We start from the raw sequence: 81,225 nt of genomic DNA on the forward strand, positions 1-81,225 counted from the left end.
AACAGCACGCCCGCCTCCGAGGCCAACTCGACCCCCAGCACCGCGCCCAGCTCGGCTCCGAACAGCTCGGCGAACTCGGCCCCCAATTCGGCGTCGAACGCGCCGCAGGCGGGCGAGAACGGCGGCGCGGCGAGCCAGCTCGGCTCCGGCAAGGTCGTGCTGCAGGGCCTCAAACAGCCGCTGTGGCCGGGCGCGACGATCAAGGTCACCTTCACCTTCCAGAACGCCGGCCCGATCGTGGTCGAGCTGCCGGTCGCCGCGCCGGCGCACCCGCGCTCCTGATCGCCGCCGCGATTTCTGTCGGTGCCCGCCGATAGCCTCGCGGAGTGGTGAAGAAGACCAGCACCGTCCACCGGTGCGCGGAATGCGGGTACGAAACGGCGAAGTGGGTCGGCCGCTGCCCGGAATGCCAGGCGTGGGGCACGCTCGAGGAGCGCGGCTCCGCGAAACCGGCGATCGCGCGGGTGGCCGCCGGAGCGCCGAGCGCACCCGCGCGGCCGATCGCCGAGGTGGACGTCGAGGCGGCCCGGGCGAAGCCCACCGGTGTACCGGAACTCGACCGGGTGCTCGGCGGCGGGCTCGTGCCCGGCGCGGTCGCGCTGCTGGCAGGCGAACCCGGGGTCGGCAAATCCACGCTGCTGCTCGAGGTCGCCTATCAATGGGCGGTCACGGCAGGCCGTTCGCTGTACGTCACGGGCGAGGAATCCGCAGGACAGGTCCGGCTGCGCGCCGAGCGCACCGGCAATGTGCACGGTGAGATGTTCCTCGCCGCGGAGAGCGACCTGTCCGCGATCCTCGGGCACGTCGACGCGGTGAAGCCGGGCGTGCTGATCGTTGATTCGGTCCAGACCATGGCGTCGCCGCAGGTCGAGGGCTCGCCGGGCGGCGTGACGCAGGTCCGCGCGGTCACCGCCGGGCTCGTCGCGCTCGCCAAGGAACGCGGGCTGCCGGTCTTGCTCGTGGGACATGTCACGAAGGACGGTTCGGTCGCCGGTCCGCGCGTGCTGGAGCACCTGGTGGACGTGGTGCTGCAATTCGAGGGCGACAAACATTCCACGCTGCGGATGGTGCGCGGCATCAAGAACCGGTTCGGCGCGGCGGACGAGATCGGCTGTTTCGAGCTGACCGAGGGAGGCATCGTCGGCGTGCCGGACCCGTCCGGGCTGTTCCTGAGCCGGACGGCGGAGCCGGTGCCGGGCACCGCGGTCACGGTCGCGGTCGAAGGGAAACGGCCGCTGCTGGGCGAGGTACAGGCGCTCGTGTCGAGCAGCGGCATGCCGCAGCCGCGGCGCGCGGTGAGCGGCCTCGATTCGGCACGGGTCGCCATGGTGCTCGCCGTGATGGAGAAACGCGGCCGGATGAAGCTGGGCGACAAGGACGTCTACGTCGCCACCGTCGGCGGCATGAAGATCACCGAGCCCGCCATCGACCTGGCACTGGTGCTCGCGCTGACCTCCTCACTGCACGACGTGGCGTTGTCGCCGCGATTGGTGGCGGTGGGCGAGGTCGGGCTGGCGGGCGAGATCCGGCGGGTGCCGAACGTGGGGCGCCGGCTGTCCGAGGCGGCCCGGCTCGGCTTCACGCACGCGTTGGTGCCGCCGGATTCCGGCAAGCTCCCGGACGGCATCCGGGTGCTGGAGGTGCCCGACGTGGCGAGCGCGCTCAACGCGGCGAATCACGCGAAATGATCAGCCGCCCGTCCGGTCAGTGGTCTCGGACGAGAACTGGACGGAGCCGACCAAGCTGCCGGGCGAGAGCCCGACCGCGGGGGTCTTGGCGATCAACTGGATATCGGTCAGCTGAACCCGCGACCGGCTGACCGAGACGAGCACTTCGTACAGGCCGGTGGACGCCGAGTACTGAGAGAACTCCGGGCTGATCTGTACCAGGTTGAAGCCGAGCGCCGGATTTTCCATCACTTTCAGGAAGGCGCTCCGCAGATCTCTCGAGGCGTACCCGGAAACGAGCACGTTCAGGATCATCTCGGTCGCTGCCGGATAGTTGATGGTGCTGGGGAACTGCTTGGCGCCGCTGTAGGTCATCGGCAGCGGCAGCGGCCCCTCGCCCTTGAGCGGCGATTGCGGAGGGGGCGGCGACTGCGGAGGGTTGAGGTCCGTGAGGAGGAGGGCGGTGAGCTTGCCGGGTGTGGTCGGCAGGCTCGCGACGAATTCCGGGGTCGGGCGGTTCCAGCCCGGCGGGATAGTGTCGGACCAGCGGTCCGGGTGGGGGAAGTCCTTGCTGAAGTGCCCGCCGGGTGCGGATTCCTCGAACTGCGCCGGTCCGGGCAGCTTCTCGCCGTCTTGTGCCTTTCCGCCCATCAGCTCCGGCGGCGAGGACCGGGTCCAGCGGCCTTTCCAGATCCCGGCCGGGTCGGCCGGGATCCACAGGTCCAGCTGTTCCCGGATGGTGAACGCACTCCTGCCCTCCACCCACGCGGTCCGGCTGTACTTGGTCACGACGTGGTTGAACGGCGCACCCGCTTCGCGGCCGTCCGTAGCGGAGCCCGGGCCCGCGGGCGCCAGCGTCGTCGGCGCGCTGGCGAGTTCCCGGACTACGACCACTCCGCCAGTCAGCACCGCGACCGCCGCGGCCACAGCGATCCATCGCCAGGCACCGGAGCGCTTTTTCCGTTGCGGGACAACAGGTTCGTCAGATTCGCTGACGGCCGCGGCGGCCCGCATCAGGCTCGCCCGGGCCCGGTCGAGTTCGGTGCGGTCGGTGGTCGTCTCGTGCGGGTGCAGCGCGGCGAGGGCTTCGTCGAGTTCGGCGTCGGACCACAAATGCCGCACGGTGTCGTCGTTCACTGTTCCTTCGCCTCCTCGCGGGTCGACGCGGTCGGGTTGGTGCGCAGCCATCTGCGGATCCGGTGCAGCCTTGAGCGCACGGTGCCCGGTGGGATGCCGAGCGCCTCGGCGACTTCGACCGGTTCCAATCCGGCCCACGAGACCAGCAGCAGGGTGTCGCGATCGGCGACGCTCAGCTTCGCGAGCGCTCCGGCCAGCTGCGCCGCGCGGGCCTGTGCGTCGACCTGCTCGGCGACCCGGGTGTCGTGTCCGCCTTGGCCGCGGTCGCTGGAATTCGCGAGCCGCGCGGTGGCTCGCAGTGCCCGGGTTTCGCTGCGGACGTGATGGCGCAGCAGGTTCGTGGCGATCCCGTACAGCCACGAGCGCGCGGTGCCCAGCTCCGGCCGGTACGAATCCCGCCTGCGCAGCGCGACGAGGAACGTCTCGGCGACGAGATCGTGCGCGGTATCCGGGCCGACGCGGCGGGCCAGGTAACGGTGCATGGTCGCCGCGTGCGCGTCGAACAGCCGCCCGAAAGCCGGGGCGGGGTCGGGGCCGCCCAGGTCGGGGCGGTCCTGCGGGCCGGTCGACACCGGCTCGGGACCGTCATGGATCACCTGCATACCCACTCTTGCCCGCACGGCAGGCGAGCGTTCGCGGGCGTCACCAGATGGGATGGTCGCTGAATTTCTCCAGCGTGCTCACCGACGGCCGGACGAACCAGAGCCCGGCGCTGTAGCCGATCAGGCCGATGGCGAAATTCGCGAACGTCGCGAGCAGTTCGGTGAAGCCGAGCCGGGCGTGATTGCCCCAGAGATCCACCAGCGCGGACACCCCGAGCGCGATCAGGCAGCTGACCGACAGTGCGGTGAAACAGGCGGTGAGCGCCGCGCGCGTGCTGCGAGCCCGGGCGACCACCAGGTAGTCGCCTTGCAGGCAGCGGCGCGCGAACAGCACCACCACCGCGGTGGCGAGCACGGACAGGACCGGCAGCAGCAAAGCGGCGAGACCGAGCGGGGTGCGGGGCAGGCTGTGCCCGTGCAGCGGACGGTTCACGAACACGGTGAAGCCGAAAACGAGCAGTGTGCCGACGGCCAGGGAGACCCCGGTGACCACGGAAGCGAAGCGCACCCGGGCGGCGAACAGCCGCGGCAAGGGGGCGTACTCCGCAGCCTGCTGCCCGTAGTACTGCTTCACCGCATCACCTCCGCGCCGGCAACCCGAACGAACGTGCAAATGCTCGTGAAGGCCACCTTAACGGAATGTGATTCCGGCAAGGTGGCCTTCACGGCACTTGTCACCGAGGCGTGCTAACGCGCTGCCCGATCAAGCCTTCTCGGCCAGCAGGTTCGCGCACCGGATCAAGCCGATGTGCGAGTACGCCTGCGGGTGGTTGCCGAGCGAGCGCTCCGCGACCGGGTCGAACTGCTCCGGCAGCAGCCCGGTCGGGCCCGCCGCGTCGACGATCTGCGCGAACAGTTCCTCGGCCTCGTTGCGCCGCCCGGTGCACAGGTACGCCTCGATCAGCCAGGCCGCGCAGATGTGGAAGCCGCCCTCGCCGCCGGGCAGGCCGTCGTCGCGGCGGTAGCGGTACACCGTGGAACCGCTGCGCAGTTCGGCCTCGATCGCCGTCACGGTCTTCTGGAATCGGTCGTCCGCCGGATCGATGAGCCCGGTCAGGCCCACGAACAGCGACGCCGCGTCGAGGTCGGTGCCGTCGTAGGCGGTGGTGAACGCCTGCACCTCTTCGTTCCAGCCGTGTTCGAGCACGTCGGCCTTGATCTCGTCGCGCAGCTGGGGCCAAGCTCCCGGGACGTCGCGGCCGTACTCGTCGCCGAGCCGCACCGCGCGGTCGATGGTCACCCAGCACATCACCCGCGAGTACACCCGGTGCCGCGGCACGTGCCGCTCTTCCCAGATGCCGTGGTCCGGTTCGTTCCAGCGCCGCGTGACGGCCTCGGCCATCGCGCGCACCATCTGCCAGTCCTCGTCGCGCAGTTCCCCGCGCACCTTGGCCAGCGTCGCGACCAGCTCCACGACCGGGCCGAACACGTCGAGCTGCACCTGGTGGTTGGCCAGGTTGCCGACGCGCACCGGCCGCGAACCGGCGTATCCGGGCAGCGATTCGATGACCGCCTCCGCGCCGATGACACTGCCGGACAGCGTGTACAGCGGGTGCAGCCGCTCCGGGCCGGCCAGCGTGGCGAGCACGCCGTGCAGCCACTTCAGGTAGCCCTCGGCCTCCTCGTGCGAACCGAGGTGGACCAGTTCGCGCACGGTCATCGCGGCGTCGCGGATCCAGCAGTAGCGGTAGTCCCAGTTGCGGACCCCGCCGATCTCCTCCGGCAGCGACGACGTCGCGGCGGCCAGCACACCGCCGGTGTCGGTGTTGACCAGCCCGCGCAGGGTCAGCGCGGAGCGGCGCACCAGTTCCGTCTGCACGGTCGGCAGCTTGAGCTTCGCCGCCCAGTCGCTCCAGTACCGGCCCGCCCGGTCCCGACGGTCCACTTCGGACAGTTCGTGCGCGGTGAAATCCGTGGTGCCGCAACGAAGTTCGAGCACGACCGGCTCTTCCGGCGTCGGCTGGACGAGCGCGGTCGCGGTGTCCTGCAGCCCGTCGGAGCTGATCGACCATTCGACGCCCGGCGAGCGCAGCACGAACGGCTCCGACGTGCCCAGCACGCGCAGGCCCTCGGCCTCGGCGACCAGCCGCACCGGCACGCCGCCGAATTCCGGCCGCGGCGCGAACACGACCTGCGCCACCGCCTCGCCGGAGATCACGCGCACGAGGTCGGTGCGGTGCGCGGGGCTCTCCGGTTCGAGATAGTCCGTGACGAGCAGCCGCGACCAGCGCGTTTCGACCGTCATCGTGTTCGGCAGGTACCGCTGGCCGAGCGGGAGCCCGTTGCGGTGCGGTTTGATCGAGAAGTGCCCGGCACCGGGACCGCCGAGCAGGTCGGCGAAGACCGCGGGCGCGTCCGGGCCGGGGTGGCACAGCCAGGTCAGCTTCGCGTCCGGCGTCACCAGCGCGACCGAGCGCTCGTTGGCCAGCAGCGACAGCCGCTCGATCGGCGGCGCGGACTCGCCGTAGAGCCAGTTGCGCCGCTCCTCCAGGAGGAACGCGAGCACCATCGCGACGTCGACGGTGTCGGGCACGTGGTACTCGGCGAGCGATTCGCCGTCGCCGACCTTGATGCCGAGGTCCGGCCCGGCCAGCCGGGCGAACGCCTTCTCGTCGGTGACGTCGTCGCCGAGGAACACCGCAGCGGTGGCCCCGACCTGGTGGCGCAGGGTGTCCAGCGCGTTGCCCTTGTCGGTCTTCACGACCGCCAGCTCGACGACTTCCTTGCCGTCGGTGGTCGTGACGCCGTCCCACTTCGACGGGCCGTTGTGCACGTCCGAGAGGACGCGGCGGCCGGCGTTGTGCTCGGCGCGGCGCACGTGCACCGCGATGCTCGCCGGTTTGACCTCGAGCGACACCCCGGGCACGTCGAGCACCAGCTGTTCCAGCTCGTGCTCGAGCCGGCGGTGCAGTGCTTTCGCGTCGTCGTCGAGCGCGTGGATGAAGCCGATGTCGAACTCGGACCCGTGGCTGCCGACCAGGTTCACCTCGGCGGGCAGCCGCGACAGCGTCGCGAGGTCGCGCAGGGCCCGGCCGGAAATCACGGCGGTGGTGGTCTCGTGCAGTCCGGCGAGAGATCTGAGCGCACCGACGGACTCGGGCAGCGGCCGCGCCTCGTCGGGGTTCGCCGTGATGGGGGCCAATGTGCCGTCGTAGTCGCAGGCGACCAGCAGGCGCGGGGTACGGGCGATCTGCACGATCGCGCGCCGTAGCTCCGCGGGCAACGCCTCGGCGGTCAACACTCCTCCTCAGGAGGTCCAGCGCGGTACGGGGGAGGGGGTCAGTCGGCCGGTTCGGCACCCAGCGCCTGGAGGAACGAACGCGCCCACCGGTCGACGTCGTGGGTGAGGACCTGGCGACGCATGGCGCGCATCCTGCGTCGGCCCTCGGCGGGGTCGAGCGTAATGGCAGCCTCCAACGCGTTCTTCACCCCGTCCAGATCGTGCGGGTTGACGAGGAACGCGCTGGTCAGTTCGGCCGCCGCGCCGGCGAACTCGCTCAGCACCAGCGCGCCGCCGAGATCAGGGCGGCACGCGACGTACTCCTTGCAGACGAGATTCATCCCGTCGCGCAGCGGAGTCACCACCATGACGTCGGCCGCGGAGAAGAAGGCGGCCAGCTCGGTGCGGTTCACGGATTGGTGCAAATAGTGCACGACCGGGTGGCCGACGCGGGCGAACTCGCCGTTGATCCGGCCGACCATCTGCTCGATCTCGCCGCGCATCCGCTGGTAGTGCTCGACGCGTTCGCGGCTCGGGGTGGCCAGTTGCACGAACGTGACGTCGCCGGGTTCGAGACGGCCCTCGTGCAGCAGTTCGTGCAGCGCCTGCAGCCGCAGGTCGATGCCCTTGGTGTAGTCGAGCCGGTCGACGCCGAGCAGCACGGCCTTGGGGTTGCCGAGGTCACGGCGGATCTGCTTGGCGCGCTCGCCGACGCCCTTGCTGCGGGCGAGGGAGTCGAGACCGGCCGCGTCGATGGAGATCGGGAACGCGCCGACGCGCACGGTGCGGTCGCCGACCTGCACCATGCCCGGCCGGGACCGGACGCCGACCGCGCCGCGGGTCGGTTCGAGGCCGACCAGCTGCCGGGCCAGCCACAGGAAGTTCTGCGCGCCGCCGGGCCGGTGGAAGCCGATCAGGTCCGCGCCGATCAGGCCGCGCACGATCTCCGCGCGCCACGGGAGCTGCATGAACAGCTCGACCGGCGGGAACGGGATGTGCAGGAAGAACCCGATGCGCAGGTCGGGCCGCAGTTCGCGGAGCATCCGGGGCACCAGCTGCAGCTGGTAGTCCTGGATCCACACGGTCGCCCCCGGCGCGGCGACGGTGGCGCTGGCCTCGGCGAAGCGGCGGTTGACCTTCACGTAGCTGTCCCACCACGACCGGTCGAAGACCGGCCGGGCGACGACGTCGTGGTAGAGCGGCCAGAGCGTGGCGTTGGAGAAGCCCTCGTAGTAGTCGCGGACCTCGGCCGAGGTGAGCGACACCGGGTGCAGGACGAGCCCGTCGTCGTCGAACTCGTCCACCTCGACGTCCGGCACGCCCGGCCAGCCGACCCACGCGCCCTTGCGGGACCTCAGGAACGGTTCGAGCGCCGAGACCAGTCCGCCGGGACTGGCTGTCCAGCGCTGCTGGCCGTCCGAGGTCCGCTCAAGGTCGACGGGCAGCCGGTTGGCCACCACGACGAAATCCGCGGACGGTGCGCTGTTCCGGTCGGCGATCGCGTCAGTCACTCCAGCTGCTCCCTCGTCATCGGCGGGTCGCGGCCCCATGGGAAACCCTAGCGCGCGAGGAGTGACCAGCCGGTGACCAACTGGCTACTCCAAACGCCGTTCGGTCGGCTCCATCGGCCCGGCGAGGCGGGGCCCGGAGAGCTTGCGCTCGAGCCTGCCGAGCCCGGTGCGGACCGGCTGGGCGAGGTATTCGCCCAGTACAACGCCCGCCGCGAGGGCGAGCCCGACGGCGACCGCGGTCATCAGGGTGGAGATGTTGCCGCCTGGCGACACCGCTAATTGGTATAGACCACGATAGGTGGAGAGGCCGGGGAGCAGCGGAGTGATCCCGGACACGGCTACCACGAGCGGAGTAACTTTCAGCCGCCGGGCCATTACGCCGCCGCAGAATCCGACGAGCGTCGCCGCGATCGCCGAAGCGCTCACCGCGTCGAGCTTCGCGAGGATCAACGCGCCGTACACGAGCGCGCCGATGGCCCCCGCCGCCGCGGCGACGAGCATCGCGCGCAGCTTCGAGTACGAGGCGAGCGCGAAGCAGGCGGCCGCGCCGGCCCCGCCGACGACGATGATCGGCAGGTGCTGCGCGGTCGAGACAGGGACGTCGGGCAAGGGGGTGCGCGGCAGTTCGAGCATCACCGCGAGCCGCAGCGCGAGCACGACCCCCGCGATCAGCCCGGCACTCATCAACGCGGTTTCCATCGTGCGGCCGGACGCGGTGACGTAGTACCCGGTGATCCCGTCCTGCACCGCCGAAACCGTGGACAGCCCGGACAACAGCACGGTGACCGCCGCGGCGACCACTAGCGTCGGCCGGTCGGTAGTGAGGATGTTGCTGCTGACTATCACCATCGCCGACAGCGTCGCGAACAGCCCGCCGACCACCTGCTGGAAGAAGAACGGCAGGTTGACCTTGTTGAGCAGCCTGCCGATCCGGTCGACCGCGGCGGAGATGACCATCGCGACGAGCGCGATGTCGAGGCCCCCGCCGAGCAGCAGCGTGATGAACCCGGCCAGCCCGCCCCAGGCGGCGGTCGCGGTCCAGCGCGCGTACGGGTGCGGCGCGGAGGTGATCCGGTCCAGTTCGGTGACGGCTTCCTCCGCCCCGGTGTTGCCGCGGACGATCTGGCGCACGAGCGCCTCGGTCTCGGTCAGCCGGGTGTAGTCGAGACTGCGCGAACGGACCACTCGCAACGCGGTGACCGGCGCGAGGTCGGTCCCACGGTGACAGGTGACGGTGATCGACGTGAAGATGACGTCGACCTCGCAGTGCGGCAACCCGAGCGCGGAGGTGAGCGCGAGAATCGTCGCGGTGACGTCGGACGCGCCGGCCCCGCTGGCCATCTGCACTTCGCCGATCCGCAGAGTGAGATCCAGAACGAAGTTGACGGTCGCGTCGTCCGGCGGCTTCGGACCGAGCGCCTCCTCGGACTCGACCGCGGGCTGTTCTGCCGTCGGAGCCTCGAGAATGTGCCAGGCGCGACGGCGCAGCAGATTCGGGCGGTGGCGCTGGTTCGACCGCGGGTGCGGAGGCTCGAGAATCGGCCACCGTCTGCGCGCTGCCCCCTGGCCGGCACGCTCGTTGATCTTCATGATCGATCCCCACCTCCTCGTTCGTTCCCGGGGACCATCGGCCGCACCGCCCCAGCTGTTGCAGTGGTGTCCGACACACCTCCCGAAGATCGTGCCGCATGGGCTCGGATCGCGCCGCTTTTCGGGGTTGACCTGGGGGTTGGGGCGGGTTGTCCGGGTGCGGCGGGAGCGGCCCGATATACTTTTGTCGCGCCCGTGTTCGGGTGCGTGCCGGTATAGCTCAGTTGGTAGAGCATCGGTCTTGTAAACCGAAGGTCAGGGGTTCGACCCCCCTTGCCGGCTCAGTTTCGATCATGGTTCTGTCCGCGCCTGGATGACCGCGCCGGCTGGTACTCGAAACGTGTTTCGGGCGGCTTGATCGGCGACCTCGTGTTCGAGCACGACGATCGCCGCTGTTCCGTCGTCTGCTGTCTCCGCCACGCGGCAGCCCGGGAACTGGTCGTCCACCACCCGCGTGGCCGTTCCGTTGAGGTAAGCCATAACGCGAGCATGCCGCATCCGGAACGACAAATGGGCCCGGCGATCACGCCAGGCCCACCCGTCAGTCGATCGTTCAGAAGCCGTTGCAGGAAGCCGTCGCGAAGTTGCCCGACGCCTTCGACGTCTTGGTTTCCTTGCCGTCGACGACGACCTTGCAGGTCACGTCTCCGCCCTCGGCACCGGTGGTCACCGAGAGCGTGCCGCCCTTGAACAGGCCCTTCGTGGTCATGTCCTTGGACCACGGCAGGGACTTCGGCTGTTCCTGGTTGGTCGACGTGCTGCCGTCGCCGATCGTGGTGTAGCTGATCGAGGCGTCCTTCGCGGTGCCGGTGACCTCGTAGTGGATCGTCACGGAGCGGTTTGCCTCGTCGTTGATCTCGTTGGCTGCCTTGGCGAACGCCGTGAGCCAGACGATGCACACCACCAGGCCGAGCACCGAAAGCACGAGGCCGGCGATCGAGAGGCCCTTGTTCGTGGCCTTCCCGGAACGCGAGCGGGCGAAGCCGAGCGCGGAGAAGATGATCCCGAGGATCACCAGCGGCCACGCGATCACTCCGATGACCGGGATGAACGCGAAAATCAGGCCGACCAGTCCGAGCACGAACCCGGCGGTGCCCAGTCCGTTCTTCGGCGGGGCGGGCGGGGCGGGATACGGCGCGGGCGGCGGCGGGGGATAGTCAGGTGCGGACATGCGAGCCTTTCATGATCGAATGTGCACAAACAGGTCGCATCAACCGCCGTAAGTGTTACGTCTTGTCCGGAAATCAGTCCGGTCGCGGCTCCACGTGCACACGCTCGCCCTGCAGTCCGAACAGGATCAGGAGTTCGACCGCGCCTCCGTCGGCCGAGCCGAGCCAGTGCGGTTCCGTCGTGTCGAATTCCGCTGCCTCGCCGGGCGGGACGATCAGGTCCTTCGCGCCCACGATCAGGCGGAGGCGGCCGTTGAGGACGTACAGCCATTCGTAACCGCTGTGCGTTTTCAGCGCGGGTTCGGCGGAACGGCCGGGGATCAGCATTTTGTACGCGTGCACCCCGCCCGGTCGCCGGGTGAGTGGCACGTAGGTCATTCCGTGCTGGTGGATCGGGCGCAGGTGGACGCGCGGGTCGCCGGCGCGGGGAGCGCCGACCAGGTCGTCGATCGGGACGTCGTAGGCGCGCGACAGCGGCAGGAGCAGTTCCAGGTTCGCTCGGCGCTGGCCATTCTCCAGCCGGGAAAGGGTGCTTTCCGAGATGCCGGTCTCCGTCGAGAGGTCGGCCAGGGTGATGCCGCGCCGGGTGCGGAGGGCTCGCAGCCTCGGGCCGACCGCGTCCAGGACTTCGTCGAGATCAGACATGGTGCCCAGTCTTGCCGAAGCGGGCAGATGTCTCGTGAGTGGCTACGCCGGTTCTAACCGGCATAGCCACTCACGAGGCCGGGGGTCAGCTGACCAGTTCGGGAGCCGGTTTCGCTGCTCGGCGGGCGGGGGCGGTTTCCGGGAGGAGCAGCAGGCAGACCAGGCTCACCACGAGCAGCGCGGTCAGGTAGTAGCCGACCGCGATGGCGTCGCCGGTCGCGGCGACGATCCGGTTGGCGATCATCGGCGACAGGCCGCCGCCCAGCACCGCGCCGACGTGGTAGCCCACGCCGAGGCCGGATTGGCGCTGTTCTCGCGGGAACAGTTCGGCGAACCAGGTGTACATCGGTCCAAAAAGGATTCCGGTGGCGGTGAAACCCAGCAGCAGCGCGAGGAACACCGAGCTGATGGTGCCCGCCGACGCGATCGGGAACATCACGAGCGCGGCGATGATCGACAGGATCGAGCCGGTCAGCATCACCGGTTTGCGGCCGATCCGGTCGGACAGCCAGGCGGCGCCGACGTTCGCGGCGGCGTGGCACAGCAGGGTGATCGTCGAAATGGTGACGATCGGGGCGCGCGGGAGGCCGAGGCCCTCCGGGGCGGCGGCGGTCGCGTAGGACAGCATGAACGTGACCAGTGCGAAAGTGCAGGCGGTGAGGCCGAGGTTGGCACCGGCGATCAGCAGCAGCCGTCGCCAATTCGAGCGGAGGACGTCGGCGAGCGGCTTTTTCGCCCGCGTTTTCGCGGCGGCCATTTTCTCGAATTCCGGGCTTTCCGAAACGCCGCGGCGCACCCAGATTCCGATCGCCAGCACGACACCGCCGGCAAGGAACGGAAGACGCCAGCCCCAGCTCATGATGTCGTCGTTGGGCAGCAGGAGGACCAACGCGAACGCCAGGTTCGCCAGCACGACACCGATCGGCGAGCCGAGTGCGACGAAGGAACCGTAGAGGCCGCGCCGGTTTTCCGGCGCGTGCTCGACAGCGAATACCGCCGCGCCGGCGCTTTCCCCGCCGCGGGCGGCACCGTGTAACAGGCGCAGTCCGACCAGCAGCAGCGGGGCGGCGATGCCGATCACCGCGTACGGCGGGAGAACGCCCATGCCCAGCGTCGCGAAACCCATCAGCAGGAACGCGGCGTACAGCGCGGTGCGACGGCCTCGACGGTCGCCGATCCAGCCGAACAGCGCCGCGCCGAGCGGGGCCATCACGAAACCGATGGCGAAGGTGGCGAGGCTCATGAAGGTGCCGAACCAGGCGTTGCCGGTTTTGAAGAACACCGATCCGAATACGAGCGCCGCCGCGGTGCCGTAGATCGAGAAATCGTACATTTCCAGGGAGGTGCCGACGCCGGCGGCGAATCCGAGCCGCAGCACGCCGGGAGAGTGCGCTTCGTCGCGCTTGGCCATAGCAGGCCTTTCGTCGTCTCGCGCGGAATGCGCGGGGTGTCCGGTGGTGGGGAAACGGTGGACACAGCTTAGGGAAAACGTGACGAAGGAGGCAAAGTCCGATTTGCGGCGGATTGATAAATAAAATCTATCAATTAATAGACGCGACGGCCGGAATCGCGAGATCCCGGCCGCGCGTCAGTACAGTTCGATCACCAGTTTTTCGGAGCGGGCGCGCGACACGCACAGCGCCATCTGGTCGCCCGCGGCCTTGTCGCTGGCCGAAAGACACTGGTCCCGGTGTTCCGGAGTGCCTTCCAGCACCCCGGAAACGCACGAACCGCAGATGCCTTCCTCGCAGGATTTGAACACCTCGATCCCGTTGTCGGTCAGCACCGAAAGGATCGACCGGTCGGCCGGGATCTCGAACACCTCGCCGGTGTCGAGTTCGACGGTGAACGGCTGATCGCCGCTCGTGTCGACCTCGGCCGCGGTGAAATGTTCGACGTGCACCTGCGCTTCGCCGACCACCGGCGCGAACGTGCTGGTGACCTGCTCCATGAACCCGTCTGGACCGCAGGTGTAGACGTGCCCGGAGGAACTGAGCCCCGTCGCCACTTCCGCCAGTACGGCGGGCTGTTCGTCGCGAGGGACGCCGAAATACAGCAGCACTCGATCGCGGAACTCGGCCTTTTCTTCAAGCAGGGAAACAAAAGCCGCTGAATCCCGGCTGCGCGCGAAGTAGTGCAGTTCGAATTCCGCGCCGTCCGCGTGCAGCTGATAAGCCAGGCTCAGCAACGGAGTTACGCCGATGCCACCCGCGATGAGCACGTGCCGGTCGGCGTCCGGAGCCAGCGAAAGCAAGTTCCGGGACTCGCCGATCTCCAGCTTGTCGTTCTCCGCGACGGTGTGCAGCGCCTCGGAACCGCCGCGCGAATCCGGTTCCCGTTTGACCGCGATGAGCAGCGACGAAGTGTCGTCCGGCCGCCCGCACAGCGAATACTGGCGCAGGATCCCGGTCGGACCGGTGACGTCGATGTGCGCACCGGCGGGGTGCGGGTCGAACGGCAGACCGTCGGCGCGCACGAGGCGAAGCGCCCGGATCCCGGGCGCTTCCTCGACGACCTCGGCCACGCGGACCACGGTGTTCGGCATCGGCTCTCCGTTTCAAGCGGTTCAGCGCAGGTAAAGGCCGCCGTTGGCGTCCCAGCAGGCCCCGGTGACCGAAGCCGCGCCGGGCGAGGCGAGCAGCGACACCATCCGCGCGATGAACGACGGGTCGCCGAGCTGTCCGACGGGGATGTTCTTCGTGAAGGCCTCGAGGTTGTCCTCGCCGACGATCGAACGCACCATCGGGCTGTCCAGCGGGCCAGGGGACACGGAGTTCACGGTGACCCCGCGCGAGGCGAGTTCGCGCGCGAACACCTTCGTCGCGGACATGATCGCGCCCTTGGACGACGCGTAGTGCCCGCCGGTCGCGGTGCCGCCGTTCTGGCCGGCCAGCGACGCCATGTTCACGATCCGCCCGTAGCCCTGCTCGGCGAAGTACGAGCCGAAGATCTGGCAGGCGGTGAACGTGCCGGTGAAGTTGACCGCGAGCACCTCGTCGAGGTCTTCCGGCGTGATCTCCATGAGCGACCGCGCCTGCGTGCGGGCCGCGTTGTTGACCAGCACCTGCACGCTGCCGAAATCGCGGACGACGTCGTCCTTCAACTGCGCGAGCGCCGCCCGATCCCGCACATCGACCGCGTAGCCGCGGCAGCTGCGAAGTTCCGTGGCAAGCTTTTCGGCCGCTTCGCCGTTGACGTCCGCGATCGCGACGCGGTAACCCTCGGCGTGCAACTGCCGCACGATCGCTTCCCCGAGGCCGCTCGCGCCGCCCGTGACGACGGCGATGTGCGGTTCCGCTGGCGCGCTCACAGCAGGAATCCCGCGGCGGGAACGGCTTCGTCGCTATTGACCAGCCGGACGACCTTCAACGCGATCCGGTCGCCTTCGGGGCCTTCCGGCGAGAAGCGGATGCGGTGCACCAGATCCGCCGCCCACAGGTCGTGGTTGCCGCGCTTGTAGGCGACCAGGATCTGTGCCGAGCGCAGGACAACTTCTTCATCGGACACGGATTCGGGCACGAATCGAGACACCGTGCGCACTGTGCGAGCGGAATCGACGGCAGCGAGCGCGTAGCCCTCGGTCATCCGGGCGATACGCATCTGCCGCATCCGCGCGTCGTCGTAGACCATGTTCAGCGAGCCGGCGAAATCGTCGGTTTCCCGGTCGATCGGGATGACGTAAATGCCGTCCTCGGTGAACAGCTTTTCCCACTGGTGGTATTCGGTGCGGTCCAGCAGTTCCGCCTCGCGGTTGACGAGGTCGACGGCGCGCGCGACCCGGGTGTCAGTGGTGGGGATGGTTTCAGTCATCGCCCATCATCTCCTTCCACTGGGCGTACGCGGCGCGCATGCCGGTTTCGTCGGTGACGTGCGAGGTCGGCCAGCCTTCGGGGCTCGCCTTTTCCCGCGCCAGCCCGCGGTTGACCAGGATCGGCAGGTCGGGGCCGCCGTGCGCACCGCGCTGCACTCGGTCCCAGCCCTCGGCGTCGTCCGGGGTGCCGAAGCCGAACGGGCCCTGGAAGTGTTCGTGGATACGCATTCGCTCGCGGTTGACCACGTCCAGTTCCGGCGGGCCGTCGGGGCCGATCGCGACGTGCTCGATCAAGGTCTCGTTGACCGAAATCGGCCGCAGCACGCGGAAAAACGCCGCGGACATCGAAACGTTCGGGAACAGGTTGAGGTTGAACCCGGTGCCGTGCATGGCCCGGACGACCTTGCGCACCTGCGCCTCGTCCAGCGTCTTCGACAGTTCGGCCACCACGTGGTCGAACCGGGCCTGCAGCGGTTCGGTGCCGTCGTCGACATCCAAGTCGGAGTGTTCCGGCACCATCTGCATGACGCTGTGGCCGTTGCCGAGCGAGTGCGTGATCGCCGACGGATCGGTCATGAACGACATCATGTCGGCCGTTTCCGCGTCCACCGAAGCCATCCACGACCGGTGCACGATCGGGAAGTGGTAGCCGTCGGTGGTGTTCTCCAGCTGGATCTTCCAGTTTCCGCGGAATGTGAACTGGTGTTTGCCCAGCACCTTGATCGGGTAGCCGCCGCCCTGCTTCATGAAGCGGTCGATCCACAGTTTCGCGTCGCCGAGGAAGTCCTCAAGGGACTCGCCGTCCTCGGCGAAGGTCGCGAAAACCATGCCGCCGTACGATTCGGTGCGCAGTTTCTTCAGTGACAGTTCGCCCTTTTCCAGCACGCCTTCGTAGCCGTCCGGGTAAGGGATGCCGCGCAGCTTGCCGTCGAGGCCGTAGCTCCAGGCGTGGTACGGGCAGGTGAAGCCGTTGGCCTTGCCGCTCGGCTTCTCGCACAAGCTCGCGCCGCGGTGCCGGCAGCGGTTGAGCATCGTGTGCAGCGTGCCCTTGCGGTCCCGCGTCACGATCACCGGCTGGCGGCCGACGTAGGTGGACTTGAAGTTCCCCGGCTGGGCCAATTCGCTAACGTGTGCGACCCACACCCACGAACGCTCGAAAATCTGCGTCATTTCGCGTTCGAAGATTTCCGGGTCGGTGTAAAGCCGGGCAGCTACGCGGTCGCTTTCGGCGAGATCAGCGGGAACAACGGTGTTCTCAGTCATGAGGTCTCCGGTTCAGTCGGGCAGTTCGACGTCTTCGCGGACGGTCAGCGGACGGCCGATCCGGGCTTCGATCTTGGCGAAGCGCCACAGCTTGACGCCATTGCTGCCGACCTCCGTCGTGCGCAGCAGATTGCAGCCGGCTTTGACGGTTTCCTGGCTGTCGGCGTCGGCGAGGATGTAACAGGTCCACGGCCAGCCGTCGGACGGGCCGACCATGTGCGCGTCATCGTCGATGTCACCGATGAAAGTGATGCCCGGCAACGTTTTCAGCCGGTCCATCATGGACACGAAGGACTGCCAGACGTCGCCGATGGTGATGCCGTCGGCGGGAAGGTCGAAGAAGTTCTGGTTGATGCCGATGCAGAAAAGCACCCGCAGGGGCTGCGTGCTCACAGTCGGAGACTCCTCGTCGTGGTGGTGGCTGGTCAGCGGAATCCGGGGCTGGTCGGCGGCTGTCCCATGAGAACCGCGCCGGCGGCGTCGTGGATGGCCGGGCCCAGGAACGCATGCTGCTTGGGTACCAGTGCGTCGCCCTGAAGTCCACGCAGCGGATGCGTCGAGTAGATCGGCGCGGTGCCGGAAATCTCGACGAGCTTCGAGACGACCTCGGACGACGTCTTGGCCAGGTGCGCGGCCGAAAGCCGCAGCTGGGCGTTCTGCTCGTCGGTGGCCTCGTCGCCGGAAACGACGGTCTCCCAGACCTCGTGGCTGACCTCGTAGAACCAGGCGCGCGCGGACCGCAGCGCGGCCTCCGCGTCGGCGTACCCGGTGCGGTAGTAGCCACGATCGGCGAGTTTCGGCGCACCGGTGACGCCGGTGTAGCCAGCGCCGACCTCGCGGGCGTGGTCGAGCGCGGCGCGCGCGACGCCCGCGCCGACGATGGCGAGAACCTGTGCGGCGTAAGCGATCGTGGGGTAGCGGTAGAGCGGCTCGTCCACGGTGGGAGCGCCGCCGCGGATGAACGTCCATTCGCGCGGGACCTCGACGTCGCGCACGACCAGGTCGAACGAACCCGTGCCGCGCATGCCGACGACGTCCCAGTCCTGGACGATCTCGACCTGCTCGGGGCGCAGCAGCGCGGTGCGCGGTTTGCCGCCGGTCGATTCGTCGCCGGGGATGCCGACGCCGAGGATGTCCGCGCCCATGCAGCCGCTGGCGAACTTCCACCGGCCGTTCACCCGGAAGCCGGTTTCGGTCGCCGGGGCGGGCTGGACCGGGAACAGGCCGCCGGCGAAGGCGACGTCCGGACCGTCTTTGTACAGCTCGGCCTGGGTGTCCAGGGGGAGCGCGGCGAGGTAGATCAGCGACGAGCCGAAGCTGGCGACCCAGCCGGTCGAACCGTCCACTGTGGAAATACGCTCGATCAGGCGGAGGAATTCGGCTGGCGGAAGCGGGTTGCCGCCGAATTTCGCCGGCGTGCTGGCCCGGTAGACGCCGACCTGCTTGAGCCGGTCGATGAAGTCGCGCGACACGTAGCGCTGCTGCTGGAACTCGTCCTTGCGCTTGGCGAGCTCGGCGAGCACCTCCTCCATGGTGACTTCGCTCATCGCTGCTCCTCAGAATGCCGGTGCGGTCGCTCCGACGTTACGAACCCCAGCGGCGCGCGGGAATTGGTAGTGCCTGAGCGGGCGTAGGGGATTTCTTCAGTGCGGGCCGCCAGCCAGGGGCTTTACGCTGAGCCGATGGAAGCGGACCCGCGCGCGCCAGAGCTGACGACGCACGATTTCGTCGCGATGCTCAACGCCAGCCGTACGTGCGTGCTCGTGCACGACGGCGCGACGAAGAACATCCTGTGGGCCAACCCGGCTGCCTGCGAGATGCTCGAATGGAGTGTCACGGAGCTGCGGCCGTTGAAGGCGAACCACATGAGCAGCTCAGCGCAGCAGTACGACCGGGTGATCGGACGGGCGTGGCTGCAGGAGGCGGTCGACAAGGGCGTCAGCCGGATCGAATGGCATTACCGCACGAAGTCCGGCCGGGTGATTCCGACGGACGCGGTGGCGACCCGGGTCGAGCTGGCACAGGGCCCGGCGGTGATGGTGCAGTTCCGCGACATCGAACGCGAGCAGGAAATCGAGCGTGAGCTGCGGTTGACCACGTCCTGGGTGGACGCGCTGGCCCGGCAGACGTCGGCGGTCGCGTTGATGCTCGACGGCTCGGGCGAGCTGCGGTTCGCCACGGACTCCGCGGTCGCGCTGTTCGGTGCGACGCCGGACGAACCGCTCGGCCGCCTGACCGACTACGCGGGCCTGCGCCTCGACGACCGTCCGGCCACTTGGGACGAGGTCCGCGAACGCGCCGTGCCAGCCACGCAGGTGCGGCTGGAAATCCAGGGCCGGGTGTGGCTGGAGGGCAGCGTCGAACGGCTTCGCGAGCCTGGTGGAGACGCGTTTCTGCTGCTGCTCTACGACGTGTCCGAGCGGGTCCGCGGCGAGGTCCGGCGCGAGCGTGAGCTGCACCGGGAGAACTACCTCGCGCGCTACACCGCGATGGGCGACATGGCGATGGCGATCGCGCACGAACTGAGCCAGCCGCTCGCCGCCGCGGGCAATTTCCTGGCCGGTGTCCGGTCGCGGACGCTCGACGCCGCGCCGGTCGTGTACGGCATCGACAGTGCCGTCCGGCAGATCGAGCGCGCGAGCCAGATCGTGTCGTCCGTGCGCGCGTTCGTCGGGCATTTGGAGCACGTCGAGCAGGTCGCCGACCTCAACGAGATCGTCGAGGAATGCCTGTACTTCGTGCGGTTGCGAGCCGAACCGGCGGCGATCGAGGTGACCTTCGAGCGCTCTGCCGAAGCGGTGCCGGTGCACTGCGAACGCGTGCTGACCGGCCAGGTCGTGCTCAACCTGTGTTTCAACGCGATCGAGGAAATGGCGCAGTGCCCGCAGCAGCGGCGCACCCTGGTGCTCACCACGCGCCGCGACGGCGACACCGGCGTGGTCACCGTGGACGACCGGGGCCGCGGCTTCCCGCGCAATCCGTTCGACGAGTCGTTCACCGCGAAGGAACGCGGCAGCGGCATCGGACTGGCACTGAGCCACCGCATCATCACCCGTCAGCACGGGACGATCTGGGCCGAACACCGGGCAGGCGGCGGTTCGCGGTTCGGCTTCGCACTGCCCGCGACCGGCCCGGGTTAGGAATTCTTCAGCTACGCCGGGGAAGTTCTCGATATCCCGCGACCGGTGCGGCTTTGTACGGTCGAGACAGTCCCGGAAGTCCCACCCGGCAGTCCCAGGAGGCACCGTGTCCGAGCTGACCCGGACCCAGCGCGAATTCCGCACCGCGATGGCCAACCTCTCCGCGGCCGTCAACGTCGTGACCACCGCAGGCCCGCACGGCCTCGCCGGGATGACGGTGAGCGCCGCCTGCTCGGTCACCGACAGCCCGCCGACCGTGCTCGTGTGCGTCAACCGGTCGAGCCGGTCGCACGCGATCCTGGTCGGCAACGGCCAGGTCTGCGTCAACGTGCTCGGCCCCGGCCAGGAGGACCTGGCCATGCACTTCGCCGGAGCGACGAAGGTGCCGACCTCCGAACGTTTCGACCAGGACTGCTGGGACCTCGACAGCGAGGACGCCCCGGTGCTGCGCGGCGCGGCCGCCTCGCTGGTCGGCCGGATCGTCGCCGAACAGGAGCACGGGTCGCATTCGGTGCTGTTCGTGGAGATCGAGAAGGTGCTGACCGCGCCGGACAGCGGAGCTTTGGTGTACTTCCAGCGCCGCTTCCACCGGCTTGCCGCACTGAGCGCCTGATCGAGGAGAACCCGTGGACCGGATGACCCTGACCTGCTACAACGACACGCACGGCTACGGCTGGCGGCACGTCGACCTGTTCGTGCACGACGAGCACGGCCGCGAACTGGACTGGGTGCACTGGCAGGTCCCGGCCGACGGCCCGGACGCCGCCGACGAGGCCACCGCCCGCGTCGAGCCGCTGCTGCGCCGGACGTCCGAGTGGCGGCACGCGGTCAGCGCGAGCGGCATGGACTACTGGACCGCCGACGCCGCCTGGACCCAGCCGTGACCGGCCGGTGGTCGCTGCGCGCCCTGGTCGCCGATCTGTCTGCTGGCCGGACGACTCCGGAAGCGGCTCTTGCGGAGGCCCGCTCGCGGATCGCCGCGGCTTCTTTCGACGCCTGGGTTTCGTCGGCTTACGTGCCGGTCTCGACGGGTCCGTTGGGCGGAGTTCCGTTGGGAGTCAAGGACATCATCGACCTGGCCGGACTTCCGACCCGCTGCGGCTCTGTCCTGCGCGCGGATGCCCCACCGGCCACTGTGGACGCTCCCATCGTCCGCGAATGGCGTCGCGCGGGCGCGGTGCCGATCGGCAAGACGGTCACCACGGAATTCGCTTTCTTCTCGCCTGGACCGACGGACAACCCCGCCGCGCCCGGTCATACGCCCGGCGGTTCCTCCAGCGGTTCCGCCGCTGCGGTCGCCGCCGGACACGTTCCGCTGGCGCTGGGTTCGCAAACCGCTGGCTCGGTCACCCGGCCAGCCGCGTTCTGCGGAGTCGCCTCGCTGGTCATGAGCCGGGGCCGGTTCCCGGTCGACGGCGTCACCGGCCTGAGCCCGAGCCTGGACAGCCACGGCATGTTCACCGCAACGGTTTCGGATCTGGCTCTGGCCTGGTCAGCGCTGTCGGGCGAGCCGGAGGTCGCTGTTTCTTCGGCACCGCGACTGCTGGTGTGGTCGTCAGCCGACGCCAGCCCAGCTATGCAGACCGCGCTCAGTACTGCGGTTTCCCGGCTGCGAGCCGCGGGCGCTGTGGTCGACGAATTCCCGGACCCGGCTCTGGTCCCCGCTTTGACCGCCGCGCACCCCGTGGTGATGGCCTACGAGGCGGCGCGGGAACGTTCCGTTGAGCTTGCTTCCGCGGACCGCCTCAGCGCCCCGCTGGCGCAACTGCTGCGTACCGGCGCGGAGATGCCGCGCGCGGAATACGAAGCCGCGCTGGCCGTCGTCGCTTCCGGTGGCTCCCGTCTGGCCGAGATCGTGACCGGCTACGACGCCGTGCTCGCCCCTGCCGCGCTCGGTTCGGCCCCTGCTGGCCTGGCCGCGACCGGCGACCCGGTGTTCAGCCGCCCGTGGCAGGCGCTGGGCCTGCCGGTAGTCGCCGTGCCAGGTCTGCGCGACGAGGCCGGGTTGCCGCTGGGATTGCAGCTGATCGGCAGTGCCTCTGGGGAATCCGCGCTGCTGGGCACGGCTCGCTGGGCGGAGACGACGCTTTAGATGGTGACGCGATGGGTGAGGATGTCGCGGACCAGCGTCCCGAGGCTGTCCGCCGACGTCTTCGCCTTGATCCGCGCCCGATGCACGTCCACGGTCTTGACGCTGGTGCCCAGCCGGTGCGCGATCGCCTGGCTGGGCATCCCGTCGACCACCAGCCTCAGCACCTCCCGCTCGCGCTGGGTCAGCGTGTCGAGCCGCGCCCGGACCGCCTGCCGCTCCGCATGCTCGGCGAACCGGCGGCGGGCTTCGATGAGCTGAGTCTGTACTACCTCGACCATGCGCTGGGCCTGGTAAGGCTTCTCCAGGAAATCGACTGCTCCCGCGGTGAGCGCGCGAACTGACATCGGAATGTCGCCGTGCGCGGAACAGAAGATCAGCGGTGCCGGACAGTCGATTTCCGCGAGCTTTTCCTGCAGCTGAAAGCCGCTGATCGCCGGCATCCGCACATCGACGATCACGACCGAGGGCTCGGCCGGATCGAACTCGTCGAGGAAAGTCTGGGCGTCCGGGTACGTCAGCGCCTGCACGCCGACGCTCTCCAGCAGGAACACCAGTGACTGCCGGAGGTCCTCGTCGTCGTCCACCACGTGCACGACCGGGTCGTCGCTCATGGCTTCATCAGCACCGAGGCCGAGGGATAGTCGCTGGCCCAGCCTTCCGGCAGCGGGGCGATGAAGACGTTTTCGGTGCGAGTACGGGTGATCCGCCAGGTGTCGCCTACGCGGCGGAACGCGTTGTTCAACCGGCTGGACCGCAGGAGCGCCTTCCCGTCGGAGAACAGCCACGGTTGCATGTGGATCCACTGCCCGGTGGCCTCGTCGCCGTCGACGTGAATCTGCTCGGAGGTGAGGTAATGCGCGTTCAGCAGAAGCTCGGGATCCTTTTTCTCGCCCCAGAACCGCTGAAAATGCGCCCGGATGGCGTCGGAGCCCTCAGCCCGCCCGAACTGCCCGTCGTAGTACTCGCCGACGCCCTCCCAGACGGCGTCCTCGGTGTAGAGCGCCATGATGAGGTCGATCCGCTCGTCGTCGTCCGCGATGCCGAACTCCGGGCAGGGCGTGTCGCAGAGGAACATGTACCGCGCCTGCACCCGGCGGATCTCCGCCTCGGCCTCGAGCACCCCGACCCGCCGAACCAGCCCCGCGACGGTCTCCTCCAGCGCGGCGATCCGCCGGTCCTGGTTGGCTGCGGAGCCGGATTCGGACGTTGCGGCGTGCTCGAGAGACATCGTTTTCCTCACCAGGGAAGTAGTGCCGGGTGGCGCTTCAGTGCCGGGGTTGGCCTTTCGGTGCGGTTTTCGGCTAGCTGACAGGGTAACCGGACCGCTCCAGGCAGGACCCAGCCTCTGCCCGGTCCGGAAGGGTTGTCAATCGAATCGGCGAGTTATGCGCGGTGTGTTTCAACCGGACGGCGGCGGTTATCAATGGCGGGTTGCTTGGCGGGGCCCGGCCTGGTGCCCGCGCTCGACAGCCTGGTCGCGCTTGCCGGACCGTCTGCTTGGGATCTCCGGTGCGGACGCCGCCGTGGCCGGGCAGCTCTCGCCCCGTCCGCGATAACGTTGCGGTATGTGCGTTTCCACTGGTACCGGGCCTCGGCGATGAACGCGGCTCAGCGGGCCGACGCCCGGGAGAACCGCGAGCGGATCGTCGAGATCGCCCGCGAGGCGATCGCCGGTTCAGGGGAGCTGCGGCTGAACGCGGTAGCCAAGTCGGCGGGCGTCGGGCAGGGAACGCTCTACCGGCACTTCCCCACGCGCGAGGACCTGCTTGCCGAGGTGTACCGGCAGGAGGTGGAGGAGTTGGTCGCGCTGGCCCCGGAACTGCTGGCCGAACACGGACCGGTCGAGGCTTTGTCCCGGTGGTTCGGCCGGATCGCGGAATACGCGAGAGTCAAGCGCGGCGTTTTCGCGGCGCTGGAAACCGCCGTGTGGAAAGGCCTGTCCGAGGAAAGCCACGGCCCGCTCGGCGACGCCATCACCCTCCTGCTCGACGCCGGAAAGGTCGAAGGAACCATCCGCGACGACATCGACGCGCGCGACTTCTTCATCTTGTCGGGTTACCTGACCCGGCTGGAGGAGGACGAGTGGGATTCCCGTGCCCGGCACCTGCTGGACGTGTTGCTGCGGGGGGTTCTTTCCCGCTGAGCTGGCTGGCTTGGGCGGGGGCGGTGGATCTGTCGGCGCTTGGCTTTGCTGCATAATCGGAGGTCGGCGCGGATGAAGTCTGCTTGCAGGGCAACGGGTTTTGCACGTCTGGCGGCAATTGCAATGCCGTTCGCGACCGGCGGCAATTACAGTGTTGTTATCGAGGTGCGATGGGCGCGCTGCGGTGTGCTGGGCGGTTGAATTGCCCCAGCGGGTGCCTCCCTCGTGAGGTGAGGTGGGGGGCTGGCTGCGCGATCGCGCGTTGTGGCTTGGCGGGGATTGCGTGCTGCGGCGAGCGCGGCGTGACGAGCGGTGTGTGCGCCGCACGATGCGGTGCCGTGGGTGTCAGTGTGGACTGGCAAACCCGGAGTGAAAGAGCCGCGCCGCAGTGAGCACGGTGCAATGTGGAGACAGCGATCGCAGTGCGACGCGCGTGATGAAGCGAAGAGGCGCTGTGGCTGCGCGATCGCGCTGACCCGATGCGGGGACGGTGCGGCTATCGCGGTGGACGTGCTGCCGCAGACACGTGAATTGGGCACAACGATTGCGCCCGGCGGAAAATTGCGGCGCGAGTGCGGTTCGGCTCGCATCGTGTGGCGACCGTCGTCGGGCAGGCGCGGCGGTGAGAGCTGAGTGCCGTTGGGCGGGTGCCGCGTGGTGAGCGCAGCGTGCCGTTGGACGGGAGTGGCTCGGTGAGCGCAGAGTGCCGCTGGACGGGAGCGGCATGGTGAATGCAGAGCGCCATTGGGCAGGTGCGGCGTGGTGAGCGCTGAGCGCCGTCGGGCGGGTGTGGCGCGGTGAGCGCAGCGTGCCGTTGGACGAGTGCGACGTGGTGAGCGCAGAGTGCCCGAGCGGCGCTGGAAAGTCACGGAAGTTCAGTGCCGGTGCCAGCCGAAGGCCGCAGCGCCGGATGTGGTGTCCATATTGGACGGGCCGCTCGCGGATGCGGTCGACCCAGTCCCCCAGATTTCCCCAGTGGCAGTGCTGTTGGTGCTGTTGGTGTGGTAGCTCAGGAGGCGACGGCCAGGCGGACCCGGCGGTCGCGCGCGTACGAGACCAGTTCGCGGACCTCGTCAGTAGTAATGATGCGGACAGCGTCTTCCAGGATCTCGGCCGTGGCCACCTGCAGCGGCCAGGAACGCAGGCCGGGAGCGGGTTCGTGCCAGAACCACTGGCCTTGGGCGAGATCTTCGGCGGCGACGGTTGGTTCGTCGGTGTTCATGCCTGCAGCCTAACTGGCACCACCGACAGAAAATCGCTCTACCGGACATCCCGGGGCAACCCCGGAGGAAGCGCAAGAAGTGAATGCCGGTTCGGCGATAGTTCCTGCTGGTCGGGAGGACGCGAGCGGGGCGACGGGTGGTGTGGGTCACGCGTCCTGCGGGGGCGGCGGGCGAATCCGGAGGCCGGGCGCGAAAAGCAGGTGCCAGGCGGGCTGGTCGCTCCTGGCGGCGGGCCACGTGGATTTTGCACGGCCGGGTGGCCTGTCCTAGGCTTCGCCGGTCACCGCGCACACACCGGGAGTATCCGGGACGAGAGGAACGGTGCGAATGGCTTTGCGCGACCCCGAGGCGTACCGCGACGTCGATCTGCCGACGATTCTCCGGATGGAGCGGCGGCTTCCCTGGTACGGCTGGCCGCACCTGCCGTTGGGGCTGCTGGTCTGCGTGGCGGCGATCCTCGCCGCCTACCGGGTTCCGGTTTCGTATCACCTGACGACCGCGCTGGTCGCGGGCAGCGGCGTGGTCGGCGGATTCTCCGGGTACGGCTGCGGGCTGGTCATGGTCAGCACTCCGGATCTGGTCCAGACCGGATACCTGAATTGGCGGCGAACCCGGGTGCTGCGGGCGTTGCTCATCGTGCTCGGCGGGTTGTCCGCGGCTTCGATGGCGGTCGTGGTCGCCTGCCATATTTCGTTGCTGGCCGGGGCTTCCGACGAGCATCCGTTCCGGCTTTCGGTGCAGGCCGGGCTGTACTTGGTGCTCGTGGTCGCCAACACTGTGCTCGCCGGGCTCGAGGCGTGGCAGTTGTCGAAGATCCTGCGCGCGCCCGTCGCCGAGACCGCGGCGGAGCCGGCCGGGCCGGTGCGGGTCCGGCTCGGCTGACTGTCTGCGGCTGACTGTCTACATCGGACGGAGTCAGCGCCTGCGCAGCAGTACTTCTTGGGTCACGGAAGCAACAAGCCGCCCGTCGGTGGTGAAGAACTCGCCGTGGGTCAGGCCTCGGGTGCTTGCGTAGCTTGGGCTTTCCATGTCGAACAGCAGCCATTCGTCCGCGCGGAACGGGCGGTGGAACCACACCGCGTGGTCCAGCGACGTCAGCTGCGGTTCGCCCGGGTCGTCCCGGTGGGGCAGCAGGGCAGTGCCCGCCAGGCGGATGTCGGAGATGTAGGTGAGCGCGCAGACGTGCGCCAGCGGAGCGTCCGGCAGCGCGTCCTTCGCTCGCACCCAGATCCGCTGACGCGGGCCGCGGCCGGTGTCGGGCAGGCCGGTTTCCGGGTTGCTGACGAAGCGGACTTCGATGGCGGACAGGACGATCGGCGAGCGGTCCTGCTCGACGACGCCCGCTTCGTCCGGCGCGGGGACGTCCGGCATCCGTGCCTGGTGCGCACTGCTGTCCGCCTCGGTCTGGAACGACGCGGACAGGCTGAAAATGCTCTCGCCGTTCTGGATCGCGACGACCCGGCGCGTGGTGAACGAACCGCCGTCGCGAGTGCGTTCGACCTCGTAGATGATCGGCATGTCGGTGCGGCCGCCGCGGATGAAATAGCCGTGCAGCGAATGCACGTGCCGTGCCGAGGGCACGGTCGCGCCCGCCGCGGTGAGCGCCTGCGCCGCGACCTGACCGCCGAACGCCCGCTGCGGCGAACCCTGGTGGCACCAGCCGCGGAACAGGTTCAGCTCGAGCGGTTCGAGCTTGAGCAGCTGGTCTAGCCCGGTCCGGGTCGGATCGATCGTCGTCACCCGGCCAGTCTAAGCGCCTGCTCAGTCGCCTCGCGGGGTGAGCAGCGCCGCGACCGCGGCTGGATCCTCGACGTGCGCGTTGTGCCCGAGCCCAGCCAGGACCACTGCCTCGGGAACAAGGTCGCGCAGCTGTTCAGGACGGCACATCGGATCGTTTTCGCCGGCGGCGAGCACCACCGGGCAGCGCGCGGCCGCCAGGAGTCCCGGCATGTCCGGCCTGCCGACTCCGAACGCGGGTGGGTCCAGGGTCAGCCGCCAGCCGTCCGCGGTTTGGGTGACGCCGTCCGGGTCTGCCGGGGCCAGGCCGGTCAGCCCGGCGATCTTCAGATAGGCGGTTTCGGCCTCCTCTCGGGTTTCGAACAGTCGTGGCGGGCGGGCTGCCATCGCCGCGGCGCGGGCCAGGTCGTCTTCGCTCCACTCCACCTTGACGCCGACCGCCAGCACACTGCTGACGTCCAGGTCGTAGCGGCCGCTCGCCAGCTCCAGCGCGACGACACCGCCGAGCGAATGGCCGAGTACGGCGACCGGGCCGGGCTCGTCCAGTGCATCGGCGACCGCGGCCGCGAGCGTCTGGAAGGTGTACTCAGGCAGCCGTGGCGAACCGCCGTGGCCGGGCAGGTCCGGCGCGAGCAGCCGCCGGTCGAGCTGGCTGGCGAGGCCGTCCCAGACCGCGCCGGTGGCACCGAGCCCGTGCAGGAGCAGGACTGGCGGTTCGCCGTGTCCGGTGACGCGCAGCTTCAGCTTTTCCACCGGACGGATCTTTCCGCAGGCGGCGGTCTCGGGGCTAGGGTCGGAACGTGTCGAGTGCTGTCATCGCCGACCCGGACACCTACGTCACGGGCGTGCCTTACGACCTGCTTGCCCGTCTGCGCCGGGAAACGCCGGTGACGCGGATCGGCGACTTCTGGGCGGTGCTGCGCCACTCTGATGTGCGGCACGTGCTCCGCACTCCAGCGGTGTTTTCGTCGCAGTCCGGCGGCACGCAGATCCGCGACCCGGCTACCGCCGAGGACCTGCGGTACGTGCGCCGGATGATGCTCAACATGGACCCGCCCGAGCACGGCAGGCTGCGCGGGCTGCTCACAAAAGCCTTCACCCCGCGTGCGGTCGGCCGGATTTCGGAACGGATCGAAGGCTGGGCGCGGGATCTCGTCGCGGCGGTGGCCGAGCGCGGCGAATGCGATTTCGCCAAGGACATCGCCGCCGACCTGCCGTTGCTCACACTCGCCGAGGTATTCGGCGTGCCCGAGCAGGACCGCAGGCTGATGTTCGACTGGAGCAACCGCGTGATCGGCTTCCAGGATCCCGAATACGCGGTGAGCGCGACCGTCCGCGCCGGCGACGTCACCGGCCTCGCCCGCGCCGCGCTGGCCGTGCGTCCAGAACCCGGCCCGGACGGCCAGATGCCGGATCCGCGCAGCCGCGCCGGAATGCCGGATCTTTACGCCTACGCGCACGCACTCGGCGAGCACAAACGCGCGCATCCCGGCGACGACGTGATGAGCAATTTGATGCAGTACGTGGACGACGACGGCGGCCGAGTGTCGATTGAGGAGTTCGAGAACCTCTTCTGGTTGTTTTCCGTCGCTGGCAACGAAACTCTGCGCAACGGCCTGCCCGGCGGGATGGCCGCGTTGCTCGCGCATCCTGAGCAGTACCGCACACTGCTCGACGACCGGAGCCTGCTGCCCGGCGCGGTCGAGGAGATGCTGCGCTGGCACACGCCGGTGATGCACTTCCGCCGCACCGCGACGCAGGACACCCGGCTGTCCGATGTGGACATCAAGGCCGGGGACAAGGTCGTGGTGTGGTTCTCCTCGGCCAATCGCGACGAGACGGTGTTTCCCGATCCGGACGTGTTCGACGTGACGCGCGCGCCGACCGAACACCTGACGTTCGGCCACGGCCCGCATTTCTGCCTCGGTGCGCATCTCGCGCGGATGCAGATGCGGGCGTTGTTCGAGGCGGTGTTCGACCAGCTCGGCGAGGTCCGGCTCGCGGGCGAACCCCGCCGGCTGCGGTCGAATTTCCAGAACGGGATCAAGAGCCTCCCGATCCGCTGGGACTGACCGGATCAGCCGAAGCCGACGAGCGAGAGCCAGCGGTCCAGGTACACCGTGTCGCCGGTGCGGTGCGCGATGTCCGACGACAGCCTGCCGTAGACCATCAGCAGCAGATCGCCGAGCGGTGCGGCCGCGGTGACCGCCGCTTTCGCCGGCGGGCCCGGGTGCCAGGCCAGCTGATCCCCGGTGAGGTCGACCGTCCAAGACGTCGCGTGGTCGGTCGGCGCGAGGTGGATCGTGCGGTCCGGGCCCAGCAGTTCTCGGCGTTCGGGTACGTGCTCCAGCAGTTGCGGCAGCGACCCGAGCTCCAGCCATTCCTCCATCGCGTCGTGCGCGACTTCCGGCGCGACGGTGAATTCCCTGCCCGCGGCCAGCGTCGCGTCGGCGCGGTGGATCAGTGTCTCGTTCATGAACCGGCGCGCGTAGAACGCTGCTCGCGGCGGCCCGTTCGGGACCGGCGTGAACACCTCCGCGTCCGGACCCGCTTCGCGCAGCGTCGCCACCAACGCCTTCGCCCCGTCCACGAGCCACGACGCCGGCCGCGGGGTGTCCACCGGATTCTGGAGTCTGTCCTCCGGCAGCCAATGGTCCGCCCGGGTGCGCACGGTTTCCTCCGCCCACCGGTGGCCGGTGCTGACATGGTCGAGCAGTTGGCCGAGGTTCCACTCCGGGCAGGCCGCGACCCGCACCGTCCGGTCCGCGTCCTCGACGGCCGCGGCGAGCAGTTCCGTCTGCCGCACAATCTCGGCGCAACGTTCGTGGAAATCCATGGAAAGTCCCCTCCGGTTCAGATCCGCTGACACCAGGCAGTCGGAGCCGGCACCACCATCCAGACACCGCGACCGGAGAAACTGTCCCCCAGTTACTCCGCGCTCCAGGCGTCTCCCCATTCCGCGTCGCGGGCGGCGCGGTAACGGACGCCGTGCCGCTTCGACACGACAGTGCCGGGCGCGAGTCCGTCGACCGTGCAGAGGTCGAGTTGCACGAACCCCTTGTGCTTGCGCGGATGCCGGATGATCCGGGCCGACGGACGGTCGACCGGTGCCGACGTGGCCGCCACATACGAGAACTTTTCGTCCTCGAAGCCCAGTGTGCCGGACTTGATCCGCCGGTGCACCCCGCTTCGGGGCAGCCGGGCGGAGAAATGGCACCAGTCCTCTCCTGGCTTGATCGGGCAGACGTCGTCGTGCGGGCACGGCGCGACCACGCTGAGACCCAATCCGCGCAGCACCTCGCGAGCTTGCCGGATCCGCGCGAATCCCGCTGGCGTCCCTGGCTCGATGAGCACGACCGTGCCTGCTTGCGTGGCGAGCCACCGGACGACGTCGGCCCGGCCGCGTTCGGGCAGTTCGCCGAGCACGTACGACAGCGTGACCAGGTCGGCTTCCGGTGCCGCGGACGCGGGATCGACCAGCCCGCGCTGCCAGGTCGCGGTGCGGACGGCCGGCTCGCCGGCGTTCGCCGCCAGCTTGCGTCCCAGTGCCAGCGCGGCTGCCACCTGCTCAAGGACAGTGCATTTCTCCAGCGACGGCCAGACCTCGGCCGCTGCCCAGACCGCCGCTCCGGTGCCGCCGCCGACGTCGACGTGCGACTTCGGGGCGAACCCGGGCGCGGCGGCAGCCACTTCGCCCAGCACCGCACTGACCGCCGCGTACGTCGCTGGCATCCGGTACCCGGCGTACGCGGCGACATCCAGCTCCGAAGAGAGGATCGGCGAGGTTGCCGAGTCGCCTTGTCGATAACGCTTGCTGAGCCGGTCCACGGCCTGCGCGAGCCGGGATTCGGGGAACCGGCCGAGCTCGTCGTCGAGGGCGGCGCGGAGGGCTTCGGGAAGTACTGCCACGGACACCGATTCTCCCACGCCCGTTTTGTCTCCCGAAGTTCGCCTGACCTGCTAGTTTCGCGACCGGGAAAAAAGTTTGAGCACCCTGTCGATCCGGCACCGGCCCGTTCGACGCACTGGTGGAAGCAAGCCGAGAACGAAGGGGTACCGAAGATGCGTTTCATGGTGATCATGAAGGCCAGCGAAGAGAGCGAAGCGGGCCAGATGCCGAGCACCGAGCTGCTCGCCGAGATGGGCAAGTTCAACGAGGAACTCGTGCGGGCCGGAGTGATGCTCGCGGGCGAGGGGCTGGCTCCCAGCTCCGAGGGCGCTCGGGTGAAGTTCTCCGGGACCAGCGAGCCCAGCGTGGTCGACGGTCCGTTCGCCGAGACCAAGGAGCTGATCGCCGGGTTCTGGATCCTCCAGGTCCGTTCGCTCGAGGAAGCCGTGGAGTGGATCAAGCGCGTGCCCAACACCGACGGCGCACACCACGAGATCGAGATCCGGCGGATCTTCGAGGCCGACGACTTCGGCGACAACCTCACCCCGGAACTGCGCGAGGCCGAGGAGAAGCTGCGCGAGCAGGCTGCGCAGAACTGATGCGGTTCATGGTGCTGGTGAAAGCCAGCGAGGACTCCGAAGCGGGAGCCGCGCCCAGCGCCGAATTGCTGGAGCAGATGGGCCGGTTCAACACCGAACTCGCCGAGTCCGGCCACCTCGTGCAGGCGGCTGGGCTGACGCCGAGTGCGGAGGGCGCCCGGCTGCTGTGGTTCGACGGGGAGGCAGAGCCGAGCGTGGTCGACGGCCCGTTCGCCGAGACGAAGGAACTCGTCGCCGGGGTGTGGATTCTGGAGGGCGAATCGCTCGCCGAGATCGTCGAGCTGATGAAGCGGGCGCCCAATCCGGACCGGCAGGCGGGCACCGTCGAGATCCGTCCGATGGCGGGCGAGCTGTGACTCCGCGCCCGCCCGAGGGTTGCCTCGGGCGGGCCGGCCCGGTCTGATGGGCCGGTGGACACGCGAAATGCGGTAGAGGCCGTTTGGCGGATCGAGTCGGCGCGGGTGATCGCCGGTCTCGCGCGGATGACCCGTGACGTGGGACTCGCCGAGGAGCTGGCGCAGGACGCGCTCGTCGCCGCGCTCGAACAGTGGCCGGAAACCGGGGTGCCGCGCAATCCGGGCGCCTGGCTGATGACGATCGCGAAGCGCCGGGCCGTCGACCTGTTCCGGCGCAACGAAACCCTCGGCCGCAAGATGGACGAGATCGGCCGCGAAGCCGAGCAACTCGGCGAGGGCGTGCTGCCCGACTTCGACGCGGTGCTCGACGACGAGCAGATCGAAGACGATCTGCTCCGGCTCGTGTTCACCGCCTGCCACCCGGTGCTGTCCACTCAGGCTCGGGTGGCGCTCACGCTGCGCATGCTCGGCGGGCTCAGCACCGACGAGATTGCCCGCGCGTTCCTGGTGAAGGAATCCACTGTCGCGCAACGCATTGTGCGAGCCAAGAAAACGCTCGCCGAGGCCAAAGTGCCGTTTGAAACCCCGGTCGGCGACGAGCGGGTGGCGCGGGTGCCCGCCGTGCTCGAAGTGATCTACCTGATCTTCAACGAGGGCTACTCCGCCACGCGCGGTGACGACTGGATGAGGCCCGCGCTGTGCGAGGACGCCCTGCGGCTCGGCCGGGTGCTCGCCGGGCTGATACCCGGCGAACCGGAAGTGCACGGCCTGGTGGCGCTGATGGAAATCCAGGCGTCGCGTTCGGCCGCGCGCACCGGCCCGAACGGCGAACCGGTGCTGCTGATGGACCAGGACCGCAGCCGCTGGGACCGCCTGCTGATCCAGCGCGGCCTCACCGCGCTGGCCCGGTCCGAACGGCTGGCGGACGGCACGTACGGGCCGTATTCCGCGCAGGCCGCGATCGCCGCGTGCCACGCCGTGGCGATCACTCCCGAAGACACCGACTGGGCGCGGATCGCGGCGCTGTACGCGGGGCTGGCGCAGCTCACGCCGTCTCCGGTGATCGAGCTGAACCGGGCCGTCGCGGTCTCGATGGCCGAGGGGCCGGAGGCCGGACTGGCGCTGGTGGACAAATTGCTGACTGAGCCCGCGTTGAAGAATTACCACTTGCTGCCGAGCGTGCGCGGCGACTTTCTGTACAAGCTGGGCCGCCGGGACGAGGCGCGCGCCGAGTTCGAGCGCGCGGCGAAGATGACCGGCAACGAACGAGAGCGTGCGCTGCTGCTGGAGCGGGCCGAGTCGTGCAGCAAGCTGGAAGCGGGAACGGGATAGCTGGGCACCGTGCGGTGCGGGAGTGATCGACATGCCGGCAACGGTCCATCACCGGCCCGACATTTCCCGCTCCCGCCGACCGCCATCCCCAGGGTTGTCCACAAGTCGACACGCCTGTGGACAACCTATTTCCGCTGGTAGAGCTGATGAAAACAGGTGTTCCAACCCGATCTGGTGAAAGACCTCAGCGATTCCGCACGTACCCCAGCCGCATCGACAAAGCGGCCGCCGTCCCGGCTACCGTCGCGCCCAGTTCGTCCGCCCGGCGCATCACCCGCGGCGCAGGACCGGCGACGCTGATCGCCGCGATCGGACGGCCGGAGTGGTCCCGCACGGCCGCCGCGACGCAGCCGACGTCCGGCTCGTTTTCCAGGTCGTCGACGGCCCAGCCGCGACGACGGGTGCGCGCCAGCTCGTCCAGCAGCCGGACCGGATCGTTGATGGTCTTGAGAGTGAGACTGTCCAGCTTCATCCGGCGCACGCGCTCCACCCGATCGGCCTCCGGCAAGGCGGCGAGCCATGCCTTGCCCAGCGACGTCGCGTGCTGCGGCCGTCGAGTGCCGAGGCGGCAGGAAAGCGTGACCGCGCTGGCGCTGCGCTCGGTCGCGACGTAGACCATCGCGTCGTTGTCCGGCACCGCGAGGTACGTCGTTTCTCCGGACCGCTCGGCCAGCGCGGTGAGATACCGCGGCGCGCAGCGGTGCAGGTCGGTCGCCGCCATCGCGCGGGCGCCGAGTTCGACCAGCCGGGTGCCGAGCCGCACGCGCCCGGTGACGGTGTCCGCCTCCAGGTACTCCAGCCGCTTCAGGGTGCCGACGATCCGGTACGCCGCGCTGCGCGACAAACCCAGTTGCCGGGCGAGCGCGTTCGTGGAAATTTCCTGGTGCTGCCCGACGTGTTCGAGCACCGCCAGCCCACGCTCCAGGGTGCCGCTTTGGTCCAGCCCGCGTGCTGCTGCGTCCACGTTCGCCCTCCGCCTGTCGCTCTGCGTTCCCGGTCACCGGTGCGTGGTGCCATCAAGCGGGGTTGGACGCTAACACCTCCGATGTATAGACGGAAGATCTTGACCGATCTCTGTCATTGCGCAAGGTCAAGGTTGCGCCGAATGGTTCAACCTCCGATCGGTAAGACTGCTTACAAAGGGTAACGGAGACTGGAGTCACCCTCTCAGGAAAATCACAGCGCCCGTGCCGCACGGTTTGGGTGATGTCCACACGTCTGCGCACCCGGGCGTCGGTCGCCGCCGGGCGGCTGACCGCGTGGTTTTCCCGTACCGCCCGGCTGGGCCGCGGCGGGGTGATCGGCGGCCGCGTCACGCTGCGCCTCGACCCCAAGGCGTTGCGCAGGCTCGGCCGCGATCGCACGGTCGTGATCGTCACCGGCACGAACGGCAAGACCACCACGTCGCTGATGCTGACCCGCGCGCTCGAAGCGCTCGCCGAGGTCGCGCACAACGGCGACGGCGCGAACATGCCCGACGGCGTGGTGGCCGCGCTCGCCGCCAGTCCGGACGCGCCGTACGCGGTGCTGGAGGTGGACGAAACCTACGTTCCGTGGGTGGCCGACCAGGTCCAGCCCGCGGCGCTCGTGCTGCTGAATCTCAGCCGTGACCAGCTCGACCGCGTCGGCGAAGTCCGGATGATGGAGCGCGACCTCCGTGCCGCGTTCGCCGGGCTGTCGCGCACGGTAGTGGTCGCGAACTGCGACGACGTCCTGGTCACGTCGGCGGCTTCGGCGGCGGCGCGCCCGGTGTGGGTCGGCACCGGACGGCGCTGGGCGGGCGATTCCGTCTCCTGTCCACGGTGTGGCGGCGCGATCACCCACACCGATCGCGAATGGCGTTGCGCGGGTTGCGCTTTCGCCCGCCCGGAGCCGACGTGGACCCTCGACGGCGACCTGGTGCACACGCCCGGCGGCCGGCAAGTGGACCTCGACCTGCGGCTGCCCGGCGAGGCCAACCGGGCCAACGCCGCTCTCGCGCTCGCCGCCGCGCATTGCGTGGGCGTGCCGCCGCACACCGCCGCGGCCCGGTTGCGCACGATCACCGACATCGGCGGGCGCTACCGCACGATCCGCCGCACCCGGCATTCGGTGCGGCTCATGCTGGCCAAGAATCCGGCTGGCTGGGCTGAAACGCTGCGCGTGCTCGACGAGGACACCCCGGTCGTCGTCGCGGTCAACGCGAACGAGGCGGACGGCCGCGACCTGTCGTGGCTCTGGGACGTGCACTTCGAGCGGTTGCGCGGCCGTCAGGTCGTCGTCGCCGGCGAGCGGTCCGCCGACCTCGCGGTGCGGCTTTGCTACGCCGAGGTTCCGCATTGGTCGGCCCCGGATCCGGTCAGCGCGATCGACACGCTGCCGCCGGGCGGGGTCGAACTCGTCGCGAACTACACCGCTTTCCGCGACCTGGTCGACCGGTTGCCCGATGTCTGATTCGACCGTCCGCATCGGCCTTTTGCTTCCCGAGGTGCTGGGGACGTACGGCGATTCCGGCAACGCGCAGGTGCTCTGCAAACGCTTGCAGTGGCGTGGCTACGAGGCCGAGGTGGTGCCGGTTTCGCTGGAATCCGAGGTACCGTCCACTTTGGACCTTTACCTGCTCGGCGGCGGCGAGGACATGGCTCAGGTGCTGGCCGCGGACTTCCTGCGCAACTCGACGGGGCTGCGGAGCGCGGCGGACGCGGGACGTCCGGTGTTCGGGGTGTGCGCCGGGCTGCAGATCCTGGGCACGCGCTTTCGCGGCGTCGACGGCGTCGACCACGCCGGGCTGGGGCTGCTCGATCTTGTCACCGAGCCGTCGCCGCAGCGCGCGGTGGCTGAGTTGATCGTTGAACCGAACCTGCTCGAGACACCGTTGACCGGCTTCGAAAATCACCAGGGCGCGAGCGTGCTCGGTCCGGGCAGCGCTCCGCTAGGCCGCGTCGTCCGCGGGACCGGGAACGGCGACGGCACCGAGGGCGCGGTCACCGAGCACGTCCTCGGCACCTACCTGCACGGCCCTGCGCTGGCGCGCAATCCCGAGCTGGCTGACCTGCTGTTGTCGTGGGTGCTTGGCTATGAGCTGAAGCCGTTGGACCTGACTGAAGTGGAGACGCTGCGCTCAGAACGGCTGGCTGCACGCCGCGCCCGATGACTTCCCTCGCCGCTCGTTACGCTGCGTGCGTGAGACTTCTCGCTGCCGCAGGCGTCCGGATGCGGACAACCGGGGTTGCCGTGCTCGCGCTCGCGCTAGCCATCGCGACCGCGTGCGTCGTCGTGGTGCTGTTGTTGCAGCAGTCGCTCGACCGAAGCGTCACCGAGAGCGCGCGCAGCACCGCGCGGCAGGTTGCCGTCCAACTCGTGCGCGCGGGCGCGCGAGACCTATCGCCGAGCGATGTCGCGAGCACTGGTGACACTGAAGCCGTGACGCAGGTCCTCGGCCCGCGAAGCACCCCGATCGCGAGTGACCCGGCGATTGTCGGCCGTCCGGCTATCACCAGCGCGCGCCCGGCTCCGGGGCAGGAGACCGTCGAGACGTTGCCGCTCGGCTTGGACGGCGACGGCAGCTACTACCGTTTGGTCTCGGAAGGCGTCAACGGCCCGGGCGGACCGTTCACCGTCATCTCCGCGCGGTCCCTTGAGCCCGTCACCGAAGCCTCTGCCCGGCTTACGCTGCTTTTAGGGCTGATCTCGCTGCCGCTGCTCGGTATCGCTGGCTTCGCGGTGTACCGCTCGGTTGGATCGGCGTTGCGACCGGTAGAGCGAATGCGGCGCACTGTCGCCGAGATCTCGACGCGAGACCTCGCGTTGCGCGTACCGCTGCCGCCTGGCGGCGACGAGGTGCACCGCCTCGCTGTCACGCTGAACGAGATGCTCGAACGGCTTGGGTCCGCGCAGGCCGCGCAACGCCGCTTCGTCGCCGACGCGAGTCACGAGCTGCGCTCGCCGCTGTCGACCATCAGCACCGCGCTCGACGTCTCGAACCAACACCCGGAGACCACTGACGAACTGGTGCCGGTGATTACTCGCGAGACCGCGCGACTGCGAGAGCTGGTTGACGATCTCCTGATGCTCGCGCGCACCGACGACGCCACTGATCGACCCGCGCGCACTGAGGTCGACCTGGACGACATCGTCCGCGCCGAAGCTGAACGCGTACGCGGCGAAGCGGCTGTCGGGATTGAAGTGCGCGCGGGACCGGCGAAGGTGCGCGGCAATGAAGCGCAGCTGCGTCGCGCCGTACGCAACCTCGTCGACAACGCGTGCGGGCACGCGCGCGAGCGGATCCGGATTGCGAGTTCGGTGCGAGATGAGATGGTCGTGGTGGAGGTGAGCGACGACGGTCCGGGAGTCGCCGAGGAGGACCGGGAGCGGGTGTTCGAGCGGTTCGTGCGGCTGGACGCGTCACGCCGGCGCGGCGGAACCGGGCTGGGCCTGTCGATCGTGGCCGGCATCGCGGCCCGGCACGGCGGCCGCGCGCGGTACGTCGACGTGGCCGACCCGAACTACCCGGGCGCGCATTTCGTGATCGAACTGCCGAGCATCGAACTGCCCCGGATCGAGGAGGACTGAGCATGCGGTTGCTGATCGTGGAGGACGAGCTGGAGTTCGCCGAAACCCTTCGCCGCGGCCTGGTCGCCGAGGGGTTCACGGTGAACGTGGCGCACACCGGCCGGGACGGGCTCTGGTCGGCGATGGAGCACGATTACGACGCCGTGGTCCTCGACATCATGCTGCCCGAGCTGTCCGGCTATGAAGTGCTGAAACGCTTGCGGGCAGCGGAAAATTGGACGCCGGTGCTGATGCTCACGGCGAAGGACGGCGAATACGACGAGGCGGACGCCTTCGACCTCGGCGCGGATGATTATCTTTCGAAACCGTTCTCGTTTGTTGTTTTGCTGGCTCGGCTGCGAGCGTTGCTTCGCCGGGGCGCGCCGGCTCGGCCGGCTGTGTTGACCGCGGGGGATCTGAAGCTCGACCCGGCAGCGCGCACTGTCCACAGAGGAGAGACGCGGATCGAGTTGACTGCGCGCGAGTTCGGGCTGCTGGAGTTTCTGCTGCGGCGGCAGGGGGCGGCGTTGACGAAGAACGAGATCCTCGGCCACGTCTGGGACGCGCATTACGAGGGCGACGAGAACGTGGTCGAGGTTTATGTGGGGTATTTGCGGCGGAAGATCGACGCGCCGTTCGGGACGCGGACTATCGAGACGGTGCGCGGGGTGGGGTACCGGCTCGTCGGATGAGCGGCCACGTCGTTTTCCTCAATGGCACGTCCAGTTCCGGCAAGTCGAGTATCGCGGCGGAACTGCTGGATCTGGTGCCCGGACCGTACTTCTCGGTGCCGAGGGACACGATCAACAGCATGCGGTCGCGGGTTCAGACGCCCGAGTTCGGCACGCGTGAGTTCGACGAGGTTTTCGAACGGACTGTGCGCGGCTATCACCGGATGCTGGCCGGGCTCGCGGCGGCGGGCAACGGTGTGATCGCCGACCACGTGCTTCGCCCGCATTGGCTCGCCGACTGCTTGGAAGTGTTGCGAGAGCAGGAAGTCACGTTCGTCGGCGTGCACTGCCCGCTGCCGGAGCTGCGGCGGCGGGAGCAGGCGCGAGGTGATCGTCCCGTCGGGTTGGCTGAACGCCAATACTCGATCGTGCACGCCCACGGCGATTACGACCTCGAATGCGACACCTCCGTGCACACTCCCCGGGAATGCGCCCAAATCATCGCCGACTTCATCGCAAAACCAAAGCGGTCTGGGGCATTCGACCGGCTAAGCCAGTGAAATCCCCGCCACCGCCCGAACCACAGCCGTGCACCGATCCTCGACGTACTCCAGCCCAGCCTCCGACGCGATCCTCCGCGCCTCCTCCGACACGATCCCCTGCTGCAGCCACAATGCCTTAGCCCCGATCGCCACCGCGGAACGCGCGATGTCCGGCACCTCGTCAGCCGGACGGAAGACGTCCACCAGATCCACCGGCTCCGGAATTTCCTCCAGCGACCGGTACACCTTCTCCCCGAGCAGTTCAGTCGCCGACGGGTGCACCGGGATGATCCGGAAACCGTGCGCCTGCAGCGAAGCCGGTACGCCGTGCGCGGCCTTCCCCGGGTCTCGGCTCAGGCCGACAACCGCGATCGTGCGCGCGTTAACGAGGATCTCTTCAGGCTTCATACTCTCCTCAACATCCTGCTGCGACGAACGATTCCGCAAGGTCACAGCCGCCACAACCGCAATCCTCGGACCCGGTAGACCGGCCACAGCACATGCCACGGCGACCGCTGCAGGAACGCGGAGCTGCACGCCAGGACATTGCGGGCCACAGTGGACGCGACTTCGTGCCGGTCCGGCCAGGCTTCGCCACGGGCGCCGAGCGCTAGCCGAAAGACGGTCATCAGGCCACGTCCCTGCAGGTCATAGCGCGCACCGGTATCGCCTGCATCGGGAAGAAGGCGAGCGATTTCCCCGCGAAAAGCCCCAGCGACAGGTTCGCCCGCCGGTACGTCGAACACGCTGCCCGCGATCGCACTGCCATGCATCCGACGCGCGAATCGCGTGAGCAGCCGTCGCTCCCACCAGGGCAGCAAGCGGCGGTGGGCCAGCAGCGCAGCACACTCGCTGTGGCCGAGGGCGAAAACCTCGGCGAGGTCGTCATACCGGCTCATCGCGGTCGGCTCCGCCAGATGCAGCCGCACCTCGTAGCGGACCTGCGCGATCAGCGCGTCGATCGCTTCCCGCCGGTCGAGCCGTGCTTTCTGCCGCGAAGCCACCCAATCGCCCATGGGCTCACACTCTGATCTCGGCAGCCCGCCGAGTCCAGTGGTTCAGCCGATCTTCGAGCCGTACATCTCGCCGAGGTCGTCCGCGATCAGCTCGATCCGGGCCCCGTCCGGGTCGGCGAAGTAGATCGACGTGCCGCTCTCTTCCTGGTACTTCACGCCGGCGGCGTCGAGCCGGGAGCGCGCGCCCGCCCAGGCTTCCGGGGTGAGCGAGAGAGCCAGGTGGTGCAGCCCGCCGAGCACCTCCGCGTACGGGCCGAGGTCGAGTCCGGGCAGGTCGAAGAACGCGACCGCGTTGCCGTTGCCGACGTCGAAGAAGAAGTGGCTCGACCCCGGGTAGTCGCGGTTTTCGATCAGCTCGGTGAGCGGGAAGCCGAGAATGTCCTGGTAGAAGGTGATCGTCCGCTCGACGTCGCTGGACAGCAGCGCGGTGTGGTGGATGCCGCGGCCCACGGTCGCCGGGCGTTCCGCCGCGGGGTGCAGGTGCTGCTCCCGCAGCCGGTCGCGGACCTGCGCGAGCTGGGCGACTTCGGTCTCGGTGGGTGCCATTGCGGGGTCACGTCCTCTCTGGGAGCCAACACGGGGAACGGTACGCCGACAAACTCTCGCGCGCAAGAGATTAGCGAGCGAGAGAAGTGCTCCGTACCGGTGAATGGAACGGCCGGGTTGGCGCACGCGGCGCGGTCAGGCAAAGTTCGGCCCGTGGAACCCGCTGAGCTGCAGGACGCCGTCGCGCTGCTGACGAGCGCGTACGAGCGCCACGAGCCGATCGATCCGCTCGTGAAGACCTTCCCCGACGCGACCATCGAAGACGCCTACCGCGTGCAGCAGGAGCAAGTCCGCGCGTGGGTGGCGGCGGGCGACGTGGTGCGCGGCCACAAGGTCGGCCTCGCCTCCGCGGCGATGCAGCGCCAGATGGGCGTGAACCAGCCTGACTTCGGGCACCTCACCAGCTCGATGTTCCTGCTCGAACACCAGCCGATCCCGACGACGCGGTTCCTGCAGCCGCGGATCGAACCGGAGATCGCGTTCGTGCTCGGCGCGCCGCTGCGCGGTCCGGGGGTGACCGTCGCCGACGCGGTCCGCGCGGTCGATTTCGTGCTGCCGTCGCTGGAGATCGTCGATTCACGGGTCCGTGACTGGAAAATCTCGATCTTCGACACCGTCGCCGACAACGCATCGTCCGGCGGGGTGATCCTCGGCAGCAGCCCGACGAACCTGCGCGACGTCGACCTGCGGCTCGCGGGCTGCACGCTGCACGTCAACGGTCAGCTCGCGGCCACCGGCGCGGGCGGGGCGGTGCTGGGTTCGCCGATCAACGCCTTGGTGTGGCTGGCCAACACCGTCGGCCCGCTCGGGGTGACGCTGGAGCCCGGCCACGTCGTACTGCCCGGTTCGATGACCGCCGCGCAGACCGTCCGCCCTGGCGACACCGTCGTGGCGACCATGGCCGGCCTTGGCAGCGTAACCGCGGTGTTCGCTCCGGAGGAGGACGACAAGTGACCGTCGATATCGGTACTGCAGCGCAGGAATTGCTCAACCGGACGGCAGAAAGCGCGCAGCTGACCGACACCTGGCCGGACCTCGACCTCGCCACTGCCTATGCGATCCAGGACGAAGCCCTGCGGCTGCGTCAGGAACGCGGCGAGACGCTGATCGGGGTGAAGCTCGGGCTCACGTCGCGGGCGAAGCAGCAGCGGATGGGCGTCAAAGAACCCCTGCTCGCGTGGCTGACCGACGCGATGGTGCTGCCTGCGGGCGCGCCGGTGCCGCAGCTCATCCACCCGCGCGCGGAGCCGGAATTGGTTTTCGTGCTCGGCGAGCGGCTCGCCGGCCCGGGCGTCACCGCGGCTACTGCTCTCGCCGCGGTTTCCCAGGTATACGGCGGAATCGAGATCATCGACAGCCGTTACCGCGATTACCGTTTCACACTGCCGGACGTCGTCGCGGACAACGGTTCTTCGGCACTGTTCGGGCTCGGCTCGGTCGGCCGTCCACCGTCCTCTTTGGACCTTTCGCTGGAAGCCGCACTGCTCGAAGTGGACGGTCAGATCGTCGACACCGCGACCGGCGCCGCCGTGCAGGGGCACCCGGCGGAAGCGTTGGCGTTGGCGGCGAATTCCTTGGCCGCACGGGGATTGGCGCTCGAACCGGGCTGGCTCGTACTGACCGGTGGCATGACCGACGCGGTCGAACTGCGCCCCGGCTCCCGCGTCGCCGCGCACTTCTCGAACCTGGGCTCGGTGACGATCAGCGGGTAGCGAGCCGTTTGATCCCGGCGATCACTCGCGGCCACACTTCGCGCGGCAGGTCGTGTCCCATGCCGGGTACGAGGTCGAGGTCGGCACCCAGTGCGCGGGCTGTCGCGCGGCCGCCGGACACGTGCACGAGCGGGTCGGCCGTACCGTGAATCACCAAGGACGGCACGGAAAGCCGGCGCAGATCGGCTGTCCGGTCGCGGGAGGACAGGATCGCGGCGAGCTGCCGGAACACGCCTGCCGGGTTGAGGCCGCGGTCGTAGGTGCGTTCCGCTCGCTGGCGGAAATGGTCCTCGTCGAACAGGTATTCGCGCGAGCCGATCAGCTTTGACGTGCGCACCAGTTGCGTCACGTAGTCCTCGCGCGTGCGCGGGCCAGGGGCCAGCATCGCGAGCGCGGCCCGCGGGCTGGGCAGGCCGACGTTCCGCGCGCCGGTGGTCGACATGATCGAGGTCAGCGTCCGCACGCGCTCGGGGTGCCGGATCGCGAACTCCTGCGCGATCATCCCGCCCATCGACGTGCCGACCACGTGCGCGCGCTCGATGCCGAGAGCGTCGAGCAGTTTGCCCGCGTCGTCGGCCAGGTCGCCGAGCGAGTACGGCGCGGACCGCAGGAAGTACGCGAGCGGCAGGCTGGCCCGGCCGGTCCACCACTGCGAGCGCCCGACGTCGCGGTTGTCGAACCGGTGCACGTGGAAGCCCGCTTCGGCGAGCTGGGCGCAGAACTCGTCGTCCCACCAGATCATCGGCGCGGCAAGGCCCATCACCAGCAGCAACGGCGGCGCGGACGGATCGCCGAACGATTCGTGGCACAGGGTGATGCCGTCGGCCTCGATGGTCTGCTCGGTCATGGCTCCAGTTTCCCTCATGACTTGGCCGCGACGTGGCGTCCGGGTACCCTCCCGCTAGAGCGATCTATCAAATCGCAAGGGGGCGAGCAGTATGGACGTTCTGCGCGAGAAGGGGCTCGGCCCGCTGCGGGTGATTCTGGCGTTCACCCTGGTCAGCACGGTCCTGCACTACACCCACAACGTCGTTCGCGCGGCGGACTACCCGCAGATCCCGGGCATCAGCGTGCTGGTCACGCAGATCGTGGTGGCGGCGAGCTGGTTTGTTTTCACCGCGTTCGGCGTGCTCGGCTATCGCGCCTACGTGCGCGGCCAGTGCTGGCCAGCGCTGGGGTTTCTGCTGGTCTACTCGCTGTCCGGGCTGGCGAGCGCGGGGCATTTCCTGGTCGGCGTGCCGCAGGTCCCGGCGTTCTGGTTCGCGACGATCTTCACCGACACGTTCGCGGCCGTCGCGCTGTGGGTATTCGGATGCTGGGCGGCGATGCGGCTCAACCGGGTGAGCGCCGCCGGGCAAATGTCTACACAACATTGACGTTCGTCGAAACCATGTAGACAATCGAGGACGTGACCACCACCACATCTGTCACATTCGAGCGGCATCCGGACACTTACCGGCACTGGCGGCTGACCGTCGACGGCGAGGTCGCCTGGCTGGAGATGGACGTCGACGAACAAGGCGGCCTCGATCCCGGTTACGAGCTGAAGCTGAACTCGTACGACCTCGGCGTCGACATCGAGTTCTACGACGCCACCCAGCGGCTGCGGTTCGAACATCCGCAGGTGCGCGCGGTGATCGTGACGAGTGCCAAGGACAAGGTGTTCTGCGCCGGGGCCAACATCCGGATGCTCGCCGCGTCGCCGCACGAGTGGAAGGTGAACTTCTGCAAGTTCACCAACGAAACCCGCAACGGCATCGAGGACGCCACCGAGTTTTCCGGCCAGACCTACGTCGCGGCGGTGAACGGCAGCTGCGCTGGCGGCGGCTACGAGATCGCGCTGGCCTGCGAAAAGATCCTACTGGTCGACGACAATTCGTCCACCGTCGCGTTGCCCGAGGTGCCGCTGCTCGGCGTGCTGCCCGGCACTGGCGGGCTGACTCGCGTGGTCGACAAACGACGCGTCCGCCGGGACCTCGCGGACGTGTTCGCCACGCGGTCGGACGGGGTCAAAGGCCGGACCGCGGTGGAATGGCGGCTGGTGGACGAGCTGGTGCCGCGCGTCGGGTTCCGCGAAAAAGTCCTGTCGCGGGCGTACGAACTGGCCGCCGAATCCGACCGGTTGCCTGCCGAGCAGGGGATCGAGCTGGCACCGCTGGAGCCGTCGGTTACTGAAGACGGAATCGAGTACCGGCACGTGCGTGTCGCGTACGACCGGCCGAACTCGCTGGTCACGCTCACCGTGCTCGGTCCTTCGGGCGAACCGCGGCTCGACGGCTGGCTGTTGCGGCTGACCCGCGAACTGGACGACGCGATCCTGCGGCTGCGCACGAACGAACCGGAACTCGGCACCTGGGTGTTGAAGACCGAAGGCGATCCGGAGGCGGTGCTCGCGCACGAGGAGGTCGTGCTCAGCGGGAAAGACTGGCTGAGCAACGAAATCCTGCACTACTACAAGCGCACGCTGAAACGGCTGGACGTCACCAGCCGCACTTTGATCGCGTTGATCGAACCGGGCAGTTGCTTCGCGGGCAGCCTGCTGGAGCTGGCCTTCGCGGCGGATCGGCAGTACCTGCTGGACGGGCCGCCGATCGACGACGAAGACTCTCCGGAACGCGCGTCGATCACCTTGTCCGAAGCCAATTTCGGCGTCTTCCCGATGGGCAACGGCCTGACTCGGCTCCAAGCGCGGTTCTACGGCGACGACGATCATCTGACCTGGCTGGCCCGCGAGCGCGACCGTTCGCTGAGCGCCGCCGAAGCCGTCGAACTCGGCCTGGTCACCGACGCTCCGGACGACCTCGACTGGGAGGACGAGATCCGGATCGCGCTGGAGGGGCGGGCTTCGCTGTCGCCGGACGCGCTCACCGGGATGGAGGCGAACCACCGGTTCGTCGGCCCGGAAACCATCGAAACCAAGATCTTCGGGCGGCTGACCGCCTGGCAGAACTGGATCTTCACCCGACCGAACGCCTCCGGACCGGACGGCGCGCTGCGTCGCTACGGCACCGGACAGAAGGCGGTCTTCGACAGGAAGCGGGTTTGAACCGATGCCCGAAAAGATCGACTACGACGCGAAAATCCCGAACAACGTCCACCTCGCCGACGATCGCAGGCTGCAGCGCGCGCTGGAGGGCTGGCAGCCGAAATTCATGAACTGGTGGGGCGAGATGGGCCCCACGCTGGAGACCGAGGGCGTCTACCTGCGCACCGCGGTGAGCGTCGGCCGCGACGGCTGGGCGCATTTCGACCACGTGAACGTGCCGGACTACCGCTGGGGCATCTTCCTCGCCGAGCGGGAACCGGACCGGCGGATCGCGTTCGGCGAGCACGCCGGCGAACCGGTGTGGCAGCAGGTTCCCGGCGAGTACCGCGCCGACCTGCAGCGGCTGATCGTGATCCAGGGCGACACCGAACCGGCGTCGGTGGAACAGCAGCGGCTGCTCGGGCTCACCGCGCCTTCGCTGTACGACCTGCGCAATCTCTTCCAGGTGAATGTGGAGGAGGGGCGGCATCTGTGGGCGATGGTGTACCTGCTGCACGCGTACTTCGGCCGCGAAGGCCGGGACGAGGCCGAGGGCTTGCTGCTGCGCAACTCCGGCAGTCCGGACGCACCGCGCATCCTCGGCGCGTTCAACGAGGAAACGGCCGACTGGCTCGCGTTCTACATGTTCACGTACTTCACCGACCGCGATGGGAAATACCAGCTCGGCACGTTGAAGGAAAGCTCGTTCGATCCGCTGTCGCGCACCTGCGAGTTCATGCTCAAGGAAGAGGCGCACCACATGATGGTGGGCACCACCGGCGTCGACCGGGTGGTGCAGCGCAGCGCCGAACTCATCCGCGAGCACGACACGTACGACATCGCGTCGCACGGAGGCATCCCGCTGGACGTTATCCAGCGGTACCTGAACTTCCACTACACCGTGTCGCTCGACCTGTTCGGCAGCGAGACGTCCACGAACGCGGCGAACTACTACACCGCCGGGCTCAAGGGCCGCTGGCAGGAGACGCGGCGCAAGGACGACCACAAACTCACCGACGACAGCCGCCTGCTGGAACGTCCGCGCGACGACGGGACCTGGACGTCCGAGGAACTGCAGGCGATCCTGCTGCTGAACCTCGACCTGCGCGGCGAGTACACCGCGGACTGCCAGACCGGGGTCAACCGGTGGAACAAGATCCTCGCCGACGCCGGCATCGACTTCCGGTTCGCCTTGCCGCACCCTGGTTTCAATCGCGAGGTCGGCATAAACTCCGGCCACCACGTCACTCCCGACGGCAGCATCGTCGACGAGGCCACGTGGGAGGCAGCGCGGCACAAATGGCTGCCGACTGCCGAGGACCTGACGTTCGTCCGGTCGCTCATGCACCCGGTGTACGAGCGCGGGAAGATCGCCAGCTGGGTCGCGCCGCCGAGGCAGGGCATCAACGGAAAACCTTTCGACTACGAGTACGTGTACCTCACCTGAGGGGGCACCGATGACGGTTCCCGCGAACTTCAACGCCGCGGAGTACCTACTCGGCCGCGGCCGGCCGGACGCGCTCGCGGTCGTCTCGCCGCGGCGCACGCTCAGCTACGGCGAACTCGCCGCCGAGACCCACCGGGTCGCGTCCGGACTGCGTGCGCTCGGCGTGCGTCCGGAGGAGCGGGTGATGTTCTGCATGGTCGACGATGTCGAACTGCTGAGCGGGATCCTCGGCGCGATGCTTGTCGGGGCCGTCGCGGTGCCGGTGTCCACTATGGTCACCGGACTGGAACTGGGCCAGGTGCTCGCCGATTCGCGGGCTCGGGTGCTGTGTGTGTCCGGGGAGTTCTCCGCGCAGGCGGCGGGCGCGCTGACCGGTGCGCCCGAGGTGACCGACGTGGTGCTCGACCGGGCGGATCCGGCGCAATTCCCGTCTGGGGTAAGGACGCATCGGTGGCCGCTGACCGCTTCGGACGATGTCGTGGCCGCGCCGACCTGGGAAGACTCGCCCGCGCTGTGGCTGTACACCTCGGGCACGACGGGGAAGCCGAAGGGCGCGATGCACCGGCACGGGAGCATCCGCGCGGTGTGCTCGACTTATGCCGAGCAGGTGTTGGGAGTGTCCTCTTCGGACCGATTTCTGTCTGTGCCCAAATTGTTCTTCGCTTACGGGTTGGGAAATTCGGCGTTCTTCCCGCTCTATTGTGGAGGGACGACGCTGCTGGAACCGGCGCGTCCTACGCCGGGGATCATCGCCGCTCGGGCGCGGGCGGACCGGCCGACGTTGTTCTTCGGCGTGCCGACGTTCTATGCGGCGTTGTTGGCCAGCGACATCCCGGATGACTCGTTTTCCTCGGTGCGGTACGCGGTTTCGGCCGGGGAGCCGTTGCCGTCGGCGCTGTTCACGCGGTTTCGCGCGCGGTTCGGCGTGGAGATCCTGGACGGGATCGGGTCGACCGAGGCGTTGCATATTTTCCTGTCCAACCAGCCGGGCGCGGTGCGGCCGGGCAGCACCGGGGTGGCGGTGCCGGGGTACTCCGTCGAGATCCGGGACGAGCAGGGAGCGGTGATCTCGGAAGCGGGCCGGGCTGGCGAACTGTTCGTGTCCGGACCTTCCATCGCGACCGGATACTGGGCGCGATATGAGACCACGAAAGAGGTTTTCCAGGGTTCGTGGCTGCGGACCGGGGACAGCTACGTGCGGAATTCGGACGGAACCTATACGTGCCTCGGCCGGTTCGGGGACATGCTGAAGGCGGGCGGGATCTGGGTGTCTCCGTCCGAAGTGGAGGAACGGCTGCTGCAGCATCCGGCTGTCGCCGAGGTGGCGGTGGTCGCCGCGCCGGACGAGGACGGATTGGACAAACCGGTGGCGTGCGTCGTCGCCGCGCCTTCGGCCACTGTGGACGCTGCCGAGCTGATCGAGTTTTGCCGAGGAGGTCTGGCGGCGTTCAAACGACCGCGCGGCGTGGTGGAGATGGCCGAATTGCCGAAGACCGCGACCGGGAAGATCCGGCGGAACGTGATCCGCGAAATGGTGCGCGAGTCGCTGCTCGTGCCGCAACCGCAATCGTGATCGACTGGCCGGCATGATCGACGAGCACTTCGTGGTGGACGCCCACGTGCATGCCCCGCGGCTGCCCACGCTCAAGCCCGCGTGGCTGGACTGGGCACGCGACTTCGCCGGCGAATATCCGTGGCGGACGGTGTACGACGCGGACGGCACGGTGATCCCCGCGGCGATGGACGACCTCATGGCGCGTGAGGGCGTCGACCGGGTGCTGTTGTTTTGTGAATACAGTCCGCGGGCTACCGGGATCCAGGCGATTGAAGACAATCTTCCGTTGGCCGAGTACAACCCGGAGCGGTTCCGCCTGGTGGCCAACGTGAATCCGCATCTGCACCATCCGCTCGCCGACGAGGTGGAACGGCAGCTCGCCTTGGGCGCGGTGGCGTTGAAGATCCATCCGGTGCACGGCGCGTTTTCTCCGGCGGACAAGGAACTTTACCCGGTTTACGCCTTGTGCGCCGAGCGCGGCGTACCGGTGATCCTCCACTCTGGACTGTCGGTTTTCCCCGGCTCGCGCGCTAGTTACGGGGATCCTTCGCTGCTGTCCGATGTGGTCGAAGACTTCCCGTCGGTGAACTTCGTGTTCGCACACGGCGGCCGGGGCTGGTGGTACGACGTGGCGGCGTTCATGGCACAGGCGAGGCCGAACGTATGGCTCGACCTCGCCGGGCTGCCGCCGAAGAAACTGCCTGAGTATTACGCGCGCTTCGACCTCGTGCGGCTGGCCAGGAAGTGGATCTTCGGCACCGACTGGCCCGGGGTGCCGGGGACCGCGGCGAATGTCCGCGCGGTCGCCGACCTGGGTTTGCCCGCTGAAGTTCTCGAAGGAGTCTTGTCCGGCAACGCGTTGCGGTTGATGCCGGGCTTGCGTTGAGCTACTTCCGCCAGAACAGGTGGTGCACGACTCCGCTGGAGCTGGGGACCTTCTCCAGGTGGTAGCGGTCGGTCAGCTCGTCCGGGCTTTCCCAGAGCCGTTCCCCCGCGCCGAGTTCGACCGGCGCGACCGCGATGTGCAGCGTGTCGATGAGCCCGGCGTCGAGGAACTGGCGCACCGTTTGCACGCCGCCGCCGATGCGCACATCCTTGGTGCCGGCGGCTTTCTTCGCCTGCGCGAGCGCTTCCTCGGGGGACGCGTCGAGGAAGTGGAAAGTCGTCTCGCCCAAGGTGATCGAGGGACGCACGTGGTGGGTGAGGACGAAGACCGGGGCGCGGAACGGGGGTTCGTCGCCCCACCAGCCCTGCCAGTCGTAGTTCTCCCACGGGCCGCGGAACGGGCCGAACTTGTTGCGTCCCATGATTTCCGCGCCGAGTTCGCCGCCGTGCATGTCGCGGGTGAAGTAGTCGTCGAGGCCGCGGGTGCCGCCGGGTTCGGTGCGCATGGGCCAGCTGGCGGTGGCCCCGGCCCAGGAGAAGAGCGGTCCCGGATCGGGATGGCCGAACGGCTGCTCGAGGGTCTGCTCCGGACCGGCACCGTAGCCGTCGGAGGAAATATTGAAGCACTGGACGCGCACCAGCATCGTGGACTCCCTGCTTGTCTTTTGCAAGCACTATGCCGAAGGCGATGGTAAAGTGCAAGTGGTTACAGGAGGTGCACGATGCCGGACGGTCCGCGCTCGGGATGCCCGATCAACGCCGCGATCGAGGTGGTCGGCGACCGCTGGAGCCTGCTGGTCCTGCGCGACGTGATGTTCGGCGACCGGCGGCATTTCCGGCAATTGCAGTCGCAGTCCGAGGAAGGAATCGCGTCGAATATCCTCGCCGACCGATTGCGCACGCTGACCGAAGAGGGATTGCTCACGCGCGACTCGGCCGGTCGCGGACAACGCGCGACATACAGTTTGACGGAAGCCGCGATTCAGCTGGTGCCGGTTTTGGTGCAGCTGGCGAGCTGGGGTTTGCGGCATCGCCCGACGACGCCGGAATTGCGCGTGCGGGCGGAATTGCTGGAAGCCGGCGGGCCGCCGTTGTGGGAGGAATTCATGGCGGAACTCCGGGAGCGGCACTTGGGGATTCCCCGGCCGTCCGGTGATGGGCCGACGGCTACGGAACGTTTGGCCGCGGCTTATGCGGAGGCTGTCGCCCGGGGTTGACCTCTGCGGAGGCGCTTTGCCTGGCTCTGGATACCTCCCGGCGAAGTTGATCACTCGTTTCGGCAAGGGGTCTGGTGGAGCGGATCCGCCGGGATGTCCGGCCCGTCTGCCTTTCCGGTTGAGGAAGGGAGCCGGGAGTGCCGGACGAGGACGAAGTGCGCCGTTTGTCGACGAGAATGAACCGGATTGTCGGCGCGGATCCAGGCCTTCGTGGGGACGTGGACGATGCTTGCCAAACGGCGTGGCTGGAGTTTTTGCGCCGTCCGCCGACCTTGCGGGATTCACATGGTTTGGCTGGTTGGCTGACGACTGTCGCGCGGAGGCACGCGCTTAAGGCGGCGGAAAAGCGTTCGCGGGTGGTTTTTGTCGGCGATGCGGAGCTGGAGATGCCGGATCCGGCGGAGTCGCCCGAAGGGGAGGCGTTGGCGGCTGAACTGGGGGCCGCGTTGTGGCGGGCGGTGGAGAAGTTCCCGGAGCGGCATCGGCGGATGATGCTCCTGTTGGCGCATTGTCCGGAGCTTCGGTACGACCAGCTGGCCGCGGAGCTTGGCATTTCCCCGGCGAGCGTGAGCCGGATCCGGGGGCGTTGTTTGACGGTTCTTCGGCGGCGGTTGGAGGCGGAGGGTTTTAGCTATCCATGATGCGGGGGCGGCCGGTTGGTCTTGGGTCGCCTTCCCGCGGCTGGAGTCGAGTTATCGCGGCTGGAGTCGGAGAGCTTCAGTTATCCATGACTCGGGGCTATCCATGCCCCGGGGCGGGTGTTTGGTCTGGGCGGCTAGCCGGATTCGGATGGCGGGGCTGACGGCTGTTCGGTGGTCCCGCCGGACAGCTCCGCCCCCGCCTTCGACCTGCGGTTTTCTGGCTGCCCACAACTTTTGTTTCCTGTGGACAGCCAGGGTTTAGGCGGCCGTTTCGGTCGGGGTGCGCCGATAGACTGGACTGGGGCAGCCCCCCAGAGGAGGGCGGGGGCTGTGTCGGCGGGGGCTGTGTCGGCGGGGGCTGTGTCGGCGGGGGCTGTGTCGGCGGGGGCTGTGTCGGCGGGGGCTGTGTCGGCGGGGGCTGTGTCGAGCCACCGCGCCCGAGTCATCGCGGCCGGACCACTGCGCCCGGAACCGCCGCCCCCGGAACCGCCGCCCCCGAGTCACTGCTTCCGAACCGCAGAGTCGAAAGGCTCTCCGCTCAGGCTCCCCCCGAAAACCCCCTCAAAGCCCCCAGAAGCCCAACCCGCCGCCCAACCCCAACCCCACCCTCACCCGTTCACCGACCGCAAAGTCCGCATAGCCTCCGCCAACCCCGCCGCGTCCGGGCCCAGCGGCGTGAGCACGATCCGCCGCAGGATCTCCGCGCACGCGGCTCTCGCCTTGATCGCCACGTCCAGTCCGTGCTCCGTCAGCGCAGCGAACGTCACCCGGCGGTCCTCCGGGCTGGGGATCCGGCAGATCAGATCCGCCGCCACCAGCCGATCCGCCACCTTGGTGAATCCGCCGCTCGACAGGGCGGCTTCGGTCGCGAGGCGGGTCATCGGCATGCGGTGTTCGGGGGAGCGCACCAGGCGCAGCAGGATGTCGAAGGACGCCGGGGCCAGGCCGAACCGGTCGGCGATCTCGCCCATCAGCGCGTTCTGCGTGGCCAGATAGCCCTCGATCACGAGGCCCCACCACGTCACGATCTCGTCGTCGTCCGTTTGCGGATCCGGGGTCATCTCGCGGAGTCTACCCGGAATACCTCTTTCGCGCGAGAAGTTACTTAAGCAACAGTCCAAAGAGGACACCGGAGGGAAGCGAAGGAGCGAGGCTAGGGTCGAGAGCATGACCGAGCTGACTCGCGCGCAAGACCTGCTCGCCACCACGATCCTCGCTGACGGACACAACGATCTGCCCTGGGCGCTCCGCGAAAAGGCCGGTCCGAACCCGGTCGAAGCGGTGGCTGGCGTGGACCTCACGGTGCCGCAGCCGACGCTGCACACCGATTTCCCCAAACTCGCCGAAGGCAAGCTGGGCCTGCAGTTCTGGTCGGTGTACGTCCCGTGCGAGTTCAAGGGCGACAGCGCGGTCACCGCGGTGCTGGAACAGATCGAGGTGGTCCACCAGCTCGCCGAGCGCTACCCCGAACGGCTGCGGCTGGTGACCACGGCCGACGAGGCCGAGGCGGCGTTCGCAGACGGGCGGATCGCGTCGTTGCTCGGTGCCGAAGGCGGCCACAGCATCGCCGAATCTCTTGGGGTACTGCGGATTTTGCGCCGGCTCGGTGTCCGGTACATGACTTTGACGCACAATTTCAACACCACCTGGGCGGATTCCGGAACCGACAAACCCGAGCACGACGGGCTCACCGAGTTCGGCCGCGAGGTCGTGCGCGAGATGAACCGGATCGGCATGCTGGTCGACCTTTCGCACGTCGCGCCGAGCACCATGCGCGCCGCGCTCGAGGTGTCCGCCGCGCCGGTGATCTTCAGCCACTCCTCGTGCCGCGCGGTCAACGACCATCCGCGCAACATTCCGGACGACGTGCTCGCCCAGCTGCCCGGCAACGGCGGCGTCGCGATGATTACCTTCGTGCCCGCTTTTATCTCCGCCGCGGTCACCGAGTGGGACAACCAGCTCCGGGACGCGATGACGGCGGCCGGACAGGAGTTCCTCGATCTTGGCCAGCGCGGACGGTTCGCCGAGACCTGGGACGCGCCGCCCAAGCCGAAGGCGACGGTCGAGGACGTGGTCGCGCACATCGAGCACGCGCGCGAGATCGCCGGGATCGACCACATCGGGCTCGGCGGCGACTACGACGGCGTCGGCACCCTGCCCGAAGGCCTCGAGGACGTGTCGAAGTACCCGGTGCTCATCGCCGCGCTGATGGAACGCGGCTGGAGCGACGAGGACTGCGCGAAACTCGCCGGCCGCAACACGCTGCGGGTGCTGCGCGAGGTGGATTCGCACTTGAATTAGCGGATAACGGCGAGTGGGCGGACAATCACGATATGTCCCACGCGCGAAACGACGACCCCACCGGGGCCGCGAAATCGGAAACTCCCGAGGCGCCGGGCACCGAGGTGCCCGGCGCGCTCGACCCCGCCGCACCTGGCACCGCACCGGGGGCCGAACCCGGACCGCGGCCGCCCGCCGCGAAACCCGCGGGCCGCCCAGGCAAGGCCAAGATCAAGTCCACCCGCATCAGCGGCACCTGGGTCGCCGTGATCGTGGCGATCGTCGTGCTGGTGTTCCTGCTGGTGTTCATCCTGCAGAACCTGGACACGGCGACCGTTCACTTCCTCGGCGCGTCCGGCAGCATGCCGCTCGCGGTGGCGATGCTGTTCGCCGCCATCGCGGGGGCAGTGCTGGTCGCGTTGATCGGCGGGGCCCGCATCCTCCAGTTGCGGAAACAGGCCCGCCGACGACGCTGACGAGGATCAGCCACATTCCCTTGCCCGCAAGCCCAGCAGGATCTCGCACACCGCGGGATCCCCGCTGAGCTGCACTCGCGCGCTCACCTCCGCCGCGGGCAACGTCCCGCTGCACAGCCGCCAGAACGCGTCCGCGTCGGTCGCCATCGACGCGAGCGGAGACCGCGACGTCGCCGCACCGCGGTCGACCGTCCAGCCCACCGCGGTAGCGCGCACGGTCCACCTCCCGGCTCCCTCCACCGAACAGGCCACCTGACGTCCGGCGCGCGCGTTCACCGCACGCAACGTCTGCGGCAGCGAACGCAGAAACGTGTCCACCGCCGGCGTCCGGAATTCCGGCTCGTCGAGCAGCGGAGCCCCGACAGCCTCCCGGATCTGCTGCTGATGCACCCATTGCTCGGCGTAATCGCGAGCGACTGTCAGCCACAACGGCGCCGCGGCCGGTTCGTCCAGGTCGCGGTGCTTCCACAGTTCAGTCAGCTGCGTCGTGCTGTCCACGAACATCGCGAACAGCACCTCCGGCGACAGCTGCCGGCAGGCGGACACCCAGGACGTCCCGTCCGCGAAGTGCCCGTCCCGGTCCCGGGAGAGCCGCGTGAGCTTCAGCCCGAGGACGTGCGCGGTGAGGTCGTGCACTGTCCACTCGCCGAGCGCGGGCAAGGCCCATTCCGGCGGCCGGAGGTCGGAGAGAACCCCGATCAGCGCCTGTTCCTCTCTTACGAGCAGCGGCAGCACGTCGATCGGCGGTCCCCACGGCGCGGTCATGCGCGTCATCCAACACCCACCAGCCCGGCATCACAGGGCCGTTTGGCCTACTCGCAGGTAGCATCAGCGCGAACAGCGAGGGGAGCAGCCCGTGGACTACGAGCGACCGAACGGCCGGGGCACCGCCGAGGACGTGGCCAACCTGGCCCGCCGGGCAGGCCAGCTCGCCGGATGGGCGGCGCGCACCAGCTTCGGCCTGACCCGCAAACTCCCCGGGATCGACACCGCCGAACGCGGCCTCAAGCAGGTCGAACGCGGGTTGCTGAGCGAGCTGCGCCGCCGCCTCGACGAGGTCGACGATCCCTATCACGCGGCGCTGACCGCGGCGTCCGCGATGAATCGCGCCGACGTCGGCAGCCGCGCCGTCGAGACGACCGTGACGCTGGTGCCCGCCCGCGACCACGTCGAGCCGCTGCGCGCGGCGATGGCCGAACTGCTCAACCACTCCATCGGCTTCGGCCGCGAGCGGGCCCGCGAGTATCTGTACGCGATCATCCTCCGCCAGCTCACGCCCGACGAGGCGCGCATCCTCTCCGCGCTGTCGGACGGCTCCCCGTTCCCCGCGATCGACGTCGCCGAGCGCACCGCCATCGGCGGCACCGGCCGGATCGTGCTGCGCAACGCCTCGACCGTCGGCAAGGCGGCCGGGGTGTCGCTGCCGGACCAGGTGCCCGGCTACGTGACCCGGCTGATCGGCCTCGGCCTGGTCGAACTGGACGAGGAGGTGCCCTCGCTCGAGACGCAGTACGAGATCCTGCTGACCGACGAGTCGGTCCGCGAGGTGGAGAAGCAGGTGAAGCGGATCAAGGTCATCCGCCGCACCATCCACGTTTCGCGGCTCGGCGCGCAGTTCTGGCAGGCCTGCGACCCGAGCCTCGGCTGAACCCGATGGGCGAGTTCGTCTCGAAAATCCTCGACGACTTCGTCCGGCACTGGCCGCTGTATGTCTCCATCCCGATCGTCGCTGCGCTGATCGGGTACGGCACGAAGCTCGTCGCGATCCGGATGATGTTCCAGCCGGTGGAGTTCATCGGCGTCAAACCGTTCCTCGGCTGGCAGGGCATCGTGCCCAAACGCGCCGCGCGGATGGCGAGCATCGCCTGCGACACGATGACCGAGCAGCTGATCAAACCGGCCGAGGTCGTCGCCCGGCTCGATGCCGACCGGATCGCCAAGGAGATCGAGAAACCGCTGCTCGCGGCGGTCGAAGACATCGTGCGCGAGGTGGCCGGGAACTACCAGCCGGGGCTGTGGGAATCGCTGCCGGTCGGCGTGCAGCGGCTGGTGATCCAGCGCGTGCAGGCCGAATCGCCGCATATGGTCAAGGCCGTGCTCGAACTCATCCAGTCCGATGTGGACAGTGTGTTCGACCTCAAGGGCATGGTGGTGACCAGCCTCGTCAAGGACAAACGGCTGCTCAACCGGATCTTCCAGGAGGCGGGCGCGGAGGAGTTCAAGTTCATCGCGCGCTCCGGGCTGGTGTTCGGCGGCCTGATCGGCGTGATCCAGATGGTCGCCTGGGTGCTGTTCAAATTCCCGCCGATCATGCCGTTGTTCGGCCTCTTCACCGGATGGTTCACCGACTGGCTCGCGCTGCGGATGATTTTCTACCCGCTGGAGCCGAAGAAATATTTCGGCGTCACCTGGCAGGGCCTGTTCCTCAAACGGCGCGCCGAGGTCGCCGAGGCCTACGGCGAGTTGATCGCGAAAGAAATCATCACCCCGCACAACGTCATCGAGGCGGTGCTGCAGGGTCCGCTTTCCGATCGTGTCCTCGCGCTCATCCAGCGGCAGCTCGACCGCGAGCTCGGCCGGGCGGCGAACGTGGCGAAACCGTTGCTGGTCTTCGCCATCGGAAGCCGCCGCTACCAGGACATGAAGCTGGCTATCTCGGAGCAGATCATGACCCGGCTGCCGGACACGATGCGCTACATCGAGGATTACGCCACCGACGCCATGGACATCCGGAATGTCCTGGTCGGCAAGATGAAGGAATTGTCGCCCGAGGAGTTCGAACAGCTGCTGCGGCCTGCTTTCCAGCAGGACGAATGGATTCTCATCGCGACCGGTGCGGTGCTCGGGTTCGCGGTGGGGGAGGCGCAGGTACTGGTGCTGGAGCACCTGGCCTCGTGAGTGTTTATCACGGTGAGAACCGCGATAAACACTCACGAGTTTGGCCCTTGTGGAGGAGCGGGCTGGGCCGGGACACTAACCCTCATGGGTGAGACGGCGGTGCCGTGGCCGCAGGAAATCCGGATCGCGATGGCCATGGTGGGGGGATCCAGCCTGGCGGTGTGGATGGGGGGAGTAGCTACCGAGACGTCGGCGTTGCTGCACGCTTCGCGTACGCCGGACGAATGTAACGGTTACCGGAAACTGCTCGACCTTTTGCACGCTTCGGTGCGTCTCGACGTGCTCACCGGCACGAGCGCGGGCGGCATCAACGCCGCGTGTCTCGGATTGGCGGAGGCGTACCGGTCGACGCCCGCGGTGCTGCGCGACACCTGGTTCTCCGCCGGGTCGCTGGAGAATCTGATCCGCGACCCTGGCGAGACCCGGCCGCGGTCGGTGCTGAACGGCGACAAAGTGCTGCTGAGCGGCTTGGTCCAGGCGATGCACGACATCACCGGGTCCGGCGTCGTGCCTGCCGAGCCGCCGGACGTGACCGTGCTGCTCACCGGGACCATGCTCGACGGCGAGACGACGCAGTACGACGACGCGCTCGGAAACCGGGTGCGGGACACCGAACATCGCATGCTCTTCCGCTTCGACGGTCCATTGTGGAATAACCAGGTGCACGCCCCGCTCGCGCTCGCCGCGCGGTCGAGCGCCTCCTTCCCCGGAGCCTTCGAGCTGTCGCGGATGCCGATCGGAGCCGAGGCGGCGGACCGGCTGCATCCGGACATGACCGACTACACGGAGCTGGTGCGTTCGCACTGGCTCGCCGACGGCGGGGTGCTGGTCAACAAACCGCTGCGGCCGGCGTTGCGGGAAATCTTCGAGCGCTCGTCGTCTTCGGATGTGCGGCGCCTCCTGCTGTACGTCGTCCCGACTGTCGACGGCGAAGCCAAGGCGATGACGTGCGACCCGGCCGAACCGCCGATGCTCGGCACCGCGCTGGCGAAGGTCGCGTCGACGATCATGAGCCAGACCATCAGCGTGGAGCTGGAGGAACTGAGCCGGCACAACTACGCCGTCACGCGGACCCGGGACACGCGGATCGCGCTCGCCTCGCTCGGTCTGCGGGGCGGACAGCTGGTGGACGACCGGGTGCACCGGGCGTACCTCGATCGCCGGGTCGCCCTGGACGCGGCCGATCTGGTGCGGGCGGCCACCCGCCGCTATGAACTGTCCGATGAGGACAGTGGATGGGCGGCGGGGAATTCCGCGCTGCTGCAGGACATCGCCGCGGACGGGCTGCGTCGCGGCATCCCGAGCACCCTGCCCGGCGAATCGGTTCCGGTCGGCGAGATGGTCCGCTACCGCACCTCGACGCTGGAGGACGCGGTCGCCACCGGGATCCAGCTGATCAACGCGGGCTTCCGGATGGGCCCGGATTCCGAGCAGGCGAGCCAGCTCAACGAGGCCCGCGGGAAGATGCACGCCGCCCGGAGGAGCGCGGCTCGCGCCACGCGGTTGTCCGCGTGGGTGGCGCGGCACGAACCGCCGCCGCCGGGCACGGCGATGCCGGACTGGATCAGTCAGCTCGCCGTCGAATGGGCGGACCTCGGGGCTTCGGACGCGGTGCGCGAGGCGTGGCCGGAGGTGACCGGTGCGCTGCGCTCGGCGGCCCCGGTGCTGCAAGCGTTGTCGGGCAAGGAAAACCAGTGGTCCGCGGAGGCCGCCGACACGGTGACGACGCTGCTGGACTGGTTCGGCCTGGACAACGCGGACGTCGCCGACGGGTTCGTGATGGCGCGTTTCCTGTTGCTGCACATGGCAACGCGCGGGCTGCTGGCCGAAGCGCCGGCGGTGGACCAGCGCGTCGACCTGGTGCAGCTCAGCGCGGACAGCCGGACCCTGCTAGATCTGGCCCGGTCGCGCGGCCGGGACAAGCTGACCGGGACGCAGGCGAACAACTTCGGCGCGTTCTACAAGGCTTCCTGGCGCGCGAACGACTGGATGTGGGGCCGGATCGACGGAGCGGGCTGGCTGACGCAGTGCCTGCTTGACCCGAAACGCCTGCGGGTGGTGCGCGACATCGTGGGCCGCGAGGAATTCCGGGAGCAGGTGCGGACGACGTTCCGGGAGATCGGCTGGCAGCCGCCTTCGCCCGCGGACAACGGGAAGCCCGCGGACCTGCCCGGGTTGCTCGCGCAGCTGGGCGACGAGCTGGCTTTCCTCGGCCTGGACGCGAATTTGTCGCCGGTCGACTTCGGGAAGGAGATCCCGACCAGTCTCCCGGTGACGTCGATGGTGCTGGCGAAATCGCGGCAGCTGGCCATCGCGCGGGAGGAATTGCCGGTGCTCGCGCAACAGGCCGAGGCGGATGCGAAGGAGGGCAACGGAAAGGCGTCGGAGAGTTTCCGGAAGCTGATGGCCGCTCGGCCGCTGGAGAAAACGGCCCAGAAAACCGCCGCGCAGGTGGAAAAGCCCGCTCAGCCGGACGCAGTGCAGCCGAACAACCCCGCGCAGCCGGAGAACGCCAGCCAGCCGGACGCGGCGCAAGAAACCGCTGCCCAGCCGGAGAACGCCAGCCAGCCAGACGCGGCGGAAGAAACGGCCCAGAAAACCGCTGTCCAGCCCGAAAACCCCAGCCAACCGGACGCGGCGCAGCGCGCTTTCCAAGCCTGCCAGGTCTCCGCCGAACGCTTCGAGGGCGAACTCGGCAGCACCCTGCTCGCCAAAACCATCGTCAAAGCCGGAGCCGCCGGGCTCAACGCGGCCTCGACCGCTACTCAGGTCCCGAAAACGCTCCAGCCGCTGGCGAAGTTCGCCCAGCTCTGCAGCCGCAGTGCGTGGTGGGTCACGCAAGGCGCGACCCAGCTCGGACGTCCCTGGAACCTGGTCGCCGCCGCCATCACCGCGATCGCCGGGTTCGTGCTCAGCGGCGAAGGCGGGCCGGTCCTGCAGTGGCTCGGCCTGCCCGTGGCCGCTGGCGCGCTCGTGTTCCTCGTGGTGAGTCTGCTGACCTTGAGGCGCACGTGGCGAATGGTGCTCACTGTGCTGGGCGTGCTGGTGATAGCAGCGTTGCTGTTCGCCGCTTTCCTGCCCCCGATCGCGCAGCCGTTGTTCGGCTGGCTCGGCACCGTTGTGGACGGCTGGCGGCGCGGGCAGGCTCCGCTGTGGTGGCTCGCCGTGGTCGCGCTGCTCCTGCTGCCCGCGGTCTGGACGCCGCTGTCCGAGCTCGGCAGGCGCCGCCGCAAGAAGCGTCGGCGGTCGCGTGCGGACAGTCCACACTCCACCCGCAGGTAGAACGCAATTTTTCGGCGCTGGAGTTGCGCTGGGGCGCACGAGGGCCCATGGTCGGGGGTCACAGGTCGCGTGCCGACGGTGTGCGGCCCAGGCGCACGCATGCCCAGATCTTGCCCACGTTAAACATGTTTGTGGTACTCCTCACCGGGGTATCCACGTCATCCCTGGTGAGGGCGGTGGGCGTGGCATGGATCGCTGGCGGCGCGAAAATTCTCTGTTACGTTTCCAAAGTATGTCCGGAAAGCACTTGATCGAATCCCCGACCAAGGCCGATGGTGCCGCTCTCTGGCGAATCGCGCGCGATTCGCAGAAGCTCGATCTGAACTCGCCGTATGCGTACCTGTTGTGGTGCACGGATTTCGCGGAGACCTCGGTCGTCGCCCGCGTCGACGGTGAGCCAGTCGGATTCGTGATCGCTTACCGAAGGCCGTCCGCCCCGGACGTCGCGTTCGTCTGGCAGGTCGCCGTCGACGCGTCGCAGCGCGGAAAAGGCCTGGCCGGGCAGTTGCTGGACAGCCTGTACACGCGTCTGGTCGGCGAGGGCGTGCGGTACCTGGAAACCACGATCACTCCGGACAACGGGGCGTCGATCCGGCTCTTCGAGTCGTTCGCGAAGCGCTGGAACGCGGATCTGGAACACCGCCGGTTGTTCGAAGTCGCTGATTTTCCGCAGGGGGAGGCGCACGAACCCGAGGATCTTTACCGCATCGGGCCGTTGCGCCGCTAATAACCCGTCAATTTCGCCGAGTAGGAGCGAAAGAAATCGTCATGAGCATCTTCGAAGAGCTCGAATCAGAAGTCCGCAGTTACAGCCGGGGATGGCCGGTCGTCTTCGACCGGGCGCAGGGCAGCAGGCTCTACAGCGAGGACGGCAAGCCCTACCTCGACTTCTTCGCCGGTGCCGGTGCGCTGAACTACGGGCACAACAACCCGCATCTCAAAAAGGCGCTGATCGACTACATCCAGCGCGACGGCGTCACGCACGCGCTGGACATGTACACCGTCGCGAAGCGGGACTTCCTGGAGACCTTCCGGGAGAAGATCCTCGCGCCGCGCGAGCTGGACTACAAGATCGTCTTCCCCGGCCCCGGCGGCGCGAACGCCGTGGAGGCCGCGCTGAAGCTGGCGCGCAAGGTGACCGGCAAGGAATCGGTCATCAACTTCACCAACGCGTTCCACGGCATGACGCTCGGCGCGCTGTCGGTCACCGGCAACTCGATGAAGCGCGGCGCCGCGGGCATCCCGCTGGTGCACGCCACGCCGATGCCCTACGACAAGTACTTCGACGGCGCGATGCCGGACTTCATGTACTTCGAGAAGCTGCTCGAAGACTCCGGCAGCGGCCTGAACGAGCCCGCCGCGGTGATCGTCGAGGGCGTGCAGGGCGAGGGCGGCATCAACGCCGCGCGCCTGGAATGGCTCAAGGGCCTCGACGACCTGTGCAAGCGGCACAACATCCTGCTGATCCTCGACGACGTGCAGATGGGCTGCGGCCGCACCGGCCCGTTCTTCAGCTTCGAGGACGCCGGCATCTCGCCGGACATCGTCTGCCTGTCGAAGTCGATCGGCGGCTACGGCCTCCCGATGGCGCTCACGCTGATCAAACCGGAGCTGGACGTCTGGGAGCCGGGCGAGCACAACGGCACCTTCCGCGGCATCAGCCCGGCGTTCGTCACCGCGACCGAGGCGCTGCGCGTCTACTGGAGCGACGACGAGCTGGAGAAGTCCACCAAGGCCAAGGGCGAGCGCATCGCGAGCACCTTCAAGGACCTCGTGGAGACCTACCCGGAGGCGAACCTCTCCGCGAAGGGCCGCGGTCTGGCGCGCGGTCTCGAGTTCGCCAGCGGCGAGCTGGCAGGCGCGGTCTGCAAGGAAGCCTTCGAGCGCGGCCTGCTGATGGAGACGTCCGGCCCGGACGGCGAAGTGATGAAGCTGCTGCCGCCGCTTACCCTGACCGACGACGAGCTGAGCGAAGGCCTCGCGATCATCACCGAGTCCGTCGCCGCCGTGCTCAAGTAACCACCCCGAAGAACAAGAAGGAGCCCCTCACTTGCTGGTCCGCACGCTCGACGAGATCACCGACACCGACGCTGACATCAAGACCCCGAACTGGCGCAGCAAGCGCATCATCCTCGCGAAGGAGGGCGTCGGCTTCTCGGTGCACGAGACGACGCTGTACGCGGGCACAGTGAACGACTTCTGGTACGCCAACCACATCGAGGCCGTTTTCATCACTTCCGGTGAAGGCGAGATCGAAGACCTCGCCACCGGTGAGGTGCACCAGCTCAAGCCGGGGACGCTGTACCTGCTGAACGACCACGACAAGCACCAGGTCCGGCCGAAGACCGAGATCAAGTGCGTGTGCGTGTTCAACCCGCCGGTCACCGGCCGCGAGGTGCACGACGAGAACGGGGTCTACCCGCTCGTCACCGAAGACTCCTGACACTGAGCCACTCCCACCACCCCGAGAAAGAAGAAACGCCAGAAGAACTGGAGGCGAGCCACTGTGACGATCATGGACACCCGGGTCGACGACGGTTACCCGACCCGGATCACCGGTACGCCGGAGCACCTTCCGCGCGTGCACCCCACCGTGTGGGGTACCGAGGCTGACGGCCCGATCGACGCGGCGACCCTGGCGAACCACGACGCCAAGGGCTACACCGTCGTCGAAGGGCTGCTCTCGCCCGGTGAGGTCCAGACGTACTGGCAGGAGGTCGTCCGGCTGTCGTCGGACGAGAAGCTGCGCGACGACGAGCGCGTCATCACCGAGGCACGCACCGGCGAGGTCCGCTCGATCTTCGACGTGCACGAGATCTCCGGCCTGATCGCCGAGCTGGTGCGCGATCCTCGCGTGCTCGACCGGGCGCGGCAGATCCTCGGCTCCGACGTCTACATCCACCAGAGCCGGATCAACTACATGCCGGGCTTCAAGGGCACCGGCTTCTACTGGCATTCCGATTTCGAGACCTGGCACGCGGAGGACGGCATGCCGTCGCCGCGTGCGGTGAGCTGCTCGATCGCGCTCACCGACAACTACCCGTACAACGGCGGGCTCATGGTCATGCCGGGTTCGCAGCGCACGTTCGTGCAGTGCGTCGGAGAGACCCCGGACGCCAACTACAAGAGCTCGCTCAAGGACCAGCGGGTGGGGGTGCCGTCGCCGGACGACATCACCAAGCTCGCCGCCGACTGCGGCATCGAGCAGTTCACCGGCTCGGCCGGTTCGGCGCTGTGGTTCGACTCGAACATCATGCACGGGTCGTCGAACAACATTACGCCGTATCCGCGCTCGAACATCTTCCTGGTGTTCAACAGCGTGGAGAACGCGCTGCAGCCGCCGTTCGCGGCGAGCGAGCCGCGGCCGTCGTTCATCGCGGGCCGCGACACCACGCCGATCACGCGGTGACCAGCATTACCTTCGCGAACCGGCGGGTCGCTCGTAACGAGGGATGTGCGCCCTGTTACGTTATCGCCACCTCGCAGTTCGGCTGCGGAGGCACGGTTGTCCGCAGCGGTCCGGGTTCTTGCTCGGGGTGAGCCCCCCGAGCCGCCGGTGGACGGCCACGAAAGACGGGTGGACCGCGCCCCCTGGCGGCCCGGCCGACGATCATTGAGTCCGGCCCCGCACCATCAGATCGGGACTGATGGTGCGGGGCCGGACTCGTCTGTTCAGGGGCCGAATTTCACGAAAGGGCGGTTTCTGCGGGCTGCCGCTGACGGTAAGTTGGCCTGTCTGGCTGGGGGTGAGCCTGGGAGGTGCGCGCGAGCATGGCCGATGGCGGCGCGCGGGTCGAACTGCTCGGCCCGGTGCGGCTGCTCGACGGCAGCCGTGCGGTTCCTGTCGGCGGCCCCGGGGTGCGGGGGCTGCTGGCGCTGCTCGCGCTGCGCGTGGGCAAGGTGGTGCCGCTCGAGGAGATCATCGACGCGCTGTGGGGCCACGATCCGCCCGCCACCGCCCGCACCATCGTGCACGGCAACGTGTCGCAGCTGCGCAGGCTGCTGCGGGAAATGGCCGATCCGGTCGCCGAGATCAGCACCCGCCCGCCCGGGTACCAGCTTTCCCTCGCTCCGGAGCGGATCGACGCGCATCGCGCGCGGGCGCTGCTGGACCAGGCCGCGCTGGAGTCGCCGGAGAGCGCCTCGAAGCTGCTCGCCGAAGCGCTCGCGCTGTGGCAGGGACCGACGCTCTCCGGAGTGCCCGATTCGGTGCGTGCGCCCGAATTGGACGAGTTGCGGCACGCGATCCGGTACGCCCGGGTCAATGCCGATCTCGACCTCGGCCGGTACGACGAGCTGATCGTAGAGCTGAGCCCGATCGTGCAGGCCGATCCGCTCGCCGAACGTGTCGCCAGCCAGTTGATGCGCGCGCTCTACCACGCCGGGCGACGCGGCGAAGCGCTAGAGCTGTACCGCACCGTCTCGCGGGCCACGCTCGGCTCGCTCGGCGTCGAACCCGGTGCCGACCTGCGTTCGCTGCACGAACGGGTGCTCAACGACGATCTCGCCGCGCACGAGAGCGCGGCGCCGGAGCTGGCCGTCGCGCCGTCTCAGCTGCCGCCCGCACTGCCTACGCTGGCTGGTCGCGAGGCGGAGGTGGAGTGGCTCGACGGGCTCGCGGAACGCGGCGACAGCACGGTGATCGTGTCCGGCACCGCCGGGGTCGGCAAGAGCGCGCTGGTCATCTGGTGGGCGCATCGCGCGGCCCGCTTGTTTCCGGACGGGGTCCTGTACGCGGCGCTGCAAGGATTCGACTCCCGGCACGCGCCGCTGGAACCCGGCGATCTGCTGTCGCAGTTCCTGCTCGGGCTGGGCGTGCCCGCCGACGAGGTGCCGGAGCAGGTGCACGAACGCGTCGCGCTGTACCGCTCGCTGATCGCCGGACGGCGGATGCTCGTGCTGCTCGACGACGCGCGTTCGGCCGAACAGGTGAGGCCGTTGCTGCCGCCGGGCGCGCGTTCGATGACGGTGGTGACCAGCCGGTCGCGGCTGGAGGCGCTGGCGGTGTCCCACGCGGCGAAACTGCGCGTGCTCGGCACGCTCGCGCCGGAGGCCGCGGTGAGCGTGATCGAGGAACTCGCCGGGCCCGCGGACTTCGACCTCAACCACGCGTTGGCCCGGCTGTGCGGCTATCTGCCGCTGGCGCTGCGGATCGCCGGGGCCAAACTCGCCGCGAGTCCACAATGGACGCTCAAGGATCTCGTCGGCGAGCTGGGAAACGAACGCACCCGGCTGGCCGGACTCGACGTGACCGGAGGCGACGACGGCGTGCGGGCCGCGTTCGACGTCTCGTTCCGCGGCCTGCCCGACGGGCTCGCCCGCACGCTGCTGCGGCTGGGCGCGGTGCCCGCCCGGCACACCGGGCCGCACCTGACGGCCGCCATCGCGGAGATCCCGGTGGAGCAGGCCCGCCGCGAACTTCGCACGCTGGCCGCGCACAACCTGATCGCCGAAATCTCGCGCGACGCCTTCGCCCCGCACGACCTGGTCCGGCTGTATCTGCGGGAACTGGCGGAAACCGAACTCGACCCGGCGGAGCGCGCCGCGGTGCTCGACCGGGCGATCCGCTACCACCAGGCCGCCTCGGACACCGCGCGGCGGAAGATGCTGCGCATCGTCGACCCGCTCGACCTCACCGGCCTGGTACCGGCGGACGCGCTGCCGCCGCTGGAAACCTTCGCCCAGGCACAGGACTGGTTCGCCGCGGAATGGCCGAACCTGCTGGCGGTGCTGGACGCCGCGCACGCCGACGGCCGCTACGCCGACGTCTGGCGGCTCGCCAGGGTCGCGCACACCTACCGGGTCGTCTGCCCGCTGTACGAGGAGTGGATCCGGCTGGTCGACCTCGGCCTCGCCGCCGCGGAGGCCGCGGACGAACCGCTCGGGCAGTGCTGGATGCTGATCTCCCGCTGCGCCATCGCGCTCACCTTCGAGCTGTCCCAGGGCAGCATCGCCGACGCCGAACGCGCGGTCGGGCTGGCCACCGGGCTCGACGGCCGCTCGCTCATCGTCGCCAAAATCCACCTCGGCAGCGTGCTGACCCTGCTCGGCCGCTACACCGAGGCGATCGAACGGCTGCTGGAGGCGGTCGCGGAAACCGAACGCACCGGCGACCTCGAACTGCGCGGCCAGGCACTCAACAACTGCGCCGAGACGGAAAAGCGCGCCGGCCGTCCGGCCGAGGCGATCACGCACCAGCTGGCGTCGCTGAAAATCGACCGCGAACTCGGCGACGACAGCTATGCCGTGGTGTCCCTGAACAACCTCGCCGAACTGCATCTGGGAATCGGCGACCTGGAAGCCGCCGAACGCTACGCGCGGGAAGCCATTTCGCTGGCGGTCGCGCGGCAGTTCGAACTGCAGGAGGGGATCCTGCGGGTGACCTTGGCGCGGATTCTGCGCGGCCAGGAACGGCTGAACCCGGCGCGGGAGCAGTACCGGCGGGCGATCGCGTTGTACGAGCGGATGAACCCCCGGCAGGTCGAGGACTTGCGGAAGGAAGCGGCCGACCTGGGGACTCCGTAGTCCTCGCCGCTACGGCCCGCGACTCCGCGCTCCGGAGCGAGCGGCGGCATCTGGCGCGCAGGCAGCTGGGCGAGGCGATTCGCCCGGAAGACCGCGGACGTCGTCCTCCGGTCGCGTCGGCCCGGAGAGGCTGCCGGTTGGGCAAGGAAGCGGCCTGCCCGCGGTGAGCGGGCAGTCGGCAAGCCCGGCTCTTGTACAACGTTCAGCTGTGTTTTCGCAGGTCGACGTGGTAATAATCGCGCCCGCTTAGCGGATTCTTAGCCATTGGGCGGTCAGCGCGCGTAGGGTCGGCCGCGACGCTGGCGGAGCCCTAGGGGAGGGGCAGGCTGTGAAGCCGGCGACGGGACCGCGGCAGTACCGCGCGGACCTGGAAGAGCCGCCAGGAGCGGTTCGGTGGCGGTTGGCCGGCCGAGATGGGGGTAGGCCGGCCGGCCGCCAGGCTCTAGTCGACGTTCGCGGTGCAGAGCGCGATCGAGCTGCCGCTGCTCTCGGCGACCTTCTTCCCGTCGACGAGGATCTGACAGCTGATCTGGTTGGTCACGCTCGCGTTGGCGGTGTCCGCGGTGAGCGACAGGATCGGCGTGCCGCCGTCGTAGGAGCCGTGCCCGTGCCAGTCGTCGGTGCTCGGCGGGGTGGACGCGGTGCGCTGGTCGTTCAGCGTGCCGTAGCGGACCGTCGCGCCGCCCGCCGAGGTCACCACGAAGTCGACCGAATGCTTCTCGCCCGGCTGCGGCGGGATGTGCAGTTCGCCCGCTCGCGCGGTGCCGAACATCGACGGGTACAGCAGCATCGCGCCGCACAGCAGGGCGGCCAGTGCGGAAAGCGCGGTCCCGGTGAGAGCGACGCCCAATCCGCGCATTGTGCCCTTGGAGGAAAGTACGATTCCCGCAATTCCGGCGGCGAGCCCGACGCCGGCGAGCGGCCAGGCGAGGAAACCCCAATCCGCCAGGAAAGCGACCCCGGCCGCGCCCAGTCCGAGAGTGACCGCGAGCCCGCCGGGCCAGTTCGCCTGTCGCCGGGACGGCTCCTGCTGGGTCGGACTGAGCGGACGGGGCGGACCAGGGCGAGTAGTGGTCCGGCTGTGTCGCGCGGGTGCGGCCGGATACGGCTGCTCGGTCGTCATGCGTGCCTCTTCCGACTGGGTTGGCGACGACGCTAACGCAGATGTACGCGTAGTTGGAATAATCGTTATCGAGTGACAATGTCATCCATTTACCGCGTCCGGCCAATCGGGGTCATTTCCCGCCGGATTGCGCGAAGCGGCGCCATTTACTGGCCGAAAAAGGCAGCGGGATGATTCCGAAGAGCGACCGTGCGATTACCCGGCGGCCTCGCCCGCGGCCAGCGGGAAGTCCGTGAGGGGAACCCTGAGGGAATCAGCGTCTGTGAAGGTTCCCTTCACGGACGCGCCATTCACTGGTCGAAAAGATTGACTTCCGGAGTGATCTCGAGCAGTTCGTGCACCGGCCTGCCGCGCCTGCCGTCGATGGTCGTGGTGCGCACTACGCGCAACCGCGCGGTCACCGGGCGATCGAGATTTTCTTTGATCTGGTCGAGCAGATCCGGGGCGACCGCGCCCTGAATGGTTCCGCCGGATTCCCGCTCCAGGTAGAAAATCCGCCGCCGGGTGCGCACCCCGTCGAGGCGTCCGGTCACCGTCTCGTAGCCGACCGCCTCGCGGGATTCGCGCAGGCTGCCCTGCAGCACCCGAGCCTGTTCGGTGGTCATGCTCCGGGTCACCTGCTCGCCCGCGGTGGGCGTGAGCGCCATCCCGATGCCGGCGTGCTTGCTGACCGCGTTGACGACATCGCTGACCGCGTTGCGCACCGTGTCTCGCTGCAGCAGCACCGCGTCGAGCGCGCCGTCGTCGGAACCGTTGGCGGGCAGGAAATCGCAGAGTTCCTTCACCGCGCGCTCGGACAGCGTTTCGATGCCGTCGTGGATCAGCGCGTCGTCGACCGCCGGTTCCGGGAAACCGAAGAAGATCGCGTTGCCCGCCTGTCCTTTTTGGATCAGCGGGGCCTTGTCCCGGTCCGCCTGCTGGACGAAGGTGACCTCGTTCGACGGATTGCGGATGATGTGGCCGATCTTCGCCGTCGCGTCCTGAAGCGCGCGGCTGATGTCGGAAAAGGTGTACGCGTCGATGTGCGTTTCGCCGATCACCGACACGTGCAGCAGCGGCGCGCGGCAGGTGCGCTCGAACTTCGCGTTCGCCGCCATCGCCGAGGCGCGGGCGAGGTCGTCCAGCCACGTGCCGCCGGGGATCTCGTCCGCGATCCGCCGGAACTCGTTCCTCACCACACCATCTCCGGGATGCCTCTGCCGCCTTCGGCCCACACCGATTCCCACACGTCCTCGTCGCCGGGACGGCACAGGAAGCCGTCGAGCATGCCGCCGACCGGCTGGATCTGGTCGAGGTACATCGCGGGCTGCCCGACGATGATGCCGCGCAGCGTCAGCAGCCCGTACAGCGCGGTGCGGCCGCTGTCGTCAAGCCGCTTCAACGCGCCCCACTCGTCCGGCAGCAGCACCACGTCGAGCCCGCGCGGCGGATGCGCCGTGCGGGTGACGAACGCGCCGCCGAGCCAGGCCCGCCCGGACGTGATCACCCGCTGGGCGACCCCGAGGTAGCTGTTGAGCGCGCTGAAGAGGATCTCGCGCTCGTTCTGGTGCGGCGCGTCGTAGACCAGCCGCTCGTAGATGTCGGCGAGGTCGGCGTGGTGGCGGCCGGGCGGGAGCAGGTTCTGTGGCGTCCAGTGCGGAAGCGCCATCGGACCTCCTGACGTCGTCCGGGGCCCTCGGCGCCCGCTTACCGTGCGTAGCCGAATCTACCAGGTGGGTGTCAGCCACTGCGTCCAGGTCGGCGGGGCGCGGGTTCGTCGTCGTGCGGCCAGTGCGGACCGCGCTGGTCTTCCTCGGGCCAGCTCAGTTCGCCGGACAGCCGCGGCTCGGGATCGGGCAGCGCATGCCCGGCCGGGCTCGGCACCGGAGGACGGCCGTTGTACGGCTCGTCCGGGTCGACTTCCGGATAGTCGTTGTAGACGCGCTCAGGCTGGTCGTCGTAGTGCGGGTACGCCGGTTCCTCGTAATCCTCGTAGTCCTCGTACGGATTCGCCGGCGGGATGTGCCGGGTTTCCTCGGCGGGAGCCTCCACCGGAGCGGCCGCGGCCCGGTACGGCTCGGGCTCGGCGTCGTCCTTCGGCCGGGACGTCCGCGTGAACAGCCACATGACCGCCGCCCCGAGCAGGAACGAGACGAGCAGCCACAGCCAGATCTGCCCGAAGAGCCAGAGCATCCGCCATCACCTCTGTTCCACTGTGATCTCGACCCGCCGGTCGCTGTCGCCCCCGTTGTCCGCTCCGCCCGTGCTCGCCACCGCGAGCAGCCGGTCGGGCGGCACGTCCTCGCGGATCAGCAACCGGATCACGGTCAGCGCCCGGTTGCGGGAAAGCTTCAGCGCGGCGCTGCGTCCGCCCGGACCGTCGGCGACCCGGCCGACGAGGCGGTAGCGCAGGTTGTCCGGCGCGTCGCGCAGCAGCGGCGCGAGATCGCGCGCGGCCTTCTCGCCTTCGTCGGTGAGGCGTGCGGTGTCCGGTTCGAAAGTGATCGGCGCGGCCGCGAGCCTGCGGTCCACTTCGGCCTGGATCCCGTCGCGGTCGGCAGGCGGCGCGGAAGGCGTGGCGGACGGGCTCGGCGGCGGGCTGGACGGAGGCGCCGACGGTTCGGGCGAGGGCGAGGGCGACGGTGCGGGTTGCACCGGCCCGGCTCCACCCGACGCTTGCGCGGACTCGACCCCGTCGACTCCCTGCACGATGCCCAGCGCGCGGCCGGCTTCCTCGGCCGGGAACCCTTCGAGCGTCGCCTGCCGTCCGGAGAACTTCACGTCGCCGCCGCGAAGACCGGCCGCGTCGAGCGCGGAGCGTGATCGCGCGGCAAGGTCGTCCTGGATCCCGCTGCCCTGGAGCCAGGTGACGAGGCCCGCGAGCAGTGCCGTGACCACCACTGCGACGGGGATCAAACGAAGCCACCCTCGTGCACCGGACATGAAAGGACCATATGCCGGGGCCGTCCGCTTGGCGACCTGGTGACGGCCGCCGTTCGGGTGGCTCTCGCAACAGTGCCGGCACCGGTGGTCACCGGTGCCGGCACTGAAGAGTCAACGGCGCTCAGGAGGCGGTCGCGTTGCCCCGCACGTCGAGCTCGAGAGCCGCCGCGTCGTTCGGCACGAGCGGAGCCAGCTCCGGACGCTTCGGCGACAGACCGTCCCCCATGGACTCGCCGCGCAGCTGGCGGCGGATCCACGGCAGCAGGTGCACCTTGGTCCAGGTGAGGTCGGAACGCCGCGACGTCATCCAGGTGGCGGGCTCGGTGCTGGGCGGGTACGGCTCCCGCCAGTCCTCGGTGACCGGGACACCGAGCACCTCCGCGGTGAGCAGCGCGATCCGGCGGTGCGCGTCCGGCGTGAAGTGCAGCCGGTCGTCGCTCCAGGCGCGCTGGTCGTGCAGCGGCTCCATCGTCCAGAGGTCGACCATCTTCGCGCCGTGCCGGGCCGCGATCGCCCACAGATGCGTGTTGTAGATCGCGACCTTGCCGCGCAGCACGCTCATCACCGACAGCGTCTTGGTGTCCGGCCCGTTGAAGATCACCACCGGGATCCCGGCCGCGCGCAGCTTCGCCACCCCCGCCTCGAAGCGCGCCGCGATGGCGTCGACGTCCGCGCCCGGCACGATCACGTCGTTGCCGCCCGCGCACAGCGTGACCAGGTCGGGCTTGAGCTCCAGCGCGATCGGGAGCTGCTCGTCCATGATCTCGTCGAGCATCTTTCCGCGCAGCGACAGGTTGGCGTACTGGAAGCCGGGCTCGTCGCCCGCCAGCATCTCGGCGAGCCGGTCGGCCCAGCCCCGGAACGTCCCGTCGCCCCGATGGTCGTTGAGCCCCTCGGTGAAGCTGTCCCCGATGGCTACGTAGCTGTTGATCCCGTACACGCTGGGTTCCCCTTTCCCGCTGGTGCGCGCCTGTTCCCCGTGAAGTCCCGGACCTAGTTGTACACCCCAACTAACAGTCGGATATCCCCATATCCTTCCCGCCGGACACGACCGGTTCGCCCGGACGTCACAGTCTCTTACCTTGTCGGGGGTTTGCGCCTCCCTATTACGGGTTTTTCACCGGGACGAACCTCACGATCCACCCCTTACCGGGCACCATGTGGGGTAGGTCTCCCGGCCTGGGGGTCCGCCGCGAGTTGCGGCAGGCTGGAAGCTGTGACAGACGAGACTGCGAAGGGGCCGGCGCGGGAGTCGCTCACGCAGATCCTCGGCGGGCGGCGCGGCGCGATCGACGCCAGCATCCCGCCCGCCGCGTTCGTCGTCGGCTGGCTCGTGTCCGGGCAGTCGATCGCCTGGGGAGCCGGGGTCGCGATCGGCGTCGCCGTGCTGCTGGGCGCGTACCGGCTGCTCCGCGGAGACAAGGCGCGCGCGGTGGTGGTGAGCCTCGCCGCGGTGGTGATCGCCGCGCTGATCGCGATGCACACCGGCCGGGCCGAGGACTTCTTCCTGCTGCAGCTGTTCTCGAACGCGGCGAGCGCGCTGCTGTTCGCGGCGAGCATCGCGGTGCGCTGGCCGTTGCTCGGCGTGATCGTGGGATTGCTGCTCGGCCAGAAGACCCGCTGGCGGCGCGATCCGGCTCTGCTGCGCGCGTACTCGTGGGCGAGCGGCGTGTGGGTGCTGCAGTACTTGCTGCGCGTGGTCGTTTACGGACTGCTGTGGTGGACCGGGCAGGTGGTGGCGCTCGGAGTGGCGCGGACGGTGCTCTCCTGGCCGCTGGTGGCCGCGACTGTCGCGGTGAGCGGCTGGGTCCTCTACCGGAGCCTTCCAGCAGAACACCCGGGCCTTCGCTTGGCGAAAGACCCGGGTGCGGGCGAGTCCGGAACCGGACCCGGAAGTTAAGGCGGCCCCCGGCGAGGGGGGAGGGTCCGGGGGCCGGTTCCTACGGTACCCGGACCGGAGGGGTTGAGTCGACGGTTTCGACTCTTCCACTCAAGTTTTGGTGGCATTCACCCGTCGGGATGGTCTTGGGGTGTCCTCGCCCCACGCCTGCACGGCCGCGAGCCAGGCCGCGCCGAGCACTCCATCGGAGCTGGTCAGAACGTTGAGTTCGGCGAATTCCGCCCGCACGCGGGCCCCGACCGGGCTGTTTTCGGCCAGTACGCTGCCGACGAGCACGATCGGAGTTTTTTCTTCCGGCTCGCGCGTGGCGCGGGCCACCCGCACGAGATGCCGGGCACCGCGCGCGACGATTTCCTCCGCGACGGGCTCGCCAGCGGCGGCCGCGGCACTCACCAACGGGGCGTACCGGGCGAGCCGGACCGGCGGTTCCGCATTGGCATGGGTCACGAGCGCCCACATGACTTTGAAGCGGTCTGACAAGTCCACTGCGGACGGTCCGAACGCTTCGGCGAGGACCGCCTCGGGCAATCCGTCGAGCGGGCTGCCGCCTTCGAGCGCGGCGAGAGTGACGCGCACGGCTTCGCGGCCGAGCCAGAAACCGGAGCCTTCGTCGCCGAGCAGCCAGCCGTGCCCGCCCGCGGTGGCGACCATCCGGCGGCCGCGGATGCGCCCGGCGATCGAGCCGGTGCCCGCGACGAGCACGGTGCCGTCCGGCTCGGCCGTCGCGGACGCGTAGGCCACCTCGGCGTCGCCGGTCACCCGGACCAAGCCGCCGAGTCCGATCCGCTCCCACGCCGCGGCGAACTCCGCGGCGACCGCCGGATCGGACAGCTTGCTCTCGCCCGCCATGCCGACCACGACGCCGAGTACGCCGGCTCGTCCGTCCACTGCGGACTCGATGGCCCCGGCGATCCGGGCCGCGGCTTCCGCGGGCGGGTGCGAGTTGGGGTTCGCACCCGCCGCGGCTCCGGTGCCGAGCACGACGCCGGCGGCATCGATCGCGATCGCTCGCGTCGAGGTGCCGCCGGCGTCCACGCCTACTACGAGACTCACCGGGTCTTGGTCACCTTCAGCAGACCGCGCGGGTTGTCCGGGTTGCCGCCGCGCGCGAGCGACAGCCCGAGCGCGATCCGCTGGATCGGCAGGATTTCCAGCACTGGAGCCAATTCCTCGACGGTCGGGGCGACCGGGATGCGCAGCGCGGCGGGCACGTCCTGGGCCGCCGAACCGACCGCGAGCACGTCCGCGCCGCGCTCGGTGACCGCCTCGAGGACCTCGCGCATGGCCTCGCCGCCGCGGCCGAGGCTGGTGGCGGCGAGCACGGCGGTCTCGCCGTCGACCGCCGCGACCGGGCCGTGCAGCAGGTCCGCGCCGCTGTACGCGCGGGCGGCGAGGTAGCTCGTCTCGGCCAGCTTCAGCGACGCTTCGAGCGCGCTGGCGTAGGAGTAGCCGCGGCCGGTGGTGAGCACGCGGTCGACAAAGCGATAACGGTCCACGGCACGCTGCACGCCTTCCGCGGCGCCGTCGAGCGTCTGCTGGGCCAGTTCGCCGATCTTCTCGGCGTCCTCTCCCTTGCCGCCGCGGATCGCGTCGATAAAGAGGTACAGCGCCATCAGCGTCGCCGAGTACGTCTTGGTCGCCGCGACCGCCTTCTCGACCCCGGCGCCGATGTCCACGCCCAGCTCCGAAGCCGCGCGCAGCGGCGAATCCGGGGTGTTCGTGACGGACACGGTCAGCGCGCCCTGACGGCGGGCGGCCTCGGTGACCTCGATCAAGTCGGGCGAACCGCCGCTCTGGCTGACGGTGATGAACAGCACGTCGCGCAGGTCCGGACGGGCCCCGTACAGCGTCGCGGTGGACGGCGACACGAGCCCGGCGGGCAGGCCGAGGAGTACCTCGATCAGGTATTTCGCGTACAGCGCGCCGTGGTCGCTCGAACCGCGAGCGGCGAGCAGGGCGAACCGCGGCGGGTTCTGTGAAATCTTTTCCGCGACTTCTGCGATGCCGGACCGCCGCTCGACCAGCCCGGCGAGAACGCCGGGCTGCTCCGAGATTTCCGCGGCCATGTGCTCGCCGGGACGTAGTTGGGTCATCACTTTCCTCTCCGCCGGGACGGGGTCCCGGTGTGCTGAGCGGCGTCCGGTCAGGTCTAGACCAATGCTAGCCGGGCGGAGCGGGTCGGGAGAAGGGTACGTTTCCTCACGGGGCAGTGGCGCGTTTAATGTGGGAAGACTGAGGGAGCCGGGCATGCTGGAGACACCCCCCGCGAGCGAGGCGGGGACTGCTGCGCGAGGGCAGCGCGAACCCAAGTACTGGGCGCTGAAGCAGCATTTGCTGGACCTGCTCGACGCACTGCCGCCGGGATCGCCGATCCCGACCGAGCGGGCGCTGGCGGGAGAATTCACCGTTTCGCGCACCACGGTGCGCCAGGCGCTGGCGGATCTCACCGCCGAGGGCAGACTGCACCGCGTCCAGGGCAAGGGCACGTTCGCCGCCGAGCCGAAGCTCGCGCAGCGCCTGCAGCTGTCCTCTTATACCGAGGACATGCGCAAGCAGGGCCTGAAGCCCTCGTCCCAGTTACTGGAACTCGAAGAGCTCCCGGTCGAGGGCGAGATGACCAAGCTGCTGCAGCTGCGCAACGGCGCGAAGATCCTGCGGCTGCGCCGGCTCCGGCTCGCCGACGGCCAGCCGATGGCGCTCGAGACCACGCACCTGCCGCTCGGCCGGTTCCGCGGGCTGCGCAAGCACATCACCGCGGGCGGTTCGCTGTATGCGGTGCTGCGCGAGCATTACGGCGTCGAGCTGGAGCGCGCGGAGGAGACCATCGAGACGTCGCTGGCCGGACCGCAGGAAGCGGAGATCCTCGGCGCGGACGTCGGCATGCCGGTGATGATGCTGACCCGGCATTCGTTCGCCACCGACGGCAAGCCGGTCGAGTTCGCCCGCGCGGTCTATCGCGGCGACCGGTACAAGTTCGTCACCACGCTGCTGCCCTGATCGCGTGACCGCCGCGGGGGACACCGGCATCCGCTGGGGCACGACCGCGGCTCGCGGCGTGCTCTGGACGACCATCCTCGGCTCCGGGATGGCGATGCTCGACGGCACGATCGTGAACGTCGCGCTGCCCAGGATCGGCGAGGAGCTGGGCGCGTCGGTCGCCGGTCTGCAGTGGATTCTCGACGGCTACCTGCTGGCGCTGGCCGCGCTGATCCTGGTCGCCGGGTCGCTCGGCGACCGCTACGGCAGGCGGCGGGTGTACCTGGTCGGCGTGGTGTGGTTCGGCCTCGCGTCCGGGCTGTGCGCGGCGGCGACGTCGACCGAACTGCTCGTGCTGTTCCGCGTGCTGCAGGGGATCGGCGGGGCGCTGCTGACGCCGGGTTCGCTGGCGATCCTGCAGTCGTCGTTCTCGCACGAGGACCGGGCGAGGGCGATCGGCTCGTGGTCCGGGCTCGGCGGGATCGCGGCGGCGGTCGGGCCGCTGCTCGGCGGACTGCTGGTGCAGGCGTGGTCGTGGCGGCTGGCGTTCCTGATCAACCTGCCGCTCGCGGTGGTCGTGTTGCTGATGGCGCGGCGGTTCGTCCCGGAGTCCCGGGACACCGCGGCGACCGGGCATCCGGACTACGTCGCGGCGGCGCTCGGCGCGCTCGGGCTGGCCGGGGTCACCGGGGCGCTGGTCGAGGCGCCGGTGCGCGGGATCGGCGATCCGGTCGTGCTGGTCGCTCTGGTGGTCGGCGTTGCCGGGCTGGGCTTGTTCCTTTGGCTCCAGCATCGCGCTGCCGAACCGCTGGTGCCGCCTTCGCTGTTTCGCGACCGCACCTTCACATTGTCGAACGCGCTGACGTTCGTGGTTTACGCGGCGCTCGGCGGCGTGATGATGCTGCTGGTTCTGCAGCTTCAGGTGTCGCTGGGTTATTCGCCGACATTGGCCGGGCTCGCCGGGCTGCCGATCACGGTGATCATGCTGCTGCTCTCCGGTCGTTCGGGTGCGCTCGCGCAGCGGATCGGACCGCGGTTGCAGCTGGTGGTCGGGCCGATCGTGGTCGGCGTGGGAATGTTGCTGCTGACGCGGGTGGGGCCGGGGTCGTCGTATCTCGGCTCGGTGTTGCCCGCGGTGGTGGTGTTCGGGCTGGGACTGGCCACTGTGGTCGCTCCGGTCACCGCGACCGTGCTGGCCGCCGCGCCGGACCGGTACGCCGGGGTCGCGTCCGGGGTCAACAACGCCATCGCCCGATCGGGTGGACTTCTGGCGGTCGCGGTCTTGCCCGCCGCGGCCGGTTTGACTGGTTCGGCTTATCGGGATCCGGTCGCGCTGACCGCCGGGTGGCAGACGGCGTTGGTGATCTGCGCGGTGCTGGCGATCGCCGGCGGCCTTATCGCGTTGGGAATTCACAACGGGGTGCTCGGCGCCGCCGAAGCGGACGATTCGCCGCATCCCGGGGATTGCCTGCATTGCGGGGTGGAAGGGCCGCCGACGCATGTCCATCCTGGTGAGCGACGCTGATCTTTCTTGGGGGAATTGTGCTGGGGTTTGTCGGTGCCGGGGAGCTGACCGCTGCCATCGTGACCGGGCTCGACGGGAGCCTGCCCGCGGTGTTGTCGCCGCGGAGCCGGGAGATCGGAGCGGCGCTGGCTGCTCGGTACCCGGACGTGCGGGTGTGCGCGAGCAATCAGGAAGTGCTCGACCAGGCGGACACGGTGGTGCTGGCGGTGCGTCCGCCGGTGCTGCGGGACCTGGTGGACGAGCTGACGTTCCGGCCGGAGCACGTGGTGATCAGCGCGGTGGCCGGGGTGCGGACGGATCAGCTGCGCGAGTGGGTCGCACCGGCCTCGCGGGTGGTGCGGTCGATTCCGTTGCCGCAGGCGGTGCAGCGGCAGAGCCTCACCGCGATGTACCCGGAGGACGCCGTCGCGCGGGAGCTGTTCGAGCGAGTCGGCGGGGTGTTGGTACCTCGCGACGAGCCGAGTTTGGAAGCGTTCAGCGCGGCTACGTCCACGTTCGCCGCGCACCTGGATTACTTGGCGACCATTGCCGGGTGGATGGCCTCGCAAGGGGTCGAAGCCGAGGCGGCCTCGGCGTACGTGACCCATGTGTTCGCGCAGATCGGGAAGTCGTTGGCCGGGGGAGGGTCGTTGGATGAGCTGACCACCCGGCATATGACTCCGGGCGGGATCAACGAGCAGTTGCTGACTGCTCTGCGCCGCGACGGGATGCCGGAAATGGTCCGGCAGGGGCTCGACGCGGTGCTGGCTCGGCTGCGCGGGTCAGCCGCGGGATTGGGCGACTAGCCGGGTTTCGATGCCCTGCAGCGCCGCGATCAAGGTGCTGGCCTCTGCCGGCGAGGTCCCGTCGAGCAGCGCGGACCAGGTGTCGCGCAGCCGCTCCAGGTTTTCCGCTGCCTTCGGGGTGGGGTAGAGGCGTACGCGCCGGGCGTCTTCGGGGTCGGTGTCGCGGCGGACCAGTCCCTTCTTCTCCAGGCCGCGGACAGCTCTGCTGACGTTGCTGGAGATCATCTGGGTGGCCTCGGCGGCGGCGTTGACCGTGGTTCCCGGGTGGCGGTCGACGAACCGCATCACCGCTCCTTCCAGCGGCGTTCCCGACTCGGCGTTGGCCTCCTTGGCGGCGTTGATGTGGCGGGCCACCGCGAGGATCAGGTCGGCGAGTTCGAAGAGCTGCACGCGCTGTTCGTCTTCCACGCGGCCAGCCTAACCCATTACCTATCGTTTGACAGGTATCTCATCCGCACCGTAGCTTAGCTATCAAATGATAGCTAAGGAGACGTCATGACCGCAGGCAAGAAAGCCCTGATCATCGGAGCCTCGCGGGGGTTGGGCTACGCGCTGGCCGCCGAGTTCCTCGGTCGCGGCTGGCAGGTCACCGCGACCGAACGCACGCCCTCCGCGCTGCACGAGCTGGCCAGATCGTCCGACGGCAGGCTGACGGTGGAGACCGTCGACATCACGGTGCCTGAGCAAGTCACGGCGCTGCGCGAGCGGCTGGGCCGGTTCGACCTGCTGTTCGTCAACGCCGGAACCAACTACACGACGGACCCCTCGGCGACCTTCGCCGACGTGTCCACCGAGGACTTCGCCCGGGTCATGGTGACCAACGCGCTGAGCCCGATGCGCGTCGTCGAGACCCTGCAAGACCTGGTCCCTGAGACGGGCACCATCGGCGTGATGTCGTCCGGCCAGGGCAGCGTCGCGGACAACACGAACGGCGGTTTCGAGGTCTACCGGGCGAGCAAATCCGCGCTGAACCAGCTCATGCGCAGTTTCGCCGCGCGGCACGCCGACGGCCCGCGCACCCTGCTGCTCATGGCTCCCGGCTGGGTGAAGACAGACCTGGGCGGCCCCCGTGCGCGGCTGACCATCGGCGAGAGCATCCCCGGGGTCGCCGACACGATCGAAGCTTGGGCGGGCAAGGGCGGGCTGCACTATCTGGACCGCCAGGGCCAGACCGTCAACTGGTGACCGGCTTTAGACGCCCCAATGCCACATTGGGTGCGCCAGACGCACCGAATGCCACATTGGGTGCGTGAGATGCACCCAATGTGGCATTCGGGCACTGTGGCTAGACGAGCAGTTCGGCCAGCATCGTGGGATCGATGTTGCCGCCGGACACCACCGCTACCGTCCGGCCACCTGGAAGTTCGTCGGCGTGGTGCAGGTAAGCGGCGGGCGCGGTGGCACCGCTCGGTTCCGTCACTAGGCGGCCCTGCCGGGCGAGGGCCCGGACGGTGTCGCGGATTTCGTCCTCGGTCACGGTGATCACGCCGTCCAGGACGCGCTGGAGGTGCGCGAACGTGAGTTCGGACGGTTGCGCACGCAGGCCGTCGGCGATGGTGCGGGCGCGGTCGGCGATCGGCCAGTCCACGCGTTCGCCCGCGGCGAGGCTGGCCGCGGTGTCGGCGGCCAGTTCCGGTTCGACGCCGTAGACCTTCGCGTTCGGACACTTCGCCTTGATCGCGGTGCCGACGCCGGAGGCGAAACCGCCGCCGCTGACCGGGACGAGCACGGTCTCGACGTCCGGCAGGTCTTGCGCGATCTCCAGTCCGACGGTGCCCTGCCCGGCGATGATGTCCGGGTGGTCGAACGGCGGGATGAGCGTGAGCCCGCGTTCCTCGGCGAGCGCGAGCGCCGCCGATTCCCGTTCCGCGATCGGCACTTCGCGGACTTCCGCGCCCCAGCGGAGGGTGGCTTCGACTTTCAGCCGGGGAGTGACGTCCGGCACCACGATCACCGCGGGAATCCCGAATTCGCGGGCGGCGTACGCGACCGCTTGCGCGTGGTTGCCGCTCGAATACGCGACCACGCCGCGTTTCCGTTCGGCGTCGGTGAGTGCGGAGATCGCGTTGTACGCGCCGCGGATCTTGAACGCGCCGATCGGTTGCAGGCTCTCGGGTTTCACCCAGAATTCGCCGGGAACCCAGAGCTGGCGCAGCAATGGGGTGTGCACCGCGGTGCCCTTCACCCGCTCGGCCGCGGTTTCGATGTCGGAGATCGTCACGAGGTGCATGAGGCGAGTATGTCAGGAAAGTGTGAGCTTTAGTCTATCCATTTTGGACAGTCAACGTGGCGTCCCTCACGCCTGGGCAACGAAGGGAGCACCTCAGACGACTTAACCGTTGAAGAAACAGGAAACAACGGCTGGGAAACGATCAGATCGGAATCATGAGCGAGGAGCAGAAGGAAGCCCCGGAGGACAAGAAGAACATCCGGATGACCTCGGTGCTCGCCGCGGCGCTAGCGGCGGTCACTGCGGCGTTGCTGGGTTCGACGCTTGGGGTAGCGGGAACAGTCATCGGCGCCGGTGTGGCCAGCGTGGTCAGCACCGTCGGCGGCGAGCTGTACCTTCGTTCGCTTCAACGCACCCGCGACGCCGCGAGAAAAGCAATGGAAACGGCCGCCCGACGCAGCCGCAGCGGCCTCCCGCCGGTGCGCGTGCCCGCCGACGACACGGCACGAAAGCCGACCGCCCCCGGCGAGGCCCCGACGGCGTATCTCCCCGCCGACCTGGCGAACATGCCCACGGTCCGGCTGTCCGAACTGCAGCCGACCGAACCGGAGAAGTCCGACAGCCTCGGCGAAAAACTGCGCAAAATGCGGTGGCCCTTGATCATCGCCTCCAGCGCGGCGGCTTTCGTCGTCGCCCTGATCGTCCTGTTCACCATCGACTGGACGACCAAGGGCAGCGTGTCCACCGGCCTGATCCCACGCCAGCCGGACACCAGCCAGCACGAGGACGACCACCGGGACAACACGCCGAGCACCGCCCCGCAGACCCCGCCCTCCGGCGAGTCGCGCTCGAACAACTCGACGTCCACCCCCACCACGACGCCGTCCGCCCCGCCGTCCTCGCAACCGACGCAGCAGACGCGCCCGCCGTCGACGTCCTCGACCCCGACGACGTCCTCGCAGGCCCCCAGCACCAGCCAGAAGACGCCGACCGCCCCCGCAGTCCCGTCAAACGCGAACGAATAACCCACGCCAAAGTGCCGTGAGGGGAACCCTGAGGGAATCAGATTCCCCCAGGGTTCCCCTCACGACCTTCTGCCGTCCGTGAGGGGCCCCTTCACGGACCAGGATTCCCTCAAGGGGCCCTTCACGGCCCGCGCCCGGCCCCGCACCGCGCCCCGCCCGGCCTGCCGCGGTGCGCCCCCAACGTGGCATTGGGTGCATGCGACGCACCCAATGTGGCGTTCGGTGCATCTGACGCACCCAATGCCACATTGGGGCGCAAGCCCCACCCTCCACCCAAACCGCCGCCCGCACACCCAACCCGGCCAGGCACCCAAACCCGCGCGCCCACCCGCCGCCGACAAACCCTCCGAAACCCAGGCAGCCACACCCGGCCCTGCACCCCGATACGAAGCCCAAATGCGGTTCGAGGGGGCTTGTCAAGGCAT

Annotated in this window: 83 protein-coding genes and 1 tRNA gene (1 of these 84 cut by a window edge); 43 read left to right on the top strand and 41 right to left on the bottom strand. The window is 68.9% G+C overall.

Going from position 1 to position 81,225, the window contains the following annotated elements; genetic code table 11:
• A protein-coding gene (locus tag ACWGIC_RS11390; protein WP_452075786.1) for a hypothetical protein crosses the window boundary here: on the top strand, nucleotides 1-282 show its final stretch. Its footprint begins 399 nt before the window's first position; only the last 282 of its 681 coding nucleotides appear in the window; its start codon lies beyond the left edge, outside the window; it ends in the stop codon at nucleotides 280-282.
• Between the two features lie 44 nt (nucleotides 283-326).
• Complete coding sequence (gene radA, locus ACWGIC_RS11395; protein WP_452075787.1) at nucleotides 327-1,688, top strand: DNA repair protein RadA; 1,362 nt, start codon at nucleotides 327-329, stop codon at nucleotides 1,686-1,688.
• Here radA and ACWGIC_RS11400 read toward each other — a convergent pair whose 3' ends face one another.
• The 6 genes from ACWGIC_RS11400 to ACWGIC_RS11425 form a co-directional block, all read right to left on the bottom strand.
• On the bottom strand, nucleotides 1,689-2,804 hold the full coding sequence (locus tag ACWGIC_RS11400) for a hypothetical protein (protein ID WP_452075788.1): 1,116 nt from the start codon (nucleotides 2,802-2,804) through the stop codon (nucleotides 1,689-1,691). It lies immediately after the preceding gene.
• The gene (locus tag ACWGIC_RS11405) at nucleotides 2,801-3,406 is read right to left on the bottom strand and encodes an RNA polymerase sigma factor (protein WP_452075789.1); all 606 of its coding nucleotides are present in this window, start codon (nucleotides 3,404-3,406) and stop codon (nucleotides 2,801-2,803) included. The genes ACWGIC_RS11400 and ACWGIC_RS11405 overlap by 4 nt, the downstream gene beginning before the upstream one ends.
• Before the next feature lie 40 nt (nucleotides 3,407-3,446).
• The gene (locus tag ACWGIC_RS11410; protein ID WP_452075790.1) at nucleotides 3,447-3,980 is read right to left on the bottom strand and encodes a hypothetical protein; all 534 of its coding nucleotides are present in this window, start codon (nucleotides 3,978-3,980) and stop codon (nucleotides 3,447-3,449) included.
• A 129-nt stretch (nucleotides 3,981-4,109) separates the two neighbouring features.
• Nucleotides 4,110-6,644 carry a trehalose-phosphatase gene (gene otsB / locus ACWGIC_RS11415; protein WP_452075791.1) on the bottom strand — a complete coding sequence of 845 codons (2,535 nt, stop codon included), beginning with the start codon at nucleotides 6,642-6,644 and terminating at the stop codon, nucleotides 4,110-4,112.
• 41 nt (nucleotides 6,645-6,685) lie between these two features.
• Nucleotides 6,686-8,137: an alpha,alpha-trehalose-phosphate synthase (UDP-forming) gene (locus tag ACWGIC_RS11420; protein WP_452075792.1), complete on the bottom strand. Its 1,452-nt coding sequence runs from the start codon at nucleotides 8,135-8,137 to the stop codon at nucleotides 6,686-6,688.
• A gap of 84 nt (nucleotides 8,138-8,221) precedes the next feature.
• Complete coding sequence (locus ACWGIC_RS11425) at nucleotides 8,222-9,727, bottom strand: threonine/serine ThrE exporter family protein (RefSeq protein ID WP_452075793.1); 1,506 nt, start codon at nucleotides 9,725-9,727, stop codon at nucleotides 8,222-8,224.
• A gap of 209 nt (nucleotides 9,728-9,936) precedes the next feature.
• On the opposite strand from ACWGIC_RS11425, the gene ACWGIC_RS11430 reads away from it, so the two are divergent.
• Nucleotides 9,937-10,009, top strand: a tRNA-Thr gene (locus ACWGIC_RS11430).
• Nucleotides 10,010-10,018: 9 nt separating this feature from the next.
• Here ACWGIC_RS11430 and ACWGIC_RS11435 read toward each other — a convergent pair.
• The 10 genes from ACWGIC_RS11435 to ACWGIC_RS11480 all read right to left on the bottom strand — a co-directional run bounded on the left by ACWGIC_RS11435 (nucleotide 10,019) and on the right by ACWGIC_RS11480 (nucleotide 18,162).
• A complete protein-coding gene (locus ACWGIC_RS11435) occupies nucleotides 10,019-10,207 on the bottom strand; it encodes a hypothetical protein (RefSeq protein WP_452075794.1) in 189 nt (62 codons plus the stop codon).
• A 73-nt stretch (nucleotides 10,208-10,280) separates the two neighbouring features.
• Complete coding sequence (locus tag ACWGIC_RS11440; RefSeq protein WP_452075795.1) at nucleotides 10,281-10,898, bottom strand: MmpS family transport accessory protein; 618 nt, start codon at nucleotides 10,896-10,898, stop codon at nucleotides 10,281-10,283.
• A 73-nt stretch (nucleotides 10,899-10,971) separates the two neighbouring features.
• Nucleotides 10,972-11,541 (bottom strand): helix-turn-helix domain-containing protein, encoded by a 570-nt coding sequence (locus tag ACWGIC_RS11445; protein WP_452075796.1) that lies wholly within the window; start codon nucleotides 11,539-11,541, stop codon nucleotides 10,972-10,974.
• An 85-nt stretch (nucleotides 11,542-11,626) separates the two neighbouring features.
• The gene (locus ACWGIC_RS11450; RefSeq protein WP_452075797.1) at nucleotides 11,627-12,952 is read right to left on the bottom strand and encodes an MFS transporter; all 1,326 of its coding nucleotides are present in this window, start codon (nucleotides 12,950-12,952) and stop codon (nucleotides 11,627-11,629) included.
• Between the two features lie 177 nt (nucleotides 12,953-13,129).
• On the bottom strand, nucleotides 13,130-14,086 hold the full coding sequence (locus ACWGIC_RS11455; protein ID WP_452075798.1) for a PDR/VanB family oxidoreductase: 957 nt from the start codon (nucleotides 14,084-14,086) through the stop codon (nucleotides 13,130-13,132).
• Nucleotides 14,087-14,107: 21 nt separating this feature from the next.
• Entirely contained in the window at nucleotides 14,108-14,851 is a 744-nt protein-coding gene (locus ACWGIC_RS11460; RefSeq protein ID WP_452075799.1) for an SDR family NAD(P)-dependent oxidoreductase, read from the bottom strand.
• Nucleotides 14,848-15,351 (bottom strand): aromatic-ring-hydroxylating dioxygenase subunit beta, encoded by a 504-nt coding sequence (locus tag ACWGIC_RS11465; RefSeq protein WP_452075800.1) that lies wholly within the window; start codon nucleotides 15,349-15,351, stop codon nucleotides 14,848-14,850. The genes ACWGIC_RS11460 and ACWGIC_RS11465 overlap by 4 nt, the downstream gene beginning before the upstream one ends.
• Complete coding sequence (locus ACWGIC_RS11470) at nucleotides 15,344-16,615, bottom strand: aromatic ring-hydroxylating oxygenase subunit alpha (RefSeq protein ID WP_452075801.1); 1,272 nt, start codon at nucleotides 16,613-16,615, stop codon at nucleotides 15,344-15,346. Before ACWGIC_RS11470 ends, ACWGIC_RS11465 begins: the two co-directional genes overlap by 8 nt.
• A 12-nt stretch (nucleotides 16,616-16,627) precedes the next feature.
• The gene (locus tag ACWGIC_RS11475) at nucleotides 16,628-17,008 is read right to left on the bottom strand and encodes a hypothetical protein (protein WP_452075802.1); all 381 of its coding nucleotides are present in this window, start codon (nucleotides 17,006-17,008) and stop codon (nucleotides 16,628-16,630) included.
• A 32-nt stretch (nucleotides 17,009-17,040) separates the two neighbouring features.
• Nucleotides 17,041-18,162 carry an acyl-CoA dehydrogenase family protein gene (locus ACWGIC_RS11480; protein ID WP_452075803.1) on the bottom strand — a complete coding sequence of 374 codons (1,122 nt, stop codon included), beginning with the start codon at nucleotides 18,160-18,162 and terminating at the stop codon, nucleotides 17,041-17,043.
• A 135-nt stretch (nucleotides 18,163-18,297) separates the two neighbouring features.
• Between ACWGIC_RS11480 and ACWGIC_RS11485 the strand changes: the two genes are divergently transcribed.
• The 4 genes from ACWGIC_RS11485 to ACWGIC_RS11500 all read left to right on the top strand — a co-directional run bounded on the left by ACWGIC_RS11485 (nucleotide 18,298) and on the right by ACWGIC_RS11500 (nucleotide 21,847).
• Nucleotides 18,298-19,755: an ATP-binding protein gene (locus ACWGIC_RS11485; RefSeq protein ID WP_452075804.1), complete on the top strand. Its 1,458-nt coding sequence runs from the start codon at nucleotides 18,298-18,300 to the stop codon at nucleotides 19,753-19,755.
• Nucleotides 19,756-19,861: 106 nt separating this feature from the next.
• Nucleotides 19,862-20,368, top strand: coding sequence for a flavin reductase (locus ACWGIC_RS11490; protein ID WP_452075805.1), 507 nt, complete (start codon nucleotides 19,862-19,864; stop codon nucleotides 20,366-20,368).
• Between the two features lie 22 nt (nucleotides 20,369-20,390).
• Nucleotides 20,391-20,639: a hypothetical protein gene (locus ACWGIC_RS11495; protein ID WP_050788511.1), complete on the top strand. Its 249-nt coding sequence runs from the start codon at nucleotides 20,391-20,393 to the stop codon at nucleotides 20,637-20,639.
• Nucleotides 20,636-21,847 carry an amidase gene (locus tag ACWGIC_RS11500; RefSeq protein WP_452075806.1) on the top strand — a complete coding sequence of 404 codons (1,212 nt, stop codon included), beginning with the start codon at nucleotides 20,636-20,638 and terminating at the stop codon, nucleotides 21,845-21,847. The genes ACWGIC_RS11495 and ACWGIC_RS11500 overlap by 4 nt, the downstream gene beginning before the upstream one ends.
• Here ACWGIC_RS11500 and ACWGIC_RS11505 read toward each other — a convergent pair.
• Together ACWGIC_RS11505 and ACWGIC_RS11510 are read right to left on the bottom strand one after the other, a co-directional pair.
• Entirely contained in the window at nucleotides 21,844-22,458 is a 615-nt protein-coding gene (locus ACWGIC_RS11505; RefSeq protein WP_452075807.1) for a response regulator transcription factor, read from the bottom strand. The genes ACWGIC_RS11500 and ACWGIC_RS11505 overlap by 4 nt on opposite strands.
• Nucleotides 22,455-23,075 carry a nuclear transport factor 2 family protein gene (locus tag ACWGIC_RS11510; RefSeq protein WP_452075808.1) on the bottom strand — a complete coding sequence of 207 codons (621 nt, stop codon included), beginning with the start codon at nucleotides 23,073-23,075 and terminating at the stop codon, nucleotides 22,455-22,457. The genes ACWGIC_RS11505 and ACWGIC_RS11510 overlap by 4 nt, the downstream gene beginning before the upstream one ends.
• Before the next feature lie 369 nt (nucleotides 23,076-23,444).
• On the opposite strand from ACWGIC_RS11510, the gene ACWGIC_RS11515 reads away from it, so the two are divergent.
• Nucleotides 23,445-23,990 carry a TetR/AcrR family transcriptional regulator gene (locus tag ACWGIC_RS11515; protein WP_452075865.1) on the top strand — a complete coding sequence of 182 codons (546 nt, stop codon included), beginning with the start codon at nucleotides 23,445-23,447 and terminating at the stop codon, nucleotides 23,988-23,990.
• 1,009 nt (nucleotides 23,991-24,999) lie between these two features.
• Here the strand turns inward: ACWGIC_RS11515 and ACWGIC_RS11520 are convergent.
• Nucleotides 25,000-25,212 (bottom strand): hypothetical protein, encoded by a 213-nt coding sequence (locus ACWGIC_RS11520; protein ID WP_037354589.1) that lies wholly within the window; start codon nucleotides 25,210-25,212, stop codon nucleotides 25,000-25,002.
• A 328-nt stretch (nucleotides 25,213-25,540) separates the two neighbouring features.
• On the opposite strand from ACWGIC_RS11520, the gene ACWGIC_RS11525 reads away from it, so the two are divergent.
• Nucleotides 25,541-26,095, top strand: a complete 555-nt coding sequence (locus tag ACWGIC_RS11525; protein WP_452075809.1) for a hypothetical protein — start codon at nucleotides 25,541-25,543, stop codon at nucleotides 26,093-26,095.
• Nucleotides 26,096-26,128: 33 nt separating this feature from the next.
• Here ACWGIC_RS11525 and ACWGIC_RS11530 read toward each other — a convergent pair whose 3' ends face one another.
• The gene (locus tag ACWGIC_RS11530; protein WP_452075810.1) at nucleotides 26,129-26,953 is read right to left on the bottom strand and encodes an acyl-CoA thioesterase; all 825 of its coding nucleotides are present in this window, start codon (nucleotides 26,951-26,953) and stop codon (nucleotides 26,129-26,131) included.
• Nucleotides 26,954-26,974: 21 nt separating this feature from the next.
• On the bottom strand, nucleotides 26,975-27,703 hold the full coding sequence (locus tag ACWGIC_RS11535) for an alpha/beta fold hydrolase (RefSeq protein ID WP_452075811.1): 729 nt from the start codon (nucleotides 27,701-27,703) through the stop codon (nucleotides 26,975-26,977).
• A 47-nt stretch (nucleotides 27,704-27,750) separates the two neighbouring features.
• Between ACWGIC_RS11535 and ACWGIC_RS11540 the strand changes: the two genes are divergently transcribed.
• Nucleotides 27,751-29,022, top strand: coding sequence for a cytochrome P450 (locus ACWGIC_RS11540; RefSeq protein WP_452075812.1), 1,272 nt, complete (start codon nucleotides 27,751-27,753; stop codon nucleotides 29,020-29,022).
• Nucleotides 29,023-29,027: 5 nt separating this feature from the next.
• On the opposite strand, the gene ACWGIC_RS11545 is transcribed toward ACWGIC_RS11540, so the two are convergent.
• On the bottom strand, nucleotides 29,028-29,786 hold the full coding sequence (locus ACWGIC_RS11545) for a maleylpyruvate isomerase family mycothiol-dependent enzyme (protein ID WP_452075813.1): 759 nt from the start codon (nucleotides 29,784-29,786) through the stop codon (nucleotides 29,028-29,030).
• Between the two features lie 92 nt (nucleotides 29,787-29,878).
• Complete coding sequence (locus ACWGIC_RS11550; protein WP_452075814.1) at nucleotides 29,879-30,859, bottom strand: small ribosomal subunit Rsm22 family protein; 981 nt, start codon at nucleotides 30,857-30,859, stop codon at nucleotides 29,879-29,881.
• Between the two features lie 153 nt (nucleotides 30,860-31,012).
• On the opposite strand from ACWGIC_RS11550, the gene ACWGIC_RS11555 reads away from it, so the two are divergent.
• From ACWGIC_RS11555 to ACWGIC_RS11565, 3 genes are read left to right on the top strand one after another with little or no spacing between them, the layout of a single operon-like run.
• A complete protein-coding gene (locus tag ACWGIC_RS11555) occupies nucleotides 31,013-31,438 on the top strand; it encodes a YciI family protein (protein ID WP_452075815.1) in 426 nt (141 codons plus the stop codon).
• A complete protein-coding gene (locus ACWGIC_RS11560; protein ID WP_452075816.1) occupies nucleotides 31,438-31,794 on the top strand; it encodes a YciI family protein in 357 nt (118 codons plus the stop codon). The genes ACWGIC_RS11555 and ACWGIC_RS11560 overlap by 1 nt, the downstream gene beginning before the upstream one ends.
• A gap of 54 nt (nucleotides 31,795-31,848) precedes the next feature.
• Nucleotides 31,849-33,126, top strand: coding sequence for an RNA polymerase sigma factor (locus tag ACWGIC_RS11565; protein ID WP_452075817.1), 1,278 nt, complete (start codon nucleotides 31,849-31,851; stop codon nucleotides 33,124-33,126).
• A 184-nt stretch (nucleotides 33,127-33,310) separates the two neighbouring features.
• On the opposite strand, the gene ACWGIC_RS11570 is transcribed toward ACWGIC_RS11565, so the two are convergent.
• On the bottom strand, nucleotides 33,311-34,090 hold the full coding sequence (locus ACWGIC_RS11570) for an IclR family transcriptional regulator (RefSeq protein WP_081684630.1): 780 nt from the start codon (nucleotides 34,088-34,090) through the stop codon (nucleotides 33,311-33,313).
• A 242-nt stretch (nucleotides 34,091-34,332) separates the two neighbouring features.
• Here ACWGIC_RS11570 and ACWGIC_RS11575 point away from each other — a divergent pair, with 242 nt between their 5' ends.
• Genes ACWGIC_RS11575 through ACWGIC_RS11595 form a run of 5 tightly spaced genes read left to right on the top strand, consistent with a single transcriptional unit; the run spans nucleotide 34,333 to nucleotide 38,887 of the window.
• Nucleotides 34,333-35,559 (top strand): MurT ligase domain-containing protein, encoded by a 1,227-nt coding sequence (locus ACWGIC_RS11575; RefSeq protein WP_452075818.1) that lies wholly within the window; start codon nucleotides 34,333-34,335, stop codon nucleotides 35,557-35,559.
• The gene (locus ACWGIC_RS11580) at nucleotides 35,552-36,259 is read left to right on the top strand and encodes a type 1 glutamine amidotransferase (RefSeq protein ID WP_452075819.1); all 708 of its coding nucleotides are present in this window, start codon (nucleotides 35,552-35,554) and stop codon (nucleotides 36,257-36,259) included. Before ACWGIC_RS11575 ends, ACWGIC_RS11580 begins: the two co-directional genes overlap by 8 nt.
• A 29-nt stretch (nucleotides 36,260-36,288) precedes the next feature.
• Complete coding sequence (locus ACWGIC_RS11585) at nucleotides 36,289-37,677, top strand: HAMP domain-containing sensor histidine kinase (RefSeq protein WP_452075820.1); 1,389 nt, start codon at nucleotides 36,289-36,291, stop codon at nucleotides 37,675-37,677.
• A 2-nt stretch (nucleotides 37,678-37,679) separates the two neighbouring features.
• Entirely contained in the window at nucleotides 37,680-38,348 is a 669-nt protein-coding gene (locus ACWGIC_RS11590; RefSeq protein ID WP_452075821.1) for a response regulator transcription factor, read from the top strand.
• The gene (locus ACWGIC_RS11595; RefSeq protein WP_452075822.1) at nucleotides 38,345-38,887 is read left to right on the top strand and encodes a chloramphenicol phosphotransferase CPT family protein; all 543 of its coding nucleotides are present in this window, start codon (nucleotides 38,345-38,347) and stop codon (nucleotides 38,885-38,887) included. Before ACWGIC_RS11590 ends, ACWGIC_RS11595 begins: the two co-directional genes overlap by 4 nt.
• Here the strand turns inward: ACWGIC_RS11595 and ACWGIC_RS11600 are convergent.
• From ACWGIC_RS11600 to ACWGIC_RS11610, 3 genes are read right to left on the bottom strand one after another with little or no spacing between them, the layout of a single operon-like run.
• A complete protein-coding gene (locus tag ACWGIC_RS11600; RefSeq protein ID WP_452075823.1) occupies nucleotides 38,876-39,277 on the bottom strand; it encodes a CoA-binding protein in 402 nt (133 codons plus the stop codon). The genes ACWGIC_RS11595 and ACWGIC_RS11600 overlap by 12 nt on opposite strands.
• Nucleotides 39,278-39,318: 41 nt before the next feature.
• Nucleotides 39,319-39,885, bottom strand: coding sequence for a hypothetical protein (locus ACWGIC_RS11605; RefSeq protein WP_452075824.1), 567 nt, complete (start codon nucleotides 39,883-39,885; stop codon nucleotides 39,319-39,321).
• Nucleotides 39,886-39,927: 42 nt separating this feature from the next.
• Complete coding sequence (locus ACWGIC_RS11610) at nucleotides 39,928-40,431, bottom strand: VOC family protein (protein ID WP_452075825.1); 504 nt, start codon at nucleotides 40,429-40,431, stop codon at nucleotides 39,928-39,930.
• Nucleotides 40,432-40,584: 153 nt separating this feature from the next.
• On the opposite strand from ACWGIC_RS11610, the gene ACWGIC_RS11615 reads away from it, so the two are divergent.
• Together ACWGIC_RS11615 and ACWGIC_RS11620 are read left to right on the top strand one after the other, a co-directional pair.
• Complete coding sequence (locus ACWGIC_RS11615; protein ID WP_452075826.1) at nucleotides 40,585-41,385, top strand: 2-keto-4-pentenoate hydratase; 801 nt, start codon at nucleotides 40,585-40,587, stop codon at nucleotides 41,383-41,385.
• Entirely contained in the window at nucleotides 41,382-42,143 is a 762-nt protein-coding gene (locus ACWGIC_RS11620) for a 2-keto-4-pentenoate hydratase (RefSeq protein WP_452075827.1), read from the top strand. The genes ACWGIC_RS11615 and ACWGIC_RS11620 overlap by 4 nt, the downstream gene beginning before the upstream one ends.
• On the opposite strand, the gene ACWGIC_RS11625 is transcribed toward ACWGIC_RS11620, so the two are convergent.
• Nucleotides 42,133-42,990, bottom strand: coding sequence for an alpha/beta fold hydrolase (locus tag ACWGIC_RS11625; protein WP_452075828.1), 858 nt, complete (start codon nucleotides 42,988-42,990; stop codon nucleotides 42,133-42,135). The two genes, ACWGIC_RS11620 and ACWGIC_RS11625, sit on opposite strands and share 11 nt — an antisense overlap.
• Nucleotides 42,991-43,081: 91 nt before the next feature.
• Between ACWGIC_RS11625 and ACWGIC_RS11630 the strand changes: the two genes are divergently transcribed.
• From ACWGIC_RS11630 to ACWGIC_RS11650, 5 genes are read left to right on the top strand one after another with little or no spacing between them, the layout of a single operon-like run.
• Entirely contained in the window at nucleotides 43,082-43,519 is a 438-nt protein-coding gene (locus ACWGIC_RS11630; RefSeq protein WP_452075829.1) for a hypothetical protein, read from the top strand.
• A 32-nt stretch (nucleotides 43,520-43,551) separates the two neighbouring features.
• Nucleotides 43,552-45,189: a 2,3-epoxybenzoyl-CoA dihydrolase gene (gene boxC / locus ACWGIC_RS11635; protein WP_452075830.1), complete on the top strand. Its 1,638-nt coding sequence runs from the start codon at nucleotides 43,552-43,554 to the stop codon at nucleotides 45,187-45,189.
• A 4-nt stretch (nucleotides 45,190-45,193) separates the two neighbouring features.
• Nucleotides 45,194-46,615 (top strand): benzoyl-CoA 2,3-epoxidase subunit BoxB, encoded by a 1,422-nt coding sequence (gene boxB / locus ACWGIC_RS11640; protein ID WP_452075831.1) that lies wholly within the window; start codon nucleotides 45,194-45,196, stop codon nucleotides 46,613-46,615.
• A gap of 10 nt (nucleotides 46,616-46,625) precedes the next feature.
• Nucleotides 46,626-48,188, top strand: a complete 1,563-nt coding sequence (locus ACWGIC_RS11645) for a benzoate-CoA ligase family protein (protein ID WP_452075832.1) — start codon at nucleotides 46,626-46,628, stop codon at nucleotides 48,186-48,188.
• 13 nt (nucleotides 48,189-48,201) lie between these two features.
• Nucleotides 48,202-49,056: an amidohydrolase family protein gene (locus tag ACWGIC_RS11650; protein ID WP_452075833.1), complete on the top strand. Its 855-nt coding sequence runs from the start codon at nucleotides 48,202-48,204 to the stop codon at nucleotides 49,054-49,056.
• Between the two features lies 1 nt (nucleotide 49,057).
• Here the strand turns inward: ACWGIC_RS11650 and ACWGIC_RS11655 are convergent, their stop codons facing one another.
• On the bottom strand, nucleotides 49,058-49,699 hold the full coding sequence (locus ACWGIC_RS11655; protein ID WP_452075834.1) for a dihydrofolate reductase family protein: 642 nt from the start codon (nucleotides 49,697-49,699) through the stop codon (nucleotides 49,058-49,060).
• Between the two features lie 78 nt (nucleotides 49,700-49,777).
• On the opposite strand from ACWGIC_RS11655, the gene ACWGIC_RS11660 reads away from it, so the two are divergent.
• Nucleotides 49,778-50,272, top strand: coding sequence for a winged helix-turn-helix transcriptional regulator (locus tag ACWGIC_RS11660; RefSeq protein WP_452075835.1), 495 nt, complete (start codon nucleotides 49,778-49,780; stop codon nucleotides 50,270-50,272).
• A 137-nt stretch (nucleotides 50,273-50,409) separates the two neighbouring features.
• Entirely contained in the window at nucleotides 50,410-50,913 is a 504-nt protein-coding gene (locus tag ACWGIC_RS11665; RefSeq protein ID WP_452075836.1) for a sigma-70 family RNA polymerase sigma factor, read from the top strand.
• 608 nt (nucleotides 50,914-51,521) lie between these two features.
• Here ACWGIC_RS11665 and ACWGIC_RS11670 read toward each other — a convergent pair.
• Entirely contained in the window at nucleotides 51,522-51,974 is a 453-nt protein-coding gene (locus ACWGIC_RS11670; protein WP_452075837.1) for a MarR family winged helix-turn-helix transcriptional regulator, read from the bottom strand.
• A 106-nt stretch (nucleotides 51,975-52,080) separates the two neighbouring features.
• On the opposite strand from ACWGIC_RS11670, the gene ACWGIC_RS11675 reads away from it, so the two are divergent.
• Together ACWGIC_RS11675 and ACWGIC_RS11680 are read left to right on the top strand one after the other, a co-directional pair.
• The gene (locus ACWGIC_RS11675) at nucleotides 52,081-53,214 is read left to right on the top strand and encodes a dipeptidase (RefSeq protein ID WP_452075838.1); all 1,134 of its coding nucleotides are present in this window, start codon (nucleotides 52,081-52,083) and stop codon (nucleotides 53,212-53,214) included.
• Between the two features lie 32 nt (nucleotides 53,215-53,246).
• Nucleotides 53,247-53,669 carry a lipopolysaccharide assembly protein LapA domain-containing protein gene (locus tag ACWGIC_RS11680; protein ID WP_452075839.1) on the top strand — a complete coding sequence of 141 codons (423 nt, stop codon included), beginning with the start codon at nucleotides 53,247-53,249 and terminating at the stop codon, nucleotides 53,667-53,669.
• A gap of 6 nt (nucleotides 53,670-53,675) precedes the next feature.
• Here the strand turns inward: ACWGIC_RS11680 and ACWGIC_RS11685 are convergent, their stop codons facing one another.
• Nucleotides 53,676-54,434 carry a maleylpyruvate isomerase family mycothiol-dependent enzyme gene (locus ACWGIC_RS11685; RefSeq protein WP_452075840.1) on the bottom strand — a complete coding sequence of 253 codons (759 nt, stop codon included), beginning with the start codon at nucleotides 54,432-54,434 and terminating at the stop codon, nucleotides 53,676-53,678.
• Between the two features lie 91 nt (nucleotides 54,435-54,525).
• Between ACWGIC_RS11685 and ACWGIC_RS11690 the strand changes: the two genes are divergently transcribed.
• The 8 genes from ACWGIC_RS11690 to ACWGIC_RS11725 all read left to right on the top strand — a co-directional run bounded on the left by ACWGIC_RS11690 (nucleotide 54,526) and on the right by ACWGIC_RS11725 (nucleotide 66,374).
• A complete protein-coding gene (locus tag ACWGIC_RS11690; RefSeq protein ID WP_452075841.1) occupies nucleotides 54,526-55,317 on the top strand; it encodes an Abi-alpha family protein in 792 nt (263 codons plus the stop codon).
• A 5-nt stretch (nucleotides 55,318-55,322) separates the two neighbouring features.
• Nucleotides 55,323-56,567 carry a DUF445 domain-containing protein gene (locus ACWGIC_RS11695; RefSeq protein ID WP_452075842.1) on the top strand — a complete coding sequence of 415 codons (1,245 nt, stop codon included), beginning with the start codon at nucleotides 55,323-55,325 and terminating at the stop codon, nucleotides 56,565-56,567.
• Between the two features lie 84 nt (nucleotides 56,568-56,651).
• A complete protein-coding gene (locus tag ACWGIC_RS11700) occupies nucleotides 56,652-59,849 on the top strand; it encodes a patatin-like protein (RefSeq protein ID WP_452075843.1) in 3,198 nt (1,065 codons plus the stop codon).
• A gap of 232 nt (nucleotides 59,850-60,081) precedes the next feature.
• Complete coding sequence (gene ectA, locus ACWGIC_RS11705; protein ID WP_452075844.1) at nucleotides 60,082-60,576, top strand: diaminobutyrate acetyltransferase; 495 nt, start codon at nucleotides 60,082-60,084, stop codon at nucleotides 60,574-60,576.
• 41 nt (nucleotides 60,577-60,617) lie between these two features.
• Entirely contained in the window at nucleotides 60,618-61,868 is a 1,251-nt protein-coding gene (gene ectB / locus ACWGIC_RS11710) for a diaminobutyrate--2-oxoglutarate transaminase (RefSeq protein WP_452075845.1), read from the top strand.
• Nucleotides 61,869-61,899: 31 nt separating this feature from the next.
• Nucleotides 61,900-62,292 (top strand): ectoine synthase, encoded by a 393-nt coding sequence (locus ACWGIC_RS11715; protein ID WP_037807993.1) that lies wholly within the window; start codon nucleotides 61,900-61,902, stop codon nucleotides 62,290-62,292.
• A gap of 63 nt (nucleotides 62,293-62,355) precedes the next feature.
• Nucleotides 62,356-63,258 carry an ectoine hydroxylase gene (gene thpD, locus ACWGIC_RS11720; RefSeq protein ID WP_452075846.1) on the top strand — a complete coding sequence of 301 codons (903 nt, stop codon included), beginning with the start codon at nucleotides 62,356-62,358 and terminating at the stop codon, nucleotides 63,256-63,258.
• Nucleotides 63,259-63,620: 362 nt separating this feature from the next.
• Nucleotides 63,621-66,374, top strand: a complete 2,754-nt coding sequence (locus tag ACWGIC_RS11725; RefSeq protein ID WP_452075847.1) for a BTAD domain-containing putative transcriptional regulator — start codon at nucleotides 63,621-63,623, stop codon at nucleotides 66,372-66,374.
• Nucleotides 66,375-66,816: 442 nt separating this feature from the next.
• Here ACWGIC_RS11725 and ACWGIC_RS11730 read toward each other — a convergent pair whose 3' ends face one another.
• From ACWGIC_RS11730 to ACWGIC_RS11755, 6 genes are all read right to left on the bottom strand, one after another.
• Nucleotides 66,817-67,497 carry a hypothetical protein gene (locus ACWGIC_RS11730; protein WP_452075848.1) on the bottom strand — a complete coding sequence of 227 codons (681 nt, stop codon included), beginning with the start codon at nucleotides 67,495-67,497 and terminating at the stop codon, nucleotides 66,817-66,819.
• A 290-nt stretch (nucleotides 67,498-67,787) separates the two neighbouring features.
• Nucleotides 67,788-68,672 carry a hypothetical protein gene (locus tag ACWGIC_RS11735; RefSeq protein ID WP_037809292.1) on the bottom strand — a complete coding sequence of 295 codons (885 nt, stop codon included), beginning with the start codon at nucleotides 68,670-68,672 and terminating at the stop codon, nucleotides 67,788-67,790.
• On the bottom strand, nucleotides 68,669-69,145 hold the full coding sequence (locus tag ACWGIC_RS11740) for a DUF6932 family protein (RefSeq protein ID WP_452075849.1): 477 nt from the start codon (nucleotides 69,143-69,145) through the stop codon (nucleotides 68,669-68,671). Before ACWGIC_RS11740 ends, ACWGIC_RS11735 begins: the two co-directional genes overlap by 4 nt.
• 71 nt (nucleotides 69,146-69,216) lie before the next feature.
• The gene (locus ACWGIC_RS11745; RefSeq protein WP_452075850.1) at nucleotides 69,217-69,669 is read right to left on the bottom strand and encodes a LapA family protein; all 453 of its coding nucleotides are present in this window, start codon (nucleotides 69,667-69,669) and stop codon (nucleotides 69,217-69,219) included.
• Between the two features lie 6 nt (nucleotides 69,670-69,675).
• Complete coding sequence (locus ACWGIC_RS11750) at nucleotides 69,676-70,392, bottom strand: OmpA family protein (RefSeq protein WP_452075851.1); 717 nt, start codon at nucleotides 70,390-70,392, stop codon at nucleotides 69,676-69,678.
• 148 nt (nucleotides 70,393-70,540) lie between these two features.
• Nucleotides 70,541-71,359: an SGNH/GDSL hydrolase family protein gene (locus tag ACWGIC_RS11755; protein WP_452075852.1), complete on the bottom strand. Its 819-nt coding sequence runs from the start codon at nucleotides 71,357-71,359 to the stop codon at nucleotides 70,541-70,543.
• Between the two features lie 276 nt (nucleotides 71,360-71,635).
• Between ACWGIC_RS11755 and ACWGIC_RS11760 the strand changes: the two genes are divergently transcribed.
• Nucleotides 71,636-72,319 (top strand): DUF3159 domain-containing protein, encoded by a 684-nt coding sequence (locus ACWGIC_RS11760; protein ID WP_452075853.1) that lies wholly within the window; start codon nucleotides 71,636-71,638, stop codon nucleotides 72,317-72,319.
• A 90-nt stretch (nucleotides 72,320-72,409) separates the two neighbouring features.
• Here ACWGIC_RS11760 and ACWGIC_RS11765 read toward each other — a convergent pair whose 3' ends face one another.
• On the bottom strand, nucleotides 72,410-73,372 hold the full coding sequence (locus ACWGIC_RS11765; protein ID WP_452075854.1) for an N-acetylglucosamine kinase: 963 nt from the start codon (nucleotides 73,370-73,372) through the stop codon (nucleotides 72,410-72,412).
• Entirely contained in the window at nucleotides 73,369-74,412 is a 1,044-nt protein-coding gene (locus ACWGIC_RS11770; RefSeq protein ID WP_452075855.1) for an SIS domain-containing protein, read from the bottom strand. The genes ACWGIC_RS11765 and ACWGIC_RS11770 overlap by 4 nt, the downstream gene beginning before the upstream one ends.
• A 154-nt stretch (nucleotides 74,413-74,566) precedes the next feature.
• On the opposite strand from ACWGIC_RS11770, the gene ACWGIC_RS11775 reads away from it, so the two are divergent.
• The 3 genes from ACWGIC_RS11775 to ACWGIC_RS11785 are packed head-to-tail and all read left to right on the top strand — an operon-like array spanning nucleotide 74,567 to nucleotide 77,605.
• Nucleotides 74,567-75,316, top strand: a complete 750-nt coding sequence (locus ACWGIC_RS11775) for a GntR family transcriptional regulator (protein ID WP_009084055.1) — start codon at nucleotides 74,567-74,569, stop codon at nucleotides 75,314-75,316.
• Between the two features lie 4 nt (nucleotides 75,317-75,320).
• Nucleotides 75,321-76,820 (top strand): MFS transporter, encoded by a 1,500-nt coding sequence (locus tag ACWGIC_RS11780; RefSeq protein ID WP_452075856.1) that lies wholly within the window; start codon nucleotides 75,321-75,323, stop codon nucleotides 76,818-76,820.
• Nucleotides 76,821-76,834: 14 nt separating this feature from the next.
• The gene (locus ACWGIC_RS11785; RefSeq protein ID WP_452075866.1) at nucleotides 76,835-77,605 is read left to right on the top strand and encodes an NAD(P)-binding domain-containing protein; all 771 of its coding nucleotides are present in this window, start codon (nucleotides 76,835-76,837) and stop codon (nucleotides 77,603-77,605) included.
• Here ACWGIC_RS11785 and ACWGIC_RS11790 read toward each other — a convergent pair.
• The gene (locus ACWGIC_RS11790) at nucleotides 77,582-78,013 is read right to left on the bottom strand and encodes a MarR family winged helix-turn-helix transcriptional regulator (protein ID WP_452075857.1); all 432 of its coding nucleotides are present in this window, start codon (nucleotides 78,011-78,013) and stop codon (nucleotides 77,582-77,584) included. The two genes, ACWGIC_RS11785 and ACWGIC_RS11790, sit on opposite strands and share 24 nt — an antisense overlap.
• Nucleotides 78,014-78,100: 87 nt before the next feature.
• On the opposite strand from ACWGIC_RS11790, the gene ACWGIC_RS11795 reads away from it, so the two are divergent.
• Complete coding sequence (locus tag ACWGIC_RS11795) at nucleotides 78,101-78,790, top strand: SDR family NAD(P)-dependent oxidoreductase (protein WP_452075858.1); 690 nt, start codon at nucleotides 78,101-78,103, stop codon at nucleotides 78,788-78,790.
• A 100-nt stretch (nucleotides 78,791-78,890) separates the two neighbouring features.
• On the opposite strand, the gene ACWGIC_RS11800 is transcribed toward ACWGIC_RS11795, so the two are convergent.
• Complete coding sequence (locus ACWGIC_RS11800) at nucleotides 78,891-79,835, bottom strand: threonine ammonia-lyase (RefSeq protein ID WP_452075859.1); 945 nt, start codon at nucleotides 79,833-79,835, stop codon at nucleotides 78,891-78,893.
• 155 nt (nucleotides 79,836-79,990) lie between these two features.
• On the opposite strand from ACWGIC_RS11800, the gene ACWGIC_RS11805 reads away from it, so the two are divergent.
• A complete protein-coding gene (locus ACWGIC_RS11805; protein ID WP_452075860.1) occupies nucleotides 79,991-80,800 on the top strand; it encodes a hypothetical protein in 810 nt (269 codons plus the stop codon).
• Nucleotides 80,801-81,225 lie beyond the last annotated feature (425 nt).

It is taken from the genome of Amycolatopsis sp. NPDC054798 (genome assembly GCF_053611505.1).

What these genes read in the sequence shown, in the direction of transcription:
- ACWGIC_RS11480 (WP_452075803.1), bottom strand. Translation starts at nt 18,162, where the DNA reads ATGAGCGAAGTCACCATGGAGGAGGTGCTCGCCGAGCTCGCCAAGCGC.
- ACWGIC_RS11510 (WP_452075808.1), bottom strand. Translation starts at nt 23,075, where the DNA reads ATGTCTCTCGAGCACGCCGCAACGTCCGAATCCGGCTCCGCAGCCAAC.
- ACWGIC_RS11520 (WP_037354589.1), bottom strand. Translation starts at nt 25,212, where the DNA reads ATGAACACCGACGAACCAACCGTCGCCGCCGAAGATCTCGCCCAAGGC.
- ectA (WP_452075844.1), top strand. Translation starts at nt 60,082, where the DNA reads ATGTCCGGAAAGCACTTGATCGAATCCCCGACCAAGGCCGATGGTGCC.
- ACWGIC_RS11560 (WP_452075816.1), top strand. Translation starts at nt 31,438, where the DNA reads ATGCGGTTCATGGTGCTGGTGAAAGCCAGCGAGGACTCCGAAGCGGGA.
- ACWGIC_RS11800 (WP_452075859.1), bottom strand. Translation starts at nt 79,835, where the DNA reads ATGCACCTCGTGACGATCTCCGACATCGAAACCGCGGCCGAGCGGGTG.
- ACWGIC_RS11610 (WP_452075825.1), bottom strand. Translation starts at nt 40,431, where the DNA reads ATGGCACCCACCGAGACCGAAGTCGCCCAGCTCGCGCAGGTCCGCGAC.
- ACWGIC_RS11695 (WP_452075842.1), top strand. Translation starts at nt 55,323, where the DNA reads ATGGGCGAGTTCGTCTCGAAAATCCTCGACGACTTCGTCCGGCACTGG.
- ACWGIC_RS11670 (WP_452075837.1), bottom strand. Translation starts at nt 51,974, where the DNA reads ATGACCCCGGATCCGCAAACGGACGACGACGAGATCGTGACGTGGTGG.
- ACWGIC_RS11775 (WP_009084055.1), top strand. Translation starts at nt 74,567, where the DNA reads ATGCTGGAGACACCCCCCGCGAGCGAGGCGGGGACTGCTGCGCGAGGG.
- ACWGIC_RS11495 (WP_050788511.1), top strand. Translation starts at nt 20,391, where the DNA reads ATGACCCTGACCTGCTACAACGACACGCACGGCTACGGCTGGCGGCAC.
- ACWGIC_RS11805 (WP_452075860.1), top strand. Translation starts at nt 79,991, where the DNA reads ATGAGCGAGGAGCAGAAGGAAGCCCCGGAGGACAAGAAGAACATCCGG.
- ACWGIC_RS11600 (WP_452075823.1), bottom strand. Translation starts at nt 39,277, where the DNA reads ATGAAGCCTGAAGAGATCCTCGTTAACGCGCGCACGATCGCGGTTGTC.
- ACWGIC_RS11505 (WP_452075807.1), bottom strand. Translation starts at nt 22,458, where the DNA reads ATGAGCGACGACCCGGTCGTGCACGTGGTGGACGACGACGAGGACCTC.
- ACWGIC_RS11700 (WP_452075843.1), top strand. Translation starts at nt 56,652, where the DNA reads ATGGGTGAGACGGCGGTGCCGTGGCCGCAGGAAATCCGGATCGCGATG.
- ACWGIC_RS11405 (WP_452075789.1), bottom strand. Translation starts at nt 3,406, where the DNA reads ATGCAGGTGATCCATGACGGTCCCGAGCCGGTGTCGACCGGCCCGCAG.
- ACWGIC_RS11660 (WP_452075835.1), top strand. Translation starts at nt 49,778, where the DNA reads ATGCCGGACGGTCCGCGCTCGGGATGCCCGATCAACGCCGCGATCGAG.
- ACWGIC_RS11515 (WP_452075865.1), top strand. Translation starts at nt 23,445, where the DNA reads ATGAACGCGGCTCAGCGGGCCGACGCCCGGGAGAACCGCGAGCGGATC.
- ACWGIC_RS11485 (WP_452075804.1), top strand. Translation starts at nt 18,298, where the DNA reads ATGGAAGCGGACCCGCGCGCGCCAGAGCTGACGACGCACGATTTCGTC.
- ACWGIC_RS11675 (WP_452075838.1), top strand. Translation starts at nt 52,081, where the DNA reads ATGACCGAGCTGACTCGCGCGCAAGACCTGCTCGCCACCACGATCCTC.
- ACWGIC_RS11580 (WP_452075819.1), top strand. Translation starts at nt 35,552, where the DNA reads ATGTCTGATTCGACCGTCCGCATCGGCCTTTTGCTTCCCGAGGTGCTG.
- ACWGIC_RS11575 (WP_452075818.1), top strand. Translation starts at nt 34,333, where the DNA reads ATGTCCACACGTCTGCGCACCCGGGCGTCGGTCGCCGCCGGGCGGCTG.
- ACWGIC_RS11450 (WP_452075797.1), bottom strand. Translation starts at nt 12,952, where the DNA reads ATGGCCAAGCGCGACGAAGCGCACTCTCCCGGCGTGCTGCGGCTCGGA.
- ACWGIC_RS11650 (WP_452075833.1), top strand. Translation starts at nt 48,202, where the DNA reads ATGATCGACGAGCACTTCGTGGTGGACGCCCACGTGCATGCCCCGCGG.
- ACWGIC_RS11425 (WP_452075793.1), bottom strand. Translation starts at nt 9,727, where the DNA reads ATGAAGATCAACGAGCGTGCCGGCCAGGGGGCAGCGCGCAGACGGTGG.
- ACWGIC_RS11745 (WP_452075850.1), bottom strand. Translation starts at nt 69,669, where the DNA reads ATGCTCTGGCTCTTCGGGCAGATCTGGCTGTGGCTGCTCGTCTCGTTC.
- ACWGIC_RS11440 (WP_452075795.1), bottom strand. Translation starts at nt 10,898, where the DNA reads ATGTCCGCACCTGACTATCCCCCGCCGCCGCCCGCGCCGTATCCCGCC.
- ACWGIC_RS11605 (WP_452075824.1), bottom strand. Translation starts at nt 39,885, where the DNA reads ATGGGCGATTGGGTGGCTTCGCGGCAGAAAGCACGGCTCGACCGGCGG.
- ACWGIC_RS11545 (WP_452075813.1), bottom strand. Translation starts at nt 29,786, where the DNA reads ATGGATTTCCACGAACGTTGCGCCGAGATTGTGCGGCAGACGGAACTG.
- ACWGIC_RS11680 (WP_452075839.1), top strand. Translation starts at nt 53,247, where the DNA reads ATGTCCCACGCGCGAAACGACGACCCCACCGGGGCCGCGAAATCGGAA.
- boxB (WP_452075831.1), top strand. Translation starts at nt 45,194, where the DNA reads ATGCCCGAAAAGATCGACTACGACGCGAAAATCCCGAACAACGTCCAC.
- ACWGIC_RS11630 (WP_452075829.1), top strand. Translation starts at nt 43,082, where the DNA reads ATGGACGTTCTGCGCGAGAAGGGGCTCGGCCCGCTGCGGGTGATTCTG.
- ACWGIC_RS11770 (WP_452075855.1), bottom strand. Translation starts at nt 74,412, where the DNA reads ATGACCCAACTACGTCCCGGCGAGCACATGGCCGCGGAAATCTCGGAG.
- ACWGIC_RS11625 (WP_452075828.1), bottom strand. Translation starts at nt 42,990, where the DNA reads ATGACCGAGCAGACCATCGAGGCCGACGGCATCACCCTGTGCCACGAA.
- ACWGIC_RS11685 (WP_452075840.1), bottom strand. Translation starts at nt 54,434, where the DNA reads ATGACCGCGCCGTGGGGACCGCCGATCGACGTGCTGCCGCTGCTCGTA.
- ACWGIC_RS11525 (WP_452075809.1), top strand. Translation starts at nt 25,541, where the DNA reads ATGGCTTTGCGCGACCCCGAGGCGTACCGCGACGTCGATCTGCCGACG.
- ACWGIC_RS11590 (WP_452075821.1), top strand. Translation starts at nt 37,680, where the DNA reads ATGCGGTTGCTGATCGTGGAGGACGAGCTGGAGTTCGCCGAAACCCTT.
- ACWGIC_RS11555 (WP_452075815.1), top strand. Translation starts at nt 31,013, where the DNA reads ATGCGTTTCATGGTGATCATGAAGGCCAGCGAAGAGAGCGAAGCGGGC.
- ACWGIC_RS11725 (WP_452075847.1), top strand. Translation starts at nt 63,621, where the DNA reads ATGGCCGATGGCGGCGCGCGGGTCGAACTGCTCGGCCCGGTGCGGCTG.
- ACWGIC_RS11470 (WP_452075801.1), bottom strand. Translation starts at nt 16,615, where the DNA reads ATGACTGAGAACACCGTTGTTCCCGCTGATCTCGCCGAAAGCGACCGC.
- ACWGIC_RS11795 (WP_452075858.1), top strand. Translation starts at nt 78,101, where the DNA reads ATGACCGCAGGCAAGAAAGCCCTGATCATCGGAGCCTCGCGGGGGTTG.
- ACWGIC_RS11465 (WP_452075800.1), bottom strand. Translation starts at nt 15,351, where the DNA reads ATGACTGAAACCATCCCCACCACTGACACCCGGGTCGCGCGCGCCGTC.
- ectB (WP_452075845.1), top strand. Translation starts at nt 60,618, where the DNA reads ATGAGCATCTTCGAAGAGCTCGAATCAGAAGTCCGCAGTTACAGCCGG.
- ACWGIC_RS11455 (WP_452075798.1), bottom strand. Translation starts at nt 14,086, where the DNA reads ATGCCGAACACCGTGGTCCGCGTGGCCGAGGTCGTCGAGGAAGCGCCC.
- ACWGIC_RS11740 (WP_452075849.1), bottom strand. Translation starts at nt 69,145, where the DNA reads ATGGCGCTTCCGCACTGGACGCCACAGAACCTGCTCCCGCCCGGCCGC.
- ACWGIC_RS11730 (WP_452075848.1), bottom strand. Translation starts at nt 67,497, where the DNA reads ATGACGACCGAGCAGCCGTATCCGGCCGCACCCGCGCGACACAGCCGG.
- ACWGIC_RS11655 (WP_452075834.1), bottom strand. Translation starts at nt 49,699, where the DNA reads ATGCTGGTGCGCGTCCAGTGCTTCAATATTTCCTCCGACGGCTACGGT.
- ACWGIC_RS11445 (WP_452075796.1), bottom strand. Translation starts at nt 11,541, where the DNA reads ATGTCTGATCTCGACGAAGTCCTGGACGCGGTCGGCCCGAGGCTGCGA.
- ACWGIC_RS11645 (WP_452075832.1), top strand. Translation starts at nt 46,626, where the DNA reads ATGACGGTTCCCGCGAACTTCAACGCCGCGGAGTACCTACTCGGCCGC.
- ACWGIC_RS11435 (WP_452075794.1), bottom strand. Translation starts at nt 10,207, where the DNA reads ATGGCTTACCTCAACGGAACGGCCACGCGGGTGGTGGACGACCAGTTC.
- ACWGIC_RS11595 (WP_452075822.1), top strand. Translation starts at nt 38,345, where the DNA reads ATGAGCGGCCACGTCGTTTTCCTCAATGGCACGTCCAGTTCCGGCAAG.